This window comes from Rhodanobacter sp. UC4438_H5, from assembly GCF_052978405.1.
The window spans coordinates 2,245,452-2,360,794 of the sequence record NZ_CM129672.1; the positions used below are offsets into that span (position 1 = coordinate 2,245,452).

The following is a 115,343-nucleotide window of genomic DNA, read 5'->3' on the forward strand; positions in this document are numbered from 1 at the left end:
TTCATGGCGAGACAGTCATGAGCGGGGTGAACCTCCAGCCGGGGCGCCGGCCGCGTCGGGCCAGCGCACGGCAAAGCCGTTGGTGTAGCGAAGATCGGCGTAAACGAAGCCGTCGGCATGGCCGGCGATCAGCTGCGGGTAGACGTCGAGGAAACGATGCAGCCGGCGGCCGGCCTGCTCGCGGTCGCCGATCACGATGCGCGCGCCGCTGCCAGTGGTGACGCTCCAGCTGCCGCGTTCGGTCAGCGCCACGCCATTGATGCGCAGGTGGGTGCCGGCAAACGCCTTGCTGACATCGGCGTAGAAGCTCACCACCTCGGCCAGCCGCGCATCCGGACCACTCAGGCCGGGCAAGGCGGTCAACTGATCTACGCCGGGGGCGTCGAACACGCGGCCCTGGCGGCTGATCAGCTGCCTGTCATTCCAGCGCGCGAACGGCTGGCGCTCGTAGATGCGCAGTTGCAAGGTATCGGGCCAGCGCTTGCGCGCCTCCACCGACTCCACCCACGGCAACGCGGCGACAGCCTTCTGCACCGCATCGAGATCCAGCGCGAAGAAACCCTTGCCCAGTCGCGGCAGCACCGCCGTGCGGATCTCGGCAGCAGTGACGTGCTTGAACTCCGCCTGCACGGTCAGCTGGGTCACCGGCCAGCGATCGGCGGCAAACCACCCGCGCAGCAACCCGACGACCGGCAACGCGACGAGCGCGATCGCCAGGCACCAGGCAGCGAGGCGGATGGGGCCTTTCACTTTGCGTCTCCTTCGGAGTCGCGGGAATAGGGAATAGGGAATGGGGAATAGGCAGAGCCGGCGTCTGCTGTTTGATGTTCCGATTCCCTATTCCCTATTCCCCATTCCCGCTGGAAGCTTGTTTCCAGCACACGCCAGCACAGTTCCTGGTAGTCGATGCCGGCGGCGGCGGCGGCCTTGGGCACCAGCGAGTGCGAGGTCATGCCGGGGGCGGTGTTGACCTCCAGCAGCCAGGGACGGCCGTTGCGGTCGCGCATCACGTCGACGCGGCCCCAGCCGGCGCAACCCAGCGCGTCGAACGCAGCCAGCGACAGCACCGCCAGTTCGTCCGCCGCGGCACCTTCGGCACCGGGGCAGATGTACTGGGTGTCCTCGGCCACGTACTTGGCGTTGTAGTCGTAGAACGCTCCCTTGGGCACGATATGGATGCTCGGCAGCACCTGGCGGCCGAGAATGGCGACGGTGAGTTCGTCGCCCTCGATCAGGGTTTCCATCAGCAGATCGCCCGGATAGCGCTCGGCCAATTCGACCGCCGCGGCCAGGTCCTGCTCGGCGAACACCCGGGTCACGCCGACGCTGGAGCCTTCGCATGCGGGCTTGACGATCAGCGGATAGCCGATCCGCCGCGCCGCGGCGAGCACGTCCGCGCCACGCGGCAGCGCGGCGAAGGTCGGCGTGGACAGGCCCAGCGATTGCCACACGCGCTTGGAGCGGGTCTTGTCCATCGACAACGCCGAACCGAGCACGCCCGAACCGGTGTACGGCACGTGCAGCGATTCCAGCGCACCTTGCAGCACGCCATCCTCGCCACCGCCGTGCTGGCCGTGCAGGATGTTGAACACACGCGCGAAGTGGCCCGCGCGCAGCGCGTCGAGCAGGGCCGGGATACCGTCGATCGCATGCGCGTCGACGCCGCGCGCGCGCAGTGCGACCAGCACGTTGCGGCCGGAATCCAGCGACACCTCGCGCTCGGCCGAGCTGCCGCCCATGACCACCGCCACACGGCCGAACTGCGCGGGATCGGTGATGCGGGAGGTGCCCGGATTCGTGATTGCGGCCATCATGCGGCCCCCTTCGTCTTGAGTTGGCCGGCGTTCGCCAGCTCGACCGCCGCCGCGCCGATGTCGCCGGCGCCGAGCAGCAGCAACAGGTCGCCGTCGTGCAGCAGGCTGGGCAGGCTGGTGCGGAACTCGCGCGGATGCTCGACCAGCACCGGGTCGACCTTGCCGCGCGCACGCACGGCACGCGCCAGCGCGCGGCCGTCGGCGCCGGCGATCGGCGCCTCGCCGGCCGGGTACACATCGGTCAGCACCAGCACGTCGGCGTCGGCCAGCACGTTGGCAAAATCGTCCAGCAGGTCGCGCGTGCGGCTGTAGCGGTGCGGCTGGAAGGCCACTACCAGGCGCCGCTCCGGCCAGCCGCCGCGCACCGCCGCGAACACCGCCGCAATCTCGCGCGGGTGGTGGCCGTAGTCGTCGACCAGCAGCACGCGGCCGCCATCGATGGCGAGCTCGCCGCGCCGATGGAAGCGCCGGCCCACGCCCTGGAAACCCTTCAGTGCGGCGGCGATCGCCGCCACCTCGACACCGAGCTGCCAGCCGATCGTGGCGGCGGCCAGCGCGTTGAGGACGTTGTGCCGCCCGGGCAGGTTCAGCGTGACCGGCACGGCCGCCGCGCCATCGGGCAACTGCAGTTCGAAATGCATCTCGAAACCCTGCTGGCGCAGGTTCAGCGCGCGCACGTCGGCGTCCGCGCTGTCGATGCCGTAACGGATCACCCGGCGATTGGTGGCCTTGGCCAGCGCGGCCACTTCCGGGTCGTCCACGCACAGCACCGCCAGGCCGTAGAACGGCAGCCGGTGCAGGAAATCGGCGAACGCCTTCTTCACCTCGGCGAAGTCGCCGTGGTAGTTCTCCAGGTGGTCGGCGTCGATGTTGGTGATCGCGGCGATCACCGGCGACAACAGCAGGAACGAGCCGTCCGACTCGTCCGCTTCGGCCACCAGGTACTGGCCGGTGCCGAGCCGCGCGTTGGCGCCGGCCGCATTGAGCTGGCCGCCGATCACGAAGGTCGGGTCGTAACCGGCCTCGGCCAGGACGCTGGCGGTGAGGCTGGTGGTGGTGGTCTTGCCGTGCGTGCCGGCGATCGCGATGCCGCGGCGAAAACGCATCAGCTCGCCCAGCATTTCCGCACGCGGGATCACCGGGATGCGCGCCGCGAGAGCAGCAGCCAGCTCCGGGTTGTCCGCCTTGATCGCGCTGGAGGTGACCACCACGTCGGCGCCGGCGACGTTCTCCGCGGCGTGGCCCACGTGCACGGTGAGGCCCAGCCGCTGCAGCCGCTGCACCGTGGGTGAGCCGGCACGGTCGGAACCGGACACCGCGTAGCCCAGGTTGTGCAGCACCTCGGCGATGCCGCTCATGCCCACGCCGCCGATGCCGATGAAATGCACCCGGCGAAACGTGCTCATCGGGTCCTGCTGGGCGGAGAGCCGGCTCATGCAGCCACCTCCGTGCAGGCGCGCGCGATCACCTGCGCCGCGTCGGGCTTGGCCAGCGTGCGTGCCGCTTCGGCCATGGCCAGCAGGGCGGTTCGATCGCCGAGCAGCGCAGCCAACCGCTGCGCCAGTTGTTGGTTGTCCAGTGCATTCTCCTGCATGATCTCGGCGGCGCCGACCGCCGCAAGCACCTCCGCGTTGCGCGTCTGGTGGTCGTCCACCGCGTACGGAAACGGCACCAGCAAGGCGCCGAGCCCGGCGGCGGAAAGTTCGGCCAGGGTCAGCGCACCAGCACGGCAGACCGCCAGGTCCGCCCAGCCGTAGGCATCGGCCATGTCGTCGATGAAGGCCACCACGCGCGCTTCCACGCCGGCCTGCGCATACGCCGCGCGTGCCTCGTCGAGGCCACGACTGCCGCACTGGTGCAACACCTCGGGACGCTGCCCGGGTTCGAGTCGGGCCAGCGCCTGCGGCACCGCGAGATTCAGCGCACGCGCCCCAAGGCTGCCGCCCAGCACCAGCAGGCGTGGCGCACCCGGGCGATCGGCCATGCGTTGCGCCGGCGGCGGCAGCGCGCCGATCACCGCACGCACCGGATTGCCGACCCACTGCGCCTGCGGCAGCACGCCGTCGAAGCCGGCCAGCACGCGGCGCGCCAATGCGGCCAGCTTGCGGTTGGTGAAACCGGCCACGCGATTCTGTTCATGCACCAGCAGCGGCCGCCGCAGCAGCCACGCGGCGAGACCGCCGGGGCCGGCCACGTAGCCACCCATCGACAGCACGCTGCGCGGACGCAGCCGCCGCAGCAACGCCAGCGAGGCAAGAAGCGCGCGCAGCAGCATCAGCGGCGCCAGCAGCCGGGTCTTCCAGCCCTTTCCGCGCAAACCGCCCACCGCCACCGTGTGCAACTCGATCCCGTGCGCCGGCACCACCCGCGTCTCCATCCCGCCGACCGCCCCCAGCCACGCCACCGGCACACCTTGCCCGCGCAGGCATTCGGCCACCGCCAGTCCCGGGAAGATGTGTCCACCGGTGCCGCCGGCCATGATGAGCACCGGTCGCGGATCGGCAAAAGCAGGCCGCGCCCCGCGCCGGTCTTCGCCCATTCCCGATTCCCGCGTCGCGGCGTTCATGCGGCCTCCGCCTCGCGCGGCGTCACCGCGGCATTCGCGTCGGCCACGGTCACGGCTGCCGGCATGCGCGTGGCCATCTGGCGGGCGTCCAGCGCGCGGTTGATCTCGAAGGTGGCGCGCAGCAGCACGCCGGCCATGGCACAGGTGAGCACCATCGAGGAGCCGCCGTAGCTGATCAGTGGCAGGGTCAGGCCCTTGGTCGGCAAGGCGCCGAGGTTCACGCCCACCGACACGATCGCCTGCATCGCCAGCATCAGCGACACGCCGAACGCCACGTAGCCGGCGAAGCGCTGGCCCACGTCGACACCCTTCAGGCCCACCTGCAGGCCGCGCCACACGGCCAGCGCGAACAGGCCGATCACCAGCACCACGCCGGCCAGCCCCAGCTCCTCGCCGATCACCGCGAAGATGAAATCGGTGTGCGCCTCGGGCAGGTAGGAGAGTTTCAGCACGCTGGACCCCAGGCCCACGCCGTCCCACTCGCCGCGGCCGATCGCCATCAGCGACTGGGTCAGCTGGAAGCCGTCGTTGAACGGGTCCTTCCATGGGTCGAGGAACGAGGTCAGCCGCTTCATGCGGTAGCTCTCGCCGGTCGCCGCGATGTACAGCAGCGGCATCAGCGGCAAGCCCATCAGGAACAGGAAGATCGGCCGCGCCCCGCCCAGCCAGACCATCGCGATGGTCACCGCGATCACCAGCGTGGCCGAGCCGAAATCCGGCTGCACCAGCAGCAGCAGCACGATGATGCCGGCCACGGCGATCGGCTTGATCAGGCCGAGGAAACGGTTCTCCACGCTGTCGCGGTGGCGTACCAGATAGCTGGCGATGTAGATCACCAGGATCAGCTTCACCGCCTCCACCGGCTGGAACGTGGTCACCAGCAGGTTGAGCCAGCGCCGCGCGCCGTTGATGCGCATGCCCAGGTGCGGCACGAACACCGCCAGCAGCAGCAGGAACGCCAGGGCCAGCAGCGGAAACGCGTACTTCTCCAGCAGCCGCAGCTCCGTGCGCATGGCCAACCCGGCCGCGACCATGCCGATCCCGAGGAACACCAGGTGCCGGCGCAGGAAATAGAACGCACCCAGCTCCTGGCTGTCCGCCACCGCGATCGAACTGGACGCCACCATCACCACCCCGATGCTGGCCAGCCCCACCAGCGCAACCAGCAGCCACGGGTCGAAATGCCCCCGCGGGCCATTGCGACGACGAGCCTGGGAGGCGGCGTCAAACATTTGCTTGCTCCGCTGCGAGGGAATAGGAAATAGGGAATAGGGAATGGGAAGAGCATGCGGGCGCACGGTCGCGACGCACTGCGCGCTCTTTCCCATTCCCTATTCCCGATTCCCTATTCCCGGCTTTCATCAGCGCACCTTCAACGTGGCAAGACCGACCAGCACGAGGACGACGGAGATGATCCAGAAGCGCACGATCACGCGCGGCTCGGGCCAGCCCTTCAGTTCGAAGTGGTGGTGCACCGGCGCCATGCGGAACACCCGCTTGCCGGTGAGCCTGAAGCTGGCCACCTGGATCATCACCGAGGCGGTTTCCATCACGAACACGCCGCCCATCACCAGCAGCACGATCTCCTGACGCACGATCACCGCGATGCAACCCAGTGCCGCGCCGATCGCCAGCGCGCCCACGTCGCCCATGAACACCTGCGCCGGATAGGTGTTGAACCACAGGAAGCCCAGCCCCGCCCCGGCCAGCGCGCCGGTGACGATCGCCAGCTCGCCCGCGCCGGGAATCGCCGGCACGCCGAGGTACTCGGAGAACACCCGGTTGCCGGCCACGTAGGCGAACACGCCCAGCGCGCCAGAGACCAGCACCGTCGGCATGATCGCCAGCCCATCCAGCCCGTCGGTGAGGTTCACCGCGTTGGAGAAGCCCACGATCATGAAGTAGGTGATCACCACGAAGAACAGCCCCAGCGGCACCACCACGTGCTTGAACAGCGGCACGTACAGCGCGGTCTCCGCCACAGTGGCGCCATGCACGGCGTGCGGCGCGGTGTAGAACAGGAACAGCGCCGCGCCGAGCCCGAACACCGACTGCCAGAAATATTTCCAGCGGCTGGCCAGACCGCGGCTGTCCTTCAGCACCAGCTTGCGGTAGTCGTCGTAGAAACCGATCGCGCCGAAGCTCAGCAGCACGCCGAGCACCACCCATACGTAACGGTTGTGCACGTCGGCCCACAGCAGGGTGGCCACGGTGACCGAGAGCAGGATCATCACGCCGCCCATGGTCGGCGTGCCGGCCTTGACCAGGTGCGTCTGCGGACCGTCGCTGCGCACCACCTGGCCGGCCTTCAGCGCGGCCAGGCGGTTGATCAGCCACGGCCCGCACAGCAGCGACAGCGACAGCGCGGTGAGCGCAGCCATGATGGCGCGGAAGGTGATGTACTGGAACAGATGCAGGGCGGTGAAATGCCGCGCCATCCAGTCGGCCAGCTCAAGCAGCATCGTTCGCACCTCCGTGGGCGGGCGCGGCAATGAGCGCGGCCACCACCTGTTCCATGCCGGCCGAACGCGAACCCTTGACCAGGCAGGTGACGCCCGCATGCAGCTGCGCGCGCAGCGCGTCGATCAGGGCCGGCTTGTCGGAAAAATGCTCGCCGCCGGCGCCGAACGCCTCCACCGTGGCCGCGCCCAGCGGACCGACCGCGAACAGGCGATCGACGCCGCGCTCGCGCGCCCGCTCACCGATGCCCGCATGCAGCGCACGCGCGTCCGCGCCCAGCTCGGCCATGTCGCCCAGCACCAGCCAGCGCTCGCCGCCGGCCAGCAGCAGCGTGTCGATGGCAGCCGCCATGGAACCGGGGTTGGCGTTGTAGCTGTCGTCGATGACCATCCAGCCGCCGACGGCAACCAGGCGGCGCAGGCGACCGGCCACGCCGGAAACCTGCTCCAGCCCGGCAACGATGGTTTCCAGCGGCACCTGCAACGCCAGCGCCACCGCAGTGGCGGCCAGTGCGTTGGCCACGTTGTGGCGACCGGGCAGCGGCAAATTCACCTCGGCCTCGCCCGCCGGCGTGTGCAGCATGAAGCGCGAACCGTCGGCGCGCAGTTCGATCGCACCGGCGCGCACGTCGGCCGGTTGCTCCAGGCCGAAACGCAGCGTCTTGCGCGCACCGGCGAGCCCGCCGAAGAAGCTGGCAAAGCTGTCGTCCGCGTTGATGATGGCAATGCCGTCGGCCGGCAAGGCCTGGTACAGCGCGCCCTTGGTTTCGGCCACGCCCTCGATGCTGCCCATGCGTTCAAGATGGGCCGGCGCGATGAGCGTGACGAGGCCGATATCTGGCCGTGCGATGGCAGCGAGATAGGCGATGTCGCCGGGCTTGCCCGCACCCATCTCGAACACCGCGTATTCGGTGTCGCGCGGCATTGCCAGCAGGCTCAGCGGCAGGCCCAGCTCGTTGTTGTAGTTGCCGCTGCTGACGTGCGTGCGGCCATGGCGCGACAGGATCGAGGCGACCAGGGTCTTCACCGTGGTCTTGCCGTTGGAACCGGTGATGCCGACCACGCGCACGTCGCGTTGCGCGCGCACCGCGCTGGCCAGGTCGCCCAGCGCCACCTCGACGTCGTCGACGCGCAGCTGCGGCAGCGCGCTGTCGACCGGATGCGTCACCAGCGCCGCCACCGCGCCGCGGGCCAGCGCTTCGTCCAGGTAGTCGTGGCCGTCCACGTGCTCGCCCTTGATCGCCGCGAACAGTTCGCCCGGGCGCAGCTTGCGCGTGTCGATCGCCACGCCGGTGATCTCGGCCTGCTCCAACGTCGCGTCGCCGTCGAGCAGGCGACCGTGCAGCCACATCGCGATGGCGCCCAGCCGCATCATGCGTGCGACTCCCGGCCCAGCCGGTCCAGCGCGGTGCGCGCCACTGCCAGATCGTCGAACGGATGCTTGCCGGTGGCGCCGTCCTGGTAGGTTTCGTGGCCCTTGCCGGCAATCAGCACCACGTCGCCGGCGCGGGCCAGCTCCAGCGCGTCGGCAATCGCCACCGCGCGATCGCGCTGGACCGCCATCGCCTTTGCGTCGGCCATGCCGGCCACGATTTGCGCCACGATCGCGTCGCCGTCCTCGCCACGCGGGTTGTCGTCGGTGACGATGGCGATGTCCGCCAGCCGCGCCGCGATCGCGCCCATCAGCGGGCGCTTGCCGGTGTCGCGTTCGCCGCCGCAACCGAACACGCAGATCAGCTTGCCCGCGCAATGCGCGCGCAGGGCGGTCAGCGCCTGCTCCAGCGCATCAGGCGTGTGCGCATAGTCGACTACCACCAGCGGCAGGCCGTGCCATCCGCCCAACCGGTTCATCCGGCCATTGACCGGTTGCAACTGCCCGGCCACCTGCACGATGCGTTCGAACGGTTCGCCCAGTGCGCCAAGGCAGGCGATCACGGCGAGCAGGTTGGCGACGTTGAAGCGGCCGAGCAGGTGGCTGTGCAGTGCGCGGCTGCCCCACGGCGTGCGCAATTGAAAGCTGAGCCCGCTGGCCGAAGTCACCACGTCTTCGGCGGCGACATCCGCCGCGCTCTCGCCGGCCGCGCTGAAGCGCAGCACGCGCAGGTTGTCGGGCAGCGTGCCGGCCAGTTCGCGGCCGAAGCCGTCGTCGCTGTTGAGTGCTGCCACGCGCAGGCCCGGCATCGCGAACAGCATGGCCTTGGCCGCGCCGTAGGCTTCCATCGAGCCGTGATAGTCGAGGTGGTCGCGGGTGAGATTGGTGAAGGCCGCCGCCTCGAATTCCACCCCGGCCACGCGCCCCTGCACCAGCGCGTGCGAGGACACTTCCATCGCCACGTGGCTGACGCCGGCATCGCGGAAGCGCGCCAGCAGCGCCTGCACGCTGATCGCGTCGGGCGTGGTGCGCTCGCCTTCGAGCAACTGGCCATGCACGCCGGCGCCCAGCGTGCCGATGGTCGCGGCGCGGTGGCCGAGCGCCGTCCAGGCCTGCGCCAGCAACTGCACGCACGAGGTCTTGCCGTTGGTGCCGGTGACGCCGACCACGCGCATCGACTCGCTGGGCCGGTCGTGGAAGCGCGCCGCGATCTCGCCCACCTGCGCATGCAGGTCGTCGATCCACAGCACCGGCACGTCGAGCGCCGCGACATCCTCGGCCGGGGCTTCGGCCAGCACCACGCGGGCACCACGCTGCACCGCGTTGGCGGCGAACGCGATGCCGTGCGCGCGGCCGCCGCGCAGCGCGAAGAACGCATCGCCGCGGCGCACCTGGCGCGAGTCCAGGGTCATGCCGGACACCACCATGCGCGCCGCCGCCGGGTTTGCCGCCAGCTGCGCATCGGCGATCCCCAGCAGCAGCTGATCGAGGTGGCCGGTGCTCATGGCGTGCCCTCGTCGATCGGCGCGTCGTCGATCGGCGCTTCGACCGGCGGCTTGCTGCCCGCGAGGCCGCCGGCGCCCTGCAGCGGGCCGCCGACGTACCAGCGGCCGATGTTGTCCGGCGGCACGTCGAGCAGGCGCAGCGCACCGCTCATCACGCGCGAGAACACCGGCGCGGAGACCATGCCGCCGTAGTAGCTGCCCTTGCTCGGGTTGTCGACCACCACCACGCCGACCAGGCGCGGGTTGGTGGCCGGCACGATGCCGGCGAATGCCGCGGTGTAGCTGTGCTTGTCGTAGCCGCCGGCGTTGGCCTTGTGCGCGGTGCCGGTCTTGCCGGCGACCGCGTAATTGGCGATGCGCGCCTGCGGCGCGGTGCTGCCGGGGCCGGTCACGGTCTCCATCATCCCGATCAGCTCGTGCGCCACCTCGGGCGAGATGATCTGGCGCGAGGGCGTCTCCGCGTCCTTGATGAAGCTCGGGCCATGCATCAGGCCGTTGTCGGCGATGGTGGCGTAGGCGTTGGCCAGCTGCAGCACGGTGACGTTGAGGCCGTAGCCGTAGCCGAGGATGGCCTTTTCCAGCGGCCGCCAGTCGGCGCCGATGCGCAGGTAGCCGGAGGCTTCGCCGGGGAAGCCGCTGTTGGTGCTGTTGCCGAAACCGAAGGCGCGGTAGGTGTCGTACATCAGCGTGGTGTCCAGATCCATCGCGATGTGCGCCGCGCCCACGTTGCTGGACTTGGTGATCACGCCGGTCGGCGTCAGCAGGCCGTAGTTGTGCGTGTCGTGGATGTCGTGGCCCTGGAAAAACCAGTGTCCGCCGGTGGTGTCGATGATCGGGCTGGTGGGGGTGAACTTGCCGCTGGACAGCGCCGCGGCCATCAGGATCGGCTTGATCGTCGAGCCCGGTTCGAGCACGTCGGTCATCGCGCGGTTGCGGCGCTGGCCGGCGCGGCTGGAGTCGAGCGCGTTGGGGTTGTAGGTGGGCAGGTTGACCATCGCCAACACCTCCCCGGTATGCACGTCGAGGATCACCATCGAGGCCGAATCGGCCTGGAACTTGTCCACGGTGCTCTTCAGTTCGCTGTAGGCCAGGAACTGGATGCGCCGGTCGATGCTGAGGGTGAGGTTGCGTCCCGGCTTGGGTGCGCGCACCTGCTCGACGTCTTCCACCACGTGGCCCATGCGGTCACGGATCACCCGCTTGGCGCCGGGCTTGCCCGAGAGCCAGTCGTCGTAGGCCAGCTCCAGCCCCTCCTGGCCGTGGTCGTCGATATTGGTGAAACCCAGCACGTGCGCGGTGACCCCGCCGGATGGGTAGAAGCGCTTGAACTCGCGCTGGCCGTTGATGCCGGGGATGCCCAGGTCCAGTACCGCCTGCGCGGCTTCGGGCGACATCTGGCGACGCAGATAGACGAACTCGCGGTCCGAGCGCTGGGCCAGGCGGCTCTTCAGCTCGTCCGCATTCACGCCCAGCGCGCGCGCCAGATCCGGGATGCGCTGGTCGTTGTCCAGCACCTCGGAGGGATTGGCCCAGATCGAGGTCACCGGCGTCGACACCGCCAGCGGCTCGCCATTGCGGTCGAAGATGGTGCCGCGCGAGACCGGGATCGGCATCTCGCGCAGGAAGCGCGCGTCGCCCTGGCGCTGGTAGAACTGCTTGCGTACCACCTGCAGGTCGAACGCTCGCGCGACCAGGCCGGTGGCGGTAAGCCCGAGCAGGCCGGCGACCAGATACATGCGCCGGCGCGCGCTGGGGCCGCTCGCCTGGCGGCGACCGCGTGCGGCTGGCTTGGCGTGTTTGCGCATGTCCATCAGCGCAGCAACCGGATGTCTTGCGGGCGCGGATCGACCATGCCCAGCTTCTGCCGTGCCTCGTCGTCGATGCGACGCGGCTCGGCGTAGGTGGCCTGCTCCAGTTCCAGGCGGCCGTATTCGATGTTGAGGTCGTCGCGCTGGTTCTGCAGCTGGGTCAGTTGCACGAACAGCACGCGGCTTTCGTGGCGCGTCCACACCACGCCCAGCGCGCTGGCCACCGCGGCCACCAGCAGGAGTGCGCAGATCACGGTGCTGATCAGCTTCACGCGGCGACCTCCCGCGGCAGCTTCTCGGCCACGCGCAGCACCGCCGAGCGTGACCGCGGATTGGCGGCCAGCTCGGCCTCGGACGGGAATTGCGCCTTGCCGATTGCCACCAACTGCGCCGGCGCCCCCTGCACTGGCGGTCCGCGACGACTGTTCTGCACGCGTCCGGAGTGGTCGCGGATGAACAGCTTCACCGCGCGATCCTCCAGCGAGTGGAAACTGATCACCGACAGCCGCCCGCCCGGCTTGAGCCGTTCCAGCGCGGCGTCCAGACCCTGCTGCAAGGCGTCCAGCTCGCCGTTCACGCGAATGCGCAGCGCCTGGAAGCTGCGCGTGGCCGGATGCTTGCCCGGCTCGCGCCGGCCCACCACGCGCTCGATCAGCGCGGCCAGCTGGCCGGTGCGGGTGAACGGGGTGGCGTCGCGATCGGCCACGATGGCGCGGGCGATGCGCCGGCTGTGGCGCTCCTCGCCGTAATTCCACAGCACGTCGGCAATCTCGCGCTCGCTGGCGTGAGCGAGGAAATCGGCGGCGCTCTCGCCCTGCGTGGTGTCCATGCGCATGTCCAGCGGCGCATCGGCCATGAAGCTGAAGCCCCGCGCGGCCTCGTCCAGTTGCGGCGACGAGACGCCCAGGTCGAGCAGCACGCCGTCGAGCCCGGCGGCGGTCTCGTCCCATTCGGCCAGGCTGGAGAAGTTGGCGTGGCGGATCGCCACCCGTGCGTCGGCGGCAAACTCGGCCCGCGCAGCGGCGATCGCGGCCGGATCGCGATCCATCAACAAGAGCCGGCCGGCCGGACCCAGGCGCGACAGCACCGCGCGCGCATGACCACCGCGCCCGAACGTGCCGTCCAGATAGCGCCCGTCTGCCTGCACGGACAATCCCTCCACCGCCTCGCCCAGCATCACCGGGACATGCTGCAATTGCACCGAGCGCACTCCCGTCCCATCCCGCATGATTCCGCCACGCCCGCGCCTGTGGATTACAGGCGCAGCTCTGCCATTTCGCTGGTGATCTCGTCTTCGCCGATGCTCTGGCGGATCTTGGCCAGGTGCGCCTGCTCGCTCCACAGTTCGAATTTGTTGCCCATGCCGAGCAGCACCGCCTTCTTCTCGATGCCGGTGGTGGCCCGCTGGCTGGCCGGCAGCAGGATGCGCGCGGCACTGTCGGGCTCGACCACGGCGGCGGCGCCGACCAGCTTCATCTGCATGTCGCGATGGGCCGCCTTGACCTTGGGCAGCTGGTTCACCTGATCGCGCACCTTTTCCCACTCGTCATGCGGAAACAGCCACAGGCAACCCGGTTCGAACGGGTTGTAGGTGACCACCAGACGATTGGCGCACTCGCCAGCCACCTGCTCCCGATACGCGGTCGGGATGGCCAGGCGGCCCTTGTCGTCGATGGTGATGGCGGTTTCGCCCTGGAACACGGTCAGCAGACTCCACTAAAACCCACGATTTCACACTGAAAGCCACGATAGTCTCGCCCGCTGAGACTGTCAAGCCGAAATTGCTTGTGAATCAAGGAGTAAAGGCGAAGTCTGAATGTATGTGCAGGATATTCTCAGGAAGGCCGACAAGGTGGTTGAAAGCAGGGAATTTTTTGCGGCGACCCTGCAGCCGGTTTGCGGCCGAGGCCAGCCGCTTGGCGCTTCCGCGCCCCCGTGACCGACGCACGCGGATGAATCGCCGTTCATCGGCACGCGCAGTCGACGCCGCGACAGGTCAGTCGCGGCGTCGGCGGTACGGAAAGAGGTGGAGTCGGCCTGTAAGCCGGGTTCTGTACGCCTTGCGGCGCGACAGTCATTCCTCTCGGCCAGGCGTCGCCGCCTGGCTCCAGCAACCTACCCGGGAACAACGCGGGCCGCGTTATCGTTCCCCTATTTGGTCTTGCTCCGAGTGGGGTTTACCGTGCCGTACGGCGTTGGCCCCGTACGCGGTGCGCTCTTGCCGCACCCTTTCACCCTTGCCTGATCCTCTTGCGAGGCCATCGGCGGTCTGCTCTCTGTTGCACTGGCCGTCAGCTCACGCTGCCCAGGAGTTACCTGGCACTCTGCCCTGTGGAGCCCGGACTTTCCTCGATGCGCTTGCGCGCGACGCGACTGCCCGGCCGACTCCGTGGCCAGTGTACTCGGTCGGGATGGGACGCGGCGCATCGGACGGGCACTGCCGGCGTTCAACACGGCACCCGATGGTTTTATCCGCCTCAGCGGGGCGGTCGCCGACACGCAGTGTTGGCATCGTCCGACTTTATTTTGAGCTCACATGTGCTGGGCAAATGCTGATACTTGACACCTTACAGAGGGGGGGTAGCGTTTTTGAACAGGGGATGAATTTGGAGTACCAATGATGAGGATTATCGAAATGGAATCCATGATTATTCCGAACAAGGTGAAAGCCATTGGCTTGATTCTGCTGCTTGTGTGCGGTGGCGTGAGTAATTATGTATTTGCGGCATCGCCCATGCCTGGTGCATTTGGAGCGCACGGCACTGACCTCGCTGCAGCCATCCAAGCTCAATCTTCCTCCACCGGCTTCGAGCTGAATTACTTCCATGCCGAGAGGGCATCCAAGACTTACGCCATTCGACTTAAGAATGGATTAAGCGCTTCGTTTGACTTCCAGAACGGTACCGTCACACTAGTGGATGTTACGGGCAGCCAGTCAACGCTCCCGCTCGAGCGGGTTCTGCTGCAAGTCACGAATGGTAATGGCCAAGCAGCCAGCCAAATGTACGATCAAATGTATCAGTCCATCAGCGCCGCCAAGTCCGACGCGATCATGGTGCATGCAGGACCACGGAGTGCTAACGCCAACTTTCGTCCGTCGACTGGGGGGCTAAGGAACGTCAATCCGAGTTTTTTCTTTCCGCCACCACGCGATACGGGCGGGCTTGGCGACGACGACGGTTCTCTGTGGGCCACTCCAACCGGTGGCGACTGTTTCCCAATCCCTGGTTCATGCAACGAATGGGCGGGAGGCTTGTCAGACTGGGGCCCTGGTGGCATGTCAAATTGGGGTTCGTACGATCTATGGTGGGGTAGCGCATTCGGGGACGCCCCTCCAACAAGTCAGCCGCCGCGTCCAGACGGTTGCGCTCCGAACGACATAGATTGCATTCTCTATGAGCATGACCGACAGAACGCTTGCGACGATATGGGCACGGATAATTTGGCGCAAGGCGGAAATGACCTGGCAGCTGGCACAGCATGTGGGCTTGCCGAGACGGGTGTAGGAGCAGTGGTATGCGCTGCCGCGATCGTGCCGTTCGTGATCGGCTTGCACAAGCTGCACAAAGATACGGTGACATGCCACACCCCTTACCCAGGTCGCTAACTTGAACTCGTCACCGACGTCACTACTTAGGTATGGGGGCTTATGACGAATCAAAAGCAAATTCTGACGAAAGCCGATGACACGCAGTCGTCCAGTTGGCGTCATTATGCAATTTGGCTAGCATTGTCGGGCTCAGTGATCATAAACGGACTAGTGGCCTATCGGCGCCACCAGAGGGGCGAGGACTGGCTTTCGGCGTTTGGACTCACGCCCGATCCGGAACTTCTCCGGCTTGTCGGGGATGTCGGAGTTCCGATAGTCATGATCACGTTGATCATGCAACAAGTGCGGAGGCTGCCACCGAGCCGGGAGAAAACCGCGACGAGCTGGCTGGGTTGGTCACTCTTCGTCTTTCTGTTCGTGTGGTGGTTTCCTTTGCGCGAAATGCTTTTCGGACCATAGCATTGCCCAGGGGGGTCGTGATCTGGACCCAAGAAAAAGGGAAATGGAAAACGAGGAACCGATAATCGGAAAAGCGCTCAAGACTTGAACGGGTCTCTACCCTCTCCATCCCCTACTCTTGGTACAGAAGCTTGCGCGGCGCCCCGCTGATCGCCGCCGCCAGCTTCGCGGCCTTCGCCGGCGGCAACTCCTCACGCAGGATTGCGAAGATGCGCTTGCCTTCGGCGAGTTTCGCGTCGGCTTCCTCACCGCGCCCCGCCACCAGGATTACGTGTTCGCCGCGTTGCTGGTCGGGATCGGCGGCGACGCGCGCGGCCAACGCCGCCAGCGGTTCGCCCAGCACGGTTTCGAACATCTTGGTCAGTTCGCGCGCGAGCACGGCTTCGCGCTCGGCGCCGAACACGTCGCGCATGTCGGCCAGGCTTTCGGCGACGCGGTGCGAGGACTCATAGAAGATGATCGTGCGCGGCTCGCCGGCCAGTTCCCGCAGCCGGCTGCGGCGCGCGGCGGCCTTGGCCGGCAGGAAGCCCTCGAACACGAAGCGGTCGCTGGGCAGCCCGGCGACGGACAGCGCGGCAATCGCCGCGCAGGCGCCAGGCAGCGGCGCGCAGCGGATGCCTGCCGCACGCGCCGCGCGCACCAGGCGAAAACCGGGATCCGAAATCAGCGGCGTGCCGGCGTCGGAAATCAGCGCCACCGATTCACCACCCTGCAGGCGCGCCACCAGCGCATCGACCACCTCGCGCTCGTTGTGGTCGTGCAGGGCGACCAGCGGCGTGGCGACGCCGTGATGCAGCAGCAGCGGGCGGCTGTGGCGGGTGTCCTCCGCGGCGATCACGGCCACCGCGCGCAGCGTCTCGATGGCGCGGGCGGACAGATCGTCGCGATGCCCGATCGGCGTGGCCACCACCCACAGGCAGCCGGGTTGAACACGAGACATCGGGCACTCCATGAGCCGGCGGGACGATCGGCTATCATCGCGCATTGACGACCATGACGACCAAGGGATTTCCCATGCGCTTCATGCGCCTCGCGCGAGTCATCCTCACGGCCTTGCTGTTCGCGCTCGCATTGAATGCGTGCGTTCCGACCGGCGCGGTGCGTTCGCCGGCGGAAATCGCCGCCGCGCAGCACGCCAGCGCGCTGGCGCAGCAGGGCCAGTTCGACCAGGCCGCCCAGGCCTGGCTGCAGCTTGCCGCGCAATCGTCCGCACGCGCCGACAGCTATCGTCTGCAGGCCGCCGAGGCGTGGCGCCAGGAAGGTCGCATCGAACAGGCCGCGCCGGTGCTGGACAAGATCCGGCGCGAGCGGCTGAGCGGCGACGAACCGCTGCGCCTGGACCTGCTGCGGGCGGAGTTGGCGCTGGACCAGCACGACGCGCGCACCGCCCTGCGCCTGACCAGCCAGCCGAACGTGTCCGTGCCGCCTTCGCTGCAGCTGCGCCTGCTGGAACTGCGCGCCCGCGCCATGAAGGATTCCGGCGACCTGTGGGGCGCCGCGCGCACCCGCGTGCAGATGGATGCCGAACTGCAAGGCTTCGACCAGGCGCAGAACCGGCGCCAGGCGCTGGATCTGCTCGCCAGGCTCGGCATCGCGCCGCTGCAACACCGCGCCGCCGCGATGAAGCCCGGCGACCGCATGCTGCCGTGGATCAACGAGGCCCTGCGCCAGCTCGGTGTCAGCGTGGCGCAGCCGCAGCCGGAATTGCAGCAAGCGGTGGGCATGCTGCTGCCCGAAGCCGGCGCCAACGTGCGCGAAGGCTACAAGGTGCCGGCCCAGGTCGCCCTGCTGTTGCCGGCCGATGGCGACTACGCCGCCGCCAGCACACCGATCCGCCAGGGTTTCTTCGCCGCCTATTTCGATGCGGGCCGCAACCACGCGCCGCGGCCGACGGTACGCAGCTACAACAGCCACGGCACGGCCGACGGCGCGGTGCAGGCCTACCAGCAGGCGGTGCGCGACGGCGCCCGGCTGGTGGTCGGCCCGTTGACCCGCGGTGAAGTCGCGGCGGTGTTCGCGCTGCCGCAACTGCCGGTGCCGGTGCTGGCGCTGAACCACCCGGACGACCGCCAGCTGCCCGCCGGCAACGCCAGCGAGTTCGGCCTGCTGCCGGAAACCGAGGGCGCGCAGGCCGCCGACCACATGGCCGAGCGCGGCCTGCTGCACGCCTACGTGATGATCTCCGGCGACGACTTCGCGCAACGCGCGGCGAGCGCATTCAAGGCCGAGCTGATCTCCCGCGGCGGCGACGTGGTGGCCATGACGGTGCTGCCGAGCGGCGCCACCAGTTTCGCCGACGGGATCAAGAACCTGCAGTTGCCCACGGCCAGCGCGGCACCGGCGCCGGCCGCCGCGGCAAGCACCGCCGACGCCGCGACGGCGACGCCCGCCGCCCCCGCCGATACCGGCATCTTCATCAGCATGCGCCCCAACCAGGCGCGGCTGCTGATGCCGCAACTGCGCATCGCCCAGGTCCAGCTGCCGGTGTTCGCCACCTCGCACGTGTACGCCGGCAGCGACGACGCGCCAGCCAATCGCGACCTGGACGGCGTCGAGTTCTGCGACGCGCCCTGGCTGTTCGACGCGCAGCCCGGCCTGCCCGACCGTGCGGCGATCGCGGCGAAGCTGCCCGCCGCCCGCGATGGCGCCGCGCGCCTGTTCGCGTTCGGCATGGACGCGTGGAGCCTGGTGCCCTACCTCGACTGGCTGAAGGCGCATCCGGGCAGCTACATGCCGGGCGCCACCGGGCAGCTGGCCGCCGATCCGTTCGGCCGCATCCGCCGCGTGCTGACCTGGGCGAAGTTCGAGAATGGCGTGGCGCGCCCGCTCAGCGGCAACCTGCAGATCGACTCGGTACCTTCGCCGCCGCCGGCGGCGCCGGCGCCGGCCAGTTCCAGCGCCGACGCCAACCCCGCCGGCTGATGCGCGCGGCCGGCGACGACTTCGAACAGCGCGCCTGCGTCGCGCTCGAACGCGCCGGCCTGAAGCTGCTGGCGCGCAACTACACCACCCGCCACGGCGAACTGGACCTGGTGATGCGCGATGGCGACACCGTGGTCTTCGTCGAGGTGCGCTACCGCAAGAGCGCCAGCCACGGCGACGCCGCCACCTCGGTCACCGCAAGCAAGCAGGCCAAGCTGATCCACGCCGCGCAGCACTGGCTGGCCGCCCACCCGCAGCATGCGCGACGCCCGTGCCGCTTCGATGTGGTCAGCTACGACGGCCCGGTCGACGCACTGCAAAGGCAATGGTTGCGTGATGCCTTCGAGGCGGGTTGAGTCCGGCGCGGTGCGATAATCGCGGCATGGCCCTGCCCGTCCCCCTGCTCGACACCCTGCGCGCGATCTTTCCCGGCGACGCGCTGGACAGCGGCGACGACGCCCTGCGCACCGCGGCGGGCGACTACTCGCGCCATGCGCACCGGCCGGACGTCGTGGTCTATCCCGCCACGCACGCGCAGGTGGAGTCACTGGTTCGCGCCTGTCGCGAGCATCGCGTGCCGCTCACCGCGCGCGGCGGCGGCACCAGTTCCACCGGCGCTTCGGTGCCGCTGGCCGGCGGCGTGGTGGCAAATTTCCAGCGCATGGATCGTATCGTGCGCATTGCGCCAGGCGATCGCCTCGCGGTGGTCGAACCGGGCGTCACCAACGAGGCCTTGCAGCAGGCGCTGGCCCCGCACGGGTTCTTCTGGGCGCCCGATCCGGGCTCGGCACCGTGGTGCACGATAGGCGGCAATCTCGCCTGCAACGCAGGCGGACCGCGCGCGCTGAAATACGGCGCCACCCGCGACAACGTGCTGGGCTTGCGCGCCGTGGCCGGCACCGGCGCAGGTTTCGCGGCCGGCACGCACACCACCAAGGATTCCACCGGCTACGACCTCACGCGCCTGATCATCGGCTCGGAAGGCACGCTGGCGCTCGTCACCGAGGCCACGCTCAAGCTCACGCCCCGGCCCTCCGCGGTGCGCTCGCTACGCGCCACCTATCGCGACACGGCCAGCGCGGCGCAGGCGGTCGCGCGCATCATGGCGCAGCCGGTGACGCCCGCGGCGCTGGAATTCATGGATGCGCTGGCGCTCAAGCTGGCGCGCGACCACGCGCCGGACGCGGACGTGCCGCAGGCGGGCGCGCTGCTGCTGATCGAGGTCGACGGCACGCCGGAAACCGTCAGCTTCGCGCAGGACGCCGTGGCGCGCGCCGCGCGCGGCGAAGGCCTGATCGCGCTGGACATCGCGGCGGACGCCAGCGAAAACGCCGCGCTGTGGGCCGCGCGCAAGGCGCTCTCGTTCGCCCAGCGCGCGGCGACCCAGCACAAGATCAACGAAGACGTGGCGGTGCCGGTGAGCCGTCTGCCCGAACTCGTCGCCGGCGCGCAGGCGCTGGCCGCCAAGCATGCGGTCCCGCTGGTGTGTTTCGGCCACGCCGGCAACGGCAACCTGCACGTGAACCTGCTGCCGCGCGACGTGGACGAGATCGAACGTGGCTACGCCGCACTGCCCGAACTGTTCGCGCTGGTGATCGCGCTGGGCGGCACGCTGTCGGGCGAGCACGGCATCGGCGTGGTGAAGCGCGACTACCTGCCGCTGGCGCTGGGCGAGTCGACCATCGCGTTGATGCGCTCGGTCAAGGCCGCGTTCGATCCGGATGGCATCCTCAACCCCGGCAAGGTGGTTTGAGGGCCGGTAATGGGGAACAGGAAACAGGGAATGGAGAAGACGAAGAAAAAGCCAGGCTTGATGCAGCAGCAGCACGCCATGGATACCCTGCTGGCGGAGATCCGCTGCGGCCACACCTGCGCGATGCAACAGCCGCCGGGGCGGCGGCCGGTGCTGCAGGCTTCCGTGCGGTCGCGCCTGCTGATTGTCAGCCAGGCGCCGGGGCGCAAGGTGGAGGAGAGCGGCATCCCCTTCGATGACGTCAGCGGCGAACGCCTGCGCGACTGGCTGCAGATCGACCGCGACACGTTCTATGACGCCGAGCGCGTGGCGATCGTGCCGATGGATTTCTGCTATCCCGGCAAGGGCAGGAGTGGCGACCTGCCGCCGCGGCCGGCATGCGCCGCGATCTGGCATCCGCGCCTGTTTTCGTTGCTCACCGGCGTGCAACTGACGCTCGCCATCGGGCAGTACGCGCAGGTGGGCATGCTCGGCGACGCACGTGATGCCACGCTCACCGACACCGTGCGCAACTGGCGCACGCACCTGGCCCGCGGCGTGCTGCCGCTGCCGCATCCGAGCCCGCGCAACCGGCCGTGGGTGATGCACAACCTGTGGTTCGAAGCCGAGTTGCTGCCGGTGCTGCGCGAGCGCGTCGCGGGCGCGCTGAACACCGTCCCCGAACCAGGATAGCCCGCAGGAGCCCGCTCGCGGGCGATGCTTTTGGGGCCGGATCAGGGATTCGCAATTCGCAATTCGCAAAGGCGAGAGCAAGGGCATCGCCCGCGAGCGGGCTCCTGCGGGCGGCGCGACGGCTTCCGTTGCAACGTGCCTTGCCGGTTTCCGGGGGATTCTCTAACCTGCCCCGCTACGACATCGTGGCCACGGGGCCGACCCCGGCCTTGCAGGGGAACCCTCGTCCATGAGCCTCAAGCTCCGCCTCACCGTACTCAATTTCTTCCAGTACTACATCTGGGGCGCGTGGCTGCTGACCATCGGCACCTGGTGGTTCCAGAACCAGCACTGGTCGGGTACCAGCTTCGGCGCGATCTTCTCGACCATGGGCATCGCCTCGCTGTTCATGCCCTCGCTGGTCGGCATCGTGGCGGACAAGTGGATCAATGCCGAACGCCTGTACGGCATGCTGCAGATCTGCGGCGCGGTGGTGCTGTTCTCGATCCCGCACGTCACCGATCCGGAACAGATGTTCTGGGTGATGCTGCTGAACATGTGCTTCTACATGCCCACCATCTCGCTGGCGATCACGGTGGCCTACAACGCGCTCAAGCAGGATGGGCTCGACGTGGTCGTCACCTATCCGCCGATCCGCGTGTGGGGCACGATCGGTTTCATCGCCGCGACCTGGACCACCAGCCTGCTCGGCTTCAAGGCCTCGCCCGCACAGTTCCACGTGGCAGCGGCTGCTTCGCTGCTGCTGGGCCTCTACGCCTTCACCCTGCCCAAGTGCCCGCCCAAGCTGGGCGCCGCCGAGGGCCGCAGCCTGGTCGACAGGCTCGGCCTCACCTCGTTCGTGCTGTTCAAGAACCGCAACATGGCGGTGTTCTTCATCTTCGCGATGCTGCTGGGCGCGGCGCTGCAGCTGACCAACGCCTACGGCGACGCCTTCCTCAGCGACTTCGTCAAGGTGCCCGAGTACGCCAACCTGCTGGCGGTGAAGTACTCGACCATCATCATCTCCATCTCGCAGTTCTCCGAAACCGCGTTCATCCTGACCATCCCGTTCTTCCTCAAGCGCTTCGGCATCAAGGCGGTGATGACGATGAGCATGCTGGCATGGGTGCTGCGCTTCGGCCTGTTCGCGTTCGGCGACCCGGCCGGCGGGCTGTGGATGATCGTGCTCTCGTGCATCGTCTACGGCATGGCGTTCGACTTCTTCAACATCTCCGGCTCGCTGTTCGTGGAAAGCCAGGCCGACCCGAAGATCCGCGCCAGCGCGCAGGGCCTGTTCATGCTGATGACCAACGGCGTGGGGGCGGTGCTGGGCAGCCTGATCGCCGGCTTCGTGATCGACCATTTCTTCACCGACCACAGCTGCAATGACACGGTGCTGATCTGCAAGGACTGGCACGGCATCTGGCTGGCCTTCGCCGGCTACTCGCTGGTGATGGCGCTGCTGTTCGTGCCGCTGTTCAAGCACCGGCACGACCGCGCCGCCGCGCAACGGGTGGTGCCCACGCACTGATCCGGCGGCGGCCGGTCACGGATTGTTATTGCGAATCATTTTCATTTACCATGCGCCTCCTCATGCCGGAGGCCACATGTCCCTTGCCGTTCGCCCGCTCATCCCCTTGCTCGCCCTTGCCCTCGCCGGCACCGCCCAGGCGGCCGACCAGATCTCCGCCGTCACGCTCGAACGGGTCGAGGTTTCCGAAAGCACCCTGCGCATGCCGCAGAGCCAGGGCGCGCTGCCGACCACGATCACGGTGATCACCGCCGAGGATCTGCGCCAGCAGTTGGCGATCAACCCGGACCTCTCCGACGCCATCGGCAACCTGCTGCCCTCGTTCGCCCCCTCGACGCAGAAGCTCAGCTCGCGCGGGCAGACCCTGCGCGGACGCAACCCGCTGTACATGATCGACGGCGTGCCGCAATCGAGCCCGCTGCGCAACGGTTCGCGCGATGCCTACACGATCGACCCGGCGATGATCGAGCGGATCGAGATCGTCGAGGGTTCCAACGCGATGCAGGGGCTGGGCGCCGCCGGCGGCATCATCAACATCATCACCAGGCGTGCACCGAAGCAGGACGGCCTGCGCCAGGAAGTCACCGCCAACGCCAGCGCGCCCACCCGCGGCGGCAACGGCCTGGGCTACGGCGCCTCGTACCTGCTCGCCGCGCGCAGCGGCGCGTTCGAGTTGGTCGCCGGCGCGGCGTGGCGCGAGCGCGGCATGTACGCGGACGCCAAGGGACGGCTGATCGGCGTCGACGGCACCCAGGGCGACCTGATGGATTCGGCGAGCACCGACGGCTTCCTCAAGCTCGGCTACGACTTCACCGACACGCGCCACCTGCAGCTCACCGTCAACCGCTTCGACCTCAAGGGCCACGGCGACTACACCGCCGTGTCCGGCGACATGGCCAACGACCTGCCGACCACGTCGGTGCGCGGCAAGCAACCCGGCGACGCCCCGCGCAACCGCGTGCTGACCAGCAGCCTGGACTACCGCGACACCGCGCTGGCCGGCGGCGAGCTGCGCGCCCAGCTCTACCACCAGAAGAACCGCGAGCTGTTCGGCGGCGGCACGTTCGGCACCTTCCAGGACCCGGCCTATGGCCCCGGCCTGCTGTTCGACCAGTCGCAGAATGTCTCGACCAAGGACGGCGCGCGGCTGTCATGGGCACGGCGCGGCCTGCTCGACGACACGCTCACCGTGCTGGCCGGCGCCGACGGCTACCGCGACACCACCTTCCAGGAACTGACCCACACCGGCCGCCACTGGGTGCCGGACAGCACCTACACCGGCTGGGCGCCGTTCCTGCAGGCCGAATACTGGCCGCTGCACACGCTGTCGCTGTCCGGCGGCCTGCGCCGCGAGCACGGCACGCTGGATGTGCCCACGTTCCAGACGCTCGCCTTCTACAACGCCGTCACCGTGCAGGGCGGCAAGCCCAGCTTCAGCAAGACGCTGCCGAACTTCGGTGCGGTCTGGTACCTCACCGGCCAACTCAACCTGTTCGCCAGCTACGCCGAGGGCTACACCCTGCCCGACGTGGGGCGCGTGCTGCGCGCGATCAAACAGCCCGGCCAGAGCGTGGCCGACTTCCTCGACCTGAAACCGGTGGTGTCGGACAACCGCGAGGCGGGCGTCGAGTATCTCGGCGAACGCGCGGGGGCGCGCCTGAGCTACTACGTCTCGCGCTCGCGGCTGGGTTCGGTGCTGGTGTTCGACGCGCCCAACCAGGTCTACAACGTGATGCGCCAGCGCGTGTCCATCAGCGGCTGGGAGGCGCGCGCGAACTGGCAGCCGCTGGAAGGCACCCGGCTGGATGCCTCCTTCGCGATCAACCGCGGCCGCTCCGACCGCAACAGCGACGGCAGGATCGACTCGGACCTGGACGGCGCCAACATCGCGCCCAACCGGCTCAACCTGTCGTGGACGCAACGCTGGAACGACGCCTGGTCGAGCTACCTGCAACTGAGCCACCTGTACAGCCGCGACTTCAGCACGCTGGGCCAGCGCACGGCGCACTTCGACGGCTACGGCACCGCCGACGCCTACGTGAAATGGCAAACCAGGAGCGCCGGCGACTGGACGCTGGGCGTGCAGAACCTCGCCAACAAGCAATACATCAACTATGTCTCGCAGACCGTCGGCGACGACGACTCGTACTTCGCCGGCCGCGGCCGCGTGGTCTCGCTGACCTGGCAGCAGGCCTTCTGAAGTGTCCGCCGCCGCGACCGCGATCGAGGCATCCGCGCGCCGCGCCGACGCGGTGCGGTACTGGCTCAAGCGCCTGCACCGGTGGGTCGGCCTCAGCGTCGGGCTGGTCTACGCGCTGATCGCGCTCAGCGGCAGCGTGCTGGTGCTGCAGGGTCCGCTGCTGCGGCTGCTGCATCCGCCGCTGGCCGCACATGCGTTGCCCGACGCGGCGGCGCGCGCGGCCGTGCTATCGCGCATCACGCACGAATGGCCGTCCAGGGGACTGCGCGGCGCCGATCTGCCGACCGCCGGGCTGCCGGTATGGCAACTGTATTTTTCCGACGGCTCACGGCGCTACCTCGATCCCACCAGCGGCGACCTGCTGCTGACGCGTGCACCCGGCAGCGACCTGCTGCTGACCTTGCGCGACTGGCACACCCACCTGCTCGCCGGGAAAACCGGCGAGGCCGTGCTGGGCGTGCTTGGCTGGCTCATGCTGGGGCTGCTGCTTTCCGGCGTGTGGCTGTGGTGGCCGGGCCGGCGGAACCTGCGCGGCAGCCTGCGCCTCCATACCCAGCCACCGGCACGGCGCTGGGTCAGCTGGCATCGCAGCATCGGCGCGCTCAGCCTGCCGTTGCTGCTGCTGGTGACCCTGACCGGCACCTTGATGGTCTACGGCAAAGGCACCCGGCACGTCCTGCAGACACTGTTCGCGGATGCGCCGGCCACGCCGACGCCGGCCCGCATCGCGCCGCGCCCACAGGCGATCGACTGGGCGGCGGTGCTCGACGCCGCGCAGCACGCGCTGCCGGGCGCCGAATTGCGCCGCATCGCGCTGCCCTCGGCCGACGACGGCCGCGTGACGATCCGCGCGCGGGCGCCGGGCGAATGGCATCCGGTCGGGCGCAGCCAGGTGTGGCTCGATCCCTACCGGGCCCAGGTGCTGGGCGCCGTCGACGCCACCGCCGAGGGCACCGGCGCGCGCATCAGCAACGCGGTCTATCCGCTGCACGCCGGCAGCGTGGGCGGCCTGGCCGGGACGCTGCTGGTGCTGCTGTGCGGCCTGCTGCCGCCATTCTTCCTGGTGACCGGGTTCCTGTTCTGGCGCACGCGCCAGCGGCGCCAGCGCCGATAAGCCAGCGCCGATAAGCGATCCCGGAGGCCGTCGGCGCGGCCGTTTCCGCGATTCACCTACAATGGGCGGATGCAAATCGGCCCTTACCTGATCGACCCGCCGCTGGTGCTCGCCCCGATGGCGGGCGTCACCGACAAGCCGTTCCGCCTGCTGTGCAAGCAGCTGGGCGCGGGCCTGGCCGTGTCCGAGATGACCAGCGCCGACCCGTCCCTGTGGCAGACGCGCAAGTCGCTGCGCCGGATGGACCACGCCGGCGAACCCGAGCCGGTCAGCGTGCAGATCGCCGGCTACGATCCCGCGATGCTGGCCGAGGCGGCCCGCTTCAACGTCGCCAATGGCGCGCAGCTCATCGACATCAACATGGGTTGCCCGGCGAAGAAGGTGTGCAATGTGTGGTCCGGTTCCGCGCTGCTGCAGGACGAGCCGCTGGTGGCGCGTATCGTGAAGGCGGTGGTGGAGGCGGTGGACGTGCCGGTGACACTCAAGATCCGCACCGGCTGGAACCGCGAGAACAAGAATGCGCTGAACATTGCGCACATCGCCGAGGACGCCGGCATTGCCGCGCTGGCCGTGCACGGCCGGACCCGCGCCGACAAGTACGAGGGCGAGGCCGAGTACGCCACCATCGCCGCGGTGAAGGCCAGCGTGCGCATCCCGGTGCTGGCCAACGGCGACGTCTGCACGCCGCAGCAGGCGAAGCACGTGCTCGCCGTCACCGGCGCCGATGCCGTGATGATCGGCCGCGGCGCGCAGGGCCGGCCGTGGATCTTCCGCGAGATCGCCCACTACCTCGCCACCGGCGAACTGCTGCCCGAGCCCGAACCGGCCGAAGTCGCCGCGATCCTGCTCGGCCACCTCGAACACCTGCATGCCTTCTACGGCGAACCGGCCGGCGTGCGCATCGCGCGCAAGCACCTGGGCTGGTACGCGAAGGACCGTCCCGAGAACGCCGCGTTCCGGCAGGTGGTCAACCGCGCCGAGACGGCCAGCGAACAGTTGCGGCTCACCCGCGACTACTTCACCGCGCTGGCGAGCGGTCTGGCCATGGCAGCCTGAGCGCGCAGGCAGTCACCGCGGCAGCTGTCCGCGCAAACCGCTGTCCATCTCAGGCCATCGCGCGTTCCAGATAACGCTGGCGCTTGCGCGGTCGCAGGCATTCCAGATCCACTTCGATCAGGCCATCGATGGAGCCGCTGAACTCCGGGTCCACGCCGAAAGCGAGGAAGCGCGCGCCGCCGGGTTCGCACAGTTCGGTGTACTGCTTGTACAGCGTCGGCACCGAGGTGCCGAGCCGGGCCAGCGCGGTTTTCATCGCCTCGAACGCGGCGGTGATGTCGAGTCCGTCGAAGGTCGGTGCCGGCGCCGCGAAGGCGAACGGCCGGCGCGCGCTGGCCAGCGTCCGTTCGCTGCCGTAGAAACGCTGGTAGTAGCCGACCAGCTGCTCGCTGGCATGCCGCGGCAACGCCGCGCTGATCGACACCGCACCGTAGAGGTAGCGCACGCCCGGGTGGCGCCGCAGGTAGGCGCCGATGCCTTGCCACAGGTAATCGAGGCTGCGGCTGCCCCAGTAATCCGGCACCACGAAGCTGCGACCCAGCTCCAGCCCGGCGGCCAGCCGCGGCACGGCCGCGTCGGCGTAGCGAGACAGCGAGGCGGTGTACAGGCCGGCCAGTCCGGCGCGGGCCAGCGCCTCGGCGCCGCGCATCACGCGGTAGGCGCCGGCGATGCGGCCGGCCTGCGCGTCCCACACCAGGATGTGGTCATAACTGGCGTCGTAGCGGTCGAGGTCGCGGCTGCAGCCGGTGCCCTCGCCGACCTGGCGGAAGGTCAGCTCGCGCAGGCGGCCGATCTCCTGCAGCAACGGCGAACCGCCGGCATCGCGCGCCAGGCGGATCTGCTTGCCGTCGCTGGTGGCGCCGAGCAGCTCGGTCGCGTCCACGGCGCGCACCAGTTCGCGCGCGCCGATGGCCGGCGCCAGCGGCAACGGGCCCACGGGTGCGGGCGTTTCCGCGCGGCCGGCGGCATCCAGCGCGTGGCGGACGCGCCGCACGGCCGCGTGCTCGCCTTCGCTCTCGCCGATCGTCAGCAAGTCGCCCACGTGCAGGTGCAGCGGACGGCGGTGGCGGGTGAACATCTCGCGCGCCAGCAGCGCCGCCGATGCCGGCCGGCACAGCGCCGACATGCCGTAGAACAGCGCGGAATTGCGCGCCTCGACACGCACCGGCAATACCGGCGCCGACGCACGCCGCGCAAAACGCAGGAAGCCGGCGCGCCAGCGGCCGTCGCGCACGCCGCGCAAACCCAGCCGCGACACCTCGCCGGCGGGAAACACGATCACGCATTCGCCCCGGCGCAAGGCACGTTCGACCCGGCGCAACTCGACCACGCCGGCGGCGCCGCCGAACACGCGCACCGGCAGCAGCAGTTCCGCCAGCGGTTCCACCAGCGCCAGCACCTCGTTGGCAAGCACCCGCACGTCGCGCCGCACGCGTCCCACCATGTCCAGCAGGGCCAGCGCATCGAGCGCGCCGCAGGGATGGTTGGCGACCACCAGCAGCGCCCCGTGCGCGGGTATGCGCACCAACGCGGCGGTGTCGACCTCATGGCGCGGTTCCAGTTCGCGCAAGGCAGCCGCGACGAAGGCCAGTCCGCGCAGCTGCGCATGTTCGGCATGGAACGCGTCGATCCGGTCGAGACCCGACCAGCGCGCCCACCACCGCAGCAAGGTCGCCGCGAGGCGCCCGCGCCGACCGCGAAACCAGCGTGGATAACGCTGCCGCAAACGCTGCTCGATGGCTTGCATGTCACGCCCCTCGCGTTGGCCTGACGCCAGCTTGCGGAGCTTCGGCGACACCACGATTGCCCCGCTGCGACAGCGGCGTGACAGCCGTGGCGTCGAACCGCTCCGCCACGACACGCAGGCCATGCCTGCGTTAGGCTCGGGATTGCCGTGCCCGCATCCGGACGTCCGAGGAGTACCGATGAGAAAACGCCTGTGGCCGCTGTGCCTGCTTTCCCTGCTGGCGCTGGTATCCGTCAGCGGAGTCCACGCTGCCGGCCAGACCATCAAGGTCTACCCGATCGCCGCCGGTACCGCCGCGACGGTGACGCCGGCCACCGAGCTCAAGCGGGCGAACCAGCCACTGCTGGTCGGGGTGAAGGTGGCGCCGCCGTTCGTGATCGAGGACCACGGCCACTACAGCGGCCTGGCGATCGACCTGTGGCAGGAGATCGCCGCCGACCGCGGCTGGAAATACGTCTACCGGCCCTACGACCTGGACGGCCTGCTGCAGGCGGTCAGCGACAGCAAGGTGGACGTGGCGCTGGGCGCGATCACCGCCACCGCCGCGCGCGAACAGCGGATGGATTTCGCCCACCCGATCACCAGCTCGGGCCTGGCCGTGGCGGTGCGCGGCGGGCAGACCGCCGGCTGGCTGGCGGTGGCGCGGGCACTGGTGTCGCCGGCCTTCCTCAAGGTGATCGGCTCGCTGACGCTGCTGTTGCTGGTGGTCGGCTTCCTGGTCTGGCTGCTCGAACACAAGCGCAACCCGGAGCAGTTCGGCGGCAGCCGCCGCCAGGGCATCTTCTCCGGCTTCTGGTGGGCGATGGTGACGATGACCACGGTCGGCTATGGCGACACCGCGCCGCGCACGGTCGGCGGACGCATCATCGGCCTGGTGTGGATGCTGGCCGCGCTGCTCATCGTGTCGTTCTTCACCGCGGCGATCACCAGCGCGCTGACCGTCGGCCAGCTCAGCGAGCGCATTCGCAGCGCCGCCGACCTGGGCGGCATGCGCATCGCCAGCGTGCCGGACAGCACCAGCGCCAACTGGCTCGACCGCGAGCAATTCGACTACGCCAAGGCCCGCGACGTCGATGCCGCGCTGGCGGAGCTGGCCGCCGGCCGCGTCGACGCCGTGGTCTACGACGAACCCCTGTTGCGCTGGAACATCCGCCGGCACTTCCGCGGTCAGCTGAAGGTGCTGCCACTGCTGCTGGAGCGGCAGGACTATGCTTTCGCCCTGCCCACCGGCAGCCGCCTGCGCGAACCGATCGACACCTCGCTGCTGCAGCGGATCAACGCGCCGGACTGGCCGCAGCGGCTGGACAAGGCCTTCGGCGCAACCGGCCAGTGAACGGGCCAACGCGCGACGCCAACCCGTTCGGCCGTCCATACGGCTGAACGGAAACCCACCCCCGCCACGCCCCGCGGACGGGGAGGCTGCAAAGTCGAAGTGGTCGATGTATCATGCCCGACCTCTTTTATCTTTCTATCCGTACAAAGGGATATAAACCGCGATGTCCAACTACCTGTTCACCTCCGAATCGGTCTCCGAAGGCCATCCGGACAAGGTCGCCGACCAGATCTCCGACGCCGTGCTCGACGCGATCATCGCGCGCGACCCGCGCGCCCGCGTGGCCTGCGAAACCATGGTCAAGACCGGCGTGGCGATCGTCGCCGGCGAAATCACCACCGGCGCCTGGATCGACCTCGAGGCGATCACCCGCAAGGTGATCCTCGACATCGGCTACAACTCGTCCGACGTCGGCTTCGACGGCGCCACCTGCGGCGTGATCAACCTGATCGGCAAGCAGTCGCCGGACATCAACCAGGGCGTGGACCGCAAGAACCCGGAAGACCAGGGCGCCGGCGACCAGGGCCTGATGTTCGGTTACGCCACCAACGAAACCAAGGATTTCATGCCGGCGGCGATCTACTACTCGCACCGGCTGGTCGAGCAGCAGGCGAAGATCCGCAAGCGGAAGAACTCGCCGCTGCCGTGGCTGCGCCCGGACGCCAAGAGCCAGGTCACCCTGCGCTACGAGAACGGCGTGGCCACCGCGATCGACGCCGTGGTGCTGTCGACCCAGCATGACCCGTCGGTCAAGCAGAAGGACCTGGTCGAGGCCGTGCGCGAGCACATCCTCAAGCCCGTGCTGCCTGCCAAGCTGATGCACAAGGCCACCAAGATCCACATCAACCCGACCGGCAAGTTCGTCATCGGCGGCCCGGTGGGCGACTGCGGCCTGACCGGCCGCAAGATCATCGTGGACACCTACGGCGGCTGGGCCCGCCACGGCGGCGGCGCGTTCTCCGGCAAGGACCCGTCCAAGGTCGACCGCTCGGCCGCCTACGCCGCGCGTTACGTCGCCAAGAACATCGTCGCCGCCGGCATCGCCGACCGCTGCGAGGTGCAGGTGAGCTACGCGATCGGCGTGGCGCATCCGACCTCGATCTCGGTCACCACCTTCGGCACCGGCAAGATCAGCGACGAGAAGATCGAGAAGCTGATCCGCAAGCACTTCGACCTGCGTCCGTACGGCATCCTGCAGATGCTCGACCTGATCCACCCGATGTACCAGCAGACCGCCAGCTACGGCCACTTCGGCCGCACCCCGCAGGTGGTCAAGGACGCCAGCGGCAAGTCCTACACCACCTTCTCGTGGGAAAAGACCGACCGCGCCGAGGCGCTGCGCAAGGACGCGAAGCTGTAGGAGCGCATCTTGTGCGCGAACACCGCGCACCGAAAAAAACGGGCCGCCTCGCGCGGCCCGTTTCGTTTTGCCGTCGTACGCCTCACCGTCCCGGGACACGACGCGCGCCAGCGCAATCATCGCTGATTTCTTTGCCGCCGCGGGCAGCATTGCCCTACGCCCATCCGCGCGCCGCACCGATTCCACGCCCGTTCCGCCGGACTCATGCTGAACTTTCCACCAATGCAGATCGCAAGGAAGCCGCATGCCTTCAGTCCCGCGCCGCCACCATCCCTTTGCCCTGACTGCCGTGCTTCTGCTGGCGCTGGCACCCCCGCTCGTTGCGGCGCAGACCGGGCAAATGGAAGGCGAGAACCTGCTGATGTCGCTCCCCGACGGCTTCGTTCCCGCCTACCACAATCAAAAGGGTTCCGTGGCGATCTCCGAGATGATCCCCAGCGGCGAGACGCTCGATCACTGGAGCGAGATCCATACGATGCTCGTCCTCTACGGCGGCGGTAACCTGCCGATCGATGCCTATGTCGAGCGCGTGGGGCAAAGCTTCCGCAAGGATTGCGACATGGCCGACACGGTTCCGATCGCCAGTGGCACCGAGAACGGCTACAAGTTCGCGTTCTGGCTGCAGACCTGCTCGTACTTCGACCGGAAGAAGCCGCCGGAAACCACCTGGTTCAAGATGATCAACGGCAACGACAGCAGTTATGTCGTGCAGCACGCGGTGCATGCCGAGCCGACCACGGAGCAGACCGTGCGCTGGGCCCGGTACTTCGCCACGGTCAAGGTTTGCGACTCGCGCATTCCCGACCGGGCTTGCCCGCACGTCCAATAGCCGGCTCGGGCGCCGCCGGTCACGCCGCAACGTCGCTGCCAAGTACAATGGGCGAATGTCCCTTATCCAATTGCAACGCGTCGACTTCAGCATCGGCGGCCCGCTCCTGCTCGAACACGTCGATCTGTCGATCGAGGCGAACGAGCGTGTCTGCATCGTCGGTCGCAACGGCGAAGGCAAATCCACCCTGATGAAGCTGATCGCCGGCGAGCTGCACGCCGACGACGGCGAGGTGCGCATCCAGAACGGCGTGGTGGTAGCGCGGATGGCGCAGGAAGTGCCGCAGGGCACGGCCGGCAGCGTGTTCGACGTGGTCGCCGAAGGGCTGGGCGATCTCGGTCGGCTGCTGGCGCGCTACCACCACCTGCTGGCCGAAGGCGACTTCGACGCGCTCGGCGACGTGCAGCACCAGATCGAGGCGCAGCACGGCTGGGACCTGGACCGCCGCGTCAGCGACGTGCTGACCCAGCTGGAACTGCCCGGCGAGACCGACTTCGCCGCGCTGTCCGGCGGCATGAAGCGCCGCGTGCTGCTGGCCCAAGCGCTGGTGCGCAAGCCCGACGTGCTGCTGCTGGACGAACCGACCAACCATCTCGACATCGAGGCGATCGGCTGGCTGGAAACCTTCCTCAAGCAGTTCGCCGGCAGCATCCTGTTCGTCACCCACGACCGCAGCTTCCTGCGCGCGCTGGCGACGCGCATCGTCGAGATCGACCGCGGCGCGCTCACCGACTGGCCGGGCGACTACGACAACTACCTGCGCCGACGCGAGGAACGCCTGCACGCCGAGGCGCAGGCGAACGCTCTGTTCGACAAGAAGCTGGCGCAGGAGGAAGTGTGGATCCGCCAGGGCATCAAGGCCCGGCGCACCCGCAACGAAGGCCGCGTGCGCGCGCTGAAGGCGCTGCGTGCGGAACGTGCGCAACGCCGCGAGCTGGGTGGCAACGTGAAGATGACGGCGGCCAGCGCGCAGGCTTCGGGCAAGAAGGTGATCGAGCTCAGGCACGTGCACCAGGCCTACGACGGTCGCGTGCTGATCGACGACCTCACGACCACCGTGATGCGCGGCGACCGCATCGGCATCATCGGCCCCAACGGCGCCGGCAAGAGCACCCTGCTGAAGATCATGCTGGGCGAACTCACCCCGCTGCGCGGTACCGCCGAGCTGGGCACCAATATCGAAATCGCCTACTTCGACCAGCACCGGCTGCAGCTCAACGACAAGCTCAATGCGCTCGACAACGTGGCCGAGGGCCGCGAGTTCATCGAGCTCAACGGCCAGCGCAAGCACATCATCGGCTACCTGCAGGATTTCCTGTTCTCGCCCGAGCGCGCCCGCGCGCCGATCACCCGCCTCTCCGGCGGCGAGCGCAACCGCCTGCTGCTGGCCAAGCTGTTCGCGCAGCCGTCGAATCTGCTGGTCATGGATGAACCGACCAACGACCTCGACGTCGAGACGCTGGAGCTGCTGGAAGAACTGCTGACCGACTACCAGGGCACCCTGCTGCTGGTCTCGCACGACCGCGCCTTCCTCGACAACGTGGTCTCCAGCACCCTGGTGCTGGAAGGGGAAGGCCGCATCGGCGAATACGTGGGCGGCTACAGCGACTGGCTGCGCCAGCGGCCCACCGCGCGCAGCACCCCGGCCACCGGCAAGGCCGCCGCGCCGGCTCCGACACCTGCGGCGCCCGTGGCGGCAAAGCGCAAACGCAGCTTCAAGGAACAGCACGAGCTGGAGCAACTGCCAAAGCGCATCGAGCAACTGGAAGGCGATATCGCCGCGCGCACCGCCGCGATGAACGAGCCGGCCTTCTTCCAGCAGGACAGCGCGGCCATCGTCAAGGCGAACGAGGCGCTGGTGAAGTTGCAGGCCGAACTGGATGCAGTCTACGCGCGCTGGTCGGAATTGGATGGCTGAGCGAAGCAGGAGTGAGCGCAGAGCAGAGACCTCCCGCTCATGTGCTTTCTCTCGTTTCTCACGCCTCTCCACTCACTTCTCGCCCTTCCTCCCGGCGTATCATTCGGGGATCTTTCCCACGGACTGCCACGCATGTACACGCTCTACTACGCCCCGGGTTCGGCCAACCTGCTGGTGCACCTCGCCCTGCTCGAAATCGGTGCCCCGCACGAGCTCAAGCGCATCGATCTCGACAAGGGCGAACAGCGCAGCGCCGCGTACCTGGCGATCAACCCGAATGGCGTGGTGCCCACCCTGCTGGTCGACGGCCAACCGCACGGCGAGGCGGCAGCGCTTGCCTTGCTGCTGGCCGAGAGGCATCCCGAGGCGGCACTGGCGCCCGTCCCCGGCAGCGCGCAGCGCGCCGACTACCTGCAATGGATGCTGTACTTCGCCAACAACCTGCAGCCACTGTTCCGCCAGTGGTTCTACCCCGGCGAACACCTGGCCGACGGTGCCGACACGATCAAGCAGGCCGCCCGCGCCGGCATCGAAAAATGCTGGACGAAGATCGACGCCCATCTCGCCGCGCATGGCCCGTACATGCTCGGCGACCGCTTCAGCATGGTCGACCTCTACGCCCTGATGCTGATGCGCTGGTCGCGCAACATGCCCAAGCCCGCCACCGAATGGCCGCAGCTGGCCGCACTGGCCACGCGCCTGAAGGCACGGCCGTCGTGGAAACAGGTCTGCGATGCCGAGGGCCTGATCGAGTGGGCCTGAGTCCATGAGCGACACCCCCGGCACGGACGCCTGGGCCGTCTACCTGCTCGAATGCGCCGACGGCCGCGTCTACACCGGCATCGCCCGCGACCCCGAACAACGCTACGCGAAACATCTCGCCGGCAAGGGCGCCCGCTTCACCCGGTCCAACCCGCCGAAGCGATTGCTGGGCTGGGTCTGGGTCACCGACCACGGCGATGCATTGCGACTGGAAATGGCATGGAAGAAGCTGCCGCGCGCCCAGCGCATCGCAGCGCTGCAGGCGAGCCTCGATCCGTAGGGGCGGGCACTGCCCGCCGCACTTTGCCGGAGCCGGCGGTCACTACCCTCCACACTTTTGGTCATCCCGCCCCGAGGCATCGCCAGCTAGTGGGCCTCCTGCGACAGCGGACGGTTGGGTAGCCACAGTTGCGCGATGGCGCCTGCGCCATCGCGGGCGGTGAGGCTGACGCCACCTTCGTGCGCTTCGGCGATCTGCCGCACCAAGGCCAGGCCGATGCCGGAGCCGCCGGGCTTGGTGGTGAAGAACGGCACGAACAGGTTGTCGCTGCCGGGCAAACCCGGACCGTCGTCGAGAATGTCGATCAGCGCGCGCCCACCCTCGCTGCGCCAGCGCATCAACACGGCGCCACCGGTGGACAGGCTTGCTTCAACGGCGTTGCGCAGCAGGTTGATCAGCGCCTGTTCGAGCTGGTCGGGATCAGCCTGCACCGGCAGCGGCGCGCCCTGCTCCACGGTCACGATCATGCGTTGTTCCAGCCGCGCCACCGCCGGCACCAGCACGGCCAGGTCCAGCTCGCGCTTCTGCGGCGGCGGCAACGCGGCGAGCCGGCTGTAGCCGGCCAGGAAACGCGCCAGCGATTCGGCGCGGTTGCCGATCACCTGCAGGCCGCCGCGTGCGTCGTCGCGCCAGTCCTCGGCCAGCGGTTCGCGCGCGATCAGGGTGGCCAGTGTGCCGGCCAGCGAGCTGATCGAGGCCAGCGAGTTGTTGACCTCGTGGCCGAGCACGCGCAGCAGGCGTTGCCAGGCTTGGCGTTCTTCCTCGCGCAACACCCGGCCAACATCATTGATTACCAGCAACTGGCCGCTGCGGCCTTCGTTGCGCAACGGCGAATGGCGGATGTCGAAGCGGCCGCTGCGGCCGGGGAATGTGTGCCGCACCACCTGTGCCGACGGCGCGGCCAGCAGCGCGTCGAGTGCCAGCTCATCGGCGCGGCAGCCGATCAGCGCGTGCCGCTCGCCGGCGAGCAGGCGCTGCGCGGCCGGATTGAGCAGCCGCAGCCGCGCGTCGTGGTCGAACACCAGCACGGCGCTGTCCAGCGCAGCCAACGTCTTGCCGAGCAGGCGCGCGGAATCCTCGAACTGCAGGCGCTCCTTCTGCAGCCGATCGGCCAGTGCGTTGATGTCGTAGATCGCGTCGCCGAGCACGCCACCCCGCACGCCGCGCATGCTGTAGTCGCCCTCGCGCAGCGCTTCCAACAAGCCGGCCAGGGTGTACAGCGGATACACCACGCGCCGGTGCTGCCAGCGCGCGATCGACGCGGTGGCCACCACGACCACAAAGACCAGCAACCAGCACAACGCACGCCCGGGCACGCCGGCCAGCAACAACACGGCCACGCCGAGCAGGGCCGGCAGCGCCACCAGCCAGTTGCCCAGCAGCACGCGCCGCTCGAACGCGGGCAGGCGGCCGCGGCGGCGGGAGGAATCAGTCGGCATCGTCGGACGAGGGATCGCGCAGCCCGTACTTTTCCATGCGCCGGTACAAGGTCTGGCGGGTGATGCCGAGCGCGTCGGCGGCATGCTGCAGGTTGCCGTCGTGGCGTTCCAGCGCGCTTCGTACCAGATGCGCCTCGGCCTGGTCGATGGTCATGCCGTCGATGCCTTGCGCGGAGTCCGCCCTCGCCGAGCCGGGACCGAATGCCAGCGCCGAGTCGCTGACCAGGTCGTGCTCGGCCAGCAGCGCGGCGCGCTCCATCAAATGACCCAGCTCGCGCACATTGCCCGGCCAGCGCCACGCCAGCAGCGCACGCTCGGCCGACGGCGCCAGCCGCAAACCGCTGCGACCGTAACGCGTCGCGCTGCGCTCCAGGAAGCTGCGCGCCAGCGGCAGGATGTCGGCGCTGCGTTCGCGCAATGGCGGCAGTCGAATTTCCAGCGTATTCAATCGGTACAGCAGGTCCTTGCGGAAGCGACCTGCCTCCACTTCGACGGCGAGATCGGCATTGGTCGCCGAGACCAGCCGCACGTCCACGCTTTGCGTGCGCGAGGAACCAAGCCGCTCGAACTCGCCATCCTCCAGCACGCGCAGCAACTTCGGCTGCTGCGACGCCGGCACGTTGCCCACCTCGTCAAGGAACAGCGTGCCGCCGTCGGCCAGTTCGAAGCGGCCGATGCGCTCGCTCTTCGCGTCGGTGTACGCGCCGCGCACGTGGCCGAACATGTCCGACTCGAACACGTTCTCGGCGATGCCGCCCATGTTGACCTTGACCAGCGCTTTCGCCGCGCGACGCGACTGCGCATGCAAAGCCTGGGCGATCACGCCCTTGCCGGTACCGTTTTCACCCAGCACCAGCACATTGGCGTCGCTGGGAGCGACCCGGGCCACCAGCTCCATCACCCGCCGCATCGCCGGCGACTCGGCGATCAGCGCCTCGCCGCCGCCGCGCAACAATGCGTTCTCCGCTTCCAGCCGACGCTGCCGTCGCGCACCTTCGCCCAATGCAATCTGCGTGCGCACGATGCTGAGCGCACGGGTGTTGTCCCACGGTTTCTCGATGAAATCGCCGGCACCGCGGCGCAATGCATCCACCGCCAGCGGCACGTTGCCCCACGCGGTCATCACCACCACCGGCAACTCCGGCGCGTGCTGGCGCAACGCATCGAGGAGGGCCAGGCCCTCCTCGCCCGAGGTCGTGTCGCGGGTGTAGTTGAGGTCGATCAGCGCGCAGCTGAACTCGCGCTGGCGCACCGCCTCCCGCGCCGCCGTCGGGCCGTCGACGCCGACGCTGGCGATGCCCTCGGACTTCAGCAGCAGGCGCAGCGCCTCGCGCACGTCGGCCTGGTCGTCGACCAGCAGCACGAGGGGATGGGTTTCGCGTGTCATGTCTTCCAGCATAGGGTAGGAGCCCGCTCGCGGGCGATGCTTTTGGCGGGCGATCGAAAGATCAAGCGCATGGCTCGCGAGCGGACTACTGCAAGAAGCATCGCGTCACTCGTAGCGCAGCGCGATCGCGGGGTCGACGCGCAGCGCGCGCAACAGCGGCACCAGCGAAGCGATCAGCGCCACCAGCAACACGGTCAACAGGACCGGGGCGAACACCCGCGGATCGTGCGCCTGCGTGTGCAGCCCGGGATCGGCCAGCAGCGCCGACCACGGCCATGCCAGCAGCAGGCCGATGCCCAGCCCCAGCCCGAGCTGCCACAGCAATTGCCGCCCGACCTCGCGCACGATCGCGCGGCTGCCCGCACCGATGGCACGGCGGATGCCGATCTCGCGGGTACGCTGGGCCACCGAGAACGCCAGCACGCCATACAGTCCCGCGCCGGCCAGCAACAGCGCGACCAGCCCCAGCGCGCCGAACACGGTACTGAGCACGGTCAATCCCGCCCGCGCCTCGGCCATCGCGGCGGCCTGGCTTCGCACGCCGTACACCGCCGCCTGCGGCTCGACCGCGTGCACGGCATCGGCCAGTTGCTGCGCGGAAACGCCGCCGGCGACGTGCGCGCGCACCGCCAGGCCCACGGCATGCAGCGGCAACTGGCCGGCCGACTGGTCCAGCGGCAGCAGCAGGCCCGGTCGCGGCTTTTCCAGCACGCCATCCAGCTGCAACGGCTCGATCACGCCGATCACGGTCAGCGTGGCGGCAAACGGACGGCCGGGCCACAACACCAGCTTGCGGCCCACGGCGTTGTCGTGCGGCCACATCGCGGTCGCCATCTTCGCGTCGACCACGGCCACCGGTGCGCTGTGCGCACGGTCGCGCGTGTCGAAGAAGCGGCCTGCCCGCAGGTGAACGCCGTAGGTCCCGAGGAAATGCGGACCGACGATACCCATCTGCGCGCGCGGCCAGCCCTCCGCGGGCTGCGGGTGGCCCGGCAGCGAGACGTCCTCGTGGCTGCCCAGCACCGCGCCGGGCACGGTATCCGATCCGGTGGCGTCGACCACGCCCGCACCCTGGCGCAGGTGTTCGCCCACCGCGTCGAAAAAGCGGATGCGCCGCGCATCGTCGGTATAGCTGGCCGCCGGCAGCATCACATCGGCGGTGAGCACCTGCGTCGCATGCGCCGCACCGGCCACCGGCTGCGACAGCACGCTGCCCACCGCGCGCACGAAGGTGCCCGCCCCCACCAGCAGCACCACGGTCAGCGCGACTTCCGCCATCACCATGACCCGGGCCACGCGGGCGAAGCCGGCACCCGAACCCTTGCCGCCGTCGCGCAGCACGTCCTGCAGGTCGGCGCGCGCGGCGCGCCAGGCGGGGATCACGCCTGCCAGCGCGGTGCTCAGCACGGCGGCCACGAAAGCCGCCACGAGCACCCGGCCGTCGAGGCCGAAATGATGGAAGGGCGCGGCGCCCGACGCATCGTTGAAGTACACCGAGACGATCCAGCGGTTTCCCCAGTGCACGATCGGCAGCGTCACCGCCAGCGCGGCCAGGCTCAGCAGCAGGCTCTCCGTCAGCGCCGCGGATACCAGTCGCATCCGACTGCCGCCCAGGGCGCCGCGCAGCGCCAGCTCGTGACGCCGCTGCAGGGTCTGCACCAGCTGGAGGTTGGCCACGTTGACGCAGGCCAGCAGCAGCACCAGCGCGGCGGCGCCGAACATCAGCCATACCCACTGGCGCATGTCCTCCGGCACAAAGCTGAACTTCCACGGTTTGAGCGTGACGCCACGGGTGTGCTTCCCCGCTGGCAGCGCGGCCTGCAGGCGCGCCGCCCACGTGTCCAGCTCCGCGCGCGCCTGCGCCAGTTGGTGGTTGGCCGCCAGGCGAACCACGCCCCACACATCGCGGTGCTGCCCGGGCGGCAGCTTCAGCGGCAGCCAGACCTCGCTGCCGCTGACCGGCATGCGCGCCGCCCTTGCCGGCAGCACGCCCACCACGGTGGCCCACTCGCCATTGATCCGCACCTCGCGGCCGGCGATGTGCGGATCGGCCTTGAAACCACGCCGCCACAGGTTCTCGCCCAGCAACACCACGTCCGCGGCGCCGGGCGCCTCGTCCGACGGCAGCAGGCCGCGCCCCAGCAGCGGCGTGACGCCCAGCAGCGGCATCATCGAGGCGGTCACGCGACTGCCCGGGTAGTACGTCGCGCCGCCGTTTTCCTCCACGCCCGCGCCAATGGGGACGTAGGCACCCACCTCGTCGGCGCTGCGCAGGCCGTCGCGCAGGGCCAGGTACTGGTCGCTGTCGAGGCTGCCGATGCCGTTGCCGCTGTGCGACGGTTCGCCCAGCGCCATGAGGCGTTCGGGATGCGGTACCGGCAACGGTTCGAGGATCAGCGTGTTGACCAGGCTGAACAGGAACAGCGTCACCCCCAGCCCCACGCCCAGCACCGCCACCGAGAGCAGCGCATAGCCGGGCCGCCGCGCCAGCCGTCGCCAGGCCTCGCGAAGTTCGCGCACGATCATCGTCACTCTCCCCTCAAGGCACGCATCGGCGCCACGCGTGCCGCTCGCAGCGCCGGCAACAGGCAGGCCAGCAAGCCGGCGAACGCAAGCACCACGCTCACACCGGCCATCACCAGCGGGTCCAGCGCACCGGCGCGGCCAATCAATCCCATCAGCACCTGCGATGCCGCACGTGCCGCCAGCCACGCCCCGGCCATGCCCAGCGCCAGCCCCGCCGCAATCTGCAGCAAGCCGCCGCGCAGCACCAGCTCCAGCAGTCGCGAAGGTCTGGCACCCAGCGCCATGCGCACGCCGAACTCTCGTTCGCGCGTGGCCACCGCCACCGCCACCACGGCGTACAGCCCCGCCGCGGCGAGCAGCAGCGCGAGCGTGGCGAACAAGCCGATCAGCCACAGGCTGAGCCGTGCGCTCGCGGTGGTCTGCTGCACGACGTTCCGCATCGTGCGCAAGTTGGCGATCGGCTGCTCGGGCGCGATCTCGGCCAGCGCCGCGCGCACGCCGTCCTGCCAGTCCATCGGGTTGCCGTGGCCGCGCAACGCGAAGCGCAGCGGCTCCAGGTGACGGACCAATGCCATCACCGGATCGGGTACCTGCGCCAATGGCACGTACAGCACCGGTTGCATGGGCTGCAACGGCCCCTTCTGATAGGTGGCGCCCACTACGCCGACGATGTGCAGCGAAACAAGCTTGCCGTCAACGCCTGTCATCTCGATCCGCTTGCCCACCGCATGACCGCCGTAGAACCTGTCAGCCAGATCCTGGCTGACGATGGCCACCTGCTCGCCTCCTGTCGTGTCGTCACGCGAGAAGTCCCTCCCCTTGAGTAACGGGATGGAGAACAAGCGGAAAAAGTCGTCCCCGATACCGTGGTACTGGGACGCGAACTCCCGCCCATCCGGGGTGTGCAGGGTGGTTTGCAGCTGACCCATCATGCCGTTGCTGGCAGGCAGGTTCGTGGTCACCACGGCGTCGGCGACGCCCGGGATCACGCGCAGCCGCTGCACCAGCCGCCGCGACAGGCCCCACACCGAGGCGACATCCGGGTAATCGGCCCGCACCGGCGCCAGGTCGAAGGTGAGCACATTGCTGTCGGCAAAGCCAAGATGCATCCGCGAGGCGTCATAAAGCCCATGCATGAACACGCCAGCCGCGCACAGCAGCACCGTCGCCAACGCCACCTGCGCCACTACCAGTACGCGGCCCAGCCGCCCGCCGCGCAGACCGATGCCGCTACGGCCGCCCTCGCGCAATTCGTCCACCGTCGTCGCGCTGCGGCTGCGCCACAACGCGAGCCCCGCCGCCAGCAGCGCGCCGAGCATGCCCACGGCGAACGCCAGCAGCCACGCCGAAGCACGGACATGCAGGCGACCGCCCCACAACCACTCGGCGGGAATGAAGCCTTGCAGCAAGGCCAGGCCAGTCGTCCCCAGCGCCATGCCCGCCAGCGCGCCAGCGCCACCGACCAGCAGGCCCTCGCCCAAGGCCGGCAGTATCAGCCGCAACAGCGGTGCGCCCAGCGCGCCGCGCACCGCGGCGTCGTGGTTGCGCGACAACGCACGCAGCAGCATCAGGTTGGCGAGGTTCACCAGCGCAATCAGCAGCACCAGCACCGCGCTGGTCATGAACAGCAGCAGCATCGGCCGCGCGTCCTGCCGCATGACGGACGCCAGATGCAGGGCGCCGAAGCGCGGCTTCTTCCAGTTGCCGCCCATGCCCATGTCGCGGTACATGGTGCGCTCGCGCGCATCGGCCTGCGCCGACACGGCGGCGATGTCGGCACCGGGTGCCAGCCGTGCAAGCGCCAGAGTGCCGTTGTGGCTGTAATCGCGGCTGCCCACCGGCACCGCCGTCGGCAGCACCACGTCGCCCGACCCAAGCACGGTGTTGAAGGCCGCCGGCAGCACACCCACGATGGTGTGCGGCACGCCTTCCACCTGCAGGCTGCGGCCGATCACGCTGCGGTCGCCGCCGTAACTGCGCAGCCAGAAGCCGTAGCCGAGCATCACCACGGGCGGGCCGTGCGGATGATCCTCCTGCGCATCGAAGTTGCGCCCCAGCACCGGCTGCAGATCCAGCGTGGGCAGCAATCCCTTGTCCATGCGGATCAGCGGAACCTGCGCCGGCACACTCACGCCGGCGACATTCACCATCGAACCCGGCCACCACAACCCCAGCGAGGCCACGCCGTCGAGCTTGTCCAGGTACTGGTATTCGTGCGGCGAGATGCCGCCCACCTGACTGGTGTCGCGGATCTGGCCCAGCACCACCAGTCGCGACGGCTGCGGTACCGGCAGGGGTCGCCACAAGCTGTTCTGAATCAGCGTGGTTACCGCCACGCTGGCGCCGACGCCGAGCGCCAGCACGCCGGCAGCCAGCAACAGGAAGCCGGGCCGGCGCAGGCTGGCGCGCCACGCGCGCCAGATCTCGGCAAGCCAGACGTTCACGCGCCGACTTCCACGCGCTGGCCGATCAGCGCGTCCAACCGCTGCTCGTCCTCGTGGCGCAGGCGCTCGTAGGTTTCCTCGTCGACCACGCGGCCGTCGAACAGGCGGATCTTGCGCTGGGCGAGTTCCGCGTAGCGCGCGTCGTGGGTGACCATGCAGAGGGTAGCGCCGCCCTTGTGCAGTTCGTCGAGCAGGGCCATCACCGCCTCGCCATTGCGCGAGTCGAGGTTGCCGGTGGGCTCGTCGGCGAGCAGGATCGCCGGCCGGCCGACCAGCGCGCGGGCCACCGCCACGCGCTGTTGCTGGCCGCCGGACAACTGCGCCGGGTAATGCCGCATGCGATGCGCCATGCCGACGCGCTCGAGTGCTTCCTGCACGCGCTCGCGCCGTTCGGCGGCGCCGATGCCGTTGCGGTAGGTCAGCGGCAGTTCGACGTTCTCCTGCACGCTCAGGTCGCCGATCAGGTTGAACGCCTGGAAGATGAAGCCGATCTCGGCGTTGCGGATGCGCGCGCGCTCGGCCGCGTTCAGTGCCGCGACGTCATGCCCGTTCAGCACGTAGCGGCCGGCGCTGGCGGTGTCGAGCAGGCCGAGGATCGACAGCAGGGTGGTCTTGCCGCAGCCGGACGGCCCGGAGATGGAGACGTACTCGCCGCGCGCGATGGACAGATGCACGTCAGCGAGTGCATGGGTTTCCACCTCGTCGGTCTGGAATACCTTGCGGATGCTGTCGAGGGTGATGACGCTAGTTGACTGGTTCATGACGATACCGAGAGACATGAGGAGTGAGGAGTGAGTGGAGAGAAGTGAGTGAGGAGCATGAGGGTGCGGGCTTTTCTCTCACGCCACACTCCTCTTCACTCACTTCCAACCCCAGTTAGCGCAGGCGCAGGCGGTCATATTTGTCCCACTGGCTGGTATCGGACAGGATGACCTTGTCGCCGGTTTTCAATCCACGCAACACCTGCACGCGATCGACCGAGGCGCTGCCGATGCGTACCGGTACGCGGGTGGCCGTGTCGCCGTCGGGTTCCAGCCGAAACAGGCTGAGGTCGCTGCCGGCGGCAGCCAGCGCGGGACGCCCTACCGACAGCACGTCGTGCAGTTCGGCGATGCGGATGCGGCCGTCGACGGAAAGATCGGGCCGCGCACCCGGCGGCAGCGCGCCGGCGAGCGTGACATCCACCCGCACGCTGCCGTCGCGCACGGCCGGATCGATGCGTTCGACCTTGCCGGCGATCACGCCGTCGTGGGTATCCACGTTCACCGCCATGCCCATCAATACATCCTTGGCCTGCACCTCGGGCACCTGCAATCGTGCGATCAGCACGTCGGTGCGCGCCACCCGTGCCAGGTTGGCACCGGTGGCGACCTGGGCGCCTTCCTGCACAGCCACTTCCTGCAGCACGCCGGCGATGCCGGCGCGCACCTGGAGCGCATCGGCCTGGCGCTGGCGCAGTTGCAGGTTGCTCTGCTGCTGCAGCAGTTTCGCCTGCACCGCGTCCAGCTGCGCCTGCATGCTGGCGCCGAAGGCGTGCACGCGCTGCTGTTCGACCTGCATGCGGTTCTTCAGCTGGGCCAGGGCGATCTGCTCCTGTTCGTAGCGCACCTCGGGAATCAGGTGCCGGGCCACGGCCTTGGCATCAGCGTCGGCCTTGACCTTGGCCGAGGCGTAGTCGGCCTGTGCCTGCGCCTGGGTGGCGCGGTGGTCGAGCAACTGCGATTGCAGCTCGGCGCGCCGGGCGGCCACGTCGGCACGTGCCGCCGCCACCTGGGCCTGGGCGTTGCGCAGGCTGTCCTGCACTTCGGGGTTGGACAGCGTCATCAGCACGGTGTCCGGCTGCACCACCGTGCCCGGCCACGCCAGGATCCGGTCCACCTGGGCGGCGGTGGCCGCCGCCAGCCAGCGCGAAGTGCGCGGCACCAGGGTGCCGGTGGCGCGGATCTCCTGCAGCATGTCGCCGCGCTGCACGGTGTCGATCCACAGGCTGGCACGATCGGCCCGCGGCAACGCCGGTCCCAGGCGCAGCAGCACCGTCACCAGCATCGCGACGAGCACGACGGCTGCGGCCGCGAGCAGGCGGAGCCGGCGGCGCTTGCGCAGTTTCAGGGTGGGGTTGGCCATGTCCATGCGCCTGCTGGAGCAAGCCCCGTGCCAGGGCGCGAAGGCCCTCCGGACAAGCGATTTCGTCGCCCGCCAGGCACTCTCGTCGTTCGCCAGCGGACACCCCTGTCCGAAGTCGTACGTGCAGGGCCTGTTCGGCGCGGTACGGCGGGCACTGCCCGCCGTTTTTCTCCCGGACGACGCGTAGCAGGAGCGGCGGGCAGTGCCCGCCCTACAGGTGAGGCAACGGGCGAGTCAGCCGGTGTTCTGCAGCCCCTGCGCCACGCCGTTGACGCAGGCGACCAGGGCCTGCAGCAGCGCGTCGTCCTCGCGGTCGCTCTCGCGCCAGCGCCGCAGCAGGTCGACCTGCAGCAGGCTCATCGGATCCACGTACGGGTTGCGCAGACGGATCGAGGCGGCCAGCCGCGGGGCGTCCTGCAGCAGGGTGCGGTGCCCGTTCAACTGCAGCAGCACGCGGCGGGTGCGCTCGAACTCGCCGCGGACCAGGCCGAACATTTCCTCGTGCAGCGGCCCGGACAGGCGCGAGAACGCCTCGGCGATGTCGAGGTCGCACTTGGCCAGCACCATTTCCACGTCGTCCAGCATGTTGCTGAAGAACGGCCAGTCGCTGGCCATCTCGGCCATCGCCTCCTCGCCGAACTCGCGCACGCCGTGGCCCAGCGCACTGCCGAGGCCGTACCAGCCGGGCAGGATCGAGCGGCACTGGGTCCACGCGAACACCCACGGGATCGCGCGCAGGTCCTGCACGCCGCGCATGCTGCGGCGACTGGCCGGGCGCGAGCCGAGGGTCATGCGCTCGATCACGTCGATCGGCGTGGCGCTGCGGAAGTACTCGACGAAGTGCGCGTGTTCGACGAAGGCGCGGTAAGTCTCGCGGCTGGCTGCCGACAACACGTTCATCCGCGCGCGCCATCGCTCTTCGCGCGGATCGTCGGCGCGCGGGCGAAGCGAGGCGCGCAGCACGGCGCTGACGGTCTGTTCCAGGTTGCGCAGCGCCAGCGCGCGGATGCCGTACTTGCGGTGGATCACCTCGCCCTGCTCGGTCACCCGCAGCACGCCGGCCACCGATCCGCGCGGCGAGGACATCAGCGCCGGCGCGATGCGCACGCCGCCGCGGCTGGCCGAGCCGCCGCGGCCGTGGAAGAACGCCAACCCGATCCCCGCCGCACGCGCCACTTCCAGCAGCTCCTCCTGCGCGCGTTGCAAACCCCAGCGCGAGGCCAGCGTGCCGCCGTCCTTGCCGCTGTCCGAGTAGCCCAGCATCACCCATTGCTGGTCGCCGCGCGCGGCGAGGTGGCGGCGATAGACCGGGTCATCGAGCAGTGCCCGCAAGGTGGCCGGCGCGTTCTTCAGATCGTCCACCGTCTCGAACAGCGGCGCGATGTTGAGCGGCACGTTGTCGTCCTGCACCAGCCCGCCGTAGCGCGCCAGTGCCAGCACCGCCAGCACGTCGGCCGCGCTGCGCGCCATGCTGATGATGTACAGCCCCACCGCCTCGCTGCCGTAACGCCGGCGGGTGTCGCCCAGGGTGGCGAACACGTCGTACAGCGTGGTGACCACCTCGGCATGGCTGATCGCGAAGCGTGCATCGCCGCTGGCATAGTCGCGCAACTGGCGCGTGCGGTCGGCGGCCGGCCGCGCGGCCCAGCCCTCGTCGGCCAGCAGCGCGGCCAGCGCGTCGTCGTGCACGCGCGAATCCTGGCGCACGTCGAGCCGCGCCAGGTGCAGGCCGAAGGTGCGCACGCGCTGGGCCAGCCGCTGCACCGCGTAGGCGCCGGCGTGCAGGCCGCGATGGGCGATCAGGCTGTCGACGATCAGCTGCAGGTCGGCCTGCAGGTCGGCGGCCGAGGCATAGCCGTCGGCGTCATCGTCGTGCAGGCTGGCTTCCAGCCGCGCGCCGATCAAGGTGAGCAGGCAGCGATACGGCATGTCGGCGTGGCGCGGGCGGATGCGCTCGGCGGCCCGCGGGAAGCGCTCGCGATACTCGGCCAGCCGCTGCCGCAACGCCGGCGCCACCTGCACCCGGCTGTCGGTCTGGCTGAGCAGGCGCGCGAGGTTGGCCACATCCGCCACGTAGTGCTCGATCACGTGCGTGCGCTGCGTGGCGAGACTGGCCGCGATGGTGTCGGCACCGACGTTGGGATTGCCGTCCATGTCGCCGCCGACCCAGGTGGCGAAACCCAGCAGGCGCGGCAGCTCCACCGCCACGCCGTAGACCGCCTGCAGAGCTTCGGCCAGCGCCTCGTACAGCGCCGGCACCACCCGGTACAGCGGGTTGGCCAGGTAGAAGCCGACATGGTGGTGCTCGTCCTGCACGGTGGGCCGGATCGGCGAGGCCTCGGCGGTCTGCCAGCCGGCGGACAGGGCCATGTAGATGCGCTCGTCGTCCGCGGCGCGTTCCTGCGGCGTGCGCGCGGGATCGAAGCCGTCGACCAGCGAGCGCACGATCGCCTGCTCCTTCTCCAGCAGCGAGCGCCGCACCGCCTCGGTAGGATGCGCGGTGAACACCGGCTCGATCCACAGGCGATCGAGCCAGCCCAGCAATTCGGCCGCATCCACGCCCTGCGCCTTCAGCTGGCCCAGCGCATCGAGCAGCGATTCGGGCTGCACCTGGTCGCTTTCGCGCTGGTAGTCGCGGCGGCGCCGGATGCGGTGCACCCGCTCGGCGGTGTTGACCGCGTGAAAATAGGTGGCGAACGCCCGCGCCAGCGCCTCGGCACGGTCGGGCTCCAGGCCGGCCAGCGAATGCGCCAGCTCGTCGGTCGAGGCGCCCTCGGCGCGCCGCCGGATCGCGGCGATGCGCACCTGTTCGACCCGCTCGAAGAACGCCTCGCCGCCCTGCTCGGCCAGCATCCGGCCGACCATCGCACCCAGCCGGCCCACGTCTTCGCGCAGCGGGCCGTCGTGCGGCAGGAATTCGGGCTCGCGATCTGTCTCCACGCCGTGCTCCACGTTGCGGCCAAGCGCCCAGCCTACCGAATCGGCGCGGCCGCGGCACCACGCCGGCGGGCATAAGCTTATGTCTGCCGCTACAATGGCAAGCTGCACTGCCCGCCGAGGGGCGCTGCGACCGTTGGCGTGAGGCAGATCCATCTGCAGCCCCACGCATCGGCCAGGCTCGGCGCGGCACGTTCCACAACGGCGCCCGGTTGTCTGTACGCGAGTCCCTTCGCGAAAAGACCGGCCAGCCATGGCCGGACCCTTCGCAAGAGCCCCGCACTAACCGGAGATACTCATGAACGCCGCACTCAAAGAAAACCATCAGGACTACAAGATCCGCGACATCTCGCTGGCCGATTTCGGCCGCAAGGAGCTGGACATCGCCGAGCACGAGATGCCGGGCCTGATGTCGATCCGCAAGAAGCACGCCGCCACGTTGCCGCTCAAGGGCGTGCGCGTGACCGGCTCGCTGCACATGACGATCCAGACCGCGGTGCTGATCGAGACGCTGAAGGACATCGGCGCCGACGTGCGCTGGGCTTCGTGCAACATCTTCTCGACCCAGGACCACGCCGCCGCCGCGATCGCCGCCAGCGGCACGCCGGTGTTCGCCTGGAAGGGCGAGACGCTGGAGGAATACTGGGACTGCACGCTCGACGCGCTGTCCTTCCCCGACGGCAAGGGCGGTTTCCTTGGGCCCCAGTTGGTGGTCGATGACGGCGGTGACGTGACGCTGCTGATCCACAAGGGCTACGAGCTGGAGAACGGCTCGAAGTGGGTGGACGAGAAGGCCTCCTCGCACGAGGAGCAGGTGATCAAGAACCTGCTCAAGCGCGTGCATGCCGAGCGCCCCGGCTACTGGCACACCGTGGTGAAGGACTGGAAGGGCGTCTCCGAGGAGACCACCACCGGCGTGCACCGGCTGTACCAGCTGGCCGAGGCGAAGTCGCTGCTGGTGCCGGCGATCAACGTCAACGACTCGGTCACCAAGAGCAAGTTCGACAACCTGTACGGCTGCCGCGAGTCGCTGGCCGACGGCCTGAAGCGCGCGATGGACGTGATGCTGGCCGGCAAGGTGGCCGTGGTCTGCGGCTACGGCGATGTGGGCAAGGGCTGCGCGCATTCGCTGCGTGCCTACGGCTCGCGCGTCGTCGTCACCGAGATCGACCCGATCAACGCGCTGCAGGCGGCGATGGAAGGCTTCGAGGTCAACACGGTCGAATCCACCCTGGGCCGCGGCGACATCTATGTCACCACCACCGGCAACAAGGACGTGCTGACGCTGGAGCACCTGAAGTCGATGAAGGACCAGGCGATCGTCTGCAACATCGGCCACTTCGACAACGAGATCCAGGTCGATGCGCTGAACGCGATGGCCGGCGTCGAGAAGCTCAACATCAAGCCGCAGGTGGACAAGTACGTGTTCCCGGACGGCCGCGCGATCTTCCTGCTGGCCGAAGGCCGCCTGGTGAATCTCGGCTGCGCCACCGGCCACCCGAGCTTCGTGATGTCCAACTCGTTCTCCAACCAGACCCTGGCGCAGATCGACCTGTGGGCGAACAAGGACAAGTACGAGGCGAAGGTCTACATCCTGCCGAAGAAGCTGGACGAGGAAGTCGCCCGCCTGCACCTGGAGAAGATCGGCGTGAAGCTGACCACGCTGACGAAGGAGCAGGCCGGCTACCTCGGCGTGCCGGTGGAAGGCCCGTACAAGCCGGACCACTACCGCTACTGAGCCGCCAGCGGATCATCGGTCGGTCGCAGCAGAACGGGCGCGCAAGGCGCCCGTTCTGCCATCACCGGCTCACCACTGGGCAGCGTGCACCGTGCGGCCAGCGCCGCGCCGGATCATACTTTCGTACCGATCCAACACGGTCGAACCCACGGGAGACGGCGTCGATGTCGCCAAAGCCAAGCAGCGCCGACCGGCGATTGTTCAGCCAGCTTCGCAGTGAAATGGACCGGATGACCGCGTCCGAACGGGTGATCGCGAACTTCCTGCTCACCAACCGGCAGGCGGTGCCGTTCGAGACCGCCAACTCGCTCGCCGCCAAGCTCGCCATCAGCGCCGCGACGGTGGGCCGGTTCTGCCGTCGCCTCGGCTACCGGAACTTCCGCGAGCTGAAGTCGGCTTTCAAGTTCGACGTGGCCGTCGCGCCATGGCCGATCGGCGAAGGCCTGCGCTCGATGCTGCAGACCGGCAGCGGCGAACCGGCGCTGCAACGCGACCTGGACCTGACCATCGCCGGCATCATCGAGGTCTACCGCCGCGCGGAAACGCGCGAATGGCAGGATATCGTCGCGCACCTGGCGCACTGCTCGACCCTGCACATCGTGGGATTCCAGACCGAGCGCGGGCTTGCGGCCCACTTCGCCAGTTTCCTGCAATACGTGCGCCCGCGGGTGCGGGTGGCCGACCTGGCTACCGGAAGCTTCTCGGAGGTGCTGCTTGACGGCACCGACAAGGATTGCGTCGTGATCGTGGAGACGCGCCGCTACTCGCGCCAGGCACAGCTGCTCGCCCGTCATTGCCGGCAACGCGGGCTGCCGCTGGTGATGATCACCGACAAGTATTGCCACTGGGCCAGCGAATACACGCCGCACATCCTGGCATTGCCGACGGAAAGCGGGATTTTCTGGGGCACCACCGTTCCGATCCACGCGGCGCTGGCGCTGCTGGTCAACGGCGTGGTTCTCGCGCTCGGCGAACGCGTGGAGCAACGCCTGGCCCACGTCTCCGACCTCTACCAGGAATTCGTCGGCCACGTCGGGAAACCCGCGCGCGGGCAGCGCAAGAAGGGCGGCGACATCGAGCCTTGAGCACGCAGCGCACCGTCGGGCCGAGGCCCCGCGCTTCTGCGGAACCAGGAGCGCCGCTCCCGTTCAGCGCGACCGCACGTAGACCACGTAGATGACCAGGCCGGCCGCGAAATAGCCGCCGACGATCGCCAGCGGCAGCACGTCGCCGCGCGTGGCGCGCAGCACCATGTCGATCAGCAGCGGCAGGCCCATCAGCGCGGCGAAGGCGATGCCGAGTGCCGGAATGATGCCGATCCACCAGCCACGCACGCGGATGCCGCCCAGCGGCACCCGGAACGATCGCGGCCGATCGGGCTCGACCACGCGCAGGCGCATGACCGCCGCACAAACGATCGCGAACGCGACCGCCGTGCCGAGGCTGATCAGGTCACCGAGCAGGCTGATCGGCAGGCACGCCGCGAGCAACGCCATGGCCACGCCGGTATAGATGGTGCCGACCTGCGGCGTGCGCGTCCTGCCGTCGATCCGCGCGAACACCGGCGGCAGCATGCGATCGCGCGCCATCGCGTAGAAAATGCGGGTCTGGCCGTAGATTGACGTCAGCAGCACCGAAAGCAGGCCGATCACCGCGGCGGACTTGACTGCGATGCCGAACATCGGCAGCTGCATCGCGTCGACGGCGACGGCGATCGGGTCGGCGACGCCGAGCCGGGCATAGGGCACGATGCCGGTCATCACCGCGGCAACGGCCATGTACAGCACCGTGCAGACCGCCAGCGTCATGAAGATGCCGATCGGCAGGTCGCGCTGGGGGTTGCGCGCCTCGGCTGCGCTGGTGGACACGGTCTCGAAGCCGACGTAGGCGAAGAAGATCGCCGAGGCGCCGCGCAGCACGCCGGGCCAGCCGAACTCGAAATCGCCCCGCGCCGGCGGCACGAACGGCGTGAGGTTGGCCGGGTCGATGAAGGCGATGCCGACCAGCACGAAGGCGACCAGCGCGGCAATCTTGAGCAGCACGATGGCCGTGTTGAACGCGAACGACTGCTTCATCCCGCGCAACAGGACAGCCGTCACCACCAGGATCGCGCCGGCGGCGACAAGGTTGATGCCGCCGCCGAACTGCAGGCGGTTGCTGCCGCCGTCGGTGCGGAAGTCGAGCATCGGCGTGGTGATCGACGCCGGCAGGTGTAGACCGAACTGGTCGAGCAACGCCACCGCGTAGCCGGCGAAGCCGACCGCGACCGTCGCCGCGGCAATGCCGTACTCGAGCAGCAGCAGCCAGCCGGCGCACCACGCGGTGAAGCGGCCAAACGTGAGCAACGCATACGAATAGCTCGAACCGGACAACGGCATCGTGCCGGCAAGCTCGGCATAGCAGAACGCGGTGAATCCGCAGGCGATCGCCGCCACCACGAACGACAGCACCACCGCCGGGCCGGCATGGGTCGCCGCCGCGGTGCCGGTCATGACGAAGATGCCGGCGCCGATGACGCAGCCGACACCGATCATCGTCAACTGGAGCGGGCCGAGCGTGCGCGCCAGCCCGGGTTCGTCATCATTCGCCGATTGCAAGTTTTCTTTCATGAGAGTTACTATGATATAAATTGTGCATACTCGTCCAGAGGCCGATTTGCATGCAGACCGAGGTTCGCCACGAACGCTGGGAGCTCGCCGCGCCATTCGTCATCGCGCACGAGACCTACCTGCATGCCGACGTCATCGTGGCAACGCTGTCGTGCGATGGTGCCGTCGGCCGCGGCGAATGCACGCCCACGGCGTTCTACGGCGAGAGCGTGGACGGGGTGATGAAGACCGTGCGCGAACTGCTCGCCCGCCTCGCCCGCGGCGAGTCATGGGACCGCATCCACGATCGCGTGCCGGCCGGCGCCGCGCGCAACGCGGTCGACTGTGCGTTCTGGGATCTGCGCGCGAAACTGGCGAAGCAGCGTGTCTGGGAGCTGATCGGAGTCCCCGCCCCGGGCCAGGTGCGCACCGCACAGACCATCAGCGTGGGCGAAGCGGCGCAGCAGGCGGACAAGGCGCGCGCGATCGTCGCCACCGACGGCGACGGCGCCCTGATCAAGCTGAAGCTCGATGCGCACGACATCGTCGCCCGCGTCGCGGCCGTGCGCGACGCCGCTCCGGCGGCGACCCTGGTCATCGACGCGAATGAATCCTGGGACCCGCTGCTGCTCGATAGCGTCATGCCGGCGTTGCAGGCCGCGCATGTCGCGATGGTCGAGCAGCCGCTGCCCGTGGGCAAGGACGACGCGCTGGCGCGGATCGAACGCCGCGTGCCGGTCTGCGCCGACGAGTCGGCGCACGTCGGCGCCGACCTCGACGCGCTGCGCGGCCGCTACGACCTGGTCAACGTGAAGCTGGACAAGACCGGTGGCCTGACCGAGGCGCTGCGCATGACCGCCCGCGCGCGCCAGCTCGGCTTCGGGTTGATGGTGGGCTGCATGGAGGGGACGTCGCTCGGCATGGCGCCGGCGACGCTCGTCGCCGGTGCCGCACGCTTCGTCGATCTCGACGGCCCGCTCCTCATCGGCCGCGACCGCGACCCGGGCCTGCACTACCAGCGTGGCCTCGTCTCGCCGCCCAGCGCGGCGCTGTGGGGCTGAACCGCATGTTTTCCAGGAGAACCGATTCCATGACGAGCCGAACACTGATCTCGCTGCTGCTGGTCGCACCGCTGGTCGTGTTGCCAGCCGGCCGTGCAGCGGCGGCCGACTTCATCGTGCGCCATGCCGTCGTCGTCGACGGCACCGGCGCCGCGGCGCAGCACGTCGACGTGCGCGTCGCCGACGGCCGCATCGCCGCCATCGGCGAACTCGCAGCGCAGCGCGGCGAACAGGTGGTCGACGCCCGCGGGCTGGTGCTCGCGCCGGGGTTCATCGACACGCACAGCCACCACGACCGCGGCCTCGACAGCCAGCTCGACGCGCTGCCGGTGACCAGCCAGGGCGTCACCACGATCGTCGTCGGCCAGGACGGCTTCTCGCAGGAGCCGATCGCCGACCTGTTCCGCCGCTATGGCGCCAGGCCGGCGGCGATCAACATCGCCTCGTACGCGGGCCACAACTCGCTGCGCGAGGAGGTGATGGGCGCCGACGCCAGCCATGCGGCGACACCAGCGCAGGTGCAGGCGATGCGCCAACTGCTCGCCGCCGACATGAAGGCCGGCGCGCTCGGCCTGTCGACCGGCCTCGAGTACGACTCGGGCCTCTACTCCACGCGCGCCGAGGTGCTCGCGCTCGCCGACGCCGTCGCGCCCTACGGTGGCCGCTACATCAGCCACATGCGCAGCGAGGACCGCAAGGTCTGGGACGCGCTCGACGAACTGCTGACGATCGGCCGCGAGGCGAAGATCCCGGTGCAGGTCAGCCACGCCAAGCTGGCGATGACCGACTGGTGGGGCCAGGCCGACCGCTTCCTGGGCCTGCTCGACAAGGCGCGCGCCGAAGGCGTCGACGCGACGCTCGACATCTATCCCTACGACAGCTGGCACAGCGAGTTGATCGTGCTGTGGCCCGAGCGCGACTTCGGCAACCGCGCGACCGCCGAATTCGTGCTCAAGCACCTCTCCCCGGCCGACGGCCTGCGCCTGTCGCAGTTCAAGCCCGAACCGGACCTGGTCGGCAAGAGCGTGGCCGATATCGCGCGCCTGCGCGGCACCGACGACGCGGATACGGTGATGGCCCTGATCCGCGAATCGGAAGCGGCCCACAGCACCGCGCAGGTCATCAGCCGCAGCATGGACGAGCGCGACATCGCGAAGTTCATCGCCTGGCCGCAGGCGAACATCTGTTCCGACGGCAGCCTCGACGGCCTGCACCCGCGCGGCTACGGCACGTTCCCGCGCGTGCTGCGCATGTACGTGCGCGAGCAGAAGATGCTGACGCTCGAGCAGGCCGTGCACAAGATGACCGGACTGGCAGCGCAGCACATGGGCCTGCGCGACCGCGGCCAGATCCGCGTCGGCGCGGCGGCCGACCTCGTCCTGTTCGATCCGCGCACGGTGGCCGACCGCGCCACCTACGAGAAGCCGCACGAGCTGTCGGTCGGCATCGCGCGCGTGTGGGTCAACGGCATCGCGGTCCTCGCCGACGGCAAGGCGACCGGCGCCCGTCCGGGCCAGGTGTTGCGCCGCCAGGAGGCACGCTGACATGCAGATCGCCGCCCCGTACCTGCTCTTCCTCGGCAACACCCCGCACCGCCTCGACGCCAAGACGGCCAGCGGCATTCTCGACTGGCGCCCGGAGCTGTGCGCCGGGCAATGCCGGCTCGACGCCGACACGGTCGACCTCGGCCTGCCTGACATGACGCCGGCCGCCGCCGCCCGCGCCGGTGTGCGCACGCTGGTGATCGGCGTGGCCACCTTCGGCGGCGCGCTCGACGAGGCGTGGATCGACACCCTGCTGGCCGCGATCCACGCCGGCCTCGACATTGCCAGCGGCATGCATGCACGCCTCGGCGAGAATCCGCGGATCGCCGCGGCCGCGCGCCTGGCCGGCGTGCGGCTGTTCGACGTGCGCCACGCCGACACGCATTTCGACGTCGGCTCCGGCCGCAAGCGCAGCGGCCGCCGGATGCTGATGGTCGGCGTCGATTGCGCGGTGGGCAAGAAGTACGCCGCGCTGGCCATTCACCGCGCCTTCGCGCGACGCGGCATGGCCGCCGATTTTCGCGCGACCGGGCAGACCGGCATCCTCATCGCCGGCGCCGGCGTCGCGATCGACGCGGTCGTCGCCGATTTCGCCGCCGGTGCGGCCGAAGCGCTGTCGCCCGACAACGAGCCCGGGCACTGGGACGTGATCGAAGGCCAGGGCTCGCTGTTCCACCCGGCCTATGCCGGCGTCAGCCTCGCCCTGCTGCACGGCTCGCAGCCGGACGCACTCGTGCTGTGCCACGACCCGCGACGCACGCACATCGACGGTTATCCGGACTATCCGCTGCCGACGCTCACCGCCTGCATCGCCGCCAACGAACAGGCCGCGCGCCTGACCAACCGCGCCGCACGCTGCATCGCCGTCGCGCTCAACACGCACGGCATGAGCGAAAGCCAACGCGCGGACGCGTTCGCCCGCGCGCACGCGGAAACCGGCCTGGTCGTCTTCGACCCGATCGCGACCGGTGCCGACGCGGTCGTCGAAGCGCTGCTCGCGGAAGCGCCCGATCTCCCGCAGGCAAGTCCACACACCCCGGGGGATCACCCATGAAACGCAAGACTCCGGCCATGGCCACCGTGCTGGCCTGTTCCCATGGCGACGCGCCTGCGAGGCCCACGGGGCATTTCATCAGGTTGCGATAAGGCTCGGCAGGTTTGGTTGCTCCGTTACGCTCACGGGGGAGGTAGCAGATCATGTCCAAAGGTCATTTCAAGTGTGGTGGCAAGGCGCAGCGGGTGATGTTGGCGCGCTTGCCGCTCGCGGCGGCGATCGGTTTTGCCGTGGCCGCACCAGCGCTCGCCCAGGATGTTGCCGAGCAGCCCGCATCGGCCGCGACGACCTCGGCGGCAGCGCAAAAGGTCAAGACCCTGGGTACGGTCACGGTGACCGCGCAGAGGCGCACCGAGGATCTGCAGAAGGTGCCGATCAGCATCAACGTGCTGGCACAGGATCAACTCGAGGCCCTGCACGTCCAGAACTTCAAGGACTACGTGAAGTACCTGCCCAGCGTGTCCTTTCAGGACAACGGTGGCGGCAATGGCGCGCAAGGCTTTGCCATCATCTACATGCGCGGTGTCAGCAGCGGCAGCGGCGGGGACTATACCGGGTCGCGGCCGAGCGTCGGCATGTACCTCGACAACCAGCCGATCACCACGATCCAGGGGCCGGTCGATATCCACATGTACGACATCGCCCGCATCGAGGTGCTGGCAGGACCGCAGGGTACGTTGTATGGCGCCAGCGCCGAAGCCGGTGCGTTGCGCATCATCACCAACACGCCCGACCCCGCCGCTTTCGCGGCAAACTACACGCTCGGCGCCAACAAGGTTGCACACGGTGGCATCGGCTCCACCGTCGAGGGCATGGTCAACATTCCGCTCAGCAAGAGTGCCGCCATTCGCCTCGTGGGTTGGCGCGAACACGATGCGGGCTACATCGACAACAAGGCCGGCACGCGTACCTACCCGTCTTCCGGCATTACCATCAGCAACGCCGACGACTGCACCCCCGGCGTGCTGCTGCAATGCCACGGACACGCCCGCAAGCACTACAACGACGCCGACACCCAGGGCGCACGCGCCGCGCTGAAAGTGGACCTGAACGACAACTGGTCGATCAGCCCGACGCTGATGGGGCAACAGACGATCTCCCACGGTTCATCTTCCAGCGATCCGAGCGTGGGCGATCTCGCCGTCACGCACTTCTTTCCCGAACGCAACAACGATCGCTGGTGGCAGGGCGCGCTGACCGTGCAAGGCAAGATCGGCAATTTCGATGCGACCTATGCCTACGCGCACCTCAAGCGCAACCAGGAGCAGGAGTCCGACTACACGGACTACTCATTCTGGTACGACACCCTGTACGGCTCCGGTGTCTATTTTTACGATAACGGCGGAGACCTGATCGATCCGTCGCAGCATCCGTTTTTCCGCGATCACTACACCAACAACAGCCACGAACTGCGTCTTGTCTCGCCCAGCGACGATCGCCTGCGTCTGGTCGCTGGCGCGTTCTGGCAGAAGCTGAAACACGATATCCAGTACCAGTACAAGATCAGCGGCCTGGCCGATTCGCTGACGGTTACCGGCTGGCCGGACACCCTCTATCTGAGCCGGCAGGTCCGCTACGATCGCGACCAGTCGGTGTACGGCGAACTGTCGTGGGACTTCATCCCCGATGTCCTCACGGGCACGATCGGCGAGCGCTATTACCGCGACAGCGGCAGCTTTTACGGCTTCTTCGGTTTCAGCGAGGGCTATTTCCCCGGCTCGAGTTACGGCGAGGCCGGCTGCATCTCGCCCGAGCCATTCGAGGGCGCGCCCTGTCTGGACTTCAACAAGCGGGTGAAGCAAAGCGGGTCGCTCAACAAGGTCAACCTGACCTGGCATGCCACACCCCATGCCATGGTCTATTTCACCCGGTCCGAGGGCTATCGCCCGGGTGGCATCAATCGCAACGCGTCGCTGCCGCCCTATCAGGCGGATTTCCTGACCAACCTCGAACTCGGCTGGAAGACCTCGTGGTTCGACAATCGGCTGACCTTCAACGGGGCCGTGTTCCGCGAGACCTGGGATAATTTCCAGTTCGACATCACGGGTCCGAACGGTATTTCCGAAATCCTCAATGCCAATTCGGCCCGCATCGACGGACTGGAGTCGCAGCTGAACTGGCAGGCGACCTACAACCTGCAGCTGAGCGCCGGCATCGCGTTGTATGACGCCAAGTTGACCGCCAACTACTGCGGATTCACCGACAACAACAACCGCCCCGTCACCGACTGTCCGGCCGGCTCGATCAATACACAAACGGGCGACACGGTGGACGGGCCGCTGGCACCAACGGGCACCCGCCTGCCCATCACGCCACGGTTCAAGGGCAACCTCATCGCGCGTTATACCTTTGATGTCGGCAGCAAGAGTGGCTTCGTCCAGGGCGCATTGACGCATGTGGGGGACCGCACGACGAGCCTGCTCCTGCTCGATCGCAGCCTCTATGGCGGACTGCCTGCCTACAATTCGGTCGACCTCTCCGCCGGTCTCCAGGGGGACAACTGGTCGGTGAGTGCCTATATCAACAACGCGTTCGACAAGCGCGCCGCGCTGTACAAGTTCTCCGAGTGTGCGGTAACGGTTTGCGGTGCGCACGGCGTGGTGCCGGAATACCCGAATGGACAGGTGTACACGGGCTTCAGCCAGCCGCGCACGTTCGGCATCAGCTTCAAGCAGGATTTCTAGTCGAGCGGTCGATTGCCGCACCGGACGAAAGCCCTGGCGTCGGCCAGGGCTTTTCGTCGCCCGCCCGATGGCGGGCAACGCCTCGCCGACAGATGGCCCTTTGAGGGGAGTGGTTCATGCCCGTCTTCATTCGCACCGCTTGCATGTCGATTGTCGCGGCCATCGGGCTGTCGACAGCGATGCCATCTGCGGCTGCCGGCGTCGAGTACGACACCATCATCCGCAACGGCCACATCATCGACGGTACGGGTTCGCCCTGGTACGCGGCCGATATCGCCGTGAAGGATGGTCGCATCGCCGCGATCGGCAACCTCGCCGACGCGCATGCCAGGCAGATGATCGACGTCCACGGCCTGGTCGTGGCGCCGGGATTCATCGACATGCTTGGTCAATCGGAAATCACCATGCTGGTCGATCCGCATGTGCCGTCGAAGATCTTCCAGGGCATCACCACCGAGATCACCGGAGAAGGCGAATCGGTGGCGCCGCTCGACGCCGAGATGATCAGGCAACGCCAGGCGGCGTACGCGCATTATCGGATAACGCCGGACTGGCGCACGTTCGAACAATATTTCGCGCGCCTGCAAAAGCAAGGCATGGGTATCAACGTAGGCACGTACGTGGGCGCCACTTCAGTGCGCGAGATGGTCATTGGCTACGAGAATCGCGCACCCACGCCGGACGAGTTGAAGAAGATGCAGGCGCTGGTCGCGGAAGCGATGAAGCAAGGTGCGCTGGGGCTGTCCACGGCGCTGGAGTACACGCCGGCGCCTTACGCCGGAACCGACGAGTTGATCGCCCTGGCGAAGGTTGCCGCACGCCATGGCGGCATTTACGCGACCCACATGCGCAACGAGGGCGATGCCGAGATGGCTGCGCTGGACGAAACCTTCCGGATCGGCCGCGAGGCGGATATTCCGGTGGAGATTTTCCATCTCAAGGCCACCGGCAATCTCAAGGGCAAGATGGCACGGGTGATCGCGCGCATCGACGCGGCTCGTGCCAGCGGCGTCGACGTGGCGGCGGACACCTACGCCTATACCGCGTGGCAGAACGATCTGTCGGCCTTCATCCCGCCCTGGGCCCATGACGGCGGCAACCTGAAACTGATCGAACGCCTGAAGAATCCGGCCACGCGTGCGCGCATCCGCAAGGACATGCTCACTCCCAGCGATGCCTGGGACAATGAGTGGCTCGCGGCCATCGAGCAGGCGCACGGCATCATGATCGGCAGCGTCAACAACAAGGCGTTGCAGAAGTACGTCGGCAAGCGGGTCAGTGAGATTGCAGCGGAGTGGCACGAGGATCCGATCGACACGATCTGCGACTTCCTGATCAAGGACAACGCCGCCACCAGTTCGGTGGTGTTCGGCATGCAGGAGTCCGATGTCGAGCTGGCGCTGAAGCAGCCGTGGGTTTCGATCGACACGGACTATGAGGGAACCTCGCCCGATGGCCTGCTCGGCAAGGATCGTCCGCACCCACGCGCCTACGGCACCTTTCCGCGCATTCTCGCCAGGTACGTGCGCGAGCAGAAGCTGCTCACGCTTCCGGACGCCATCCGCAAGTTCAGCGCATTGGCGGCGCAGCGTGTGCATCTGCCGGATCGCGGCGTGCTCAAGCATGGCATGTGGGCAGACATCGTCGTGTTCGACCCGGCTGCGATCCGCGATGTCGCCACCTTCACCGACCCGAACCAGCTGTCGGTCGGGATGCAATATGTGCTGGTCAACGGGGTCCCGGTGATCGATGGCGGCAAGATGACGGACGCGCTGCCGGGAGTGGTATTGCGCGGTCCGGCTTACTCCGGCAGATAGCCGAATTCCGAAAGGAACGGGTACTGGGGTTTCGGTGGCAAGAGCTGATTCGGCAACTCCCTGCACCCCACCCTTCAAGCGGCCTTCGGGCCGCTCTCTTGTTGGCACCGTACGCGCATGGCGGCGCAGCCGGCTGCCGGAGGGCTTTGCACGCAAGCCGTGCGGTGGCCTAGGATGGCGCACCGGCGGGCGAGCAGACAGCCGCCGGGAGGTTCGCAGGGGAACCCTCAACGGTGGAACGGCGCCTCGACAGGCGCCTCGCTGACGCTCTCTCCAGCGAAAAGGACGCGCGACGATGGCCACGCTACCGACAACCCGCATACTCGATCCCGCGGATTATCCGCGCTGGGTCGCCGCGGTCGCCGCCTCCCCCGATGGCAGCGTGTATTCGCTGCCCGAGTATCTCGACGCGCTGTGCGCCGCCACCGGCGGCCGCTTCCGCGTGCTCGCCGCCGAGCGCGACGACCACATCGTGGGCGGCATCGCGCTGTTCGAATGCAGCGACCGCCGCGGCGCCTTCGTGTCGCCGCGGCGGCTGCTCTACTACAACGGCCTGGTGCTGGTGCCGCATGCCTGCAGCTGCCCGGCCACTGCCACCTCGCGCCGGCTGCAGACCATGGATGCGCTGGAGCACGCGCTCGCGCGCCTGCCGCTGGGGCGGCTGCGCTTCAAGAGCCGCTCCACCTGCACCGACCTGCGCACGTTCCAGTCGCGCGGCTGGAGCGTGCAGCCGACCTACACTTATGTGGTAGACATCAGCGACCTCGCCAGCGCATGGACGCGGGTGGACAAGAACCATCGCCGGCTGATCGGGCGCTGCACCGAGCAGGGCCTGCAACTGAGCATGGACGACGACTTCGACGCCTTCCACCACCTGCACCTGCAGACCCACGAGCGCAAGGGTGCGCCGCTGTACCTGCCGCGCGAGGCGTTCCGCCGCTTCGTGAAAACCCTGCGCGAACGCAACCTGGGCCGGCTCTACCACGCACGGATGCCCGACGGCCGCGTGGCCGCCAGCCAGCTGGTGCTGACCGGGCCGCACCCGGTCAGCCACACCGTCTGCGCCGGCGCCGAGGCTGCGTTGCTGAGCCTGGGCGCATCGGCGTTCCTGCGCTGGCGCGCGCTGGAACACCTGGCCGCCGAGGGCTACCGCGCCAACGACCTGACCGACGCCGAACTCAACCCCGTCACGACGTTCAAGTCGCAGATGGGCGGCGAGCTGTCGCTGTGCCTGGAGGTCTCGCGTGCCGACGACATCCGCTTCCGCCTCGGCGACTGGGCAACCACGCTGCCGCAGCGCGCCCGCCGCGGCGTGCACCGTGCCCTGCGCCGCCCCACCGGCATGGCCGAATGAGCGAGCCCGTGGTTTCCGGGGCCGAACTGGTCTGCGCCACGCTGACGCGCGCCGGCGTCGATTGCGTGTTCGGCCTGCCCGGCACGCAGACCACGGGTCTGTACGAGGCGCTGCGCCGCGCGCCGCTGCGCAGTGTCGTGGCCACCCACGAGTTGTCGGCGGCGATGATGGCCAACGGCTACTACCGCGCCTCGGGGCGGATCGCCGCCTTGCTGACGATTCCCGGCCCGGGCTTCACCTGGGCACTGACCGGGCTGGCGGAGGCGGCGCTGGATTCGGCCGCGCTGCTGCACCTCACCATGCAGCCGGCACGCTCGCCCGGACAGCAGTTCCAGCTGCAGGCGCTGGACCAGGCGGCGATCGCCGGCCCGCTGAGCAAGGGCCAGTACCACGTCGACCATGCCACCGGGATCGCCCCCGCGTTGCTCGCGGCACACGCACAGGCCGGCGCCGGCGAACCCGGTCCGGTGCTGGTGCAGTTTGCGAGCGATGCATTGCGCGAAGCGGCGCCGCTGGCAGATGTCGCGCCTCCTTCGCCGCCACCGCTCGACGAGGCCGCACTCGACGCCGTGCTGGCCACGCTGCGCCAGGCCGGTCGCTGCATGCTGCTGCTCGGCCAGGGCTGCGCCGCCGCGGCCGGGTTGGCCACGCAGCTGGCCGAAACGCTGTCCGCCGCGGTGGTCACCACCACCTCGGGGCGCGGCGTGGTGGCCGAGGATCACCCGCTGTCGCTCGGCTTCGCGTTCGCCGGCAACGAGTGCGGCACGCTGAACGCGCTGGTCGAGGCCAGCGGCGCGGTGCTGGCGATCGGCTGCAAGTTCTCACACAACGGCAGCCGCGGCTTCGAGCTGCGGCTGCCGCCGGAAAAACTCATCCACGTCGACGCCAGTGCCGCCGTGCTGGGCGCCAACTATCCCGCGCGCCACGCGATATGCGCGGACGCGGCGACCTTCCTGGCCGCCCTCCTGCAACGGCTGCAGACCAAGCCTGGCCATGCCGGCTTCAGCCACGACGAGATCGCGCAGTGGCGGCGGCGCGCCGACGACGAGCGCGACCGGCGGCGGGTCGAGCCGCGCATCCACGGCGTGGACGGCGGCCAGCCGCAGGCGTTCTTCGCCGCGCTGCGCCAGGCGCTGCCACGGCACGGCTGCCTGCTCACCGACTCCGGCCAGCACCAGGGGCTGGCGCGCCGCCACTTCCCGGTGCTGTGCCCGCGCGGCCTGATCGTGCCGACCAACCTGCAGTCGATGGGCTTCGGCATCGGCGCCGCGATCGGCGCCTGCCTGGCCGATCCGGCGCGGCCGGTGGTGGCGCTGGTCGGCGACGGCGGCCTGGCGATGTCCGGGCTGGAGCTGCTCACCGCAGTGCGCGAACGGCTGCGGCTGACCGTGATCGTGTTCGTCGACGGTGCCTACGGCCTGATCCGCATGCAGCAACTGGCCGGCTCGGGCCATGCGTACGGCACCGAGTTCGACAGCGTCGACGTCGCCGCCCTGGCCGCGGCCGTCGGTGCCACGCACGTACGCCTGCAAGGCGATGCGCAGGCCACCCTGGCCGCAGCGATCGAGGCGCCCGGCGTGACCCTGGTCGAGGTGCGCGTGGGCGATTCCGCACCGATGCACTGGCTGCGAGCCAAGAGCCGGCTGCGCGGTTCGCGGCTGCGCAGGTGGTGGCGCCACCTGCACCGTTGAACCCCCACGCGCGGCGGCCCGGTGGCCATCGCGGGTGCTAGCATGGCCGCACAGGCGCGGCGTCGAGCGCACGCATGCGGCGATCAGGGGAAACATCCATGGGCAAGCGGGACGGGCGGCACGTGCCGGCGATCGTGATGGGCTGCGGCCCCACAGCGTTGGGCATCCTGCGTTGTCTGAAACTGGCCGGCATCCCGACCTACGTGGCCTGCCGCGCGGGCGACCAGGTGACGCGCTCGCGCTGGTTCCGGCCCACGCCCGGACCGACGGCGTGGGATGGCGTGCCCGGTCCGCAGGCACTGGACCACCTGCGTGACTTGCCGTTGGACGAGGCGGTGCTGATCGCCGGCGCCGACGACGCCGCACTGTGGCTGGCCGACCTGCCGCAGAGCGAGCTGGGCCAGCGCTTCCGCACCAGCACCTGCTCGCGGCAGACGCAGGAACTGCTGCAGGACAAGTCGCGCTTCGCCGCGCTGCTGGCCGAAACCGGCATGCCGCACCCGCCGACCTACCGCATCGACAGCGCGGCGGACATCGCGGCGATGCCGTTCGAGCGGCTCGACCGCGTCTTCATCAAGCCGGTCAACTCGCAGAAGTTCAGCGACGTGCTGGGCATCAAGGGCGTGTGGGTACACAGCCGCGAGGAGCTGCTGGAAACCTGGCAGCGCCTGCACGGCCTGGGCTTCCGCCTGATGGCGCAGGAGTACGTGCCCGGCACCGCCGCCGACCATTATTTCGTGGACGGCTTCCGCGACGCGCAGGGACGTTTCACCGGCCTGTTCGCGCGGCGACGCTTCCGCATCCACCCGGCCGACTTCGGCAACAGCTCGTACTGCGAGAGCATCCCGCTGACCCAGGTCGAGCCGGCGGCGACCAACCTGACCGCGCTGCTGGCGAAGGTGGATTACCGCGGCATCTTCAGCGCCGAGTTCAAGCGCGATGCCCGCGACGGCCAGTTCCGCATCCTCGAGGTGAATACCCGCGCCTGGACCTATGTCGAGTTCGCCGCGCGCTGCGGCGTCAACGTGTGCGAAATGGCCTGGCAGGACGCGCTGGGCCTGCCGGTCGATGCCGCCGCGCCGGATTACGTGGTCGGCGCCGGTTGCGTGAACCTGCAGCGCGACATCAACGCCGTGCGCGGCCAGTCGCGGCAGGCCCGCGAGCCGTGGTCGAAGATCCTGCGGCAGTGGGCGCGCGCGCATTACCACACGTTCCGTTTCGACGATCCGCTGCCGGGCCTGTCCAGCGCGTGGCGCATCGCCACCCACCGCACCGGGCGCCACCACGGCCCCAGCGAGGCGCCGGTACCGCCGGCCGCCGCGCCGAACGAGCCGCCGGCAAACTGAACCCGGACGGCATATATCGCTCCATCGCGAATCGAAGATATATACTGCCGGGCACCGTGACCCCGGAACCCTTGCGATGCCGTCGATCAGCTTCGAATTCTTTCCGCCCAAGACCGACGACCAGCGCGCGCAGCTCGACCGCGCGGCGCAGGCGCTGAAGGCGCACCGACCCGAATACGCCTCGGTCACCTTCGGCGCCGGCGGTTCCACGCTGAGCTACACCGGCGACACGGTGGCGCGGCTGCATACGCAGCACGGGCTCAACGTGGCGCCGCACCTGTCGTGCATGGGCGGCACCCGGGCGGAGATCGCCGCGCTGCTCGACGGCTACCGCGCGGCGGGCTATCGGCGCATCGTGGCGTTGCGCGGCGACATGCCCTCGGGCATGGCCACGGCGGGCGACTTCCGCTACGCCGCCGAACTGGTGGCCTTCATCCGCCGGCACTGCGGCGACCATTTCCACATCGAGGTGGCGGCCTACCCGGAGACGCATCCGCAGGCCGACGACGCGCTGCGCGACCTCATGCACTTCAAGGCCAAGATCGACGCCGGCGCCAACGGCGCGATCACCCAGTATTTCTTCAACCCGGATGCGTATTTCCGCTTCGTCGACGACGTGCGCAAACTTGGCGTGAACGTGCCGATCGTGCCGGGCATCATGCCGATCTCCAACTACAGCCAGCTCAGGCGCTTCTCGGAAATGTGCGGCGCGGAAATCCCCCGCTGGATCGCCAAGCGCATGCAGGCCCACGGCGACGATGCGGATGCGGTGCGTGAGCTCGGCGCCGAGGTGGTGGCGCAACTGTGCCGTCGCCTGCTCGACGGCGGCGCGCCGGGGCTGCACTTCTACACGCTCAACCGCGCCCGCGCCACGCAGGCGGTGTTGCAGCAGCTGGCCTGAAACCACCACCGCGCACAACCTCCCGCAGGAGCCCGCTGGCGGGCGATGCCTTTGAGGCGGGGATTTGCAAGCAAGAGCATCGCCCGCCAGCAGGCTCCTGCGATGGTGATGCGCCAACGGGAAGTCGTTCGTGGCGCCGCGGGACGGCTATGCTGACCGGATGTTGCGCCTGGTCGCCCTGCTCAGCCTGGCCTTGCTTGCGTGCGCCGCCCCCGCGGCGGCGCAGACGCCGATCCATCGTTGCATCGGCGCCAACGGCGGCGCGGTGTTCACCGACCAGCCGTGCGCCGCGCTGCGCGCCACGCCGGTCAACCCCGCGACGCCCACCGATACCCCCGCGCCGAGCGGGCCGCCGCCGGTGCTGTGTGCCGCCAACATCGAGGAGCTGCGCCAGAGCGTGATCGATGCGTTCGCGCGGCGCGACAGCGTCCGCATGGGCGGGCTGATCCTGTGGGACGGTTACGGCCGCGGTGCGGCGATCGCCGACATCCGCGCGCTGACCACGCTGATGGAACAACCGCTGCTGCAGGTCGACCTGCCCGCTCCCGCGGCATCCGCCGCGGCGCTGCCGGACAACTGGCCGCCCCTCGCCGGCGACCCTGCTCCAGCGGCAACCGTCGCGCCCGATCAACTGGTGCTGCACACCGCCGGCGCCGACGGCGCGGGTTCCACGTGGCGTTTCGACATCGTGCGCCAGGCCGGCTGCCTGTGGCTGCGCAACGCGCCGTAAACGCCGCCCCCGCAGCGACGCGCTATCATGTGCAGTCTTCATGGAGAACCGAACATGGCGCAGCAGTACCCCGAATGGATCTGGCAGAACGGCCACATCAAGCCGTGGGCCGAAGCCACTACCCACGTGATGTCGCACGCGCTGCATTACGGTTCGTCGGTGTTCGAAGGCATCCGCAGTTACGCCACGCCCGACGGCGCGGCGATCTTCCGCCTCACCGACCACCTGAACCGGCTGTTCCTGTCGGCCAAGATCTACGACATGCAGCTGCCGCACTCGTTCGAGGAGCTGGCCGCCGCCTGCCGCGAGGTGATCCGCAAGAACGGGCTCGGCGCGTCCTACCTGCGCCCGGTGGCGTATCGCGGCCTGGGCGGCTTCGGCCTGTCCGCCGAAACGCCGATCGACATGGCCGTGGCCGCCTGGCCGATGGGCCCGTACCTCGGGCCGGAAGCGCTGCAGAACGGCATCGACGCCTGCGTGTCGAGCTGGCAGCGCTTCGCCCCGAACACCATCCCGGCCGGCGCCAAGGCCGGCGGCAATTATCTTTCCGGCCAGCTGATCGCGCGCGAGGCGCGCCGGCTCGGCTTCGGCGAAGGCATCGCGCTCTCCTCCAGCGGCCTGCTCAGCGAAGGCGCCGGCGAGAACCTGTTCCTGGTCTTCGACGGCGTGCTGCACACCACGCCGGCCAGCGCCTCGATCCTTGCCGGCATCACCCGCGACACGCTCAAGACGCTGGCCCGCGAGGACGGCATCGAGGTGGTCGAGCGCGACATCCCGCGCGAGTACCTGTACCTGGCCGACGAGGTGCTGATGTGCGGCACCGCCGCCGAGATCACCCCGATCCGCTCGGTCGACGGCAAGCAGGTCGGCGCCGGCAAGGCCGGTCGCGTCACGCTGCGCCTGCAGGAGCTGTTCTTCGGCCTGTTCGACGGCCGCACCCACGACAAGTGGGGCTGGCTGGAACAGGTCTGAGGGAAGCCCCTCTCCCCGTGGGAGAGGGGTTGGGGAGAGGGTACGGGCGGAGCGCGCTGCGGCAGCGTTCCTTGTGGTATTCAACGCGGCGCCCCGCACCCTCATCCGGCGCTGCGCGCCATCTTCTCCCGAAGGGAGAAGGGATCTTCGGCTCGCACCTCCCAAACGGGCCTGATACGAAAAACCCGCCTTCCGGCGGGTTTTCTTGGTTCACATCAGGTTGCGGCCGTGGAACAGTTCCTCGATCTCGCGCCGGAGCAGCGACTCGATCCGCTGGCGTTCCTTGAACGACAGGTCGTCCGCGTGCGACTCGAACAGGTAGGTGTCCAGGTCGAAGTCCTTGATGTGCATCTTGGTGTGGAACATGTTCTCCTGGTACACGTTGACGTCGAACATCTCGTACTTCTGCCGGATGTGCCGCGCCAGGTAGTCCTGCACCGAATTGATCTTGTGGTCGATGAAGTGCTTCTTGCCCTTCACGTCGCGGGTGAAGCCGCGCACGCGGTAGTCGCACACCACGATGTCCGACTCGAAGCTGTCGATCAGGTAGTTCAGCGCCTTCAGCGGCGAGATCACGCCGCAGGTGGCCACGTCGATGTCCGCGCGGAAGGTGGCGATGCCGTTGTGCGGATGCGTCTCCGGATAGGTGTGGACGGTGATGTGGCTCTTGTCCATGTGCGCCACCACCGCGCCGGCGATCGAATCACGGCCGAGCTTCTCCACCACCGGTTCCTCGGAAATGAGGATGGTCACCGACGCGCCCTGCGGATCGTAGTCCTGGCGCGCGATGTTGAGGATGTTCGCGCCGATGATCTCGGCCACGTCGGTGAGGATCTGGGTCAGGCGGTCGGCGTCGTACTGCTCGTCGATGTATTCGATGTAGCGCTGGCGCTGCTCTTCGGACACCGCATAGCAGATGTCGTAGATGTTGAAACTCAGCGCCTTGGTCAGGTTGTTGAAACCCTGCAGGCGAAGACGGGGAAGCGGTTTGACCACGAGCGACTCTCCATGGGCCATGGCGGCCGGCTGTAGAGGCGGGTTAGCGACAAGGGTCCCCGCGATTGGTGTGAAGCACAGGCTGGTGCCTGCGACCCTTGGTTGGTGGCATGCTCTCGACGTTGCCGCTGTCGAAAGACCGCGAAGTATGCGGCAAACGCGTCAGGAAATGAACCTGCAGCCAATCGGCATGTTTGCCATAATGCGGGGCAAGCTGACGTGATTGCGGTCACGCTTGCCGCGGAGGCGACAAGCGCCGCAGAACCTTGCCTGACCTGAGGAGTCGACGTGGCCCCACACCTGAAATACCAGTTGCAACAGGCCTTCGAACGCTCGCAGGCCCCACTGGGCTTCGCCCCCGACCCCGCCTCGATGGAGCGCTTCCTGGCGCTCTGCCACCGCCGGCGCTACCCGGGCAAGACCGCGATCATCCGTCCCGGCGATCCGGCCAACACGCTGTACTACGTGGTCGAGGGTTCGCTGGCGGTATGCACCGAGGACGAGCAGGGCCGCGAATTGATCCTCGCCTACATCAGCCGCGGCCAGTTCATCGGCGAGATGGGCCTGTTCGTGGAGCAGGCCCAGCGCGAGTCGGTGGTGCGCTCGCGCACGCCGTGCGAGATGGCCGAGGTCAGCTACGAGCGGCTGTTCCAGCTGATGGAAGGCCCGCTGCGCGAGGAGTGCCCCAAGATCCTGTTCGCGATCGGTGCCCAACTCACCAATCGCCTGCTGCGCACCTCGCGCCAGGTCAGCCGCATGGCGTTCATGGACGTCACCAACCGCATCTCGCGCACCCTGCTCGACCTGTGCGACGAGCCCGACGCGATGACCCACCCGGACGGCACGCAGATCCGCATCTCGCGCCAGGAAGTGAGCCGCATCGTGGGCTGCTCGCGCGAGATGGTCGGCCGCGTGCTCAAGCAGCTCGAAGAGCAGCGCATGATCGACGTCTCCGGCAAGACCATCGTGATCCGCGGCACCCGCTGACCACGCCCGGCCGGCACCGCCACCGGTTCGCCTGAACCGGGTTTTTACGGCCGCCAGTCGAGCATGGTCTCCCGCCCCGGCTGCGAGACGGCGTTTGGACTTCGCACAGTTCTTTCTCTTCGTCGGCGTCGGCCTGCTCGCCCAGGTGGTGGACGGCGCGCTGGGCATGGCCTACGGGCTGGTGTCCAACTCGATCCTGCTGGCGCTGGGGCTGCCACCGGCGGTCGCCAGCGCCACCGTGCACACCGCCGAGATCGCCACCACCTGCGCCTCCGGCGCCTCGCATGCCTGGTTCGGCAACGTGCGCTGGCCGCTGTTCTGGCAGCTGGCGATACCCGGCGCGATCGGTGGCGTGCTCGGTGCCACCTTCCTGGCCAGCGTGCCCGGCGAGACGATCCGCCCGTTCATCAACGCCTACCTGCTGATCCTCGGCGCGATGGTCCTGCTGCGCGCGTTCGGCAAGCGGCTGAGCCGGCACCGGGTGCAGCACACCGGCGTGCTGGGTTTCTTCGCCGGCCTGCTCGACGCGATCGGCGGCGGCGGCTGGGGACCGCTGGCCACCAGCACCCTGATCGCCCGCGGCGGTGGCGTGCGCAGCACGATCGGCTCGGTGAACGCCGCGGAGTTCGTGGTGGCCACCTCGATCTCCGCGACCCTGGCGTGGCACGTCGGCGTCGGCCACTGGCCGATCGTGCTCGGCCTGCTCACCGGCGGCGTGCTGGCCGCGCCGTTTGCCGCGTGGCTCGTGCGCCACCTGCCCGAACGCGCGGTGATGGCCGCGGTGGGCACCTTGATCGTGGCGATCAGCCTGGTGCAGCTGCTGCACGCGTAGGGCGGGCACCGCCCGCCATGTTTCATCCCATTGAGCACGAGCCGGCGGGCGGTGCCCGCCCTACGCGCGCCGAACTCCGGCCTTCACAACCACTCGACGCGGGTCAGCGTGCGGCCGAGTGCCTTCTCCACCTTCTTGCACAGTTTCGGCGTGCCGTTGACCAGCACCGCCTCGGCAGCCTGCTTGAGCATCGCCACGTCGTGCATCGAATCGCCGTAGGCCACCTGCCACGCCGCAACGCCGTGCTCGGCCAGCGACTGCACCTTGCGCCGGCCCACGTTGTGCCGGCGCAGGCGCATGCCCAGCCAGCCGGGGCGCAGCTGCGAGGCGACCACTTCCACGCCGGCCAGCCCCAGTTCGCGCAGGATGCCGGTCGCCAGCGTCTCTTCGCAGCCGGTCACCACGATTACCCGATCGCCTTGCGCCTGATGCCGGCGCAGCCGGCTCAGTCCTTCGCGGCAGAATTGCTTCGGGCGTCGCGCCAGCACGCCAGCGAAGGCATCGGCGGCCACCCGGTATCGCGGCTCGCGCAGGCCCAGCAAGGCGATCCGCACCAGCAGGTACAGCGGCAGGCGGCGCGACAGCGGCCACGTCAGCAGCAACAACGGCGAGGCCAGCAAGGCCACGCCCTTGCGCCATGCCGAGCCGGCATAGCGGCTGCGCACGAACAGGGCGAAGGAATCGCCGTGGATCAGCACCCCATCGAAGTCGAACAGCACCACGCGCGGCGTGTTCTCGCACGGCGCGGCGACCGCGTCATCCCCCGGCGCGGCCGTGGCAGGTTCGACGGGGGCGCTCATGCGTTGGCGAACAACCGTCGCAGTTCGCGGCCCGGGTCCTCGGCGCGCATGAACGCCTCGCCGACCAGGAACGCCTGCACGCCGCCCGCGCGCAGGCGAGCCACGTCTTCGGGCGTGTGGATGCCGGATTCGGCAACCAGCACGCGGTCGTATTCGATCAGTTCCTGCAGCGCCAGCGAGGTTTCCAGCGCGGTCTCGAAATTGCGCAGGTTGCGGTTGTTGACGCCGATCAGCGGCACCGGCAGCGCCAGCGCGCGCTCCATCTCGTCCTCGTCGTGCACTTCGCACAGCACGTCCAGGTCGAGCTCGGCGGCGAGCAGCGCCAGCGGCAGCAGCTCGTCGTCGTCCAGCGCGGAGACGATCAGCAGGATGCAGTCGGCGCCGATCGCGCGCGCCTCGTGCACCTGGTAGGGGTCGATGATGAAATCCTTGCGCAGCAGCGGCAGCGAACAGGCCTTGCGCGCCTGCTGCAGGAACGCCTCGCTGCCCTGGAAGAAATCGGCGTCGGTGAGCACCGACAGGCAGGCCGCGCCGGCCTTCTCGTAACTGCGCGCGATCGCGGCGGGATCGAAATCGGCGCGGATCACGCCCTTGCTGGGGCTGGCCTTCTTCACCTCGGCGATCACCGCGGGCAAGCCAGCCTCGATCTTCGCCTCGATGGCAGCGGCGAAGCCGCGCGTGTCCGGCAGGTCGGCGATGCGCGCGCTCAGCTCGGCCAGCGGGACCTTGCTGCGGCGCTCGGCGACTTCTTCGGCCTTGCGCGCCAGGATGCGATTGAGGATGTCGGTCATGGCATCTCGCTCGGGTGGGGTGACGGGTGCATCGTAGTCGGCCGCGACGCGCGGTGTAACCGCACCGTGTTTACGGGACTCCCGCCAGGCGCCGCGTGGCGGCCACGAAGGCCTGCATTTTCGCATGCGCGGCGCCACTGGCGATCGCCGCACGGGCGCGTTCGATGCCGGCGCCGATGTCCTCGACCACGTCGGCAGCATACAAGGCCGCGCCGGCGTTCAGGCACACGATGTCGTGCGGCACGCCGGGTTCGCCGTGCAGCGCACCCAGCAGCATCGCCTTCGATTCGCCGGCGTCCTCCACCCGCAGGTTGCGGCTGGAGGCCATCGCCAGGCCGAAATCCTCCGGCTCCACCTCGTACTCGCGCACCACGCCGTCGCGCAGTTCGCCGACCATGGTGGCCGCGCCCAGCGAAATCTCGTCCATGCCGTCGCGGCCCCACACCACCAGCGCCCTGCGCGCGCCCAGCGCCTGCAGCACGCGGATCTGGATGCCGACCAGGTCCGGGTGGAACACGCCCATCAGGATGTTCGGCGCGCCGGCCGGGTTGGTCAGCGGGCCGAGGATGTTGAACAGCGTGCGCACGCCCATCTCGCCGCGCACCGGCGCCACCACCTTCATCGCCGGATGGTGGTTGGGCGCGAACATGAAGCCGATGCCGGTCTCGGCCAGGCACGCGGCGACCTGCGCCGGCGCCAGGTCGATCGACGCGCCCAGCGCCTCCAGCACGTCGGCGCTGCCGGACTTCGACGACACGCTGCGCCCGCCGTGCTTGGCGATGCGCGCACCGGCCGCCGCGGCCACGAACATCGACGCGGTGGAAATGTTGAAGCTGCACGCGCCGTCGCCGCCGGTGCCGACGATGTCGAGCAGGTGCGCATCGTCGCCGATCACCGGCACCGGCGCGGCCAGCTCGCGCATCACCCGCGCCGCGCCGGTGATCTCGCCCACGGTTTCCTTTTTCACGCGCAGGCCGGTGATGATCGCCGCGGTCATCAGCGGGCTCACCTCGCCGCGCATGATCTGGCGCATCAGCGAGATCATCTCGTCGTGGAAGATCTCGCGGTGCTCGATCGTGCGCTGCAGCGCTTCCTGCGGCGTGATGCCGACCATGCTCATGCCGCCAGCTTCCGCCGCGGCAGGCCGAGGAAGTTGGCCAGCAGGTCGTGGCCGTGCCGGGTCAGGATCGATTCGGGATGGAACTGCACGCCCTCCACCGGCAGGGTCTTGTGGCGCAGGCCCATGATCTCGTCGATCGAGCCGTCCGGATTTTCCGTCCACGCGGTGACTTCCAGGCAATCCGGCAGCGAGGACTGCTCCACCACCAGCGAGTGGTAGCGCGTGGCCTCGAACGGATTGGGCAGGCCGGCGAACACGCCCTGGCCGCGATGGATCATCGGCGAGGTCTTGCCGTGCATGATCTTCTTCGCGCGAATCACCTTGCCGCCGAACGCCTGGCCGATCGCCTGGTGGCCCAGGCATACCCCGAACACCGGGATCTCCCCGGCCAGCTCGCGCAGCACGTCCAGCGACACGCCTGCATCGTCCGGCGTGCCCGGCCCCGGGGAAATCATGATGTGCGAGGGCTTCAGCGCGCGGATGCCGGCCACGGTGAGCGCATCGTTGCGCACCACCCTCACCTCCTGGCCCAGCTCGCCCAGGTACTGCACGAGGTTGAAGGTGAAGCTGTCGTAGTTGTCGATCATCAGCAGCATAAACGACGTATCCATCTGTTTTTCAAAGGTTGCCAGACGGAATATTAGTCCCGATACCCGCATGGATACCCGCAATTTCGTTGGGTACCTTGCATGGGCGTCCGAACCACGCCGGCAAGCCATTTTGGCACGTATCCACAGGCTGCCAAATAACGCCAGAGACCTCCGTAATGCCCAGAGCCACGGGGCGATCTGTCGCAGTCAGATCGCGCCTCGAATGAAGTTGCGCCAGAACTGGCTAGACTTGGCAAGCTGAAGCCTACAGGGGGCAGAGCTGCACCATGACCGCAAGCGACGGAGAAATCCTCACGCTCGATGAGGTGGCCGCCTATTTGAAGGCCGGCAAGCGCACGGTGTATCGGTTCGCGCAGAACGGCGATCTCCCGGCCTTCAAGCTCGGCGGCACCTGGCGCTTCCGTCGCTCCGAGCTAGAGAGCTGGATCGACGCCAACAGCAACCAGCACAACTCGACGGGCAAAGGACGCCGCTGATGGAACTCCTCGACAACATCAGCCGCCTGTTCGGCGACGACCTCAAGCAAGCACTCAGGCCAGGCGCCAAGCTCAAGGTCGCCGCCTCCTGCTTTTCAATGTACGCCTACGAAGCATTGAAAGCCGAGCTGGAGCAGATTGAAGAGCTGCAGTTCATCTTCACCGCTCCCACCTTCGTTGCCGACGAAGTCACCGACCAGGTGAAACGCGAACGGCGCGAATTCCACATTCCCAAGCTGGATCGGGAACGCAGCCTCTACGGCAGCGAGTTCGAGATACAACTGCGCAATAAGCTCACTCAGCGCGCCATTGCCCGCGAGTGCGCCGACTGGCTACGCCGCAAGGCGAAGTTCCGCAGCAATCGCAGCAAAGCGCCGATGCAGCAGTTCGCCGGCGTCCAGGACGCCGCAACGGCGACGACCTACATGCCATTGCACGGCTTCACCGCGGTCGATCTCGGCTACCAGCAAGGCAACGCCGTCTCCAACTTCGTCAACAAGATCGGCGAACCCACCTTCGCCACGCAGTATCTGAATCTGTTCGAGCAGATCTGGAACGACGCGGAGAAGCTTGAGGACGTCACGGCGCAAATCTGCCAGCACATCGCCTCCGTGTACCAGGAGAACGCTCCGGAGAGCGTCTACTTCCTGATGCTCTACAACATCTTCAACGAGTTCCTCGACGACCTCGACGAAGACGTGCTGCCCAACGATCGCACGGGCTATCAGGACACGCTGATCTGGAACAAGCTCTTCAACTACCAACGTGATGCCGCCACCGGCATCATCAACAAGCTGGAGACCTACAGCGGCTGCATCCTCGCCGACAGCGTGGGCCTGGGAAAAACCTTCACGGCGCTGGCCGTCATCAAGTATTACGAGCTGCGCAACAAGTCGGTGCTTGTGCTCTGCCCCAAGAAGCTGGCGGACAACTGGCTCAACTACAACCGCAACCTCAAGACCAACCTGTTCGCCAAGGATCGTTTCAGCTACGACGTGCTTTGTCACACCGACCTCAGCCGTACCAGCGGCGAATCCTTCGGCACGCCACTCAACCGCATCAACTGGGGCAACTACGACCTGGTGGTGATCGACGAATCGCACAACTTCCGCAACAACGATGCCGTGAAGGAACGCGAGACCCGCTACCAAAAACTGATGCGCAAGGTGATCCGCGAGGGCGTCAAGACCAAGGTGCTGATGCTCTCGGCCACGCCCGTCAACAACCGCTTCAACGACCTGCGCAACCAGCTGGCGTTGGCCTACGAAGGCGACTCGGAGAACCTCAACAAGAAGCTTCGCACCAGCAAATCAGTCGAAGAGGTATTCCGCAACGCGCAGCGGGCTTTCAACACCTGGTCGCAGCTTCCGCCGGAGCAGCGCACGCCGCGTGCCATCCTCGACGCGCTGGACTTCGATTTCTTCGAGCTCTTGGACAGCGTCACCATCGCGCGCTCGCGCAAGCACATCCAGACGTTCTACGACACCCGCGATATCGGCCCCTTCCCGGAACGCCGCAAGCCGCTGTCGTTCCACTGCCCGCTGACCACGCGGGCGGACGTCATGAGCTTCAACGAGATTTTCGAACAGCTTGCCAAGCTCAATCTCGCGATCTACGCGCCACTCAGTTACATCCTTCCCAGTCGCATCAAGAAGTACGAGGACATGTACGACACCCAGGTAGCGGGTGGAGGCGGCGCGTTGCGCCAAATAGACCGCGAGCAAAGCCTGAAGAAGCTGCTCACCGTCAATCTGCTCAAACGCCTGGAAAGCTCGGTCGCCGCCTTCCGGCTGACCTTGAAGATGCTGCAAGGCAACCACCAGTACACGCTCGGCAAAGTCGAAGCCTTCGGAACAAACGGCGGCAAAGGCAGCGTCACCGATCACACGGCGGCACTCGACAGCCTGGATGCGGAAGACGACGACTGGTTGGATGCTGGCAGCAACGACTTCAACGTAGGCGGCAAGATCAAGATCGACCTGGCCGACATGGACCTGCCCCGCTGGCAGTTCGACCTTGAGCGCGATCGCGACGTGATCGCCACGCTCTTCGCCGAGATGGAGAAGATCACGCCAGCGGATGACGTGAAGCTCCAACACCTGAAGGCGCTGGTACAAGGCAAGATCACCCAGCCGATCAACCCCGGCAACAAGAAGGTGTTGATCTTCACTGCCTTCGCGGACACTGCCGACTACCTTTACGCCAACCTGGCACCCGAGCTATGGGCCAATCACGGCCTGCACAGTGCCGAGGTGACCGGCAGCACGCGGCCCAAGTCCACGCTTGCCACGAAGTACGACTTCCAGGAACTGCTGACGCTGTTCTCGCCACGGGCGAAGGAAAAAGCCGTGGTATTGCCGCAGGAGCCGGCAGAAATCGACCTTCTCATCGGCACCGACTGCATTTCCGAAGGCCAGAACCTGCAGGACTGTGACTACCTGGTCAACTACGACATCCATTGGAACCCGGTGCGCATCATCCAACGCTTCGGCCGCATCGACCGCATCGGCTCGCCGAACAGCAACATCCAATTGGTGAACTACTGGCCCGACATCTCGCTGGACGAATACATCAACCTCAAGAAACGCGTCGAGAGCCGCATGACCATCGTCGACGTCACGGCCACCGGCGACGACAACGTGCTCTCGGCCCAAGCCAACGACGTCGCCTACCGCAAGGAACAACTGCGGCGCCTGCAGGAAGAAGTGATCGAACTGGAAGACCTCAAGGCCGGCGTGTCGATCACTGATCTCGGCCTCAACGACTTCCGCATGGATTTGCTGAACTACGTGAAGGCGCATGGCGATCTGAAGAACGCCCCGAACGGCCTGCATGCCGTGGTACCTGCCAACACCCAGCTTGGCTTGCCGCCCGGCGTGCTCTTCACCCTGCGCAATCGCAATGCGGGAATCAACCTGGAAGCCAACCAACCCCAGCACAACCGCCTGCACCCGTACTACCTGATCTATATCGGGCGCGACGGTAACGTCGTCCACGACCAGACCGAAGTGAAGCGTTTGCTCGACCTGGCTCGCACTGCCTGCAAGGGGAAAGGCGAGCCTTGCCTCCCGCTGTGCGAGCAGTTCAACCGCGGGACGGCAGACGGCCGCAACATGCAGGCCTACTCGGATCTGCTGGGCAAGGCCATCCGCTCGATGATAGCCGTCAAGGAAGAGCGCGACATCGACAGCTTGTTCTCGGTCGGTAAGACCACGGCGCTGACCCAGACCATCGCCGGGCTGGACGACTTCGAGCTGATTGCCTTCCTCGTGGTGCTGGAAGCCGCATGACCCAGCACGCACGCACGGCCCTTTTCGCCTACCCGGTCAAGGCAGCCTTTGGGCGCATAGTTCCCAAGGCCAAGCTCTACGAGCAGGGCAGCGTCGGAACGCGCCTCAAAGGCCTCTTCACCGAGCAGGTCGAACAGATCGTCTGGCAGTACAAGCTGGCGCCCGAGACGATCAATCTGCCAGCGTCGCCCGGCGTGCCGGAGATCCAGGTCTTCAGCGTGCGACTCCGGGCACCCGAGTTGCATCATGACGTTCTCCGCGGCATGGACAGCGCTATCGCGTTCCCGATCATCTTCGAGCTGAACTTCGAGGATCGCATCCAGGTCATCGCAGCCTACAAGCGACCCAGCGAGGCCGACGCTGCCCGTTGGGTATGTTCCGACTACTTCGCCACTGGATGGCTGCCCACAAGCAGCCCACGCAAGGCCATGCCCACCGCACTGAGCTTGGGCAATCTGTACCAGCAGATGCTATCGGCACTGGTCGCCCTTCCAGCCAGGGCAAGCGAGTTGCTGCCCGCATTGGTCGAACGCGCCAGCCAAGTGCAGGCGCTCAGGCATGAGCTGCACAAGGCCGTCTCAAAGCTTGAGAAGGAAAGGCAGTTCAATCGTAGGGTAGAGATCAACGCCGCGGTGCGAGAGCTGAAGCACAACCTGAAATTGCTGGAGGGGAACGCGTGAGCGAGGAAAAGATGAACACACCGGCCACGGCGAATGCGTATGCCAACGCCATCCAAGGGCGCAGCGATGGGCAGTTCACAAGCCGCTTCAAGGAACAAGCGCGGCTGATGTTCGCCACCATTCATGGCGCCCCGTTTTTCGCGATCTCGCGCCTGGCCCCGGAACTCAGCAAGAAGGCAACCCTTAGCATCCTGATCGCCGACTCCAATGGTTGGTACTCGCAAGCAGGTGGACGCTGGCTCTCGCTCTACGCCAAGGCAAGACAGCCCGCGCAGAAAGTCGCCATCACGATCTGCGCAAATCGTCACATCGAATACGGCAAGAGCCCCAAGCCCATTCTCTTTCAGCCACCACAGCAAGTGCTACAGAAGGGTTGGGAGAAGCATTTGCTTAGCTTGGACACACCTCCAGACATCACAATCCTGCCCGCCCCCAACGACTTCGCTGGCATCATCGCACTCGCAGAGTCGCTGCGCACGGCCCTCCCGAATCGCAAGGCTCTGATCTCATGTCACTTCCACGCCGAGGCACTCATTATCGGCGCAACATTCAAGGCATACGGTTTCCAAACCAGCGAGACCTTGGGCTTCAACCGCGCTGAAAATCAGCCACAACCTCTGCAGGAGGGAGCTTGGTGGTTATCAGCAACTGCCCCCTCGACGGAGCATGCCGCGCCGCCGGCTGAAGAAGTGATAGACGAACTACGCTTGGCGTACCAATGTCTGCGCGGCCTAATGATCCAGGCAAAAGCCGAAGGCAAGGCATCCGAAGCCGCAGACACCATCGCCACTCGTGCCACGCTTCCGATGGAATACACTGACATCCGTGCGGTCTGTATTCCACCTTTGGGCGGAATCGACTTTGATACTGGGCGCTTCTTCAAGGTAGACGAAAACGCCAAGGAAAAAACCTTCGTTTGGGACACTCTCACGACAAGTTCTGAGCTGTTGGCTCGTGCGCCGACGCAGAACGAGCAGACATCCATCGACGAGGATCGCCTCAATCTGCTGATCTGGATCACGAAGGCCTTGGCCGAGTGCAATGAACCTGAATCAGCGGCGCCTGCGCATGCCGAAACCGCTCATGCCCCCGCAGAAACGTCAGAGAACCCTGACGCCCCCCCCGAGTCAGCGGCACCCCTTGCACCAGCGAACACGGGTGGTGCCGAACAGACTCCTCACACCGGCACCCCATCAAACGGAAGCGCGCCCGCAGCACGGCTGGTACGCCCTCGCCTCTCCCGCCGTGCCGGCACAGTCAATGTGCTGGCTCTTGCTGCACGACTAGGCAGGACCGGGCAGCAGACAGACAAAACGTTCGACTCGACGCGAACACGCATTCTTCGCTGGCTTGGCAACAAAGGGTTCCGGACCACCGACCTCGCGGGAAACAACCACATCGAGTCGCCCGATGGTGAGGTCACCATCGAGAGCGACGGCGAGCGCATTTGGTCGCTTCGGTTCGATGATCGCCGCTCCATGTCACAAGGCGCGATCTGGCGCGTCGAAGCGACGCTCATCAACGATAGTCAACCGGCCTTCGGCCTAAGGCTGATCCAGGTACGCAGCGACGAGGACGCTCCACCTCCGGTTGCCAGTGGCGTGCCGCAAGTCGTCTCCGACCTCGCCAAAGACATTGGCCTGATGGACGCAGGCACTGCCCTGCTCAGCACAGCGACGCATCTGTCCGGAGAGTCGGAGGCGCCCAAGCTTCTTCAGCTCATCCTGAATCCCGAACGCGTCCAGCCAGTGATCGTGATTGTCGGCGACATTGACGCCTCGGCGGAGCGCTTAGCGAAACGCCTGACCGGGGTGGCCCACGTCGTCTGCATTGATGCTGCCGTGTCCCAACAACTCATCCGCCGCCTTGGACGCGAACGCTCGGTATATGGCCATGCTGTTCGACTGTACCGCCCCGGCTTCGCCACCGACGCCGACCCTTATCAGCATCCGGTTTTCCCCCTGAAGAGTCGCCAACTGTCCAAGTGGTTGGTCAACGATCTCTTCGAGGAAGCCTGCGCCATCAGCCTGGAGGCGGAAGACCTGGACGATCGCGTGCCCTCGTTCCAGATCATCCGTCAACATCTCGCCGAGCAGCGTCTGCGCTCGTCTGAAGAACGCTTGGTCATGCTCCGTGAGCAGGCCAACAACGCCGCCGCTTCCAAAGACGAACAGATTAACAAGCTTCAGGCTATCCGCACCGAACTGGAGTCGGCACTGGCAGAGCACCGAGCCAAGGCCACTGAACTTGCTGCACAGGCGGCCGAACTGCAAGAAGAGCTTCGGGCGACACGGCGTGAACGCGACGACGCTCGCGAGGAGTTGCGTCGAAGCCGTTATCAGTTCCACGCCCAATGGAACGAAGAGGAAACACCAGAGTCCGAAGCAGCCAACGAGAGCTACCACCCGGACACGTGGGACGAACTGGAAGAGTGGGTGGATATCTACGGCGACAACAAGCTGGTGCTGTTGCCGTCCGCCGCCAAGGCCGCCCGTGAATCGCCTTTCAAGAACATTCCGCTGGCCTACAAGGCGCTGGAGTACCTCGCGCGCTATTACGTCCCCATGCGTACCCGCGACAAGGACGACTCCGCCCCCTACCAAGCCAGTCAACAGGCCTTGGCCGAGCAGGGGCTGGAGCTTTCTGCGGTGGGTTCCGCGCTGGACGATCATCGCTACAAACAGGACTATCGCCGTCAGTACGAGGGGAAGGACATCTGGCTGGATCAGCACCTGAAGGCCGGCGTCGGCTTCGACCCAGCCTCCCTGTTCCGACTGTACTTCTGGTACGACGCAGACGCTGCCAAAGTGGTCGTTGGTCACCTGCCCACCCACCTGACCAACCGCACGACCCACTCGGGTTGATCGCTCGTCGTCAGTGACGTCAAACAAGCCGCCCTCAGACGCAAGACAACACCAGAAGCTCATGGAACTGAAGCTGACATGAAAATTCAAGCTGTCCGTATCAGGAACTTCCGCACGTTGAAAGACGTGACGATTCCCTTTGACTCCGTCACGACCTTCATTGGGCCCAACGGCGCCGGCAAGTCCACCGTGCTTCGCGCGCTCGATTGGTTCTTCAACGGCAAGCCTGGCTCACTGACGGAGCAGGACTGCTCTTTTGGTGCTACTGGCGAAGACATCGAAGTTCAGGTCACCTTTGCTGACCTCTCGGAAAAGGATCGTGAGGCGCTTGGCAAGTACACGCCGGAAGGAGCAACTACGTTCACCGCATGGAGACGTCGATCACCCGACGGCACAGACGTTCTCTCCGCGAACGCAAAAGGTTTTCCGGATTTCAACGCGATCAAGACGGCAAGCGGCGCCGCAGCGAAGAAGGAGCTATACGCACAGCTTCGGAACAATCACCCAGAGCTGAATCTTCCAGCAGCCAACAGCGGCACAGCCGTTGAACAAGCGATGACGACATGGGAGGCATCTCACACAGATCAGCTTATCGACGCTCCGGAAGCGCTGCAAACCAATTTCTTCGGGTTCAATAGCGGCGGCAAAATGAGCGGCCTCTTCGACTTCGTCTTGGTCACTGCCGACCTTCGCGCAAGCGAAGAATCGGTGGACGGCAAGGCAAGCATCATTGGCCGAATTCTTGAACGTTCGATCGATCGCTCTGCCGCTGACGAGGCAATTGCGGAGATAGTCGCTGAGTCGAGAACAAAGCAACAACGTGTTTATGAAGAGAAGTTCAAGGAGCAACTTGACGTCATCACGACACAGCTCAACGAAGTCGTCACGTCCTACGCCCCGGGCCGAGCTGTCACGGTCTCTCCAGCTGAGCTGGAACTCAAGGCTCCGCGCACGACGTTTGACGTCACTGTGCTGGACGGCGCAACCGAGACGGCAGTGGAACGACAGGGGCATGGCTTTCAACGCACGCTTCTGATCTCCGCCCTCCAGCTCTTAGCGCAGTCTGGTGCTGCTTCCGGGGAGGGCGTCATCTGCCTGGCGATTGAGGAACCGGAACTTTTTCAGCATCCGATCCAAGCGCAAGCGTTTGCGAAGGTACTCAGATCGCTCGCCGAGGACTCCAGCAAGCGCATTCAAGTGACCTACGCGACCCATAGCCCCTATTTCCTTGAGGCTCGACATTTCGACCAGGTCCGGCGACTGACACGATCGCTTGGCGATGCTCCCGTAGTGTCTGTCCACTTCGCCACAGTTGAGGAAGTTAAGACCGCGCTCAGTGGAACGGTGGATGCCGGCCAGATTGAGCGTCAACTTGATGGCATCGTCGCGAGTCGGCTCTCGGCCGCACTATTTTCCGCGCGCGTGCTTCTGGTCGAAGGTGATACGGAAGTAGCCGTGTTTTACGGAATCGGCGACCGAACTTCCGTGGGATGCCTCGAATCTCAAGGGCTGTCAATCGTTTCAGCTGGGGGCAAGGGAGGGATTCCACTGGCTCACGCCATTCTTACCAGCCTTGGGATTCCAACTTATGCGCTCTTCGACGGAGACAGCAAGTTTGAAGTTCGCGCTAGAGCTGCGGGAAAGAAGCAGCCTGCCATAGAAAGCGAGCGTACAAAATTTTCGACAGAAAACCGTCGATTGTTGAGGTACTTCGGCGAACAGGAGGTTGACTTCCCGCCAGAGCGCGTCGGTGATCGCGCAGCTACATTGAGCGATCATCTTGAGAGCCACCTTGAAGCCAATTGGGCTGAATGGGTTACGTCGTGCTCGGCGATTGAAACCTCTGCCGGCATTGAACTTGCGAAAAATCAGTACGCATACCGAGTCGCGACAATCGAGGCGACAGGAGCTGTTCCAGAGATTCTCAAGAGCATTCTGATGAAAGCTGGGGTCACTAGCCATGCATGAGATCATCTGCCCGCACTGTGGCACGGCATTCAAGATCGATGAAGCACGCTACGCGGACATCCTGAAGCAGGTTCGCGACAAGGAGTTCGACAAGCAGCTGCATGAGCGATTGGAACTGGCCGAGCAAGACAAGCGCAACGCGGTCGAGCTTGCCGAGGCTAAGCTCGCCGGTGAGCTGCAAAAGGAAGCTTCGGCCAAGGATGCCGAGATCAAGGAACTGAAGGCTAAGCTGGATGCCGGTGAGGCTTCACGCAAGCTAGCCGTGACCGAGGCTCTGAGCCCGGTCGAAAAGGAGCGCAACCAACTCGCCAATGAGCTGGCGCAGGCCAAGCGTGATCTGGAGTCCGCGGCCAGGCTGGCCGAAGTGACGCGGGCAAACGCCGTTCAGACAACGGCTGCCGCAAAAGACACCGAAATTCAGGCGCTGCAGGCCAAGCTCGACGCTAGTGAGGTTACCCAACAACTTGCGGTTACCAAGGCCGTCAGCGTCGTCGAGAATGAGCGAAACGCTCTGAAGAGCGGCCTTGAGCGCGCCGAGCTTGAAAAGGACTTGGCCGAAAAGTCCCTGAAGGAAAAGTACGAGACCCAGCTCAAGGATCGCGAGGAGACCATCGAGCGCCTCAAGGACATGAAAGCCAAGCTGTCGACCAAGATGATCGGCGAAAGCCTTGAGCAGCACTGCGAGACCGAGTTCAACCGCATCCGCGCTACCGCCTTCCCGCACGCCTACTTCGAGAAGGACAACGACGCACGCAGCGGCAGCAAGGGTGACTTCATCTTCCGCGATCTGGCCGAAGACGGCACCGAGATCGTCTCCATCATGTTCGAGATGAAGAACGAGAACGACGAGACCGCCAGCAAGAAGAAGAACGAAGATTTCCTGAAGGAGCTCGACAAGGATCGCACGGAGAAGGACTGCGAATATGCCATCCTAGTCTCCTTGCTTGAACCCGAGAGCGAGCTTTACAACACCGGAATCGTCGACGTCTTCCATCGCTACCCGAAAATGTACGTCGTCCGTCCGCAGTTCTTCATCCCCATCATCACACTGCTACGCAACGCGGCCATGAAGTCCCTGGCCTACCGACAGGAACTCGCCCTTGTCCGGACACAAAACCTCGACATCACTCGATTCGAGAAGCAGCTGGACGACTTCAAGGGGGCGTTTGGCAGGAACTGGCGGCTTGCCTCCGATGGTTTCGAGGAAGCCGTCAAGCGGATCGACGAAGCCATCAAGGACCTGGAGAAGACCAAGGAAGCACTCCACAAGTCCGCGAACAATCTGCGGCTTGCAAACGACAAGGCCGAAGATCTGACGATCAAGAAATTGACCCGTGGCAACCCGACGATGGCGGCGAAATTCGCCGAACTGAAAGATCACGATTCTTCTGACGAAGAATGAATCCAAGGAAGCACAAGATGGAAAAGTTGAAGATGCACTCGCCCGACCTCAGCCAGGACAACCTCGCGCGGATACGCGAGATGTTTCCGGGCTGCGTGACCGAGGCACGGGGCGAGGATGGCAGCGTGAAGCTGGCGGTGGACTTTGACCTACTGCGGCAGGAGCTGTCCGGGTCGCTGGTGGAAGGGCCGCAGGAGCGCTACCAACTCGACTGGCCGGGCAAGCGCAAGGCGCTGCTGACGGCCAACGAATCGATTGCCAAGACCTTGCGCCCAATGCGAGATGAAAGCGTGGCCTTCGACACGACCAGGAACCTGTTCATCGAAGGCGACAACCTGGAGGCGCTCAAGTTGTTGCAGGAGACGTATCTGGGCAAGGTGAAGATGATCTACATCGACCCGCCGTATAACACAGGCAATGACTTTATCTACAAGGACGACTTCAGCAGCGACAGCTCGAACTACACGCAGCAATCTGGGCAAACCGATTCCGAGGGTGGACGACTGGTCGCGAACACCGAAGCCAATGGGCGCTTCCATTCGGACTGGTTGAGCATGATTTTTTCGAGGCTGAAGCTTGCGCGCAATCTTCTTCGCGCCGATGGCTCCATCTTCATCTCGATTGACGATAACGAAGTGGACAACCTACGGAAGGTCTGCAACGAGATCTTCGGCGAAGAAAATTTTATCGGCCAAGTAGTCTGGCAACGCTCAAAAAAAGGCGACTCGAAACTCATCGCCAACGTTCACGAGTACGTTCTGTGCTATGTCCGCGACAAGCACGCCGTACTGGCGAGTGGCCCTTGGCGTCGTCCGAAGGAAGGAGCCGATCAGGTCCTCTCCAAGTACGCTGAGTTGAGGGAACAACATAGGAGCGATCACGAGGCTATCCGAGCTGAAATGCTGGCTTGGTACAAGGGTCTCCCGAAGAGCGATCCACGAAAGGCCCACAAGCACTACAACTGGTCGGATGATCGTGGCCTCTACTTTGCCGCAGACTTCGCAGGACCCGACGACGGACGCGAATCCAGACCACGGCATGACATTTTTCATCCCAGCACTGGCAAATCATGCAAGAAGCCATCGACTGGATGGCGGTGGGATGAAGAGAAGACGAAGTGGGCGCTTGCTCAGAATCCGCAACGGATTCACTTTGGCCCTGACGAAACAACGATCCCCAACCGAAAGAGCTACCTGTTCGAAATCGATAGTGAGCCCTACTCGTCCGTGTTCTACAGGGACGGTCGTTCCGCCACCCTTGAGGTCGAAGAGCTTGTCGGTAAAGGCTGGTTTCCGTTTCCGAAGAACACCGATGTCTTGTCTGAATTGATCGAACTGGCCACCAAGCCTAATGACATCATTCTGGATTTCTTTGCTGGCTCCGGCAGCACGGGGCATGCGGTGATGAAGGTGAACATGGCCCATGGCTCTAAGCGGCGGTTCGTGCTTGCTCAGATTCCTGAAGCAACCGGTCGAACTGGGTACAGCACCATTGCCGAGATCACCAAGGAGCGACTGCGCAAGGCCGGAATTAAAGTAGCCGAGAACCGAAACGCTACCGGTCTAGATGTCGGCTTCCGCGTCCTCAAGATTGACAGTTCCAACATGGCCGACGTGTTCTACACCCCCGACGCCGTCACCCAGGAAGGCTTGTTCAATGCTGTCGACAACATCAAACCTGATCGCAGCGCGGAAGACCTGCTGTTCCAGGTGATGCTGGACTGGGGTGTCGACCTTGCCCTACCCGTCGAAAAAAAGGTCATCCAGGGCAAGGACGTCTTGTTCGTGGACGGCAACGCACTAGCTGCCTGCTTCGACCACGACGGCGGCATCGACGATGCCTTCGCCAAGGAGCTGGCCACTCACAAACCTCTACGTGCGGTTTTCCGCGATGCCGGTTTCAAGGACAGCACGGTGAAGATCAACATCGAACAGATCTTCAAGCTGCTTTCGCCCAGCACCGAAGTGAAGTGCCTGTAAGGTCGCACCATGGAGAAGCACGACCTCACCCAATTGTTGGAAAGCCTGATCGCCACCTGGGAGAACGAGGTGGTGGAGTTCAAGCAGGCCGGCAGCGACTACAGCACCGACGACATCGGCAAGTATTTCTCCGCGCTGGCGAACGAGGCCAATTTGCGTGGGGCCGACGCCGGCTGGCTGGTATTCGGCGTGAACAACAAGACCCGCCGCGTGGTTGGCACGGACTACCGCACCAAGGCGGAGCACCTGCAACAGCTGAAGATGCAGATCACGCAGAACAGCGACCCACGGCTGACCTTTCGCGACATCCACGTGCTGCCACACACCGATGGCCGGGTGTTGTTGTTCCAGATTCCCGCCGCACCACGCGGCATCGCCATTTCGTGGAAGGGCCACTACTACGCGCGTGCTGGGGAGAGCCTGGTGCCGCTGGGCCTGGACAAGCTGGACGAAATCCGCAACCAGACCCTTACGCAGGATTGGACGGCGCAGTTCGTTGACGACGCCTCGTTGGCCGACCTGGACGAAACCGCCACCAGCCGGGCGCGCGAGTCTTTCGCGCAGAAACATGCCAACAGCTTTGCGCCAGAAGCCGTGGCGGCGTGGCCTCTAGCCACCTTCCTTGATCGGGCGCGTGTCACGCGAGAGGGCCGGATTACCCGCACCGCCCTGCTCCTGCTGGGCAAGGCCGAGTCAGCCCACCGCCTTTCGCCCCACCCCGCGCAGCTGACATGGAGCCTGGTGGGCCAGGAGCGCGCCTACGAGCATTTCGGCCCACCCTTCCTGCTGAGCACCACTCGCCTGTACCAGCGCATCCGCAACATCCAGTTGCGCATCCTGCCGCAGGACGAACTGGTGCCCGTAGAGGTGGCCAAGTACGACCAGAAGATCGTGCTGGAATCCCTGCACAATTGCATCGCCCACCAGGACTACACGCGCAACGGCCGCGTGGTGGTGACGGAGCTACCCGACCGGCTGGTGTTCGAGAACGAGGGCAGCTTTTACGAGGGAAGCCCTGACGACTACATCACCGGCACCAAGCTCCCCCGGCGCTACCGCAACCCCTTCCTCGCGCAGGCGATGGCCGAGCTGAACATGATCGACACCATGGGCTACGGCATCCACGACATGTACGTTCGCCAGGCACGGCGCTACTTCCCGATGCCCGACTACGACCTTGGCGAGGCCGGAGCTGTGAAGATGACGATCTACGGTGGCGTGGTCGATCCCGCCTACAGCCGCCTGTTGATCCAGCGCACCGACCTGCCGTTGGCGGACGTGCTGGCGCTGGATCGCGTGCAGAAGAAGCTGTCGATTCCGGACGCCGTCGCCACCCATCTGCGCAAGGCGGGGTTGATCGAGGGTCGCAAGCCGAACTACTTCGTTTCCGCCGAGGTTGCCAAGGCCACCGCCAGCGTCGCCGACTACCTCCGCACGCGCGCCCAGGATGACGACTATTACGCCAAGCTCATTACCGACTACCTGACGCTGAAAGGCTCGGCAAGCCGCACGGATATCAACGGGCTGCTGATGGGCAAGCTGAGCGACGCGCTGGACGACAAGCAAAAGGACAACAAGATCGCCAACCTGCTGACCAACCTGCGGCGCAAGGGTCGTATCCGCAACACCGGAAGCCGCGGGCAGCCGGTCTGGAAGCTTGCAGAATGAAGCCCCTCTTCGCCCGAAACAACATCACTATAAATCAATGACTTGCGCCTTTCTGCAGGCCGCCCTGCAGAGAGCTTGCAGAAAGAAGCGCCAGCAGGAACACCATGAAGCTCAAGTTCAAGATCCAGCCCTACCAGACCGCCGCCGTACAGTCCGTGGTGGACTGCTTCGAGGGCCAGCCGCCCGCCAGCGCCAGGGCCGTCAGCTACCGCATCGACCCCGGCAAGCTGGCCAAAGGCCAGACCATCGGCAGCACCCTAGCTGGTGGCGATGGCTTCAGGAACGCCGACCTGCTGCTGACCGAGCAGACGCTGCTAGGCAACGTGCAGCAGGTGCAGCGCCAGCAGAACCTGCCACTCTCTCCGTCGCTGGTGAAGACCAAGGTGTCGCCGCTCAACCTCGACATCGAGATGGAAACCGGCACAGGGAAGACCTACTGCTACATCAAGACCATGTTCGAGCTGAACCAGCGCTACGGCTGGAGCAAGTTCATCGTGGTGGTGCCCTCCATCGCCATCCGCGAGGGCGTGGCCAAGTCGCTGAAGATCACCGCCGACCATTTCCTGGAGACCTACGGCAAAAAGGCCAGGTTCTTCATCTACGACTCCAAGCAGCTGCACCAGCTCGAAAGCTTCGCCTCCGACGCGGGCATCAACGTGATGGTCATCAACGTGCAGGCCTTCAACGCCACCGGCAAGGACAACCGGCGCATCTACGAGGCGTTGGACGACTTCCAGTCCCGCAAACCCATCGACGTCATCAGCGCCAACCGCCCCATCCTGATTCTGGACGAGCCCCAGAAGATGGAAGGAGGCAAGACGCTGGATTCGCTGGTGAACTTCAAACCGCTGTTCGTGCTGCGCTACTCAGCCACGCACAAGACCCGGCACAACCAAATCCACCGCCTGGATGCGCTCGACGCCTACAACCAGAAGCTGGTGAAGAAGATTGCCGTGCGCGGCATCACCATGAAGGGCCTAGCAGGCACGAATGCCTACCTCTACTTGCAATCCATCGACATCTCGCCCAAGAAACCGCCGGAAGCGCGCGTGGAGTTCGAGCAGAAGCTGGCGGGTGGCAAGATCAAGCGCGTAGTGCGCAAGCTGGGCAAGAGCGACAACCTATTCACCCTATCCAACGAACTGGACGAGTACCGCACCGGCTTCACGGTATCGGACATCAATGCCAACAGCGACACCCTGACCTTCACCAACGGCGTACAGCTCATCGTGGGCGACGCCACGGGCGACGTGAACGAAACGGCGCTGCGCCGCATCCAGATCCGCGAGGCGATCAAGGCGCATTTCGACAAGGAACAAGCCCTGTTCACGCAAGGCGTGAAGGTGCTCTCGCTGTTCTTCATCGATGAGGTAGCGAAATACCGCGACTACACGGCCGCCGATGACAAGGGCGAATACGCCCGAGTCTTCGAGGAGGAGTACCGAGACTACTTGAACGAGGTGATCGGCCTTGAAGAAACGCCTTGGACGAAGTACCTGAAAGGCATCGCTCCGGAGAACACCCACAGTGGCTACTTTTCCATCGACAAGAAGACCAAGCACCTGACCGACCCGACGGTCACCAAGCGTGGCGAGAACGCCGGACAGTCTGACGACACCGACGCCTACGATCTCATCCTGAAGGACAAGGAGCGCTTGCTGTCGTTGAACGAACCGGTGCGTTTCATCTTTTCGCACTCGGCATTGCGCGAGGGCTGGGACAACCCCAATGTATTCGTCATCTGCGCGCTCAAGCACAGCGACAACACGGTCTCCCGCCGACAAGAAGTAGGCCGCGGCCTTCGGCTATCGGTGAACCAGCAAGGCGACCGCATGGACAACCCGGCGACGGTGCACGACATCAACGTGCTGACCGTGGTGGCCAGTGAGAGTTACAAGGACTTTGTGGCTGGGCTGCAGGACGACATCAGCAAGTCGCTTGCCGAGCGACCGCGCAAGGCCGATGAACACTACTTCACCGGCAAGCTGCTCAAGACCGAGCAAGGCGACGTAGAAGTCACGCCGACCATGGCCAAGCAGATCTACAAGTATCTGCTCAAGAACGATTACACCGACGACAGCGACGGTATTGCTGATGCGTACCACCAAGCCCGCAAGGACGGCACGCTGGCGGAGCTGCCAGCCGAACTGAAGCCATACACCGACCAGGTCGTCGCCCTCATCGACAGCGTCTTCAGCCTGGCGCAGCTTCCCGATATCACTGATGGCCGCAAGCCGAAAACGAACCCTCTCAACGCAAACTTCGACAAGCAAGAGTTCAAGGCGTTGTGGAGCCGCATCAACCGCAAGGCGGCCTACAGCGTGCACTTCGACAGCGACGAGCTGGTTCGCAAGGCCGTCGCGAAGCTCAACGACAAGGACGAAGGCTTGCGGGTCACCCCGCTCCAGTACGTCATCCAGGCAGGCACGCAGGCAGAGCAGGCAACCTACGAAGACATCGTCGCCGGAAAGGGCTTCCGGATCACCGAGAGCGAAGTGGGGAACCATCGCGCCTCGATCCACTCGCTGGTGCGCTACGACCTGATCGGCAAGCTCGCCGAAGGCACCCAGCTCACGCGCCGCACCATCGCTGACATCCTGAAGGGCATGAACGTGGCGGTGTTCGCCCAGTTCAAGACCAACCCTGAAAGCTTCATCGCCGAGGCGATCCGGCTCATCAACGAGCAGAAAGCCACCGTGATCGTCGAACACATAGCCTATGACCCGGTGGAAGAAATCTACGACCTAGACATCTTCACTGCCAGTCAGAGCCGTCAGGACTTTACCAACGCCGGTGGCAAGCTTCAGCACCACATCTACGACTACGTGGTCACCGACTCCAAGGTGGAGCGCCAGTTCGTGAGCAACCTGGACACCAGCACGGACGTGATGGTCTACGCCAAGCTGCCCCGGGGCTTCCTCATTCCAACCCCCGTAGGCGACTACAACCCCGACTGGGCCATCAGCTTCAAGGAAGGCAAGGTCAAGCACATCTACTTCGTCGCCGAGACCAAAGGCTCCATGTCCACCATGGAGCTGCGTGAGATCGAGAAGACCAAGATCAAGTGCGCCCACAAGTTCTTCGACGAGATGAACCGCCGCTACGCACCCGAGAACGTCAAGTACGCGGTGGTAGATAGCTTCAGCAAGCTGATGGAGATCGTGAAGTGACAAGCAAGGAATCCACCGTGTACAAGCCCCGTTTCGACTTCGGCAGCAACCTTGATCCCAGCGGAACGCAAACCGGCACCATTAAAGACCTGATCGACGAGCTCAATTACGAAAAGCTCAAGACAGCCACCGGCGTCGATGCGAAGAAAAGTGAATCAAATGGAACAGCTGTCACTTTCGACTCGCTAAGCGGCGTGCTCGCATTCTTGGACGAAGTTGCTGGCATAGGCACGTTGAAACTCGCTCAAGATGTCCCTCTGTCGACGTTGAAGACCATCAAGCTTCTTTACGTAACAAACGACACCAGCGACACACAGCTCTTCAGACTACTCAAGTCGCCGCTTCGAGGCGGCAAGCCCACGCTGGAGTTCTATACCACCGAATCACCTTCGAGAAATCAGAAGGGCATTGCCATCGTCGATCACCTGCTGTCGGCATTGAGCAAAGAAGTTGATCCAGTTGTACTGCGCAAGATTGACACTTCTTTCCTGACCTATCCGAAGCTGCTTGAATGCATAGCAACGGAGAATCTCGAAATTCTCGAACCCGTCTACGCAAGACATAGCGGAAAGCCCGCGGCGATAGCCAAGGCATTCACCCATCTCGGGAAGGCAGTAAATAATTACAAACCGACATCACGCAAGTCGGATCGTCCGCTACACGAAGCAATATACACGTATTTACGCATCCTTCCATTTCTTAACTTTGTTGGTGAATATCAAGAAGTAATTGACCTATCACAAGTCAAGGGCCAAGCAAACTCGATCAAGGAAGAGATTGAGGAGTTTTGCAGCGAGCTCTCCGGCACCTTGAAGCTGACGGTTCATTACGCAACACCCATAACTTCCGTAGCGACATTCACCGACTTTGTCGACGCCCACGCACTGGCATTAGCCAAGCTGGTACAAGATGTCACTGGCTATACCAGTGAGCGAAGAGACATTCTGAAAATTGTTAATGCAGCCAGCAAAGTACTTGGCGCATATGTCCATCACGAATGGGGCATCATTCCACTGGACACGCAAAACATTTCGGTCGCTGACAGTGTCGCTGCCCTATGCACCATCCGCCACCAGCAGAAGGTGAAGACAAATTACTCGGCCTATTGGTTGGGACAGAAGCAGTCCGACAAAGGTACTGGGGTGCTGCGCCAGATGGACGACACCAGGGATACCAAGGAACTTTTCGAGCACGACTACATACCGCACGGCATCAACCAATTGCTGTTTAGTCGCTTCAACCAGTTCTACATGGCAATCACGGGGCAACAAAGTCGCTACGCAGCTTGGATGGAGCTTCAGCTTGCCCGGCTGACCAAATACTCCGAGTGTTATCTATCCAATGACGTTTCCATTTGTGACCATGCCGTTCAGCGTTTCTACCAATATTGCACACTGGAAGCATTCAGAGCTGCAGACATCACTCAGGTTGAGTAAATTCTTACATCACCACATCTAAGTATATGAAGGTGGAATCGGTGTCTTGAGAACAGTCAATTAGCAGTGAAGTGCTTGGCCTAGAATTACTGTTATAGGGGGGGGGATTGCGGACGCGCACATACCGTTTCCCCTTACTCTTCGCCAAAACAGCGAAATTCATCTCCAAAGCGGCCGGCAAGGATGATCCTTGCCGGCTTTTTTATTGACCAGCGAGAAAGGGTAGTACGCACATGGCTAGCTTTCATCATCGGATCAAGAGCGGCAAGAAGGGTGCCGCCAAGGAACACGCGGCTTACATTGAACGTCTTGGCAGGTATGAGGGCCGCGAGGATCTGATCCATGCCGAGAATGGGAACCTCCCCGACTGGGCAGGCGGGAATCCTGCGACATTCTGGAAGGCTGCGGACACTTACGAACGAGCCAATGGAGCGGTGTATCGCGAACACGTGATCGCCCTGCCGAACGAACTCAGCTTGGAGCAGAACCGTGCGCTTGCGGAACAGCTTGCTCACGAACTGGTAGGGAGCAAGCCCTTCCAGTTTGCTATCCATGCTCCCGAAGGAAAGCTTGGCGGCATCACGAACCCCCACATGCACTTGATGTACTCGGACAGGGTACAGGACGGGATCAGTCGACCTCCGGAACGGATGTTTTCGAGGTACAACCCGAAGCAACCTGAAGCGGGTGGATGTCGCAAGGACAGCGGCGGCAAGAGCCCGATGGTGCTTCGCGATGAAGTCATCGCCACACGAAAGAAGATTGCCGACATTCAGAACCAGGCGCTTGCCGAGCACGGCTTCGCTGCCAGGGTGGATCACCGCAGTTTGCGCGAGCAAGGCCTGCAACGCCGCCCAGAGCGCCACCTGGGGCCTACACGCGTCAAGAACATGTCCGACGACGAGAAAGCCCAATTCGCCGCGCTGCGCACCGGGGGCGCCGCAACGTGACTAGCGGGTGCCATTGGCCATCTGCCGCCCACGCGATTCTGCGACAAAATCGCAAGAGTCGCGTGGTTTTCTTGCCAATCGGCCAGCGGGCAGGCTCTCAAGCAAAAAGCCCCGGCCATTGCTGACCGGGGCTTCAGGATCACAACCAGCGGCTACAGGCCGCCGAAATACCAGTCGCTCAGCCGAACGAAGCGCTGCTTGCCCTTGGGGGCGACCACGATCCACACGGCCTGTTGACCTTCAAGGAGGCGAAGGGCAGCGTTGAGCCGATCACGATTGCGAACGGGCCCGTACCGCAGCACATGGTTCTTCGGGATGTATGTATCGGAGTTGGGCCCACGCCAGACACACTCGCGAAGGTACTTCAGCACGGCTTGTGCATCGACCTGCTCTTGCGAGAGCACGAACTGCGGTGAGAACAGCCGCTTGTATTCGTCCAGGTGCCACTGCACCACCGTGAATGCGCGCTCCAGCGTATCCAACGTGATCTTGCCTTCCTCGCCGCTGAAGCAGTGGAACACGGCGGCCAACCGACCAAGCAGCTCCATGATCTTCGACGCGAAGTCGTTGATGTCGTGCAGGTAGTCGCCAGGCCGAAGCATCCACTCCGTCTGCCTTGCCAGATCGAACCAGCGCGCCTTTGCGTCGTCCGAGAACTCAACCAGTTCACGCTCGATCTCACCCGATCCAGCGATTGCATCGAACTGCTCCAACAACTCACGCATCCGTGCATGAAAAGCCGGCAGGCACTCCCAAACCAGTTCTTCGGTGCTGACCTGCCGGAACCCCTGTGTCGATTCAGGCCAGCCCACGAGGTACCGCGCCCAGTGACCCGACCCTTTCGCGATCTCGCCATGCTTGGCCAGATAGGCCTGGAGCACTGACTTCTGAGTCATGATGCTGATCGTCACGCGAGGATTCATGACCAAGACATTGTCGAAGTCAGCTCGATCCAGCGTCAGCATCGGCGCTCCATCCCATGCCTTGTTCAGCAAACCGAGCTGCGCCATCGCCTCGCTCTTGAACATCACCTGACCTTCATCAGTCGTGATCGCGATGGATTCGCCTTCGCCATCGAGCGAGTCCATGATGGCCCGCGCCGTGATGTTCTGGCGCATGAAGCGCCGCAGCCGCGGCTTCTTCGGCTTCAGCTTGGCGTGCTGCGCCATCTCTGCCTGGATCGCCTCAATCGACTCACCTTTGCTGACCGCCTTGGCGAGACGATTTCGCAGACCCTGGCTTTTTGCCTCCCATGCCTCACGCTCAGCGTGATAGCTATCCAGCGCAGCCTGATATGCCACGGCTTTGCGGCGATCATGCTCATACAGCGGCGCGAAGACCAAAGCGTCCACGGTGCTCTTGCGTTCGCCAGATTCGGCCACACCGCACAGATACAGCGACGTCGGTCGGCGCTGTCCGGTCGGGAGCTTCACGTCGAACAGCCCCTGGCACGACGTCGACATCCCGGCTACCAGCCCCATCCCGATCAGCGCATCCGGCGCTTGGACGTTGCGCTGCAACTCATACGCCGTGTTGCGCAGCAAGATCAAGAAGGCATCCAGCGGGTAAGGTCGCGACCCATAGTTACTGCCGTTCATGCTTCTTCTCCTTCGGCGTAAGCGGCTTCTTCTGTGGGCGCCTGCTGGCCGTCATCTCCAAGCGGGCGGTTGCAAGAGCGGCACACCACCACCTGCCCGCTCACCCGGCGACGTTCCCGCTCGGCTTCAAGGAGCAGCCGAAAACCGGCCGGGCTGACCTTCAAGTCATAGGCGTTGTTGAAAGCCGCCAGGATCGACTTCTGCGGCACTTTCGCAGCCAGACGGTGCTCGATCTCTTCGAACGCTTCACCGAAGGCTTCGCTGTTGCGGCGCCGACTGCTGGGCTGGATCGCCTGCAGCTCACCGATGAAGCGCTCGAATTCCTCGTTCTCAGACATACTCGTGTTCCTTGATGGTGTTGTTGGTGGTGGTGTTTGCCTTCGCCTCGCGATCACGCAGCCACGCGATCACCTGGTCGTACCACCAGATGCGAGGCGAGCGGGGTGAATCGAAAAGCGGCGTACCTTTCGGAAACGTCGGGTCGTTCTTGAAGATGCTGTAGGCGGTGCTCCGGCCAACGCGGACCACCTTCAGCAGTTCATGAAACCGAACGGTGGGCCCATCGGGCTTCCACGTCGTAGCCAACAAAGGGGGTGAGTGGATATGCTGTGCGCGTGCAACCGACCGCTTCGGTCGATTACGCGCACTGGGGTTGTGGTGCCTTGCCTGATGCATGGATTTCTCCTGTTTGGTCGAAGTACGGCCGCTTCGTACTGGCCGTGAATCCATTCCATCCATTTCGCCGATTTTGGTCGCCGGGGAAAAAATCAAAGTTTTTGCAGCCACTCCCACGTGCTCGTTGACCACCGCCGCAATCAGCCAAAAAAAACAGTTACTTATCAACGAGAAGGGGCACGCCTCAGCGTGCCCCTTCTCTTCATTACGCACCGCTTGCACCACTGGTTTAACTACTCATCAGAACCGCTTTCCTTACCTTGAAGGAAGCGCACCAGCCCGTACAGGGCAAAGCCGTACACCACCACCCCACCTACGATTGCGAACATTGCCGTTTCCTCCGTGGTTATCCACCGTGGCCAGCTGCCTCTACACGCGCTTCGAGGCGACCTTTCAGGCCCGAGCCCGTGGATTCGCAGACTTCCGCGCGCTGCCCGCCGCCACCCTCGGGGTAGAACTCTTCCACCACCGCCGGCACGTCTTCTTCCAGCTCCTCGAACGCACCGTTGGCGAAGCCCCGACGTGCTGACTCGTCCAGTGCTCCCTGGTCAAACCCGCAGGCTCGGCGCTGTTCGTCCTGATCCCGGGCCTGGGCGATGGCCTGCTCCAGCGTCAACCCATCGCGCACCACCAGATCCACGTAGTAGATCGGTGCACGGTGGCTTTGCGTGGTGGACTTGCCGCGCAGCTTCAGTTCCAGCGGCAGGCAGGCCAGTAGCCCACCCGACACCGCGCTGAAATACTCCAGCCGTGCCGCCAGCGTGCGAATGGTGTTGAACGACGTGGTGCGCAGCACGAAGCTGCCCAGCGCATCGTCATCGCCTTCCCCCACAACCACGTTGAGCCGGGCGTAGGCCTTGCAGGCTCCTTGCGAGAACGCGCAGGCATCCGGCCCCGAACAGGGCAACGTGGCCACGCCCTCCTTGCCCGAGCGCCGGCAAGTCTCGCCATTGCCCACACACACCGGTCGCCCCGTGGTGCGGTCGAACAGCGAGTAGTCGGCCCGCAGGTTGAGGCTTGGATCGTTGAACAGCAGCCGCACCGGGATCGAACGCAGCTTCTGACCTTCCGCTTCCTTGCGCAGCTTTTCGTCCAGCGGATGCAGCAGCCAGCCATCGCGCCCCTGTACCTGGCTGGTCAGGGTGAACTGGTCGTCCTTCTCCGGCAGGCGCTTGCCGTTGCGTTCCACCACCCGGCCAATGGAAATCCGCCCGATCACGGGCGGGGTGATTGCCAGACCTTTCAGCATGTCGCTGTCCCCTCATCGTTATCGGAAGTCCGCGACAGCACGAACCGGCGCGCGCCGGGGCGGGTCACGGTGTACATGGCGGCGACGTCCGGGCACTCGGCGATGAGCCGTTTGGTGTCGAGCGTGGTGCCGTCCTTGGATCGCTTGAACGTCACGACGCCGTGGGCAAAGCGCGCCGTGCTGGCGTCGCCCATCGCTTGCTGGATCACCTGCTTGAGCGATTCGCTTTCATCCTCCATCGCTTCCAGCTCACCCTTGAGCGTCGCCAAGGCATCGAAGGCGCGGCCAAGGTCTTCATCGCCCGTGAAGTCCAGGCTGGTGTCGTTGCCGCGATAGAGCTTACGCAGGGCCGTGGCCGCCGATGCGCTGCCATCCGCCGGTGGCTGGATGTCCTTTTCCACGTGCTCCCAGAAGCGGGCTTCCAGCACCACCAGCCGGGCGATCACTTCCTCGTCCCGTTCGATGCGATGGATTTCCAGTTGCTGCCCGCACAGGAGCACGGCCACGTCGGCGGCGGCTTTGCCCGTGACCGCCAACTGGTGCTGCACTTGGAGCTGGACGTACTCAGGAACCCCGTCCTTCCACAGCCGCGAGCCGAACTCGCCCGCCGTTTTGCACTCCAGCACCTGCACATCCGGCACGCCGACGATTTCCCGGTCGATGTTCGCCAGCATGAACGGGAACGTCGGGTGTTGAAGCACGGCGTTGAGCTTGCGCACCTTGCGTCCGGTGCGCTCCTGGTAGGCCGTGGCCACCATCGGCTCCAGCAAGGTGCCCCAGTAGCGCGGATCGTCCTGTCCGGGGCGTACTTCTTCCGGCGGCGTGCGACCGGTCTTTTCCATCCAGAGTTCGAGCTGGCTCTTGTACGGACACAGGCCCACGGCGGCAGCGGCATCCGAGCTGCCGATGCCATTGCGCCGCACATCTAGCCACTGCCCATAGGGCAACTTCTTCGTATCGACCAGCCTCACGGCTCCGCTTTGCTTGTTCATCGGTGTCCTCCAGGCATAAAAAAGCCCGACCGATGCGCAAGCATCAGCCGGGCGATGGGTGGTTACTTTTCAAGGTGGCGTTACCAACTGGCGCGGTAGTAGATGTCCCAGCCGCGTTCCTGCAACTTCTTAGCCTGCACCACGATGCGCAGGGTGTAGTCGACGTCGCCTTCGGTCATCGGTTCGTCGCCCTCGCTGACGAAGTATTCGCTGGCCGACTCTGGATCGTCGTCCACCTGATCGAGCTGTTCTTCCAACTCGGCCAGCACATCGGGCGCGATGTAGGCGGGCCGGCAGTCGTCGTGGCCTTCCTGCACGTTGTTCACGAACCACCGGTGCAGGGGATCGAACTTTCGCCAGTAGCCCACCCGCACGGTCACGCCCGTGATCTCCATCAGGGTCGCGTCGTTGTCGGGCTTTTCCGTGGGTGGCGTGTAGCCAATGGCCTTGCCGATGGCTTGCCGAACCGGTGCCAGCTCCTCGCTGTAGGGCGGCAGGTGGAGCTTCGCTTCCAGATACATGTCGAGTCCCATGACATGCCTCCTGTCAGGCCACCAACTTCATCACTTCGTCCCACGCCCGCTGCTTGATCTGGGCACCTTGCCCAAACCACGCCGCATCCCGGCGGTGATCGTCGCTGCGTGCGCGGCGGTGGTGGTCGATGAACTCGGTGACGCCGTTCAACAGCCCCCACGCCGTGCCACGGCTAGAAGCCATCAGCGCACCGCGGCCACCGCCCTCGTACAGAGCGCGGACATTGGCGACGGCTTGCTCGTTGACCACCGAGACCTTCCCGTCCGGGCCTGCGTAGGTCAGCACGCGACGCAGCAGTCCTTCCACCGAGTCCGGATCGAGCGGACGCTCCACCAGCGCCTTCATGCGCGCCACGAACCCATCCCACGACGACACCGTGATGCCGAGCTGGCGCTTCACCACTTCCGGATCGAACTGGCTGCGATGCGGCACCTTGATAGCCCCGCTGGTATTGCCCAGTGCGATCTGCAAGGTGTTGTTGCACACCACCCGGACGCTGGTGAACTGCGCCGTGGTCGCCAGCGTGCCGTCGCAGGCCGTGGCCAGCAGCAGGTAGCCATCCACCCGGTCGCGGCCCTTCAGGCTGACGCTCTGGCCGGTACGCGCCAGCGCCCAGAACTTGCGGCCTTCGCGCAGCACGCCAGCCGTTTCCAGCTCGAAGCCACCCGCTTCGGTGAGGTCGCGGTAGAACTCCAGAATCTCGCCCGGCTGGACGACCTGGAAGCGCTTGGAGACCACGGCCAACGGCGCCTTGGTGTCGGAGCGGTACAACACTTTCTGCTCGGGGAAGGCCTGGATCACGCCCAGACCGTTCTGGCCGGTGACGTAGCGGACTTCAGCGTCCTCAATCGCCCAGTCCATGCCCGCGTTGGCCTTCCAGACTTCGATGGGCTGTTGCGCTTCGAGCTTCTTGCCCAGGCCATGCCACGGCGTCTCGCCGGCATAGGCCATCGTTTCGACCAGATGCATGTTCGTTTCCTCTCGATGAGGCGGCATAAACGCCGAAGGCCCGGGAATCCCCCGGGCCTTCGGCGTATGTCGCGTGGGTTGGTTGGATCAGGGCGCTTTCGAGATGCCGCTCTTGCAGCGGGCAAAGCCCAACAGCAAGGTGGCGACAACAACGAGCACGCAGGTCAGCGGGTCAGCCTTCTGCGGGATCATGCTTCTCCCCCTCGATGGGCGCCTCAGGGCGGATGCGCCCAAACGCGAGACAGAGCCTCCCCTGTCTCATGTGGGTGATATGTGCCTGAAACTTTTTCCAATCAACACCGACAACCGCTACGGAGAGTGATGCTGTTCGCAACGCGTCCTTACCTCACCCTCCGAAGCATTTCTGCTGAATCCGGGACGTCCGCATACTTCGCAGGTGCGCAGCGATGCCCTTTCTGCACGTCTGATCCAGACCCGTTGACGGAGCGAGGCCTCCCACACACGAAAGCGCAAGCTGCCAAATTTCTCCTTCACCTGCACGGCCACCACCTGCGGCGCACCGCGCTGATCGGTTTCTCGCTGGAGTTTGCTGCAAAGGTCATCCAGCAAGGCACACCAGCCATCCCCCACCATGCATCCCCAGCCCATGCTGCATTCGCGAGGTGGAACATGGCAGTTTGCGAAAATGCGGGGGTACCGGTCGTACAGGGCTTGCTCCAGCTCAGGGCTCATGACGCTTCCTCATGATCGAAAGCCCCATTTCACGATCTCGAAGCGGCACTCAATGTCGCCAGACGCGCCCTCGGCCGTGTTTCTCCCAGCGACACTACATGTCGTTATCGTGGCTAGGATGATCCTCGTCCATCCGCCGCTTCGCAGGCTCGCCAATGCCAAATCCCACCGCAGCCCGTCTCTCCAAGTCGCGCATCGTCGCTGGCCTCCAGTGCGAACGTCGCCTGTGGCTGGGCACATATCGGCGCGATGCGATGGAGACCTCTTCCGCGAATCAGGCTGTGCTGGATACCGGCAACGCCGTTGGTGATCTGGCCAGAGAGCTTTACGGACCCGGCTTGCTAATCGGCCACGTGGACGACACTGCCAAGGCCCTTGCCGAGACCGCCGATGCGCTGCAAGGCAAAGGCAAACGCAAGACGCTGTTCGAGGCGGCCTTCCAGCACAAGGATGTTCTGGTTCGCGCAGATGTCCTGAAGCCCATTCCGGGCGGCTACGACCTGATCGAGGTGAAATCTTCCACCTCCGCGAAGGACTACCACCTGGTCGACTGCGCCATCCAAGCCTGGGTGATCCGCAACGCAGGCATCACGCTTCGCCACGTGTATCTGGCGTACATCGACACGGCGTTCGTTTACGCGGGCGATGACGACTACAACGGCCTGCTGATGGCCGAGGACATCACGGCCGATATCGCCGACCTCATCGAGCAAGTCCCGGGTTGGGTACGCAGACTTCAGAAGGTGCTGCGTGGCGACGAGCCATCCATCACCACGGGCGAGCAGTGCTCCAAGCCTTTCGACTGCCCCTTCTTCGAGCATTGCCGCGCGCAGGAGCCCCAGGAGCCCAAGTATCCGGTCACGATCCTCAAGCGATCAGCCGCGCTCACCCGCGCGCTACTCGACGAGGGTTACGTGGATCTCCGCAAGGTACCCGCCGAACGGCTGACCAACCCCATCCATCAGCGCATCCGCAAGGCCTCGGTGACGGGGAAACCCTTTCTCGACCCGGCTGCAGCCGAACAACTCGACGAGCTCGGGTATCCACGCCATTACCTCGACTTCGAAACGATCAACTTCGCCATTCCGCGCTGGGCGGGCACGCGTCCCTATCAGCAAGTCCCCTTCCAATGGTCGTGCCAGATCGAACAGCGCGATGGCAGCCTTAAGGAACGCGTCTTCCTCGACCTGAGCGGCGACGATCCGACCCGCGACTTCGCGGAATCCTTGCTTCGCACGCTCGGCAGACGCGGCCCCATCCTCGTTTACAACCGGAGCTTCGAAGCAGGTCGGGTCAAGGAACTGGCCGACTGGTTTCCCGATCTGGCGGATGCCTTGCTGGCCTTGAACGAACGCATGGTGGATCTGCTGCCCATCACGCGTGAGCACTACTACCACCCCGCCATGCTGGGCTCGTGGTCGATCAAGAAAGTGTTGCCCACCATCGCCCCGGAGCTCGATTACGACGACCTGGACGATGTGGCCGATGGCGGCCAGGCGCAACTGGCCTACCTGGAGGCCGTCCACCCGGAAACGCCCACCGAGCGGCGCACCGTTCTGGATACGGCCCTGCGCCGCTACTGCGGTCGGGACACCATCGCGATGGTTCGCCTGCTGCAAGCCCTGACGGGCCGTTGATCCGTCCCGCGCCAGAGGCCATGCCGGCGCGCCCCACTTCCACAGGAATTCTTTCGTCATGCAGACGACCCTCGATTTCCCGCTCGAACAAGTCTTCCGCGAGGCCTATCTCGCCCAACTCGGTGCAAGCTTCGCCGAGTTCCGCGAGAACCCCCAAGGCACGCTGGAGAAATACGGCCAGCACGATGCCATCGCGATCATGCGGCTCGGCTACCGCCCCTTGCTCCCGGTGCAAGTTCGCCTGCGGGAGACGCTGCTGGCCCAATGGCGCGCCGAAGGCACCTGGGATGATTCCATGGCCGTGCATCCCGTCTCGCCCGGCGCCACAAGCCGCATCTTCCAGCACATCCGGCAAGCCATGGGAAGCATGCTGTACGCGGCCAAACAATGCCTGCCGGAGCATGGCAGGGCGCCGACCGGAAACACGTTCCGAACCCGGTGACCGCGCCACGTCAAAGCGACACTACATGTCGCATCGCATGGCATGATGGTATTCATCCCCAACCGGGGCTTCGATCCAGGATGCCGCCATGAACGATACTTCCCTGCGCTATCTGGAAATGTTGCGACAGATACCTCGTCTCCCGAATAGCATCACGGCGACCGACCTGCACCGCAAACTGCAGAGCCTCGGCCATGAGATCGACAAGCGCAGCATCGAGCGAGACCTCAACAAGCTTTCAGGCATGTTCCCGCTGACCACCAGTGATGGCCGACCGGCCCTGTGGAGCTGGGCACGCGAGGCCGACCTGACCCACCTACCGGCCCTAAATCCGGCGACTGCACTGACTTTGGAACTGGCGTATCGCCATCTGGATTCACTGTTGCCGCGTAGCGCTATCGTCGCCCTGGAACCGCTGTTCAAATCGGCACGCAAGGTGTTGGATGAAACCAACCAGACCGGGCTCGCGCGCTGGTCGGACAAGGTGGCCACCGTGCCGGAGAATCAACCGCTGATGCCTGCATCCATTGCAGCAAGCGTGCATGAAGCCGTCCATCAAGCCCTGCTGACGGAAAAGCGTCTTGAGATCGGCTATCGGGCCGCAGGGCAGGAACGCCCCAAGCGCTACCCGGTCAATCCGCTGGGCCTGGTCAGTCGGGGTGGCAGCTACTATCTGGTCGCCACGGCCCGCGACTACCCGGAGCCGCGCAACTTCGCCCTGCATCGCATGGCATCCGCCACACTGCTGGACGAGCCTGCCAGCAAGCCAACCAGCTTCAACCTGCGACGCTACATTGCGGAACACGGCTTCGAGTTGCCGCTAGGCGGCGATCTCAATCTCGAACTGCGGGTCTCGCCCTGGATGGCGAGCTATCTGGACGAACGCAAGCTGTCGCCCGACCAGACGCTCACTCCCATTCGCGGCCGCGAGGAACAACGCCTCAGCGCCACCGTAGCCAATACCGACCAACTGCGCTGGTGGCTGCGCAGCTTCGGGGCGAATGTCGAAGTGGTGAAGCCGGCCTCGCTACGCCGAAAGCTGGCCAGCGAGTTCGCCGAGATGGCGGAGCTGTATCAGGGTTAGTCCTTCAATCCTCGATCACCCGCTGGGCACGCACTTCCCGCTTCGCGACAGGCCATACCGTCTGGTAGTCATGGAACTCCAACGTCGCCTCGATCTCGTCGATGCAGGGCAGCATCTCCCACGGAAGCGGGAGATGATGGACGATGCAGTGGCTCAGGTAGGTCATGTGGCAGGTGCCTGAGAAAAGTGGATGGTCCGGGTCATGGAACTCGCTCCAGTTCTCGATCTCCCCGTTGTTCATGCCAAGGAAGTATTCGCAACCAACCCTGATCCGGTACTTGCCATCGCCTACATAGGTCTGGTCGATGCGGTCGTAGATCGACCGCACGGAGCCATGGTCCAAGGTCAGCATCACTGCCACGCTTGCAAGCATGCTCCAGTCGAAGATGGCGCCCGGCTGTCCCTTGAGAAGCACGCCGCGCGCCTCGCGCAGGCTTGCTTCCAGTTCCAGGTCGAGCGCATTGATCTGTTCGACCACCTGCTTTGCACGGTCGATCCATGCCGGCGGCGGCATGCGTGGTTCCACGCGCTCGAAACGCCACCATTCGCCGGTTCGCTTCCTGCGGGCCTGCTTGATGGCGCGCAAAGCAGGTGCCGCGACATCGCGCAAGCGCGCGTATGCCGCTTTGTACGCCTTCGGCAGGCCCTTCCCCACGGCCAATGCCTTCAGCTCGTCATGCACGTACTCGATGTCGGCATACGCCTGGCGAAGCTGGGCCTCCAGCTTCTCTTCCAGCGACTTCAGAATCAGGCCGTCAATGGCTTCGTAGGGCTCATACTCCCTTTTGACTCGCGCGGCCATGATGGCTCCGATGGTGGCTTCGCAAACTTAGGATGCACGTTCACCACGACACCCACTGTCGCATGGCCTACGTCAGCGCCACGAACTGCCAGACAGCGACGACAGGGTGTGGGCCGTTCTTAGGAACGAGAGCGCATGCACGCCCCAATGCGTCTCGAAACTGCGGCACCAGCACTCGCATGCACGTGCCTGGTGATCTGCATGACCCTGCAGCCACCACGCATAACCCATCAGCAGGCTTGCATGGATATCCACGAGGTCGCAGCGCATTTCGTTGAGAAGAACCGGGATACTTTCCGAGTACGCAGGCATCGGGGCGGGCATCCGCACCTCGCCTTCAATACGCCGGCGAGGCTCCACGCCCGACAGGGACTGGATGGCCGCCTCGACATCCAGCCGATAGGCACGCAGCGCATCATCCATGTCCGGCCAACGGCGCATGCAAGATGGCCAATCGAGATTCCTGCTTTCCACCAGGCTGAATTCGACGGCCACGGCATGCAGCCTGGCCACGCAGCGATGCAGCCATCGCCACTGCTCGATAGGCGAGCGGGCATCCTGGTTGGCACATGCCGCAATGAAGGCGCCCACGGCCTTGCCGTAGTTCCGGCATGCCGGGCTGGGATTTGTGTCGGGGGTCATGCGTCCACCTCGCGAGTGGAAGCATGCTGATTGACCGCGCCGACACCGGCTGTCGCATCACGCCGTCAAAGCGTTCACGAGCCCCGAAAGCGCCTCGCCAGCCGTGCTGCGCAAAGCCAAGTCCGCCTGGTCGGTCAACTGCGTGTGGAGCGGATTGATCTCCACCACCTTCGCACCGCGCTGCTTGGCCACGCCCGGCAGGCTCGCCGCAGGAAACACGAGGCCGGATGTCCCGATGGCGATCAGCAAATCACTTGCGGTCGCGCACCGCTCGGCCTTGCGCCACGCCAGTTGCGGCATGGGTTCGCCAAACCAGACCACACCGGGGCGAACGTAGCCGCCGCAGTGCGTACAACGAGGCGGCATCAATCGAAGTAACGGCTTGTGCGCCGCTTCCGACGGAATATGCACATCCTCGTGAGGTCTGCCGCAGGCAAAGCAGCGCGAGGCAAACAGGTTGCCATGCAGGTGGACGACATCCCTGGCGCCGGCACGCTCGTGGAGGTCGTCCACGTTCTGCGTGACGATCGACAGGCCCGGCTTGATGTTGGCTAGTTCCGCCAGCGCCCGATGACCCGCATGAGGCTGCGCGGCCCTCACCATCGCCATGCGCCACACGTACCAGCCCCAGACCAATGCCTTGTCCTGCTGGAACGCGCTCGCCGTGGACAGATCCTCGGGATCGAACTGCAACCACAAGCCATTCTGTGCATCGCGGAAGGTGGGAATGCCGCTTTCGGCGGACATCCCAGCCCCAGTCAGAACCACTACGCTTCGGGCAGCCCTGAACCAATGGGCCAGCTCAACGATGGGGTCGTTCTTTTGCATCGCCTTTTCCTTTCGCTCCGGCGGACTTACTCCGCGCCAATCCCCGTATAGGCTTCGAAGCGACGGGAGTCGTAGTGAAGCAGGCAGAACTCGTCATCCTCGTCCAGAAAGCCGAGGATGATGTCCAGGCGCTCACGAAAATAGATTGAACCCGACTCGAACGTGGTGTCGATGACCGGCTACTCCAGCACCTCCACCACCATCATCGGGACGTCGTAATCCGGCGTCCTGCGATTCTTCATGCCCGGCTTCCACTGCGCCAGCATGCCCGGCTGCAGGGACTGCTCGGTGCCGCTGGAGAACCGCAGGAAGCTCCCAGCCAATTCTGCGCAGTACCTGCGTGCCGCGACGCGCTTTTCGTCGGTGTTGCCGCCCACCAGCTTCAGGGTGCGGTTTTCGTGCGCTGGGATTTCCATGCTGACCTCCGTCGATTGATGGAGGCCATGCTGGCATCATCTGACGACATCTAATGTCGCTTCTAGCTACTCCGCCGTCTCACACACTTGCCGACATTCCACGTCGGCCCGAGAGCCTAGTCTTTCACAGGGTCCCATCAGAACCACGCCTTGTCTTTTGCCATCGACTTCGCCCTACCACCTCAAAGTTGACGTGGCATGCGATCAGCGATAAAGGTCACGGCGAATTCATGCTGGCCGCAGCGGATGGCGCACCGGTGCGAGGGGAGCCGCACAACTGCACGAACGATGAATCAGAACTACGGCCTGAAGTCGATGCGGATGTCTGATATTTGCTCTTGAGCCTCGGGCGGCAACTGCACGAGCCGCTCGGGAGGAAGTACTTCGCCAAATAGCTGCGCGCGTAACAAGTGTATCCGCTCCTGCACCACTGACGAACGCAGGTCGTCGTAGGTGCCCTTGACCGCGAGCGTGTACACCTCGATCTTCGGCGGCGTCACGCCATTTTGCAGCGCATCTTCACATGCGTTCATCCATGCGCTGTCCTCCCTGTCCACGCGTCCGATCTGCTGTTCGATCCGCCCTGGATTCCAGTCCAGGTGGAATAGGACCACCGTTCGGCACGCGCGATGGAGGTTCAGACCTTCGCTCATCACGTCCGCCTGGCCCAGGAGCACGCGCGGATTGAGATTCGGATGATTGAACGTGCCCTGCCGTGCGCGACGCGTCGGCGTCTTTGTATCACCGATCATCAGTTGCGCGAGTGGGCTCATGCGGAACACATAGTCGCCGCCATCGTTGCGCTGCAACTCGTCCTTGAGCTGGTCGACAATCCTGTTCCAACTCTGAACTTCCCGGTTGGCCTTCTGCTCGTCGTCGTCTTCGGGTGGATCGGGATCGCGCAGGCTCGCGAGGCGATTGCGAGCTTCCACGCGCACGGAATCCCTCTCGTCGGGCGTGTCGACGATCCACAGCTGATCCTCAACACAGAGTTGCTGGACCAGCCACGTAGTCAGCACACCAACCAGCTCCACGGAGAGCTTGGGAACGAGCCCGGCCTCTTCCACCACGCGACTGCATACATCACGCAACTGCTCGCGCTCCCGCACGTATTGCGCCGTGAACTCCGCGGCCTTCGACTCGAATTGCTGGTCGCTCATTGTGGCGAGACCGAACTCCGGATCGAGGCGCCAGCGCTGCATGTCAGGATCGGCGGCCCGCACGCCCAGCGGCAACGGGATCGGCTTCACGTCTCGCATATGCCGCAGGTAGTGGCGAATGTTCAGGCTGCGGTTCAGCGCATGCAGGGAGGCCAGGTATTCGCCGAAAACCAGCACTTTCTCCCCTTCACGGCCGCCCGCGAGCTTCTCGATCAACCGTACGGCCTCCCGCACGCGCGGGTGCCATTGCAACGCATAACGCGGATCGTCACCGACCTTGCCGAGCTGCTCCCTATCCTCCCCTGCGGCGACCGCGCGCCAGTATTCGCAGCGTTGTAATCGGGCCTTTTTAGCCTGGTCCACGACGGCCGCCACGACCGCAGCCGCTTCACTGCTCTGCTCTGGCTCTTTCTTGTCGCCATCCGCGTCCCGGACAGACTCCGAGAGGTGCGGCAGGGCCTGCGAAAAGCGAATGCCCGCCGTCTTCAGTTCGTGTCCGACGCTCGCACCCCGAGCCGCCGCGGCCAGCGCCTCGGACAACGCGAGCTTGCGGCGCTCGTCCGGTCGCAAACAGGCCGGCGCAAGCGAGTGCGTGATGTATTTGCGATGAGGATGCGCGCTATTCGGCACGCCAGGCAATTCCGAGTAACGCTTGACCAACGGATGATCGCGCCATAGGCGCCGCGTGACGACGTCTCGCAATTTCAGCTGAAATTCGCCGGCGGCCTCTCTGAGTTCGTTGATTTCGCCTTGCGACCCTGAGCGCAGTTTATCGACCGCTTCGGCATAGCGTTTCACGACCCCGCCAAGGCTCACGACCCGATCTGCACCCAAGCCAAGTCGGCTAAAGATCGCCTTCCACTGATCGACATCGAGCTCCATGGGCGTAGCAGTCAGCGCGACTCGCTTCGACGGCTTCGCCCGTGAGTCCGACATCAGGATATGGTCGATCAGCTTGGTCAGCCGGCTGCGCAATTTACCCTGCGCCTGCTTTTCCGCGAGACTGAGATTCGCGCCCGCGCGGCTCTTGTGCGCCTCGTCGATGATGAGCAAGTCGAAGTTGCCCAACAGTTCGCCGATCGTGTTCTGAAACAGCTCGGCGCGCTGTTCGTCTTTGAAGGTTTCCGGCGCCGGCTTGCCGAGCATGGCTGCCCCTAGCCGACGGCGCAAACCGGCACTGCCTTGTTCGCCGATGTACCGCGCGGCGCGCTCCTGCATCGCGCTGACCACCAGTTTTCCGGCGCCGTATGCAACAAAGCCCGCAGCCTTCCTGGCGAGGTAAGGCAGTGCCCATAGCTCCTGGTTCACCACCTTGCCCACCGGGGGCAAGCCGAATCCGTGCGAGATGAACAGAATCGGGAATGCGTCGGCCAGCGGATACGGGCTATCGTCGACGTTGCCGCCAGCTTCGTCGCCATCGCTGTCGTCAGCGAATAGATCCGCGTAAGTCCGCAGGAAGCGATGCGGGAGCGGGTTCGGTAACCAAGGCAGCGACAGCGCGCTCAAATGCCCCAGGAAGCCTTGTAGTTCCTCGCTCTGCCATTGATAAGCTAGTCCCGGTGGAATCAGCACGGCGACGCGACCTCCGCTCGCCGCCACGCAGACCGCGAGCGCGATGGCCAAGCGCGTCTTGCCGAGCCCGACTTCATCGGCAACCAACACGCCTGGCTCCTCTCTGAGCCGCTTTGCCATCCAGCGTAGTGAAGCATGTTGATTGGCCCGCCACAGCGCCTCGATACTGGCGATCTGTTCGAGCCGCTCCAGCGCCAGATTCCAGTCCGAAGCGCTATTCCTATTGTGGTTTGCTCGGCTTACGCGCATACAGCCCTCGCGTTAGAAGGCGCGCACCATGCCCCGCGCAAGTCTCGAAGGAAGACCTGGTACGACGCGAGAAGGTCTGGTTGCTCTGCGAACCAGGTCGGCACGAAGCCCGGCTTGTCCAGCGCGTCGAACAGGTCGACGTCGAGTGCCCGGATCGCCTCCCGCTCGGCGGTCGCCGTCTGCTCCAGCAGCAACGCACGCAGCTGCGCCAGCCAGTAAGGGAATTCCTCGGGCGTCGTCAGCACGTTGCGCTGCGCGATCGTCTCGACCAGCATCGCGAGCGTCCGCAAAGGGTAGCGAGCCGAACAGACATGCGTAGCCGTGGCGGGCACCGTAGCGTGGCCGAAGTCGTCGTCGCCCTCGTGATCGTGCGGCGGGAGCGCGGGGAATACGAGTAGTGCCTGCAGGATGCTCGCCATTTCCAACTGCGGCATCGCGCGCCTGCCCAACAGCCCGTTCGCGGAAAGCACGGCTATATCCCAGCCAGCACCGACGGCTTGCGACGCTGGGTCCACGCTCGTCACACGTACCGACGGAGGACAGACAGCCCCCCATAGCACGGACTCTTGGTCCGGTTCGACCGGCAACCAGCGACCGTCGGACGCTTGCAACCACAGCGTCGTCGGCAGCACTTCGCTGCGAACGAGGTGCAGATGCTCGCCAATCTGACGCAATAGCAGCACGGGCGGTGGATCGAGCGGCTCGAACATGTCTTCGCCCTGGCCCTCGACTGCATTCTTCAGATCCGCTGCCGATGTCCATCCTCCGCATGCAAGACGCTGCCAGACGCGCGCGATACGTTCTTTTGGCAACAGGACCACGCCGGCCTCGACATTGCCGATGCGCGAAGCAATCGAAACACGGCCGTCGAGGTTTGCCCGCGTGAGGAAACCACGGTGCGAGAGATTGCCGGAACCGAGGTAGAGAAAGGCCAGCGTCGCAGTGGCGTCATCCTCGCCACTGACACGATCGAGCCCGGCGATGTACTTGGCGTGCATAAGCTTGCGGCCGCCCCTCGGCTTCTTCTCCAGCGGATCGCGCGGCAGGCATAGCCACCATTGCCCGGCCCGGCTTTGCAGCAGCCCGCGTTCGCCCACCTTGGTTTTGCGCAATTGCTCGAACCAGTCCGCAATACCACCAGCTCGTTCGGGATTGAAAACCAACAGACGCTTGCCGGGATTGCCCAGCGACTCCAGTTTTTCCAGCACCGTGGGTTTCGAATCCGCGGTCGACTTACTCGCTTGCTCGAAGAAGCCCGAGCCCGCTACTAAAGTCGAGACGCCTTTCTTCGGGAAACGCGTCCGGACCTGATCGAAAAGCGACCGATCCAGACTGTGAATGAATTGTGGTCTCAGACGCGATGCGGCCCCGCGTACCTGCATCCGCTCGCGCCAGACCTTCAGCCACCCGGTGACGAGCAAATCGTTGGCGAGGCTGGCGTAGTGCTTGCCGTAGAGGCTGTGCAACATCCGCTCGAAGAATCCGAACGCGGCATGGACGTCGACTAGCGCCTGGGTTGCGTTCACCTCCTCGCTTTGCTCGTCCCACTCTGTCGTCCAGAACAGGTCGATCTGCGCTTGGCGCCCCCAGGTTTCGGCGATCCAGTTCCCGGTGGAGACGACGAGACGCCAGCGCCGCGGCGCCCCAAGCGTCGATGGCCCGAAACCCATGAGCGCCACTTTCGCGTGCATTAGTGACGTGCGGCTGCGCCATATCTCCTTTAGGCAAGGCGCGAGTTGCAGCAGACCCGGAACCGGTTGCGCCTGCGACTGCCGGTTCGATGCGTCGACAAGCAGCAGTCCACGTACGAGGCCTCTGGCCCGGCGCTGAGCTGGAGTCTCGTTCGTGAACGCAGTCAGCGCCCGCTCGACGGTTTCTGCGTCGCTGCTGAGTCCGCAGAGCAGCAGATGCGTGCCGTGCTCGCCTTGCGGTGGCGAGAAGAGCGTTTCGAGGTCGCCTCGGTCGTTGATGTCGCTCATGGCTGCGCCTCCGCGTCGGCGAGCAACTGTCGCAATCGCAACAGCGGGCGCGGTACGCGGTAGGTGTCTTCCTGTATGTCGTTTTCCTGCAGATCGTAGGCGTCATCGGCCACCAGTGGCTTGCCGCTGTAGGCCACACCCTGGTCGATGCGCCCATCGATCACAGAGAACACCATTGGCGCACGCGCGGCCAGCAACGCGACTCGCTCCTCCAACCCGCGCGAAGCCGATTGCTCCGCGCAAAAGCCTGACGCATCCACTGGTGTCCCCGACGCAGCACCCGCCCGCAGCACGTCGCAGTCACGGCCCAGCGCGGCGAAAGCATCGGCCACGTCCTGGCGTTCCGCCAACGCGCGCACCTTCTGCGCCGAGCTACGGATCGCATTGCTCATCGCCTGCGCAGCATGCAAGGTGCTTGCTCGCACGTCCTCGAACGCGAAACACGTAGCGAGCCTCGCGGCATGCTCGGCGTGCTGCACATTCGCAAGGAAATCGCCGCGGCCGCTCTTGGTCGCAAGCGTTGCGTCGGTATGGCGCCCCAGCAATCTCTCCAGATCCGCTCGACGCGCATCGTCGCGCACACGCGCCAGCACGAGACGCTTTTCCGCTTCGCTGGCCAGCGATGGCTGGAGGGCAGCCTTGATCGCCGGATGCACTTTTTTAGTGTCCCTATTGCCTTCCTCGATCCAGTCCCTCAGCCAGCTGCGTGCATCTCCGCCAAGTTCCTTTCCGCTCGCGAACGCCAGCTCGGCGAGCTCGATGCCGGCAGGCGTCAGCTCTAGCACGCTAAAGCGCGCCTCCTCGCGAACACAAAGTTTTAGCCCCGGCAGCGCTCGCGTCGCGGAGCGGCGGAACGGGACGGTGACGTACGCGCCACCCTTCGCAATGTCGCTGAACGAGAGGCTGGTGCGGCCAGCGAATTTGCGCTTGCCCTGCACGCGATGTTCCGACCGGGCTTGCGGGTCACGGCGCACCACGATCCAGCTCGCGAATGCTTCCAGCGCTTCCGCAATGCGCGCGGCTGTAGCCGGCGTATCGACCTCCTGCGCGAGGCGCAGTCCCATGCATGCCCAGCTGAGCTGGCGCACAAAAAACGCACCGCCCAGGCCGGGCACAGCCCATTCGTTGAAGCCCATGATCGCGCGTCGTAGGCCAAAATCCAGCCGCAAACGCATCTGGGCAAAATCCTTCGGTTCCACCGCACCCCACATGACCCCTACCTTCGTATTGTTTGTCGACCACATCAATCCAGTTCTTACTGAAGAAACCCGATGCCGGGCTTGGACACCGCCTTGAGTGCAGTCTCATCCTTCAACGCCGCCAAGAATCCCTCAAAGCAGGTGACTGGAAGAAACCGTTGTTGGCGCATTACAGCAGCGAAGTCACCCGGTGTGACATACCGAAGATGGGCGACAGCGAAGTGTTCCACATTCTCCGGCAAAGCAAAGCTCAATCGTTCCCCATATCGCCGCAGCAAGGCCGCAGCTTGCCTTGCCTGCAGGTAATCGAACTTCACCTTCAGATCAAAGCGCCGCAACGCTGCTTGATCTATTCCGGCCATCAGGTTGGTTGATGCCACGAAAATACCCTGGAATGATTCCATTTGAGTCAGCATTTCGTTGACGAGGGTAGCTTCCCAGCTACGACTGGAACCTTCGCGCTCGCGCAGGAAGCTGTCCACCTCGTCGATGAGCAGCAACGCACCATCACGCGTCGCCGCATGGAAGGCCTCGGCGATGTTGCGCTCGTTTTCACCCACGTACGGCGACATCAGGTCCGAGGCGCGCCTCACCAGCAAAGGCATGTCCAGTTGATCGGCCAGCCAGCGGCCATAGGCCGTCTTACCTGTGCCAGGCGGCCCATACAGGCACAGGCGCGCCGAGCGCGAATCATTGAGTCGTGCGGCGATCGCCGCCAAGTCCACATCGGCATTGATGAAAGCCGGGTCGTAGATGTCCGGCAGCGATTGCGCATCCTTGTTCCCCAGACGGGCATGACCCTGCGCTACCAGCGTGCTGTCCACCAGGTGCAGCAACGCCTTGCCCGCCTGCTCGCGCGACAGATCGGCTCCCAAGCGACGCATGACGCCGTTGGCCTGAGCCACCACCGCCGGTGCAAGCTTTTCCTCCTGCGCCAGCCTCCGCACGACGCCATCTTCGACGGCGTCTGCGCATAGCGTGCGCACGATGTGTTCGCGCTGCACCCTGGGCGGAACGGGGACTTCCACCACCATGTCGAAGCGGCGGATAAAGGCAGGATCGATGTCGTCGACACGGTTGGACAACCACAGTGTCGGGATCGCATTGCCCTCCAGCAGCCGGTTCATCCACGCCTTGTGCGACTTGGCCGTGCTTGCCTTCCCAAAACCACCATCGTTGAACACGTCTTCCATTTCATCGAAGACGATGAGCGCACCACTGTTGGCGAGAAAGCTCTGGCCTGCACGCACGGCACGCAGGCGCTGCTCTGCACCGAGCGGGTCGCCATCGTCATCCGCATCAGCCACCTCGAAGAGCTCGCTGCCCACTTCGGCAGCAAGGACGCGCGCCAGTTGGCTCTTGCCCGTGCCGGGCGAGCCATGCAGGAAGATGTTCACGCCCTTGCGACCTTCCCGAAGTACCTGCTTCAGGTAGGGCACGAGAATGTCGAGGGAGGCACCGAGATGGGGGTAGTCGGCCAGGGTCAAGGTTGCCGCGGAGGCAAGCTCGACACGGCCTCGGAGCAGCACCGCCGGATCAGCCTCCCCGGCGAGCATGACCTCAACAAAGTTTCTTGAGATCAGATTCAGCCGATCCTTGATGTCGCAGCAGTCATCCAAATCCAGCCGCACCAAGCCGCATCGCGACAATGCGCTTCGTCCGCTGAAAGCGTTCCTTATGTCAGCCTCCGGCAGGCAAAGGATGGCGGAAAAATGGGCGAACAGCCGCTGCGAGGACTGGCAGCCAAGGCCAAGGTACTGCATGACTTCAACCAGATGTTTCTCGCTGTGCACCATGACGGCAAAGCCAATCAGCGCCTGCTCGACCTCGTTCAGGCTGGTCAACCTGGCCAGGCGCCTGATGTTGCGGGTCAGCGTCGCCGGCCAGCAGCAGTCGTCCGCCACGCGCTCGATGTCGCGGTGAAGAACCCGTAACCGTGCGGTCACCGCACGTTGATCGAACTCCTCATCCTGTTTGTCGACCCAGGCTCCCAAGCCAACGGCTCTGGCCACGTTGTCGTCATCCAGGCCTTCCTTCTGCACCAGCCTCTGGTATCCACGCAACGGCACCAAGCACCGCAGCATCCACAGACGGACGATGGCCGGCACCTCAGCCTCGGCCAACGACGACCCACCCATCTTGCGTAGCTCTTTAATCGAGATAACCATGGAGACAGCCCCTTTTCTCCATGCCATCATCCGTATTGAAGCGACACATGGCGTCGCACCACGCTCAACTTGGCGCTCGCTCTGTGGCGTGCTGCTGGCACCCCGCTAGACCACTGGGTAGGCAATGGCCTCGAACTCGTCGCCCCCGGCCTGCATCATCACTTCGAGCATGATGGGCACCAACGTTCCCAGGATCGCGGCGCCATCCTTCACCTGCGCCCTGTTGGTCTTCCCGCCCCAGGTGGCCCCACCGTGCACCAATTGGTTCCGGAGCACGTAGAGGCGGTCCAGCACGATGGAGAGCAGCGTGCCCGTTTCCTTGCCCATCAAGGCTTTCATGGCCACCTTCTTGCTGGAGACGAATGAACCTTCCCAGGCGCCACTGCCATCATGCTCGCGCAGCGCCCGCCAGAATGGCTCGAAGACATGTTTGTTTTCGACCAGCGTGCGGATAGGGCCGCTGAACTGGCTGAACAGCGCGTGGTGGAGCTTTTGTTCGCTGTCCAGCCCAAGCAGCTTGTCGATGAACTGCTTCACCAGCAGTCGCTCGGTTTGCTCGAAACCGAATTCGCTGGCATAGGCGGCGTTGAAGGCGATCCACAGGAAGATGTAGCGGGCATCAGGATCGTCCATTTCCTGCTCTGCACGCGCCAGCCAACTGATCGCACGGTGGATGCGGACGCGCAACGGTTCCGGCTGACCATCCCGTATGCGCCGGTGTCGATCCTTCAATGTTCCCGCACCCATCGACTTCCCCCTGTATTCAGCCTGGCACACAGCGACAATCAAACCAGCCTAAGCGTCCGCCAGGCCCAATGACCGTTGGCGACGATGTCGCAACCGACTCAATCCAAATCCACTCAAGCGGATTTTGACGATGACTTGCGCGAACCGTCGCCGTTCTTGGCTTTCTTCAACAAGCCGTCGATGAAGTTCGCCCATTCCTGCATCATCACCTGGCGCTCGCCCAGATACTCCGCCTGGTTGTAGCTCGCGCGCACCTTGTTTCGCTCGGCGTGTGCAAGCTGTCGTTCTATCACGTCAGCGCGGTAACCAAGCTCGTTGAGGATGGTCGACGCGGTAGCCCGAAACCCATGAGCTGAGAAACC

90 protein-coding genes, 1 other RNA gene and 1 riboswitch (2 of these 92 cut by a window edge) are annotated in these 115,343 nt (G+C 65.8%); of the genes, 45 read left to right on the forward strand and 46 right to left on the reverse strand.

All coding sequences use genetic code 11. From position 1 onward, the window contains the following. The 14 genes from ftsA to rnpB all read right to left on the reverse strand — a co-directional run. Window positions 1-5: the 5' portion of a cell division protein FtsA gene (gene ftsA / locus ACVCL9_RS10610; RefSeq protein WP_447098155.1), read on the reverse strand. It extends 1,228 nt beyond the left edge of the window; 5 of the gene's 1,233 nt are visible here — the first part of the coding sequence; the start codon lies at window positions 3-5; its stop codon lies off the left edge, out of view. A 10-nt stretch (window positions 6-15) separates the two neighbouring features. Next, a complete protein-coding gene (locus ACVCL9_RS10615) occupies window positions 16-750 on the reverse strand; it encodes a cell division protein FtsQ/DivIB (protein ID WP_395120097.1) in 735 nt (244 codons plus the stop codon). After that, window positions 747-1,811 (reverse strand): D-alanine--D-alanine ligase, encoded by a 1,065-nt coding sequence (locus ACVCL9_RS10620; RefSeq protein WP_447099527.1) that lies wholly within the window; start codon window positions 1,809-1,811, stop codon window positions 747-749. The genes ACVCL9_RS10615 and ACVCL9_RS10620 overlap by 4 nt, the downstream gene beginning before the upstream one ends. Then, the gene (gene murC, locus ACVCL9_RS10625) at window positions 1,811-3,250 is read right to left on the reverse strand and encodes a UDP-N-acetylmuramate--L-alanine ligase (RefSeq protein ID WP_395120098.1); all 1,440 of its coding nucleotides are present in this window, start codon (window positions 3,248-3,250) and stop codon (window positions 1,811-1,813) included. The genes ACVCL9_RS10620 and murC overlap by 1 nt, the downstream gene beginning before the upstream one ends. Continuing rightward, a complete protein-coding gene (gene murG / locus ACVCL9_RS10630) occupies window positions 3,247-4,353 on the reverse strand; it encodes an undecaprenyldiphospho-muramoylpentapeptide beta-N-acetylglucosaminyltransferase (RefSeq protein WP_395121242.1) in 1,107 nt (368 codons plus the stop codon). Before murG ends, murC begins: the two co-directional genes overlap by 4 nt. Before the next feature lie 23 nt (window positions 4,354-4,376). After that, window positions 4,377-5,612, reverse strand: a complete 1,236-nt coding sequence (gene ftsW / locus ACVCL9_RS10635; RefSeq protein WP_395120099.1) for a putative lipid II flippase FtsW — start codon at window positions 5,610-5,612, stop codon at window positions 4,377-4,379. A gap of 129 nt (window positions 5,613-5,741) precedes the next feature. Further along, window positions 5,742-6,842, reverse strand: a complete 1,101-nt coding sequence (mraY, locus tag ACVCL9_RS10640) for a phospho-N-acetylmuramoyl-pentapeptide-transferase (protein WP_395120100.1) — start codon at window positions 6,840-6,842, stop codon at window positions 5,742-5,744. Continuing rightward, complete coding sequence (locus tag ACVCL9_RS10645) at window positions 6,832-8,214, reverse strand: UDP-N-acetylmuramoyl-tripeptide--D-alanyl-D-alanine ligase (RefSeq protein ID WP_447098154.1); 1,383 nt, start codon at window positions 8,212-8,214, stop codon at window positions 6,832-6,834. The genes mraY and ACVCL9_RS10645 overlap by 11 nt, the downstream gene beginning before the upstream one ends. After that, complete coding sequence (locus tag ACVCL9_RS10650; protein WP_447098153.1) at window positions 8,211-9,716, reverse strand: UDP-N-acetylmuramoyl-L-alanyl-D-glutamate--2,6-diaminopimelate ligase; 1,506 nt, start codon at window positions 9,714-9,716, stop codon at window positions 8,211-8,213. Before ACVCL9_RS10650 ends, ACVCL9_RS10645 begins: the two co-directional genes overlap by 4 nt. Continuing rightward, the gene (locus ACVCL9_RS10655; protein WP_395120103.1) at window positions 9,713-11,527 is read right to left on the reverse strand and encodes a peptidoglycan D,D-transpeptidase FtsI family protein; all 1,815 of its coding nucleotides are present in this window, start codon (window positions 11,525-11,527) and stop codon (window positions 9,713-9,715) included. The genes ACVCL9_RS10650 and ACVCL9_RS10655 overlap by 4 nt, the downstream gene beginning before the upstream one ends. Then, window positions 11,527-11,787 (reverse strand): cell division protein FtsL, encoded by a 261-nt coding sequence (gene ftsL, locus ACVCL9_RS10660; RefSeq protein WP_395121244.1) that lies wholly within the window; start codon window positions 11,785-11,787, stop codon window positions 11,527-11,529. Before ftsL ends, ACVCL9_RS10655 begins: the two co-directional genes overlap by 1 nt. A gap of 5 nt (window positions 11,788-11,792) precedes the next feature. After that, complete coding sequence (gene rsmH, locus ACVCL9_RS10665; RefSeq protein WP_447098152.1) at window positions 11,793-12,752, reverse strand: 16S rRNA (cytosine(1402)-N(4))-methyltransferase RsmH; 960 nt, start codon at window positions 12,750-12,752, stop codon at window positions 11,793-11,795. Window positions 12,753-12,778: 26 nt separating this feature from the next. Beyond that, entirely contained in the window at window positions 12,779-13,225 is a 447-nt protein-coding gene (mraZ, locus tag ACVCL9_RS10670; RefSeq protein ID WP_395120105.1) for a division/cell wall cluster transcriptional repressor MraZ, read from the reverse strand. 323 nt (window positions 13,226-13,548) lie between these two features. Continuing rightward, an RNA gene (gene rnpB, locus ACVCL9_RS10675) (RNase P RNA component class A) lies at window positions 13,549-13,913 on the reverse strand. A gap of 246 nt (window positions 13,914-14,159) precedes the next feature. On the opposite strand from rnpB, the gene ACVCL9_RS10680 reads away from it, so the two are divergent. Continuing rightward, window positions 14,160-15,131 carry a hypothetical protein gene (locus ACVCL9_RS10680; RefSeq protein ID WP_447098151.1) on the forward strand — a complete coding sequence of 324 codons (972 nt, stop codon included), beginning with the start codon at window positions 14,160-14,162 and terminating at the stop codon, window positions 15,129-15,131. A gap of 514 nt (window positions 15,132-15,645) precedes the next feature. Here ACVCL9_RS10680 and rsmI read toward each other — a convergent pair. Then, a complete protein-coding gene (rsmI, locus tag ACVCL9_RS10685; protein ID WP_447098150.1) occupies window positions 15,646-16,473 on the reverse strand; it encodes a 16S rRNA (cytidine(1402)-2'-O)-methyltransferase in 828 nt (275 codons plus the stop codon). A gap of 74 nt (window positions 16,474-16,547) precedes the next feature. Here rsmI and ACVCL9_RS10690 point away from each other — a divergent pair, with 74 nt between their 5' ends. The 8 genes from ACVCL9_RS10690 (at window position 16,548) to dusB (ending at window position 26,760) form a co-directional block, all read left to right on the forward strand. Beyond that, window positions 16,548-18,455, forward strand: a complete 1,908-nt coding sequence (locus ACVCL9_RS10690; protein ID WP_447098149.1) for a penicillin-binding protein activator — start codon at window positions 16,548-16,550, stop codon at window positions 18,453-18,455. Continuing rightward, window positions 18,455-18,811, forward strand: a complete 357-nt coding sequence (locus ACVCL9_RS10695; RefSeq protein WP_447098148.1) for a YraN family protein — start codon at window positions 18,455-18,457, stop codon at window positions 18,809-18,811. The genes ACVCL9_RS10690 and ACVCL9_RS10695 overlap by 1 nt, the downstream gene beginning before the upstream one ends. A gap of 26 nt (window positions 18,812-18,837) precedes the next feature. Then, window positions 18,838-20,208: an FAD-binding oxidoreductase gene (locus tag ACVCL9_RS10700; protein ID WP_447098147.1), complete on the forward strand. Its 1,371-nt coding sequence runs from the start codon at window positions 18,838-18,840 to the stop codon at window positions 20,206-20,208. 30 nt (window positions 20,209-20,238) lie between these two features. Further along, window positions 20,239-20,880: a uracil-DNA glycosylase family protein gene (locus tag ACVCL9_RS10705; protein WP_447098146.1), complete on the forward strand. Its 642-nt coding sequence runs from the start codon at window positions 20,239-20,241 to the stop codon at window positions 20,878-20,880. Window positions 20,881-21,109: 229 nt separating this feature from the next. Next, complete coding sequence (locus ACVCL9_RS10710) at window positions 21,110-22,390, forward strand: nucleoside permease (RefSeq protein ID WP_447098145.1); 1,281 nt, start codon at window positions 21,110-21,112, stop codon at window positions 22,388-22,390. A 76-nt stretch (window positions 22,391-22,466) separates the two neighbouring features. Then, window positions 22,467-24,590 (forward strand): TonB-dependent receptor, encoded by a 2,124-nt coding sequence (locus ACVCL9_RS10715; protein WP_447098144.1) that lies wholly within the window; start codon window positions 22,467-22,469, stop codon window positions 24,588-24,590. 1 nt (window position 24,591) lies between these two features. Further along, window positions 24,592-25,704, forward strand: a complete 1,113-nt coding sequence (locus ACVCL9_RS10720; protein ID WP_447098143.1) for a PepSY-associated TM helix domain-containing protein — start codon at window positions 24,592-24,594, stop codon at window positions 25,702-25,704. Window positions 25,705-25,773: 69 nt separating this feature from the next. After that, the gene (gene dusB, locus ACVCL9_RS10725) at window positions 25,774-26,760 is read left to right on the forward strand and encodes a tRNA dihydrouridine synthase DusB (protein ID WP_447098142.1); all 987 of its coding nucleotides are present in this window, start codon (window positions 25,774-25,776) and stop codon (window positions 26,758-26,760) included. Between the two features lie 49 nt (window positions 26,761-26,809). Here dusB and ACVCL9_RS10730 read toward each other — a convergent pair whose 3' ends face one another. Then, window positions 26,810-28,507, reverse strand: a complete 1,698-nt coding sequence (locus ACVCL9_RS10730) for a lysophospholipid acyltransferase family protein (protein ID WP_447098141.1) — start codon at window positions 28,505-28,507, stop codon at window positions 26,810-26,812. Window positions 28,508-28,685: 178 nt separating this feature from the next. Here ACVCL9_RS10730 and ACVCL9_RS10735 point away from each other — a divergent pair, with 178 nt between their 5' ends. The 6 genes from ACVCL9_RS10735 (at window position 28,686) to ACVCL9_RS10760 (ending at window position 34,989) form a co-directional block, all read left to right on the forward strand. Continuing rightward, a complete protein-coding gene (locus tag ACVCL9_RS10735) occupies window positions 28,686-29,840 on the forward strand; it encodes a transporter substrate-binding domain-containing protein (RefSeq protein ID WP_447098140.1) in 1,155 nt (384 codons plus the stop codon). 163 nt (window positions 29,841-30,003) lie between these two features. Then, the gene (metK, locus tag ACVCL9_RS10740; protein WP_447098139.1) at window positions 30,004-31,200 is read left to right on the forward strand and encodes a methionine adenosyltransferase; all 1,197 of its coding nucleotides are present in this window, start codon (window positions 30,004-30,006) and stop codon (window positions 31,198-31,200) included. A gap of 289 nt (window positions 31,201-31,489) precedes the next feature. Then, on the forward strand, window positions 31,490-32,029 hold the full coding sequence (locus ACVCL9_RS10745) for a hypothetical protein (protein ID WP_447099570.1): 540 nt from the start codon (window positions 31,490-31,492) through the stop codon (window positions 32,027-32,029). Between the two features lie 55 nt (window positions 32,030-32,084). Further along, on the forward strand, window positions 32,085-33,947 hold the full coding sequence (locus ACVCL9_RS10750) for an ATP-binding cassette domain-containing protein (RefSeq protein ID WP_395120121.1): 1,863 nt from the start codon (window positions 32,085-32,087) through the stop codon (window positions 33,945-33,947). Between the two features lie 132 nt (window positions 33,948-34,079). Further along, window positions 34,080-34,709, forward strand: coding sequence for a glutathione S-transferase family protein (locus ACVCL9_RS10755; RefSeq protein ID WP_447098137.1), 630 nt, complete (start codon window positions 34,080-34,082; stop codon window positions 34,707-34,709). A gap of 4 nt (window positions 34,710-34,713) precedes the next feature. After that, window positions 34,714-34,989 carry a GIY-YIG nuclease family protein gene (locus ACVCL9_RS10760; protein WP_447098136.1) on the forward strand — a complete coding sequence of 92 codons (276 nt, stop codon included), beginning with the start codon at window positions 34,714-34,716 and terminating at the stop codon, window positions 34,987-34,989. Window positions 34,990-35,075: 86 nt separating this feature from the next. On the opposite strand, the gene ACVCL9_RS10765 is transcribed toward ACVCL9_RS10760, so the two are convergent. From ACVCL9_RS10765 to ACVCL9_RS10790, 6 genes are all read right to left on the reverse strand, one after another. After that, window positions 35,076-36,428, reverse strand: a complete 1,353-nt coding sequence (locus ACVCL9_RS10765; RefSeq protein ID WP_447098135.1) for a sensor histidine kinase — start codon at window positions 36,426-36,428, stop codon at window positions 35,076-35,078. Next, the gene (locus ACVCL9_RS10770; RefSeq protein ID WP_447098134.1) at window positions 36,418-37,815 is read right to left on the reverse strand and encodes a sigma-54-dependent transcriptional regulator; all 1,398 of its coding nucleotides are present in this window, start codon (window positions 37,813-37,815) and stop codon (window positions 36,418-36,420) included. The genes ACVCL9_RS10765 and ACVCL9_RS10770 overlap by 11 nt, the downstream gene beginning before the upstream one ends. 105 nt (window positions 37,816-37,920) lie before the next feature. Beyond that, the gene (locus ACVCL9_RS10775) at window positions 37,921-40,341 is read right to left on the reverse strand and encodes an ADOP family duplicated permease (protein WP_447098133.1); all 2,421 of its coding nucleotides are present in this window, start codon (window positions 40,339-40,341) and stop codon (window positions 37,921-37,923) included. Window positions 40,342-40,343: 2 nt separating this feature from the next. Then, window positions 40,344-42,785, reverse strand: a complete 2,442-nt coding sequence (locus tag ACVCL9_RS10780; protein WP_447098132.1) for an ADOP family duplicated permease — start codon at window positions 42,783-42,785, stop codon at window positions 40,344-40,346. Then, window positions 42,782-43,546: an ABC transporter ATP-binding protein gene (locus ACVCL9_RS10785; protein ID WP_395120129.1), complete on the reverse strand. Its 765-nt coding sequence runs from the start codon at window positions 43,544-43,546 to the stop codon at window positions 42,782-42,784. Before ACVCL9_RS10785 ends, ACVCL9_RS10780 begins: the two co-directional genes overlap by 4 nt. A 115-nt stretch (window positions 43,547-43,661) precedes the next feature. After that, window positions 43,662-44,909 (reverse strand): efflux RND transporter periplasmic adaptor subunit, encoded by a 1,248-nt coding sequence (locus tag ACVCL9_RS10790; RefSeq protein WP_447098131.1) that lies wholly within the window; start codon window positions 44,907-44,909, stop codon window positions 43,662-43,664. Here ACVCL9_RS10790 and ACVCL9_RS10795 point away from each other — a divergent pair. Next, complete coding sequence (locus tag ACVCL9_RS10795; RefSeq protein WP_447098130.1) at window positions 44,908-45,096, forward strand: hypothetical protein; 189 nt, start codon at window positions 44,908-44,910, stop codon at window positions 45,094-45,096. The genes ACVCL9_RS10790 and ACVCL9_RS10795 overlap by 2 nt on opposite strands. Before the next feature lie 47 nt (window positions 45,097-45,143). On the opposite strand, the gene ppc is transcribed toward ACVCL9_RS10795, so the two are convergent. Next, window positions 45,144-47,849: a phosphoenolpyruvate carboxylase gene (gene ppc, locus ACVCL9_RS10800; RefSeq protein ID WP_447098129.1), complete on the reverse strand. Its 2,706-nt coding sequence runs from the start codon at window positions 47,847-47,849 to the stop codon at window positions 45,144-45,146. Window positions 47,850-47,959: 110 nt separating this feature from the next. After that, window positions 47,960-48,063: riboswitch (S-adenosyl-L-homocysteine riboswitch) on the forward strand. Window positions 48,064-48,144: 81 nt separating this feature from the next. On the opposite strand from ppc, the gene ahcY reads away from it, so the two are divergent. Both ahcY and ACVCL9_RS10810 read left to right on the forward strand, forming a co-directional pair. Further along, window positions 48,145-49,584 carry an adenosylhomocysteinase gene (ahcY, locus tag ACVCL9_RS10805; protein ID WP_447098128.1) on the forward strand — a complete coding sequence of 480 codons (1,440 nt, stop codon included), beginning with the start codon at window positions 48,145-48,147 and terminating at the stop codon, window positions 49,582-49,584. 164 nt (window positions 49,585-49,748) lie between these two features. After that, window positions 49,749-50,669 (forward strand): MurR/RpiR family transcriptional regulator, encoded by a 921-nt coding sequence (locus tag ACVCL9_RS10810; protein ID WP_447098127.1) that lies wholly within the window; start codon window positions 49,749-49,751, stop codon window positions 50,667-50,669. 63 nt (window positions 50,670-50,732) lie between these two features. Here the strand turns inward: ACVCL9_RS10810 and ACVCL9_RS10815 are convergent, their stop codons facing one another. Next, window positions 50,733-52,193, reverse strand: coding sequence for an APC family permease (locus ACVCL9_RS10815; protein WP_395120134.1), 1,461 nt, complete (start codon window positions 52,191-52,193; stop codon window positions 50,733-50,735). Between the two features lie 50 nt (window positions 52,194-52,243). Here ACVCL9_RS10815 and dgcA point away from each other — a divergent pair, with 50 nt between their 5' ends. The 11 genes from dgcA (at window position 52,244) to ACVCL9_RS10870 (ending at window position 67,326) form a co-directional block, all read left to right on the forward strand. After that, window positions 52,244-53,233, forward strand: a complete 990-nt coding sequence (gene dgcA / locus ACVCL9_RS10820) for an N-acetyl-D-Glu racemase DgcA (RefSeq protein ID WP_447098126.1) — start codon at window positions 52,244-52,246, stop codon at window positions 53,231-53,233. A 29-nt stretch (window positions 53,234-53,262) separates the two neighbouring features. Then, a complete protein-coding gene (locus ACVCL9_RS10825) occupies window positions 53,263-54,777 on the forward strand; it encodes an N-acyl-D-amino-acid deacylase family protein (protein WP_447098125.1) in 1,515 nt (504 codons plus the stop codon). Window position 54,778: 1 nt separating this feature from the next. Continuing rightward, complete coding sequence (locus tag ACVCL9_RS10830; protein WP_447098124.1) at window positions 54,779-55,831, forward strand: DUF1611 domain-containing protein; 1,053 nt, start codon at window positions 54,779-54,781, stop codon at window positions 55,829-55,831. 143 nt (window positions 55,832-55,974) lie between these two features. Continuing rightward, window positions 55,975-58,515 (forward strand): TonB-dependent receptor, encoded by a 2,541-nt coding sequence (locus tag ACVCL9_RS10835; RefSeq protein ID WP_447098123.1) that lies wholly within the window; start codon window positions 55,975-55,977, stop codon window positions 58,513-58,515. 116 nt (window positions 58,516-58,631) lie between these two features. Next, entirely contained in the window at window positions 58,632-60,332 is a 1,701-nt protein-coding gene (locus ACVCL9_RS10840) for an N-acyl-D-amino-acid deacylase family protein (protein WP_447098122.1), read from the forward strand. 295 nt (window positions 60,333-60,627) lie between these two features. Further along, window positions 60,628-61,686 (forward strand): GNAT family N-acetyltransferase, encoded by a 1,059-nt coding sequence (locus tag ACVCL9_RS10845; protein WP_447098121.1) that lies wholly within the window; start codon window positions 60,628-60,630, stop codon window positions 61,684-61,686. Then, window positions 61,683-63,377: a thiamine pyrophosphate-binding protein gene (locus tag ACVCL9_RS10850; RefSeq protein ID WP_447098120.1), complete on the forward strand. Its 1,695-nt coding sequence runs from the start codon at window positions 61,683-61,685 to the stop codon at window positions 63,375-63,377. The genes ACVCL9_RS10845 and ACVCL9_RS10850 overlap by 4 nt, the downstream gene beginning before the upstream one ends. Window positions 63,378-63,475: 98 nt before the next feature. Continuing rightward, on the forward strand, window positions 63,476-64,723 hold the full coding sequence (locus tag ACVCL9_RS10855) for a carboxylate--amine ligase (RefSeq protein WP_447098119.1): 1,248 nt from the start codon (window positions 63,476-63,478) through the stop codon (window positions 64,721-64,723). Between the two features lie 76 nt (window positions 64,724-64,799). Further along, the gene (gene metF / locus ACVCL9_RS10860; protein WP_447098118.1) at window positions 64,800-65,624 is read left to right on the forward strand and encodes a methylenetetrahydrofolate reductase [NAD(P)H]; all 825 of its coding nucleotides are present in this window, start codon (window positions 64,800-64,802) and stop codon (window positions 65,622-65,624) included. Between the two features lie 130 nt (window positions 65,625-65,754). Further along, complete coding sequence (locus ACVCL9_RS10865) at window positions 65,755-66,354, forward strand: DUF4124 domain-containing protein (protein ID WP_447098117.1); 600 nt, start codon at window positions 65,755-65,757, stop codon at window positions 66,352-66,354. 54 nt (window positions 66,355-66,408) lie between these two features. After that, on the forward strand, window positions 66,409-67,326 hold the full coding sequence (locus ACVCL9_RS10870) for a branched-chain amino acid transaminase (protein WP_395120145.1): 918 nt from the start codon (window positions 66,409-66,411) through the stop codon (window positions 67,324-67,326). 210 nt (window positions 67,327-67,536) lie between these two features. Here the strand turns inward: ACVCL9_RS10870 and speD are convergent, their stop codons facing one another. Then, window positions 67,537-68,322, reverse strand: a complete 786-nt coding sequence (gene speD / locus ACVCL9_RS10875) for an adenosylmethionine decarboxylase (protein WP_136258246.1) — start codon at window positions 68,320-68,322, stop codon at window positions 67,537-67,539. A 372-nt stretch (window positions 68,323-68,694) separates the two neighbouring features. Between speD and crp the strand changes: the two genes are divergently transcribed. After that, a complete protein-coding gene (gene crp, locus ACVCL9_RS10880) occupies window positions 68,695-69,309 on the forward strand; it encodes a cAMP-activated global transcriptional regulator CRP (protein ID WP_395136028.1) in 615 nt (204 codons plus the stop codon). A gap of 94 nt (window positions 69,310-69,403) precedes the next feature. After that, a complete protein-coding gene (locus ACVCL9_RS10885; RefSeq protein ID WP_447098116.1) occupies window positions 69,404-70,141 on the forward strand; it encodes a sulfite exporter TauE/SafE family protein in 738 nt (245 codons plus the stop codon). 83 nt (window positions 70,142-70,224) lie between these two features. Here ACVCL9_RS10885 and ACVCL9_RS10890 read toward each other — a convergent pair whose 3' ends face one another. The 4 genes from ACVCL9_RS10890 to ACVCL9_RS10905 form a co-directional block, all read right to left on the reverse strand. Next, a complete protein-coding gene (locus ACVCL9_RS10890) occupies window positions 70,225-70,941 on the reverse strand; it encodes an HAD family hydrolase (protein WP_447098115.1) in 717 nt (238 codons plus the stop codon). Then, window positions 70,938-71,732, reverse strand: a complete 795-nt coding sequence (trpC, locus tag ACVCL9_RS10895) for an indole-3-glycerol phosphate synthase TrpC (RefSeq protein ID WP_395120148.1) — start codon at window positions 71,730-71,732, stop codon at window positions 70,938-70,940. Before trpC ends, ACVCL9_RS10890 begins: the two co-directional genes overlap by 4 nt. A 70-nt stretch (window positions 71,733-71,802) precedes the next feature. Further along, complete coding sequence (trpD, locus tag ACVCL9_RS10900) at window positions 71,803-72,852, reverse strand: anthranilate phosphoribosyltransferase (protein ID WP_447098114.1); 1,050 nt, start codon at window positions 72,850-72,852, stop codon at window positions 71,803-71,805. Further along, the gene (locus tag ACVCL9_RS10905; RefSeq protein WP_447099526.1) at window positions 72,849-73,448 is read right to left on the reverse strand and encodes an anthranilate synthase component II; all 600 of its coding nucleotides are present in this window, start codon (window positions 73,446-73,448) and stop codon (window positions 72,849-72,851) included. Before ACVCL9_RS10905 ends, trpD begins: the two co-directional genes overlap by 4 nt. A gap of 281 nt (window positions 73,449-73,729) precedes the next feature. Between ACVCL9_RS10905 and ACVCL9_RS10910 the strand changes: the two genes are divergently transcribed. The 11 genes from ACVCL9_RS10910 to ACVCL9_RS10960 all read left to right on the forward strand — a co-directional run bounded on the left by ACVCL9_RS10910 (window position 73,730) and on the right by ACVCL9_RS10960 (window position 93,346). Next, a complete protein-coding gene (locus tag ACVCL9_RS10910; protein ID WP_447098113.1) occupies window positions 73,730-73,939 on the forward strand; it encodes a helix-turn-helix domain-containing protein in 210 nt (69 codons plus the stop codon). After that, window positions 73,939-77,229 carry a helicase-related protein gene (locus ACVCL9_RS10915; protein WP_447098112.1) on the forward strand — a complete coding sequence of 1,097 codons (3,291 nt, stop codon included), beginning with the start codon at window positions 73,939-73,941 and terminating at the stop codon, window positions 77,227-77,229. The genes ACVCL9_RS10910 and ACVCL9_RS10915 overlap by 1 nt, the downstream gene beginning before the upstream one ends. Further along, a complete protein-coding gene (locus ACVCL9_RS10920) occupies window positions 77,226-77,909 on the forward strand; it encodes a DUF4391 domain-containing protein (RefSeq protein ID WP_447098111.1) in 684 nt (227 codons plus the stop codon). Before ACVCL9_RS10915 ends, ACVCL9_RS10920 begins: the two co-directional genes overlap by 4 nt. Further along, a complete protein-coding gene (locus ACVCL9_RS10925) occupies window positions 77,906-80,773 on the forward strand; it encodes a hypothetical protein (protein WP_447098110.1) in 2,868 nt (955 codons plus the stop codon). Before ACVCL9_RS10920 ends, ACVCL9_RS10925 begins: the two co-directional genes overlap by 4 nt. A gap of 78 nt (window positions 80,774-80,851) precedes the next feature. After that, window positions 80,852-82,741, forward strand: coding sequence for an ATP-dependent nuclease (locus ACVCL9_RS10930; protein ID WP_447098109.1), 1,890 nt, complete (start codon window positions 80,852-80,854; stop codon window positions 82,739-82,741). Beyond that, a complete protein-coding gene (locus ACVCL9_RS10935) occupies window positions 82,734-84,143 on the forward strand; it encodes a DUF2130 domain-containing protein (protein WP_447098108.1) in 1,410 nt (469 codons plus the stop codon). The genes ACVCL9_RS10930 and ACVCL9_RS10935 overlap by 8 nt, the downstream gene beginning before the upstream one ends. Before the next feature lie 17 nt (window positions 84,144-84,160). Continuing rightward, complete coding sequence (locus ACVCL9_RS10940) at window positions 84,161-86,122, forward strand: site-specific DNA-methyltransferase (RefSeq protein ID WP_447098107.1); 1,962 nt, start codon at window positions 84,161-84,163, stop codon at window positions 86,120-86,122. 9 nt (window positions 86,123-86,131) lie between these two features. Further along, a complete protein-coding gene (locus ACVCL9_RS10945) occupies window positions 86,132-87,790 on the forward strand; it encodes an RNA-binding domain-containing protein (protein ID WP_447098106.1) in 1,659 nt (552 codons plus the stop codon). Window positions 87,791-87,894: 104 nt separating this feature from the next. Further along, window positions 87,895-90,960 (forward strand): type III restriction-modification system endonuclease, encoded by a 3,066-nt coding sequence (locus ACVCL9_RS10950; RefSeq protein WP_447098105.1) that lies wholly within the window; start codon window positions 87,895-87,897, stop codon window positions 90,958-90,960. A 17-nt stretch (window positions 90,961-90,977) separates the two neighbouring features. Continuing rightward, window positions 90,978-92,396 carry a hypothetical protein gene (locus tag ACVCL9_RS10955; protein WP_447098104.1) on the forward strand — a complete coding sequence of 473 codons (1,419 nt, stop codon included), beginning with the start codon at window positions 90,978-90,980 and terminating at the stop codon, window positions 92,394-92,396. A gap of 233 nt (window positions 92,397-92,629) precedes the next feature. Continuing rightward, window positions 92,630-93,346, forward strand: coding sequence for a MobA/MobL family protein (locus ACVCL9_RS10960; RefSeq protein ID WP_447098103.1), 717 nt, complete (start codon window positions 92,630-92,632; stop codon window positions 93,344-93,346). 152 nt (window positions 93,347-93,498) lie between these two features. Here the strand turns inward: ACVCL9_RS10960 and ACVCL9_RS10965 are convergent, their stop codons facing one another. The 7 genes from ACVCL9_RS10965 to ACVCL9_RS10995 all read right to left on the reverse strand — a co-directional run bounded on the left by ACVCL9_RS10965 (window position 93,499) and on the right by ACVCL9_RS10995 (window position 99,363). Beyond that, window positions 93,499-94,944, reverse strand: a complete 1,446-nt coding sequence (locus ACVCL9_RS10965) for a YfjI family protein (RefSeq protein ID WP_447098102.1) — start codon at window positions 94,942-94,944, stop codon at window positions 93,499-93,501. Further along, complete coding sequence (locus ACVCL9_RS10970; RefSeq protein WP_447098101.1) at window positions 94,941-95,282, reverse strand: hypothetical protein; 342 nt, start codon at window positions 95,280-95,282, stop codon at window positions 94,941-94,943. Before ACVCL9_RS10970 ends, ACVCL9_RS10965 begins: the two co-directional genes overlap by 4 nt. Next, window positions 95,275-95,832, reverse strand: a complete 558-nt coding sequence (locus ACVCL9_RS10975; RefSeq protein ID WP_447110634.1) for a hypothetical protein — start codon at window positions 95,830-95,832, stop codon at window positions 95,275-95,277. The genes ACVCL9_RS10970 and ACVCL9_RS10975 overlap by 8 nt, the downstream gene beginning before the upstream one ends. A 133-nt stretch (window positions 95,833-95,965) precedes the next feature. Then, window positions 95,966-96,868 carry a recombination directionality factor gene (locus ACVCL9_RS10980; RefSeq protein WP_447098099.1) on the reverse strand — a complete coding sequence of 301 codons (903 nt, stop codon included), beginning with the start codon at window positions 96,866-96,868 and terminating at the stop codon, window positions 95,966-95,968. Continuing rightward, complete coding sequence (locus tag ACVCL9_RS10985; protein ID WP_447098098.1) at window positions 96,862-97,860, reverse strand: YqaJ viral recombinase family nuclease; 999 nt, start codon at window positions 97,858-97,860, stop codon at window positions 96,862-96,864. Before ACVCL9_RS10985 ends, ACVCL9_RS10980 begins: the two co-directional genes overlap by 7 nt. 80 nt (window positions 97,861-97,940) lie before the next feature. Continuing rightward, entirely contained in the window at window positions 97,941-98,393 is a 453-nt protein-coding gene (locus tag ACVCL9_RS10990) for a hypothetical protein (protein WP_447098097.1), read from the reverse strand. A 13-nt stretch (window positions 98,394-98,406) separates the two neighbouring features. Continuing rightward, entirely contained in the window at window positions 98,407-99,363 is a 957-nt protein-coding gene (locus ACVCL9_RS10995) for a DUF932 domain-containing protein (protein ID WP_447098096.1), read from the reverse strand. Between the two features lie 848 nt (window positions 99,364-100,211). On the opposite strand from ACVCL9_RS10995, the gene ACVCL9_RS11000 reads away from it, so the two are divergent. From ACVCL9_RS11000 to ACVCL9_RS11010, 3 genes are all read left to right on the forward strand, one after another. Beyond that, on the forward strand, window positions 100,212-101,693 hold the full coding sequence (locus tag ACVCL9_RS11000; protein ID WP_447098095.1) for a DUF2779 domain-containing protein: 1,482 nt from the start codon (window positions 100,212-100,214) through the stop codon (window positions 101,691-101,693). Between the two features lie 58 nt (window positions 101,694-101,751). Next, complete coding sequence (locus tag ACVCL9_RS11005; RefSeq protein ID WP_447098094.1) at window positions 101,752-102,135, forward strand: hypothetical protein; 384 nt, start codon at window positions 101,752-101,754, stop codon at window positions 102,133-102,135. Between the two features lie 88 nt (window positions 102,136-102,223). Next, window positions 102,224-103,219, forward strand: coding sequence for a helix-turn-helix transcriptional regulator (locus tag ACVCL9_RS11010; protein ID WP_447098093.1), 996 nt, complete (start codon window positions 102,224-102,226; stop codon window positions 103,217-103,219). A 4-nt stretch (window positions 103,220-103,223) separates the two neighbouring features. On the opposite strand, the gene ACVCL9_RS11015 is transcribed toward ACVCL9_RS11010, so the two are convergent. The 10 genes from ACVCL9_RS11015 to ACVCL9_RS11060 form a co-directional block, all read right to left on the reverse strand. Further along, window positions 103,224-104,021 (reverse strand): hypothetical protein, encoded by a 798-nt coding sequence (locus tag ACVCL9_RS11015; RefSeq protein WP_447098092.1) that lies wholly within the window; start codon window positions 104,019-104,021, stop codon window positions 103,224-103,226. A gap of 72 nt (window positions 104,022-104,093) precedes the next feature. After that, window positions 104,094-104,663, reverse strand: a complete 570-nt coding sequence (locus ACVCL9_RS11020) for a hypothetical protein (RefSeq protein WP_447098091.1) — start codon at window positions 104,661-104,663, stop codon at window positions 104,094-104,096. Between the two features lie 57 nt (window positions 104,664-104,720). Then, window positions 104,721-105,491, reverse strand: a complete 771-nt coding sequence (locus ACVCL9_RS11025; protein WP_447098090.1) for an SIR2 family NAD-dependent protein deacylase — start codon at window positions 105,489-105,491, stop codon at window positions 104,721-104,723. A 179-nt stretch (window positions 105,492-105,670) separates the two neighbouring features. Then, on the reverse strand, window positions 105,671-105,907 hold the full coding sequence (locus ACVCL9_RS11030) for a hypothetical protein (RefSeq protein ID WP_447098089.1): 237 nt from the start codon (window positions 105,905-105,907) through the stop codon (window positions 105,671-105,673). Between the two features lie 299 nt (window positions 105,908-106,206). After that, the gene (locus ACVCL9_RS11035; protein WP_447098088.1) at window positions 106,207-108,888 is read right to left on the reverse strand and encodes a helicase-related protein; all 2,682 of its coding nucleotides are present in this window, start codon (window positions 108,886-108,888) and stop codon (window positions 106,207-106,209) included. Beyond that, window positions 108,879-110,867 carry a hypothetical protein gene (locus ACVCL9_RS11040; protein ID WP_447098087.1) on the reverse strand — a complete coding sequence of 663 codons (1,989 nt, stop codon included), beginning with the start codon at window positions 110,865-110,867 and terminating at the stop codon, window positions 108,879-108,881. Before ACVCL9_RS11040 ends, ACVCL9_RS11035 begins: the two co-directional genes overlap by 10 nt. After that, window positions 110,864-112,078, reverse strand: coding sequence for a hypothetical protein (locus ACVCL9_RS11045; RefSeq protein WP_447098086.1), 1,215 nt, complete (start codon window positions 112,076-112,078; stop codon window positions 110,864-110,866). Before ACVCL9_RS11045 ends, ACVCL9_RS11040 begins: the two co-directional genes overlap by 4 nt. A gap of 44 nt (window positions 112,079-112,122) precedes the next feature. Further along, window positions 112,123-114,234, reverse strand: a complete 2,112-nt coding sequence (locus ACVCL9_RS11050; RefSeq protein WP_447098085.1) for an AAA family ATPase — start codon at window positions 114,232-114,234, stop codon at window positions 112,123-112,125. Window positions 114,235-114,339: 105 nt separating this feature from the next. Next, on the reverse strand, window positions 114,340-114,921 hold the full coding sequence (locus ACVCL9_RS11055) for a hypothetical protein (RefSeq protein WP_447098084.1): 582 nt from the start codon (window positions 114,919-114,921) through the stop codon (window positions 114,340-114,342). A 173-nt stretch (window positions 114,922-115,094) separates the two neighbouring features. Beyond that, window positions 115,095-115,343, reverse strand: partial view of a tyrosine-type recombinase/integrase gene (locus ACVCL9_RS11060; RefSeq protein WP_447098083.1) — the 3' end only. The gene runs 987 nt beyond the window's last position; 249 of the gene's 1,236 nt are visible here — the last part of the coding sequence; its start codon lies beyond the right edge, outside the window; the stop codon is at window positions 115,095-115,097.

Excerpts from the sequence above, each read along its gene's own strand:
- ACVCL9_RS10620 (WP_447099527.1), bottom strand. The coding sequence starts at position 1,811 with ATGGCCGCAATCACGAATCCGGGCACCTCCCGCATCACCGATCCCGCG.
- murC (WP_395120098.1), bottom strand. The coding sequence starts at position 3,250 with ATGAGCCGGCTCTCCGCCCAGCAGGACCCGATGAGCACGTTTCGCCGG.
- murG (WP_395121242.1), bottom strand. The coding sequence starts at position 4,353 with ATGGGCGAAGACCGGCGCGGGGCGCGGCCTGCTTTTGCCGATCCGCGA.
- ftsW (WP_395120099.1), bottom strand. The coding sequence starts at position 5,612 with ATGTTTGACGCCGCCTCCCAGGCTCGTCGTCGCAATGGCCCGCGGGGG.
- mraY (WP_395120100.1), bottom strand. The coding sequence starts at position 6,842 with ATGCTGCTTGAGCTGGCCGACTGGATGGCGCGGCATTTCACCGCCCTG.
- ACVCL9_RS10645 (WP_447098154.1), bottom strand. The coding sequence starts at position 8,214 with ATGATGCGGCTGGGCGCCATCGCGATGTGGCTGCACGGTCGCCTGCTC.
- ACVCL9_RS10650 (WP_447098153.1), bottom strand. The coding sequence starts at position 9,716 with ATGAGCACCGGCCACCTCGATCAGCTGCTGCTGGGGATCGCCGATGCG.
- ACVCL9_RS10655 (WP_395120103.1), bottom strand. The coding sequence starts at position 11,527 with ATGGACATGCGCAAACACGCCAAGCCAGCCGCACGCGGTCGCCGCCAG.
- rsmH (WP_447098152.1), bottom strand. The coding sequence starts at position 12,752 with ATGCGGGATGGGACGGGAGTGCGCTCGGTGCAATTGCAGCATGTCCCG.
- ACVCL9_RS10680 (WP_447098151.1), top strand. The coding sequence starts at position 14,160 with ATGGAATCCATGATTATTCCGAACAAGGTGAAAGCCATTGGCTTGATT.
- rsmI (WP_447098150.1), bottom strand. The coding sequence starts at position 16,473 with ATGTCTCGTGTTCAACCCGGCTGCCTGTGGGTGGTGGCCACGCCGATC.
- ACVCL9_RS10690 (WP_447098149.1), top strand. The coding sequence starts at position 16,548 with ATGCGCTTCATGCGCCTCGCGCGAGTCATCCTCACGGCCTTGCTGTTC.
- ACVCL9_RS10695 (WP_447098148.1), top strand. The coding sequence starts at position 18,455 with ATGCGCGCGGCCGGCGACGACTTCGAACAGCGCGCCTGCGTCGCGCTC.
- ACVCL9_RS10700 (WP_447098147.1), top strand. The coding sequence starts at position 18,838 with ATGGCCCTGCCCGTCCCCCTGCTCGACACCCTGCGCGCGATCTTTCCC.
- ACVCL9_RS10705 (WP_447098146.1), top strand. The coding sequence starts at position 20,239 with ATGGAGAAGACGAAGAAAAAGCCAGGCTTGATGCAGCAGCAGCACGCC.
- ACVCL9_RS10710 (WP_447098145.1), top strand. The coding sequence starts at position 21,110 with ATGAGCCTCAAGCTCCGCCTCACCGTACTCAATTTCTTCCAGTACTAC.
- ACVCL9_RS10715 (WP_447098144.1), top strand. The coding sequence starts at position 22,467 with ATGTCCCTTGCCGTTCGCCCGCTCATCCCCTTGCTCGCCCTTGCCCTC.
- dusB (WP_447098142.1), top strand. The coding sequence starts at position 25,774 with ATGCAAATCGGCCCTTACCTGATCGACCCGCCGCTGGTGCTCGCCCCG.
- ACVCL9_RS10730 (WP_447098141.1), bottom strand. The coding sequence starts at position 28,507 with ATGCAAGCCATCGAGCAGCGTTTGCGGCAGCGTTATCCACGCTGGTTT.
- ACVCL9_RS10735 (WP_447098140.1), top strand. The coding sequence starts at position 28,686 with ATGAGAAAACGCCTGTGGCCGCTGTGCCTGCTTTCCCTGCTGGCGCTG.
- metK (WP_447098139.1), top strand. The coding sequence starts at position 30,004 with ATGTCCAACTACCTGTTCACCTCCGAATCGGTCTCCGAAGGCCATCCG.
- ACVCL9_RS10750 (WP_395120121.1), top strand. The coding sequence starts at position 32,085 with ATGTCCCTTATCCAATTGCAACGCGTCGACTTCAGCATCGGCGGCCCG.
- ACVCL9_RS10755 (WP_447098137.1), top strand. The coding sequence starts at position 34,080 with ATGTACACGCTCTACTACGCCCCGGGTTCGGCCAACCTGCTGGTGCAC.
- ACVCL9_RS10760 (WP_447098136.1), top strand. The coding sequence starts at position 34,714 with ATGAGCGACACCCCCGGCACGGACGCCTGGGCCGTCTACCTGCTCGAA.
- ACVCL9_RS10765 (WP_447098135.1), bottom strand. The coding sequence starts at position 36,428 with ATGCCGACTGATTCCTCCCGCCGCCGCGGCCGCCTGCCCGCGTTCGAG.
- ACVCL9_RS10770 (WP_447098134.1), bottom strand. The coding sequence starts at position 37,815 with ATGACACGCGAAACCCATCCCCTCGTGCTGCTGGTCGACGACCAGGCC.
- ACVCL9_RS10775 (WP_447098133.1), bottom strand. The coding sequence starts at position 40,341 with ATGATCGTGCGCGAACTTCGCGAGGCCTGGCGACGGCTGGCGCGGCGG.
- ACVCL9_RS10785 (WP_395120129.1), bottom strand. The coding sequence starts at position 43,546 with ATGAACCAGTCAACTAGCGTCATCACCCTCGACAGCATCCGCAAGGTA.
- ACVCL9_RS10795 (WP_447098130.1), top strand. The coding sequence starts at position 44,908 with ATGTCCATGCGCCTGCTGGAGCAAGCCCCGTGCCAGGGCGCGAAGGCC.
- ACVCL9_RS10790 (WP_447098131.1), bottom strand. The coding sequence starts at position 44,909 with ATGGCCAACCCCACCCTGAAACTGCGCAAGCGCCGCCGGCTCCGCCTG.
- ahcY (WP_447098128.1), top strand. The coding sequence starts at position 48,145 with ATGAACGCCGCACTCAAAGAAAACCATCAGGACTACAAGATCCGCGAC.
- ACVCL9_RS10810 (WP_447098127.1), top strand. The coding sequence starts at position 49,749 with ATGTCGCCAAAGCCAAGCAGCGCCGACCGGCGATTGTTCAGCCAGCTT.
- ACVCL9_RS10815 (WP_395120134.1), bottom strand. The coding sequence starts at position 52,193 with ATGAAAGAAAACTTGCAATCGGCGAATGATGACGAACCCGGGCTGGCG.
- dgcA (WP_447098126.1), top strand. The coding sequence starts at position 52,244 with ATGCAGACCGAGGTTCGCCACGAACGCTGGGAGCTCGCCGCGCCATTC.
- ACVCL9_RS10825 (WP_447098125.1), top strand. The coding sequence starts at position 53,263 with ATGACGAGCCGAACACTGATCTCGCTGCTGCTGGTCGCACCGCTGGTC.
- ACVCL9_RS10830 (WP_447098124.1), top strand. The coding sequence starts at position 54,779 with ATGCAGATCGCCGCCCCGTACCTGCTCTTCCTCGGCAACACCCCGCAC.
- ACVCL9_RS10835 (WP_447098123.1), top strand. The coding sequence starts at position 55,975 with ATGTCCAAAGGTCATTTCAAGTGTGGTGGCAAGGCGCAGCGGGTGATG.
- ACVCL9_RS10840 (WP_447098122.1), top strand. The coding sequence starts at position 58,632 with ATGCCCGTCTTCATTCGCACCGCTTGCATGTCGATTGTCGCGGCCATC.
- ACVCL9_RS10845 (WP_447098121.1), top strand. The coding sequence starts at position 60,628 with ATGGCCACGCTACCGACAACCCGCATACTCGATCCCGCGGATTATCCG.
- ACVCL9_RS10850 (WP_447098120.1), top strand. The coding sequence starts at position 61,683 with ATGAGCGAGCCCGTGGTTTCCGGGGCCGAACTGGTCTGCGCCACGCTG.
- ACVCL9_RS10855 (WP_447098119.1), top strand. The coding sequence starts at position 63,476 with ATGGGCAAGCGGGACGGGCGGCACGTGCCGGCGATCGTGATGGGCTGC.
- metF (WP_447098118.1), top strand. The coding sequence starts at position 64,800 with ATGCCGTCGATCAGCTTCGAATTCTTTCCGCCCAAGACCGACGACCAG.
- ACVCL9_RS10870 (WP_395120145.1), top strand. The coding sequence starts at position 66,409 with ATGGCGCAGCAGTACCCCGAATGGATCTGGCAGAACGGCCACATCAAG.
- crp (WP_395136028.1), top strand. The coding sequence starts at position 68,695 with ATGGAGCGCTTCCTGGCGCTCTGCCACCGCCGGCGCTACCCGGGCAAG.
- ACVCL9_RS10890 (WP_447098115.1), bottom strand. The coding sequence starts at position 70,941 with ATGAGCGCCCCCGTCGAACCTGCCACGGCCGCGCCGGGGGATGACGCG.
- trpC (WP_395120148.1), bottom strand. The coding sequence starts at position 71,732 with ATGACCGACATCCTCAATCGCATCCTGGCGCGCAAGGCCGAAGAAGTC.
- trpD (WP_447098114.1), bottom strand. The coding sequence starts at position 72,852 with ATGAGCATGGTCGGCATCACGCCGCAGGAAGCGCTGCAGCGCACGATC.
- ACVCL9_RS10905 (WP_447099526.1), bottom strand. The coding sequence starts at position 73,448 with ATGCTGCTGATGATCGACAACTACGACAGCTTCACCTTCAACCTCGTG.
- ACVCL9_RS10910 (WP_447098113.1), top strand. The coding sequence starts at position 73,730 with ATGACCGCAAGCGACGGAGAAATCCTCACGCTCGATGAGGTGGCCGCC.
- ACVCL9_RS10915 (WP_447098112.1), top strand. The coding sequence starts at position 73,939 with ATGGAACTCCTCGACAACATCAGCCGCCTGTTCGGCGACGACCTCAAG.
- ACVCL9_RS10920 (WP_447098111.1), top strand. The coding sequence starts at position 77,226 with ATGACCCAGCACGCACGCACGGCCCTTTTCGCCTACCCGGTCAAGGCA.
- ACVCL9_RS10930 (WP_447098109.1), top strand. The coding sequence starts at position 80,852 with ATGAAAATTCAAGCTGTCCGTATCAGGAACTTCCGCACGTTGAAAGAC.
- ACVCL9_RS10935 (WP_447098108.1), top strand. The coding sequence starts at position 82,734 with ATGCATGAGATCATCTGCCCGCACTGTGGCACGGCATTCAAGATCGAT.
- ACVCL9_RS10940 (WP_447098107.1), top strand. The coding sequence starts at position 84,161 with ATGGAAAAGTTGAAGATGCACTCGCCCGACCTCAGCCAGGACAACCTC.
- ACVCL9_RS10945 (WP_447098106.1), top strand. The coding sequence starts at position 86,132 with ATGGAGAAGCACGACCTCACCCAATTGTTGGAAAGCCTGATCGCCACC.
- ACVCL9_RS10950 (WP_447098105.1), top strand. The coding sequence starts at position 87,895 with ATGAAGCTCAAGTTCAAGATCCAGCCCTACCAGACCGCCGCCGTACAG.
- ACVCL9_RS10960 (WP_447098103.1), top strand. The coding sequence starts at position 92,630 with ATGGCTAGCTTTCATCATCGGATCAAGAGCGGCAAGAAGGGTGCCGCC.
- ACVCL9_RS10965 (WP_447098102.1), bottom strand. The coding sequence starts at position 94,944 with ATGAACGGCAGTAACTATGGGTCGCGACCTTACCCGCTGGATGCCTTC.
- ACVCL9_RS10970 (WP_447098101.1), bottom strand. The coding sequence starts at position 95,282 with ATGTCTGAGAACGAGGAATTCGAGCGCTTCATCGGTGAGCTGCAGGCG.
- ACVCL9_RS10980 (WP_447098099.1), bottom strand. The coding sequence starts at position 96,868 with ATGCTGAAAGGTCTGGCAATCACCCCGCCCGTGATCGGGCGGATTTCC.
- ACVCL9_RS10985 (WP_447098098.1), bottom strand. The coding sequence starts at position 97,860 with ATGAACAAGCAAAGCGGAGCCGTGAGGCTGGTCGATACGAAGAAGTTG.
- ACVCL9_RS10990 (WP_447098097.1), bottom strand. The coding sequence starts at position 98,393 with ATGGGACTCGACATGTATCTGGAAGCGAAGCTCCACCTGCCGCCCTAC.
- ACVCL9_RS10995 (WP_447098096.1), bottom strand. The coding sequence starts at position 99,363 with ATGCATCTGGTCGAAACGATGGCCTATGCCGGCGAGACGCCGTGGCAT.
- ACVCL9_RS11000 (WP_447098095.1), top strand. The coding sequence starts at position 100,212 with ATGCCAAATCCCACCGCAGCCCGTCTCTCCAAGTCGCGCATCGTCGCT.
- ACVCL9_RS11005 (WP_447098094.1), top strand. The coding sequence starts at position 101,752 with ATGCAGACGACCCTCGATTTCCCGCTCGAACAAGTCTTCCGCGAGGCC.
- ACVCL9_RS11010 (WP_447098093.1), top strand. The coding sequence starts at position 102,224 with ATGAACGATACTTCCCTGCGCTATCTGGAAATGTTGCGACAGATACCT.
- ACVCL9_RS11015 (WP_447098092.1), bottom strand. The coding sequence starts at position 104,021 with ATGGCCGCGCGAGTCAAAAGGGAGTATGAGCCCTACGAAGCCATTGAC.
- ACVCL9_RS11020 (WP_447098091.1), bottom strand. The coding sequence starts at position 104,663 with ATGACCCCCGACACAAATCCCAGCCCGGCATGCCGGAACTACGGCAAG.
- ACVCL9_RS11025 (WP_447098090.1), bottom strand. The coding sequence starts at position 105,491 with ATGCAAAAGAACGACCCCATCGTTGAGCTGGCCCATTGGTTCAGGGCT.
- ACVCL9_RS11030 (WP_447098089.1), bottom strand. The coding sequence starts at position 105,907 with ATGGAAATCCCAGCGCACGAAAACCGCACCCTGAAGCTGGTGGGCGGC.
- ACVCL9_RS11035 (WP_447098088.1), bottom strand. The coding sequence starts at position 108,888 with ATGCGCGTAAGCCGAGCAAACCACAATAGGAATAGCGCTTCGGACTGG.
- ACVCL9_RS11040 (WP_447098087.1), bottom strand. The coding sequence starts at position 110,867 with ATGAGCGACATCAACGACCGAGGCGACCTCGAAACGCTCTTCTCGCCA.
- ACVCL9_RS11045 (WP_447098086.1), bottom strand. The coding sequence starts at position 112,078 with ATGTGGGGTGCGGTGGAACCGAAGGATTTTGCCCAGATGCGTTTGCGG.
- ACVCL9_RS11050 (WP_447098085.1), bottom strand. The coding sequence starts at position 114,234 with ATGGTTATCTCGATTAAAGAGCTACGCAAGATGGGTGGGTCGTCGTTG.